We start from the raw sequence: 111,393 nt of genomic DNA, 5'->3' as shown, positions 1-111,393 counted from the left end.
TGACGGCCGGCCCGTCGCCGCGCGGCGGCTTCACGGTCTCCGCCGAACTCCCGGTGGAGTCGGCGGAGTTCGCGGACACGGTGGTGACGGCTGCGGCTACGGCGCCCAGGGCGAGCTGACCGCCCAGCTGACGTCGTCGGTCCAGGACGTGCTGCTGTCCCAGGCGTTGGACCCGCCGTCGCTCGCTACATAGAGGTTGTAGTCGTAGTGGCGCAGGTATTTCGTCGGGTAGTTGTACGACGCGAACGAGGTGCCGGTACCGCTCTTGCCGGTCGTCGGGCAGAAGGTGGCGTCCGCCCGGAACTGGGCGGTGCCGTCCATGGGCTGCCGGTAGATCTTGAAGTTGTAGTGGCGCAGGTAGTCGCCAGGGTAGTTGCGCGACTCGAAGGAGACGCAGGAAGCGTCGGCGAGGCCCTTGCGGACGATCCAGGTGGCGTCGTTCTTGTCCAGGCTGGAGCTGCTGGAGGTGATGGAGGAGAGGACACCGGCGTTGTTCTGGTGCCGGACGTAGTCGCTGGTGCAGCAGGACGTGGTCGCGCGCAGGGAGATCTCCGAGCCGGCGTTCAGCGTGCCGGTGCTGCCGGTCGCGCCGCCGTAGCCGACGGAGACGATGTTCGACTGGACGGAGTCGTCGGCGGCGTCCGTCGGGATGCCGGAGGTCATCACGCCCTCGAAGAAGGACCCGATGGAGCCGTTGCTGTTGTCACCGCCGGTGCCGAGGACGATGGCACCCTCCTGGTGCATCGGAGAGTAGCCGCTCGTGGTCGGCTCACCGCCGGAATAGGTGGTCGTGAGCCCGCCGGATTGGGCATTTCCCCATTTGAGTGCGAAATGATTCTGCCCGTTGTTCTTGAGCAGCGCGGTCACGAACGGCAGCGCGCCCGTGCCGGTGTTGGAGGAGTTCTTGCTGTAGCCGGCGTCGGACTGGAACAGCCCGTTCTCCAGGTCGGCCTGCACCCAGGGGCCGGAGCCGTAGCAGGGCGCGAACCAGCACTCGGTGCCGAAGTTGATGGCGTCCATGTGCCCGTTGCCGGTGTCCTTGTTGTTGGTCTCGGCGTTGCCGTAGTCGAAGCAGCAGGCGCCGTTGACGTGCGTGCCGGAGGTCACCATGTACATCCCCTCGGCGGCGCCGTTGGTGGCGACACCCGAGGTGGAGTCGTTGCGGTAGCCCATCCCGGCGGATATCTCCAGGCCGTAGACCTGGTGCCCGCCGACGGTCACCGGCAGGGCGTCCGCGGGCGCCCCCACATCGGCCGCCCCGGCCCCGCCGGCGCCCTCGACGGTGAGGTCGTTGTGGCGCGAGGACTGGTCGTAGATCTTGGTGATGATGCAGGTCGTGCCGGAGCAGAAGGAGTCCTGGGCGGCCGCGTCGGCGTATCCGCCGGCGGCCAGCAGACCGATGTCCTTGGTGGCGCTGTCCGAGGCCCGCTTCACCTGGTACAGCGAGCCGTTGTACGAGGAGTACAGCGCCCGGACCATGCTGTGCGCGGCGACGCAGGGGGTGCCGGCGGCGGCGTAGACGTCACAGGGCAGCGAACCCGCGGCGGCCGCCTGGGGCGCGCCGGTGCCGAGCAGCAGCGCGACGAGGGTGGCGCAGACGGCGAACACGGACAGCACGGCGCTTCTCAGGCGCCGGGGGCGGGGGGTTCTGGGGGGCAAGGTGCACCTCGGTTCGTCGTAGGGCAGCTCATGTTCGGAATCTCGGACAATGTTCGACCGAAATACCGAACCCATTCGACTGCGGAATTTGGCAGCGATTTCTGGAAAAGCAGAGGCGATTGTTTGGGTGCCACTCGAGGCCGTCAACCCCCGCCGCACGGGACAATGCCGATTCTTTAATCGGCGAACAGCCGCCTCACAGACCGCTCCCGCACCGCCCCGCACGCGTCACGTGGGCGGCCGTACCCTGAGCCCATGAACGAGATGCCCCGGGACGGCAGGCCCGCCACGTGCATCCGGGTCCTGCTCGCCGAGGACCAGGGGATGATGCGAGGGGCCCTCGCGCTGCTCCTCGGCATGGAGGACGACATCGAGGTCGTCGCCCAGGTCTCCCGGGGTGACGCGATCGTCGAAGCGGCGCTGCTGCACCGGCCGGACGTGGCCCTGCTGGACATCGAACTGCCGGGCGCCAGCGGGCTGGACGCGGCGGCCGAGCTGCGCGAGCAGGCGCCCGACTGCCGGGTGCTCATCCTCACCACCTTCGGCCGGCCCGGCTATCTGCGCCGGGCCATGGAGGCCGGGGCGGCCGGGTTCCTCGTCAAGGACGGACCCGTGGAGGAACTGGCCGAGGCCGTCCGGCGCGTGCTCACCGGTGAGACCGTGGTCGACCCCGCGCTCGCCGCCGCCGCGCTCAGCGCCGGGCCGAATCCGCTGACGGCCCGTGAGTGCGACGTGCTGAAGGCGTCGGTGGACGGGGCGACCGTCGCCGACATCGCCGGCCGGCTGCACCTGTCCGAGTCCACGGTCCGGAACTACCTGTCCTCCGCCATCGGCAAGACCGGCACCCGGAACCGGGCGGAGGCCGTACGCGAGGCCCGGCAGCAGGGGTGGCTGTGAGGCGCGGACAGCCGCCGCCCCACACCCCCTCAGCCCCCTCCCCTACAGCCCCCGCAGCAGCGTCACCACCGCCGCCCCGCCCAGCCCGATGTTGTGCGCGAGCCCCACTCGCGCCCCGGGCACCTGCCGCTCCCCCGCCTCGCCGCGCAGCTGCCAGACCAGTTCGGCGGTCTGGGCGAGGCCGGTCGCGCCCAGCGGGTGGCCCTTGGAGATCAGTCCGCCGGACGGGTTCACCACCCAGCGGCCGCCGTACGTCGTCGCGCCCGACTCGACCAGCTTCCCGGACTCCCCCGTCTCGCACATGCCGAGCGCCTCGTACGTCAGCAGCTCGTTGACGGAGAAGCAGTCGTGCAGCTCGATCACGTCGACGTCCTCGATGCCGAGCCCGGACAGCTCGTACGCCCGGCCGGCCGCCTCCCGCGACATCGGCTGTCCGACGACGTCGATACAGGAGCCGGACGCGAAGGACTCCTCGGTGTCCGTGGCCATGGCCTGCCCGGCGATCTCCACCAGCCCGGACAGCCCGCGCTCGTCGGCGAACCGCCGCGACACCACGACAGCGGCCGCCGCGCCGTCCGAGGTCGGCGAGCACTGGAGCTTGGTCAGCGGCCGGTGCACCATCCGCGCGGACAGGATGTCGGCCACCTCGTACACGTCCCGGAACTGCGCGTACGGGTTGTGCGCGGAGTGCCGGTGGTTCTTGGCGGCGACGGCGGCGAGCTGCGCCTCCGTCGTGCCGTACCGCTCCATGTGCTCGCGGGCCGCGTCGCCGAAGATCTGCGCGGTCGGCGGGGCCGGTTCGAAGCCGTGCCGGGCGGCCATGACGGCGTAGTGCCGGGCCACCGGGGATGCCGAGAAGTCACCCCCGTCCGCCCCACCCCCCAGCGCGCCCTTCTTCATCTTCTCGAAGCCCAGCGCCAGCACGCAGTCACAGGCGCCGCCCTCGACGAGCTGCCGGGCAAGCATCAGGGCGGTGGCGCCGGTCGCGCAGTTGTTGTTGACGTTGTACACGGGGATCCCGGTGAGCCCGAGCTCGTACACCGCCCGCTGGCCGGCGGTGGAGGGCTGGAAGCAGTAGCCGACGGGAACCTGTTCCACGTCCGCGTACGAGATCCCGGCGTCCGCGAGGGCCGCCCTGCCCGCCTCCCGCGCCATGTCCCAGTACTGCCATGAACGGGTCTCGGGCTTCTCGAACCTGGTCATCCCGACCCCGGCGACGTAGGCCTTCATGGCGCGTCAGATTAGAACGCGTTACATAAACTCACCAGACCTGACGCCGAGTCAGAAACCCATGAGCGGGTCAAGGATTCGTTAGGGGCTCGAAGCAACGGAATAGTTGCCTGTGCATACGAGGTTTACCGAGCACTTATTCCGACGGGGAGGCCTCGACTCAATGACCCACACGACGACCGACCAGCCGGCCCGGAGGGCGAGCGGGGCCGTAGTGCCCGTGCTCGCCTTCGCGGGCATCGTCGTCGCGGTGATGCAGACGCTGCTCGTGCCGGTCATCAAGGACCTGCCGCAGCTGCTGAGCACCGCCCCCAGCAACGCCACCTGGGTACTGACCTCGACCCTGCTGTCCGGCGCCGTCGCCACCCCGATCATGGGCCGCCTCGGCGACCTGTACGGCAAGCGGCGGATGCTGATCCTCAGCCTCGCCGTCATGGTGGTCGGTGCCCTGGTCAGCGCGCTCACCAGCCAGCTGCTCACCATGATCGTCGGCCGTACGCTGCAGGGCTTCGCCATGGGCGCGATCCCGCTCGGCATCGGCCTCATGCGCGACATGCTGCCCCGCGAGAAGCTCGGCTCGGCCATGGCCCTGATGAGCTCCTCCATCGGCGTCGGCGGCGGTCTCGCGCTGCCCGCCGCCGCACTGGTCGCGCAGCACACGAACTGGCACGCCCTCTTCTACGGCGCCGCCGGCCTCGGCGTCATCGCCATCACCCTCACCCTGATCGTCGTACCCGAGTCGCCGATGCGCGCCGAGGGCTCCTTCGACCTGGTGGGCGCGCTCGGCCTGTCCACCGGCCTGGTGCTGCTCCTGCTGCCGATCACCAAGGGCAGCGACTGGGGCTGGTCCTCCGGCACCACGCTCGGCCTGTTCGGCGCGGCGGTCGTCGTCCTCGTCCTGTGGGGCCTGTTCGAACTGCGGGTCGAGGCACCCCTGGTCGACCTGCGCACCACCGCGCGCCCGGCCGTCCTCTTCACCAACCTCGCGTCGATCATGGTCGGCGTCGCCTTCTACGTCGTCTCGCTCGTCCTGCCCCAGCTGCTCCAGCTGCCGAAGGCCACCGGCTACGGCCTCGGCCAGTCCATGGTCGTCGCGGGCCTGTGCGTGGCCCCGCTGGGCCTGACGATGATGTTCACGGCTCCGGTCTACGCCCGCCTGTCCGCCCGCTACGGCCCGAAGACCACCCTGATCCTCGGCCTGCTGATCATCGCGCTCGGCTACGGCGGCGGCCTCGGCCTGATGGACGCGGCCTGGCAGACCATCGTCACGTCCGTCGTCCTCGGCGCGGGCATCGGTCTCGCCTACTCGTCCCTGCCGGCGCTGATCGTGGGTGCCGTGCCCGCCTCGGAGACCGGCGCGGCCAACGGCCTGAACACGCTGATGCGGTCCATCGGTACGTCGGTGTCGAGCGCCGTCATCGGCATGGTGCTGGCCAACACGGCGAACAACGTGGGCGGCATCGCGATCCCGACCATGCACGGCTTCCGGGTGTCCTTCCTCATCGCCACGGCCGCGGTCGCGGTGGGCCTGCTGCTGGCGCTGTTCCTGCCGAAGGCCGGCCGGCCGGCTCAGCAGCACGTTCAACTGCGGGCCAGCAGTGAGGAGGACGCCGTGCTGGAGCAGGCCGAGGAGGTGCTGCGGGGGTTCCGCGGGCGGGTTCTGGACGCCTCCGGTGTTCCTGTCGCGCGGGCCAAGGTCACGCTGATCGACCGGCGGGGGCGGCAGGCCGGAGCGACTCTCTCCGAGACGGACGGCACGTATGCCCTGGCAGTACCTGGCTCGGGTGCGTATGTGCTGGCCGCGAAGGCGCCGGGGCACGGTCCGCTCGCCTCTTCCGCCACGCATTCCGGTGAGGAGCGGGCTGTCGAGCTGGATCTTTCGTTGCCGGGGGAGGTTGTGAGCGCCTAGCAGGGCGTTGCACGCACCCCCGGTCACACAAGTGGCCGGGGGTGCGGCAGCATGGGTGGCCGGAAACGTCGTACGAACCGGAAGGACCCCATGTCCGCCGCCACCACCCCCAAGCCCGAGATCCTGGCCGCGTTCGAAGCGGCCAAGGGGTTCATGCCCGTGGACGAGGGGCTGGCTCTCTACGCGGTGGCTGTGGAGGCGGGGCGGCTGGGGTTGCCGTTGCTTGAGGTCGGGACGTACTGCGGGCGGTCCACCGTGCTGCTCGCCGATGCGGCTCGGGCGGCCGGGGTCGGTGCGCTGACCGTCGATCACCACCGGGGCAGTGAGGAGCAGCAGCCGGGGTGGGACTACCACGATCCGGCGACCGTGGACCCCGAGGTGGGGCTGATGGACACGCTGCCGACGTTCCGCCGCACGCTGTTCAAGGCGGGGTTGGAGGAGCACGTGATCGCCCTCGTGGGCCGTTCCCCGCAGATCGCGGCGATCTGGAACTCCCCGCTCGGCCTCGTCTTCGTCGACGGCGGCCACACCGACGAGCACGCCGGCGCCGACTACGAGGGCTGGGCGCCGCACGTCGCCGAGGGGGGCTTCCTCGTCATCCACGACGTCTTCCCGGAGCCCGAGGACGAGTTCACCGGACAGGCGCCGTACCGGGTGTATCTGCGGGCTCTCGCGTCCGGGGCGTTCGAGGAGGTCTCCGTCACCGGTTCGCTCCGTGTCCTGCGCCGAACGCGGGCGGGGATCTGAGGCCCCGGTTAGAGTCGCAGACGTGTCGTACACAGGCCCGGAATTCGAACCCCCGCAGACCCGCCGACCCCGGCGCGGCCCCATGACCGTGGCGCTCGCCGCGCTGGTGCCCGGTGCGCTGCTCGGCTGGGTGGTGTATGAGGCGGTCGGGGGCGGGAACGGGGCGTCCGGCCGTACGGCCTCCGCCGCGTCGGCCTCCCCGCACTCCCCTTACTCCGCCTCTCCGCCGGTCCGCTCGGCCTCCCCCGACGGTTCCCCCGGCGACGACGGCAAGGCCGCGGCCGGCGGCGGGGCCGGGCCGCTGGCGGGCAAGGTCGTGGTCATCGACCCCGGGCACAATCCCGGCAACTTCCAGCACGCCACCGAGATCAACCGCCAGGTCGACATCGGGACGAACAAGAAGGAGTGCGACACCACCGGGACGTCCACCAACGACGGTTACACCGAGGCCCGGTTCACCCTCGACGTCGCCCACCGGCTGCGCACGCTGCTGGAGAAGCAGGGCGCCACGGTGAAGCTGACCCATGACGGGGACAGCCCGGCGTGGGGGCCGTGTGTGGACGAGCGGGCCCGGTTCGGGAACGCCGCCCATGCCGACGCGGCGATCTCCATCCACGCCGACGGCTCCGCGGAGGGCGACCGGGGCTTCCACGTCATCCTGCCGGGGTCCGTGCACGCCGGTGCCGCCGACACCCGGAACATCGTCGGCCCCTCCCGCGACCTGGGCACGCGCGTCGCCGGGAACTTCGTGCGCGACACCGGTGAGCCGCCGTCCAACTACGTCGGCAAAGGTACCGGTCTCGTCACACGTACGGACCTGGGTGGTCTCAATCTGTCAACGGTTCCCAAGGTGTTCATCGAGTGCGGCAACATGCGCGATAGCAAGGACGCGGCACTGCTGACCAGCGGCGCCTGGCGGCAGCGGGCGGCGCAAGGAATCTCTGACGGAATCGTGAGTTTCCTGCGCGGGTCGTGACCGGCGGGTGGATACGGCCGGACGGCTGGATCTTGCGGACGGTAGTGTCTACCGACGACGAGAGACGACCTACGAAGGACCTGAAGTGAATATCCGCTCCCTCACTAGAGGCGACGGCGTGGTGATCGGAGCAGCGGTGGTGCTGTTCATCGCGTCGTTCCTCGACAACTACTCGTACAACGTCGATGGCGCCAGCGGCATCGACATGCCCAACCTCTGGGAGAGCGGACCGGTCCTGCTCGGCGTCGTGTTCGCGGGGATCATCGGTGCCGCGCTCGTCGTCCTCGGCCGAGGCCTGCCGCAGCCCCGCAAGGTGGCCGGGCTGGAACTCGTCCAGGCCGGCACCGCGTTCACCGTCGTCGCCGCGCTCGGTGCCCTCGGCAATGTCATCGACCCGGCCGGCGGCGCGAACAACATCGGTTCGTCCAACGACGGTCCGGACGCGGGCATGGGCCTGATCCTCGCCCTGATCGCCACGCTGGTCATGGCCGGAGCGGCCATCGCCACCCCGCTCGTCCCGGTGCTCCAGGCCGGTCTGCTCCCGACGCCGAAGCCGGCCGCCCCGCAGCCCTACGGCGCCCAGCCGCCCGGCGGTTACGGCTACCCGGGCGCCCCGGCCGCGGGGGTGCCGTACGGTGCCCAGCCGCAGCCGGGTCAGCCCTTCGGGCAGCCGCAGCCGGCCGCGCAGGGGGCCCCGCAGCCGGCTGCGCAGGGTGCTCCGGCGGCGGCTCAGCCGGCCGCTGCGGACTTCTCGCCGTTCTGGTTCGCCGTGCCGGTGACCCGTCCGCTGTTCGCGGAGGACGGCTCGCCGACCCCGATCGCCGAACTGGCGCCGGGCACCTGGTACTTGGCCGTCGAGCAGCGCGGTGCCCAGCTGATCGCGCAGACCCAGGACGGCCGCCGCGGTGTCCTCCAGGACACCTCCGGCATCCAGCGCGGCTGACCTCGCGCAGCAACGGCGTACGGCCCCTCGCCCTTCCGGGCGGGGGGCCGTTGTCGTACGCTCGGCTTCCGGTCAGCTATCTGACGTTCCGTCAGGAAGCAGGTGGTGTATGCGGCTCGGGCTCGCACTGGGGTACTGGGGACGCGGGCCGGACGCCCGGCACGTACCGCTCGCCGTCGAGGCGGAGCGGCTCGGCTACGACTCGGTGTGGACGGCGGAGTCCTGGGGCTCGGACGCCTTCACCCCGCTCACCTGGATCGCGGCGCGGACGTCGACGATCAGACTGGGTACGGGCGTTGCCCAGATGGCCGCCCGTACCCCGGCCGCCACCGCGATGCACGCCCTCACCCTGGATCACCTCTCCGGCGGACGCGTGCTGCTCGGCCTCGGCCTGTCCGGGCCGCAGGTGGTGGAGGGCTGGTACGGCCGCCCGTTCCCGAAGTCGCCGCTGACCGCGACCCGGGAGTACGTGGACGTCGTACGGCAGGTGCTGCAGCGGCAGGGGCCGGTGGAAGTGGACGGGCGGTTCCATCCGCTGCCCTACCGGGGGCCGGACGCGACCGGGCTCGGCCGGCCGCTGAAGTCCATCACGCATCCGCTGCGGCCCGATCTGCCCGTGCTGCTCGGCGCCGAGGGGCCGAAGAACGTGGCGCAGACGGTGCGGATCGCCGACGGCTGGCTGCCGCTGTACTGGGCGCCGAGCCGGCCCGAGGTGTACGGGGAGGCCGTGCGGAAGCTGCCCGAGGGGTTCATGGTGGCTCCGCTGGCCCAGGTGCGGGTGTGTGACGACGTGGCCGAGGGGCTGCTGCCCGTCAAGGCCATGCTCGGCTTCTACATCGGCGGGATGGGGCACGCGGCCCGCAACTTCCACGCCGATCTGATGGCCCGTATGGGGTACGAGGGGCAGGCGCGGCGGATCCAGGAGCTGTTCCTCGCCGGGCGGCGGGAGGAGGCCGTGCTGGCCGTGCCGGACGCCTTCGCCGACGAGATCTCGCTGGTCGGGCCGCGTGCGCGGATCGCCGAGCGGCTGGCGGCATGGCGCGCGGGCCCGGTGACCGACCTGCTGGCCGTCTCACCGGACCCGCACACGCTCAGGGTGCTGGCGGAGCTGAACTCCTAGGGGTCTAGCTGCCCTTGGCGAGCTGGGACGCAGAGGGCACCTGGTCCTTGACCGGGGCACCCGCACTGGCGCCCGCGCCCTTGACCTTGTTGATCGTGTCGTTGAAGGAGTTGACCGCGCCGTCGTCACCGTTGCGGAGCTTCGCCGGCAGGTTCTTCAGCGCGTCGATGCCCGAGCCGAGCGGTGCGAGTGCCTTGGCGAGCGCGGGGTCGCCCTGGGCGTTGCGCTGGGCCGCCTTGAGGCGGTTGTAGGTGAAGGCACCGGCCAGACCGGCCTTCACCAGAGCCGACTTGCGGCCCTTGGCGCCCTTCTTGAACGCGCCCGCCTTCCAGGGCTTCACGATCCACTGGTAGGTCGCGCCGGCCGCGAGACCCGCGTTGGCCACGAACCGGGTCTTGGCGAACTTCTGCCGTTGCGCGGACGTCGTCGGGCTGGGGGTGTCGGCGGCGGGGACGGCCTGGAGCGCCGCGGTGTCCCGCGTACTGGCCGTCTCGCCGGTGCCGCAGGCCGTGGCGCCGGCCAGCAGGGCGGTGCAGAGCGTGAGCGCCACGAAGAGGCGCCGTATCGGTGCGGGCACGAGGTCCTCCGGACGGGTCGCGTCTCCCCGAGCGGTTGCTTTCTCCGGCAGCCTCACCCGAGGCGGCCGGCTGCGCCACTCGGGGGACGCCGTTCGGGTCACACGGTCCGGGTCTCACCGTTCGGGTCACACGGTCCGGGGCTCACCGTTCGGGTTTCGTCGTCCGGGTTTCCTCGTTCGGGTTTCGTCGTCCGGGTTTCCTCGTTCGGGCTTCGCCGCTCGGTTTTCATCGTCCGGGTTTCGTTGCCCGTTTTGCGGCAATCCGTAGGTATGACCCCTGTCACCCCTCGCTATCGCTCCTACGGCGCACATCCGGTCCGGAGGATCGTCGCGACCGTCGCCGACGTCATGGCGGCGATCATCGGCCTGTGGATCCTGCTGTTCCTGGTGCATGCGAACCGGTCCAACGGTGTGGTCCGGTTCGTGCACGACGCGGCGACGTGGCTGGCGGGCTGGTCCCAGGGCATCTTCACCTTCGACCAGGAGTGGGCGCGGGTGGTCTGCGACTACGGCCTGGCGGCGGTCGTGTACCTGATCGTGGGCCACGCCGTCGCGGGCCGCCTGTACCGGCGCTGAAGGCCGTGGGCTAGCCGCAGCAGTCCGGGTCCAGCCCCGCCGGCAGCCGCTCCCCGCCGAAGACCGCGCACGTCGCCTCGTGACCCCCGAGAGCGGCCACCGCGAGCAGCAGGGAGCCCGCCGTCCACGTGGTCAGCTCGCGCGGCCAGATCGCGTCGTCCTCGAAGACGTATCCCGTCCAGTACAGGCCGCTGTCCGGGTCGCGCAGGTGCTGGATGGACTGGAGGATCGTCAGGGCGCGGTCGGACTCCCCCACCGCCCACAGGGCGAGGGCGAGTTCGCTGGACTCGCCGCCGGTGACCCAGGGGTTGGGGACCACGCAGCGTACGCCGACGCCGGGCACCACGAAGCGGTCCCAGGACTCGGCGATGCGGGCCATGGCCTCCTCGCCGGTCAGCGCGCCGCCGAGGACCGGGTAGTACCAGTCCATCGAGTAGCGGTCCTTGTCGAGGAAGCGCTCCGGGTGGCGGCGGATCGCGTGGCGCAGTGCGCCGACCGCCAACTCCCAGTCCGGCTGCGGCTCTTCGCGCTGTTCGGCGATCGCGAGGGCGCAGCGCAACGCGTGGTGGATCGAGGAACTGCCGGTGAGCAGCGCGTCCGCGGTGGGCGTGCCGTCGGCGTCGCGCCGCCAGCCGATCTGGCCGCCGGGCTGCTGGAGCCTGAGCACCCATTCCACGGCCGCGTACACGGTGGGCCACATGCGGTCCAGGAACGTGTCGTCGCCGGTGGCGAGGTAGTGGTGCCAGACGCCGACGGCTATGTAGGCGACGAAGTTCGACTCGCGGGCGCGGTCGGTGACGTCGTCGTGGGCGCCGTCGGCGTAGGCGGCGTACCAGGAGCCGTCCTCGTTCTGGTGCCGGGCGAGCCAGTCGTAGGCCCGCTCGGCGGCCGTGTGCTCGCCGGCCGCGTCCAGGGCCATCGCGGCCTCGGTGTGGTCCCAGGGGTCCAGGTGGTGCCCGCGGAACCACGGGATCGCGCCGTCCTCCCGCTGTACGGCGAGGATGCCGCGGACGGTCGCGGCGGCCTGCCCGGCGGTGAGGACCCCGGGCAGGACGAGGTGTTCTGTCCGGGGAGTGGTCACCGGGCGTCCACCCGGGGCAGGTGGGGCTTGGTCGCGTAGAGGACGAAGCTCTTGCCGATGACCGGGTTCAGCGCCTGCTCGGCGACCCGGGTGGCGAGCGGCTTCTTCATGATGTCCCAGACCAGCAGCTTGTGGTACGCCCGCACCGGCAGCGCCTTGTCGTTGTCGACGCCGAACGCGCACTTCAGCCACCAGTACGGCGAGTGCAGCGCGTGCGCGTGATGGCTGCCGTACGGCTTGAGACCGGCCTCACGGACCTTCGCCGTCAGTTCGTCGGCCTTGTAGATGCGGATGTGGCCGCCCTCGACCTCGTGGTAGGCGTCGGACAGCGCCCAGCAGACCTTCTCGGGGCCGTAGCGGGGCACGGTGATGGCGATCCGGCCGCCGGGCCTGAGCACCCGCACCATCTCCGCCAGCACGCCCTTGTCGTCGGGGATGTGCTCCATCACCTCGGAGATGATGACGACGTCGAAGGACTCGTCCGGGAAGGGGAGGGCCAGGGCGTCGCCCTCCATGGCCGTGGCGGTGGCGCCCTCGGGCGCCTCCCCGGCCTCCTTCATCGCGGCGAACCACTTGGCGACCTCGCGGATCTCCTCGCCGTTCTGGTCCAGGGCCACGACCTGGGCGCCGCGCCGGTAACACTCGAAGGCGTGCCGGCCGGCCCCGCAGCCGAGATCCAGGACACGGTCGCCGGGGGCGAGCGGGAACCGGGAGAAGTCGACGGTCAGCACGTGGCCCTGCTTTCGGTGTAGACGCCTGTTGCCGCGGCCGCGGGGCGGCCCTCGGGGTGCGGCATGGGGTACGGCTCGGTGTGCGGCTCAGGGTGCGGCATGGGGTACGGCTCGGGGTGCGGCCGGGTACGGAGGCCGCCGGTGCGGGCGACGGCCTCGCGGTAGCGGGCGACGGTGCCCTCGGCGGCCCGCGCCCAGGTGAAGCGGGCGAGCACCCGCTCCCGGCCGGCCCGGCCGAGCCGCACGCGCAGCTCCGGGTCGCCGAGCAGTCGTACGAGCCCGGCGGCGAGCGCGCCCGCGTCCCCGGGGGTGACGGCCAGGCAGGTCTCGCCGTCGCGGCCGGCGACCTCGGGGATGGCGCCGCCGGTCGTGGCGACCAGCGGGGTGCCGGTGGCCATGGCCTCGGCGGCGGGCAGCGAGAAGCCCTCGTACAGCGAGGGCACGCAGGCGACCTCGGCGGACCGGATCAGGTCGACGAGTTCGGCGTCGGAGATGCCCTTGACGAACTCGACGGCGCCGGCGAGGCCGTACCGCTCGATGGCCTGGGCCACCGGCCCCTCCTCGGGGCGCTTGCCGACGACGACGAGATGGGCGGCCGGGTGCTCGGTGCGCACCTTGGCCAGCGCCTCCACGAGGAAGACCAGGCCCTTCAGCGGCACGTCGGCGCTGGAGGTGGTGACGATCCGGCCCGGCACCTCGGGCACGGCCGGATTCGGCGAGAACAGGTCGGTGTCGGCGCCGATGTGGATCACGTGGATGCGGTCGTCGCGGACGCCGAGGTGGTCCACGATCTCCTGCCGGGAGGTGCCGGAGACGGTGAGGACCGAGGGCAGCCGGCGGGCGACGCGCTTCTGCATCCGCGTGAAGGCGTACCAGCGGCGGACCGAGTAGCGCCGCTGCCGGGTCTCGGCCGCGTCCAGCTCCAGCTGCCGGTCGACGGTGATGGGGTGGTGGATGGTGGTGACCAGGGGGGCGCCGATGTCGCCCAACAGGCCGTACCCGAGCGTCTGGTTGTCGTGGACGACGTCGAACTCACCGCGCCGGGCGCGCAGATGGCGGCGGGCGCGCAGGGAGAAGGTCAGCGGCTCGGGAAACCCGCCGGTCCACATGGTCGCGACTTCGAGACCGTCGATCCAGTCCCGGTACTCGCCCCGCCCCGGGGTGCGGAAGGGGTCGGGCTGGCGGTACAGGTCGAGGCTGGGCAGCTCGGTGAGGGTGAGGCCGGGATACCCCTCGTCGAGGACGGGGTACGGCTGCGAGCCGATCACCTCGACGCGGTGCCCGAGCCGGGCCAGCTCGCGCGAGAGGTGCCGTACGTAGACACCCTGCCCGCCGCAGAACGGGTTCCCTTTATAGGTGAGGAGCGCGATGTCGAGCGGTCGCTCGCCGTCGGCCGCGGGGTCCTTCCGGGCACCCGCGTTCCGGGCCTCAGCGGTCACTCCGTGCCCCCTTCTGCCTGCGCTGTCCCGCGAGACTACGCCGGGACGCTAATCTAGAACAAGTTTCAGACTTGATCGTTCAAGAGGCTCTGAATCTACCGGCAGGTAGGGGTGCTGTGAGCAGTGGATCAGGTGATTCACGCCACGGCGGACCGCCCTGTCATGCTGTTTGATCACGTGCCCTACAGACGCCCTCACCGACTGTCACGGAACGGGACCCATGCCTGCGGAAGCCAGTACGTCGAGGCCGTCCCCCACTCTCGGCTTCGCTCGAGCGGGGGGACCCCCACCGCCGCCCCTCACCGAGCGGCAGGAGGCCCGCCGCCGCCGGATCCTGCACGCGAGCGCCCAGCTGGCCAGCCGGGGCGGTTTCGACGCGGTGCAGATGCGCGAGGTGGCCGAGTCCTCCCAGGTCGCCCTCGGCACCCTCTACCGCTACTTCCCGTCCAAGGTGCATCTGCTGGTCGCCACCATGCAGGACCAGCTGGAGCACATGCACGGCACGCTGCGCAAGAAGCCCCCGGTGGGCGACACGGCGGCCGAGCGGGTGGCGGAGACGCTGATGCGGGCCTTCCGCGCGCTGCAGCGCGAGCCGCACCTGGCCGACGCGATGGTCCGCGCGCTCACGTTCGCCGACCGCAGCGTCTCCCCCGAGGTCGACCAGGTCTCCCGCCAGACGACGGTGATCATCCTGGACGCGATGGGCCTGGAGAACCCCACCCCCGAGCAGCTCTCGGCGGTCCGCGTCATCGAGCACACCTGGCACTCGGCCCTCATCACCTGGCTCTCGGGCCGCGCCTCCATCGCCCAGGTCAAGATCGACATCGAGACGGTGTGCCGGCTGATCGATCTGACGGAGCCGGGCGGACATTCCTGATCACCGCTGCTTCCAGTGCCGCAGGGCACCGAGCAGCTGACCGAGCACCTTGAGCGCCGCGGTCCTGCGGGCGGGCTTGCTCGACCATACGGCGGGCAGGACGACGCCGACGTAGACCGCGAGGAAGACGAGGGCGGCGAGGAGCAGGGGCGGCTGGACGGGCATGGCGTTCCCTCCGGGGGCGTACGGCTGACGGCTTGCACGACGACGATCGCCCCCGGGAACACCGAGCGAGCCGAACCGCGAATCCCGCCGAACTCCCGGCGAAAGGCGCAGGTCACTCCGTACGCTTCGGAGTCGTACACCGAACGGCGCCGAAGGAGTGGGGGAGTTGGCCGCAGCAGTGCCGGGTCCGGTCGGGGAGTTCTGTGCCGCGCTGGGGCGTCTGGTGCGGGCGTGCGGGGTGCCGCAGGTGGACATCGCCGCGGCACTCGACCTCAGTGCCGGTTCGGTCTCGGCGCTGCTCAACGGGAATCGGCGCAAGGCCCCGGAATGGGATGTGGTCCAGCGGATCGTGCTGCTGTGCGCCGAACGCCACCGGTCCCGGGAGCCGCTGCCCGGGGGGCTTCGGCTGGATGTGGCGTGGTGGCGAGGCCGGTATGGGGAGTTGGAGGGGGCCGTCGAGAGCGGGCGGGGGCAACACCGCCGTGCGCCTGCAGAGGGTCCGCCACCAACGACGGCCTCCCTGAAACCCCTTGGCATTTCCGACTGCGTGCGCATGGGGATCGACGACGCGGTACGCCTGCTGGCCGACGGCCGACCGGGTCTGGCCGACGCCGCTGACAGGCTGTTGGGCCCGCTGGACGCCGGGGCAACGGACTCGCACCATACCGTCCTCATCCTGCTGGACGGCTTCCCCGAGCGAGTGCGGGCCGCGCACGGCCTTCGGCGCGGCGCTCTTCTCCAGGCCGCCCGGACCGCGCTGGTGACGGTGGCGCTGGTGCGGTGCGGACCACAGCAGCTGGGCCGGGAAGGGGTGACGCAGCTGGTCGGAGACCTGGTCAACAGGGCGGCCCCGAACCCCGCAGGCGCCGGACCGGACGCACCGACCGACGCGTTCCTGCTGGCGCGCATCCGCAAGACGATGCCTGAGCACATACAGCAGCAGCTCATCGATCACTACCTGAAGCTGGCCACCCGGCTTGCCACGGCCTGCCCCGAGTTCGCGCTGGCGGTCGGCCAGCCCGACAAAGCCGTCAGCGGTACGGAGGACGGCGCCGGGACCGGGCTGGCCGGGCTGGGGGCACTCCTGACCGAGTTCGCGGGCCGGACCAGCCCTGCCGTGGCGGGCCACGCCCGGTTGAACGACCCGATCGCCGAACTCGATCGGCGCGGCCCACAGCTGCCGAGCCTGGCCGAGGGATACGTCAATCCCCGCTTCCGGCTGGCCGGGCCGTACCTCGGATCCGGAGCTGAGGACAGGGTCGCCTCGGACAAGTGGTGGGAGGATCAGCCCACCTACGAGACGATCGAGCGGTTCCTCGCCGCGTACCTCCTCAACGTCTCCGCCCTGCGCTCCCCCCTCGTCGTGCTCGGCCACCCCGGCGCCGGGAAGTCACTGCTCACCAAGCTGCTCGCCGCCCGGCTGCCGACCGCCGAATTCCGCCCGCTGCGGGTGGAGCTGCGGCACACGCCGGCGGAGGCGGACCTGCAGACGCAGCTGGAGCACGCGCTCAAGCAGCAGACGGGTCGGGCGGTCAGCTGGCCCGACTGGTCCGAAGCCGTCACCGGGACGATCCCGGTGCTCCTGCTGGACGGCTTCGACGAACTGCTCCAGGCGGGCGCCCAACTCCTCGACTCCGCCCGGCAGTGGAGCTATCTGCGGGAGGTGGAACAGTTCCAGAAGCGCGAGGCGGAGCAAGGCCGTCCGCTGATCGTGCTGGTGACGAGCCGCACCGTGGTCGCGGACCGCGCGGAGATCCCGCCGCACAGCCAGGTGCTCCGGCTGGAGCCGTTCGGCGCGGAGGAGATCGGGCGCTGGCTGGAGACCTGGAACACCACGAACCGGCGCTACTTCGCCGAGCACGACCTGACCCCGCTGACCTACGCGTCCCTCCTGCCCCACCTGGACCTCGCTGCCCAGCCCCTGCTGCTGCTCATGCTCGCGCTGTACGACGCCGCGGTCGGCAACGGCCTGGGCCTTCCTCTCGACAACGAGCGGCTCAGCCGTACCCAGTTGTACGAGCGGCTGTTCACGGAGTTCGTTCGCCGCCAGGTCGTCAAGGACGGCCCGCTGCCCGCGACCGAGCAGACGGCGGCGGTCGACCGTGAGCTGCACCGCCTGTCGGTGATCGCTCTCGGGATGCTCCACCGTGGGGCCCAGGCCATCACCGGCGAGCAGGCGGACGGTGACCTGCGCGCGCTGGCCCCCGAGTCACCCGGGCGGGAGCCCCTCGGTGCCGAGCCGCTCTTCGGCCGTTTCTTCTTCGTCCATGAGGCGCAGGCCGTGGTGACCGACCAGCGCCTGCGCAGCTACGAGTTCCTGCACGCGACGTTCGGCGAGCACCTGGCGGCCCGGCTGATCGACGGGGCGTTGCGCCGCCTGGCGGAGTCCGGGAGCCAGGACGACGGTGAGCTGTACGCGCTCTTGTCCTTCACCCCGCTCACCGACCGGGACCAACTCCCACGGAACCTGGGCGACATGCTCGCTGCCTGGCCGGACGGCGAGGCCCGGGAAAGGCTGCCCGGCCTGCTGGCCGCCCGGTTCCGGCAGACGGAGTGGGGCAACCCCCACCGCACCGATCCGGGGCACGCGCCGACAACGGTCACCAGGACGTACCGGAACGCGGTGTACGAGGTGAATCTGCTGCTGATCACGGTGCTCGCGGCGGGCGAGGTGTACGCGTCGGCGTTCGTGGGGACCGGCGACCTGGTCGACGGCTGGCGGCGGCAGGTCTTGCTGTGGCAGTCGCAGCTGTCGTCCGAGTCCTGGGATCTGCTGTCCTCCGCACTGCACCCGGAGCGCTGCGAGCGGGACGGCAAGCCGGACCTGCGGATCAGTACCCGCCAGGCGCCGCTCCTCCATCACGAGCTGAACTGGCAACTGGGCGCCTTCGGCGGACAGTTGGGCTCGTCGCTCATGTTGCCGGAAGACGTCGCCCCGTCCGGCCTCTCGGGTACGGAAAGGCGGGTGATGTTCGTCGGCGACAGCGACGCCGAACTCCTGCTGCACGCCGTACACCCGCTCCTGCACCAGATGTCCGGCACGCTCCGGTCACACCTGCTGGACGCGGGCGGCTCCGTCCGCTCGGCGGCGCAGTCCCTCGTGGCCCTGCTCAGCCGGGACCGGTACGACACCCTGGCACTGCCCGACCTGTACCTCAGGTGTCTGCGTCACCTGGAGCATCTGACCGACCACGAACGAATCCGCTACCTGGAAGCCGTGGTCTGCCAGTTGAGGCACGACGCCGACATCTTGTCCGACGACGCGCTCCTCCACCTGGTGCTTCGCCTCGACGAGTCCCTCGGCGACGGGGGATTCGTCACCGCAGCGGCCCAGAGGGCGTTGCTGGACTTCATCCACTCCGTCGTGGGCAGGGGCGGCGGGATGCTGGCCGTGGAACTCGCCTCCCTCCAGGACACCATCTACCGCATCGAGCACGGCGACAAGGACAACGACCCCCTGGACCGCCTGCTCCGGCTGACCAAGGTCGGCCGGAGCAGCGGTACCTGGCTGCTCGTCGTGGGGCGGGGAAAGGCCGCCACGCCCCTCTTCGACGATGTCCTCGCGGGCCTCGACCTCACGATGGCCGCCGCCCGGCATCCGTCCGCCGTCATCGACCTCCTCCGCCTGGCCGCCGACCTCGGCCTGGACGACTGGCTGGCCGGAAACGCGGCCCGCCTCCTCGCCGCCCTGCCCGCCGAGGCCTTCGCCCTGCTCCGCCCCACCGACCTCCCCCACCTCCGGGCGGCGCTCCCGGAGGGCGCGTACGCCGCCGAGTTCGCCAGGCTGGAGCGGATCTGGCGGGGACCGGCCGTCACTCCTCCGGCGGAAACACTCCCTCCCCACTCCCCACCAGCGTGATCAGAATCGCCTCCACCGGACACCCCTCCGCCGCCTCCAGAATCGGCTCGCTCGCGTCCGTGTCCGCCTCCACCGGGTGGGACTGGCGGGCGGAGTCGAGGCGGAAGGCGTCGGGGGCGTGGTGGAGGCACTGGGCGGAGCCGATGCACACCGACCGGTCGACCTCGACGTGCCAGCGGTCGCCCATGTTCACGCCCCCGCCGGCAGGTGGATCATCTTGTGCTCCAGGTACGCGCCGTACCCCTCCGGGCCGAACTCCCGCCCCAGACCGGAGTTCTTGTAGCCGCCGAACGGGCCGAGCATGTCGAGGCTGAAGGTGTTGACCGAGTAGGTGCCGGTGCGGACCCGCCGTGCCACCTCGATGCCGTGCGCCACGTCCGCCGTCCACACGCTGCCGGACAGGCCGTAGTCCGAGTCGTTGGCGATCTTCACCGCCTCCTCCTCGTCGCCGTAGGGGAGCAGGCAGATCACCGGGCCGAAGATCTCCTCGCGGGCGATGCGCATGGCGTTGTGGACGTCGCCGAAGAGCGTCGGCTCGACGTACCAGCCGCGCTCCAGGCCCGCCGGCCGGCCGCCGCCGGTGAGGATCTTGGCGCCTTCCTCCTGGCCGATGCGGATGTAGTCGAGGTTGCGCTGCTGCTGGCGGCGGGCGACCAGCGGGCCGACCTGGGTGGCCGGGTCCAGCGGGTCGCCGACCTTCAGCGCGCTCGCGGCGGCGGCGAAGGCATCGGCGTACTCGTCGTAGCGGGCGCGCGGGACGAGGATGCGGGTCTGGGCGACGCACGCCTGACCGTTGTTCATCCAGGCCGCCGGGACGATCCCGGACACCGCCGCCTGCACATCCGAGTCCGGGAGAACGACCGCCGCCGATTTTCCGCCCAGCTCCAGTGTGACCCGGGTGAGATGGCGGGCGGCGACCTCCATCACGCGCTTGCCTGCCGCCACCGAGCCGGTGAAGGCGACCTTGTCGATGCCGGGGTGCCCGACCAGGTACTCGCTGACCTCACGGTCTGCGGGGAGGATCGACAGCACGCCCTGCGGCAGCCCGGCCTGCTGCGCGATCTCGCCCAGCAGATACGCGTCCAGCGGGGACTCCGGGGACGGCTTCAGTACGACCGTGCAGCCGGCCAGCAGCGCGGGCGCGAGCTTGGCGGCGGCCACGAACTGGGGGACGTTCCACGGCACCACGGCCGCGACGACGCCGACCGGTTCGCGCCGGACGAGGATCGGGCCGAGCACACCGTCCCGGCGCTCCTCGTACGTGTAGTCCCGCGCCACCCTGATCGCCGCGTCCCACACCATCATCGCGCCGAGCGCCTGGGCGAGGACGCTCCAGGAGTACGGGGAGCCGTTCTCCGAGGAGATCACCCGGGCGATCTCCTCGTGCCGGGCGGCGATGCCGTCCTTGATGCGGGTGACGACCTCGATCCGCTCCTCCAGTGTGGCCCGCGGCCAGGGCCCTTCGTCGAAGGCGCGGCGGGCCACGGCCACCGCCCGGTCGACGTCCTCCCGGGAGGCGTGCGGCACCCGGCCGATGACCTCCTCGGTGTGCGGCGAGATCACCTCGATGACGTCCTTGCCCGCGGGGTCGGTCAACTCCCCGCCGATGAACAGCTGTCCGTGTTCCACGAGCTCCGTCATGGCCGGCCGCCTCCCGCCGCGCGTAACTTTCTGACGCTGTGTCAGGAACTGATACCAGTTCTCGTTATAGTGGGCAATGGCCGTGGGGTGGAGGAGAGATGGCGACGACGTTCGAGCACGGCGGGGGCGTACGGTCCGTTCGGGTGCCCATCCCGGACAATCCCCTGGGGCACACTCTGGTCTACGTGGTGGAGACCGACCGGGGTCCCGTGCTCATCGACGCCGGGTGGGACGATCCCGGCTCCTGGGACACCCTCACGGCGGGGCTCGTGGCGTGCGGTACGGCGGTGACCGAGGTGTACGGCGTCGTCGTCACGCATCACCACCCGGACCACCACGGGCTGTCGGCGCGGGTGCGCGAGGCCTCCGGCGCCTGGGTGGCGCTGCACGCGGCCGACGCGGCGATCGTCCGCAGGACGCGTGAGACACGCCCCGAGCGGTGGTTCTCGTACATGGCGGCCAAGCTGACGGCGGCCGGAGCGCCCGACGGCCATGTGGCTCCCCTGCGCGCCCCACGCCCGCGGACCCTGCCCGGCCTGTCCCCGGCCCTCCCCGACCGGGACATCGTGCCCGGCGAACTCCTCGACCTGCCCGGCCGCCGGCTGCGCGCCGTCTGGACCCCGGGGCACACGCCCGGCCATGTGTGTCTCCACCTGGACGAGGAGCATCCCGCTCAACTGCCCGGAGCGGGCCGCCTGTTCAGCGGAGATCACCTGCTCCCCGAGATCACCCCGCACATCGGCCTGTACGAGGACCCCGACGACACGACAGTCACCGACCCCCTCGGTGACTACCTCGACTCGCTGGAGCGGATCGGCCGGCTCACCCCCGCCGAGGTGCTCCCCGCCCACCAGCACGCCTTCACCGACGCGCCGGGCCGGGTGCGGGCGTTGCTGGCCCACCACGAGGAACGGCTCCGCGGTCTGCTGCGCCTCCTCGCCGAGCCGCTCACGCCCTGGCAGCTGGCCGAGCGGATGGAGTGGAACCGGCCGTGGGAGCAGATCCCGTACGGCTCCCGGAACATCGCCGTCTCCGAGGCCGAGGCACATCTGCGGCGGCTGGTGAAGCAGGGGCGGGCGGAGCCGGTGGCGGGGAGCGAGCCGGTGGCGTACGTGGCGGTGTAGACCCTCGCTCGTTCGCTGCTTATTCGCTCGCGCTTCCGTCCGTACGCCTGTTAGACAGCCTCATGGATCCCTTGGAGCGGCTTCTGGCCGAGCGCGCCTGCGAGCGGCTGATCATCGACTTCGTCCACCGGCTCGACCTTGGTGAACCGGCCGCCGTGGCCGGGCTGTTCACCGAGGACGGGGTCTGGGAGTGGCCGCCGCCGGGTGGCGACGGGAGGCGGGCGCAGGGGCGGGAGGCGCTGCGGGAGTACTTCGGCTCCCGGCCCGCCGACCGGCTCTCGCGCCGGTTCATGTCCAACGTCCTCGTCACCGTGACCGGCCCGGACACGGCCACCGCTGTCTCGTACTTCGCGACCTACCGCGTCGACGGGTACGGCGGCGGCATCGTGCCCGCCGGGCCGCCCGTGCAGGTGGGGCAGTACGAGGACTCCTTCCGCCGGGCCGACGACGGCGGGTGGCTGCTGGCCCACCGGGTGCTGCGGCTGCCCTTCGGCGGGCCCACTCCCCAGGCGGGGAAAGCTAGTTGAGACCGGCGGCCCGGCGTTCCTCCTCGCTCAGCGGCGGGCCGGACAGCGGGCCTTTGCGCGGGCCGAGGGCGATGTTCCAGAGCATGTCGGGGGCGAACAGCCGGGCCGCCGGGGTCTTCAGGCTCATCACGTCCAGCAGGCCGCGCAGGGCGCGCGGGTTCTCCGAGCCCGCGGCCACGGCCTGGTCGACGTAGCGGCTGAGCATCCGCTCCACGAGGGTGGGCGGCTCGGGCGTGGCGCCGGGGTAGGAGGCGTCCTGGCCGACGGCGAGGTTCCAGGCGTTGCCCACCGGGCGGGCGACCGCGCGCTGGATACGGCGGGCGGTGCCGGGGGCGGTGGGGCCGTGGCGGTCGAGGACCCGGCCGAGGACGATCGCGCTCTGGGCGGCGACGGTCAGACCGTGGCCGTAGACCGGGTTGTAGCCGGCGACAGCGTCCCCGATGACCGCGAAGCCCTCCGGCCAGGACCGGGCGTTCTCGTAGTAGCGGCGGCGGTTGGCGGTGCTGCGGGTGGTCACCGGGTCGGTCAGCGGCTTCGCCTGCGCGAGGAGCCGGCCGATGACCGGGTCGGTCAGGCCGGTGAGCGCGAAGTGCTCGAACGCGTCGGGGTCGGCGGTCGGCTGCCCGCCCCGGGTGCCGGAGAGCGTGACCAGCCAGCGGTCGCCCTCGATCGGTACGACGACCCCGCCGCGCCCGGGTGCCTCGCGCGGGTCGGCCTGGACGTTGACCACCGGGTAGCGGCGGCCGAGGGTGCCGTCGGGGGCCGCGTAGAGGCGGCTGGCGTAGGCGACGCCCGCGTCGACCACGCGTTCCTGGACCGGGGCGTGACCCAGTGCGCGCAACCACTTGTCGGCCTGCGAGCCGCGCCCGCTCGCGTCGATCACGAGGTCGGCGTCCAGCGGGGTGTCCCTGCCGTCCACGCGCACGCCGGTCACCCGGTCGCGCCCGCCGGCCAGGCCCGCCGCCCGGGTGCCGTCGAGCAGGGTGATACCGGGCCGGGCGAGGACGTTCGCGCGGATCACCGCGTCCAGCAGGTCCCGGCTGCACACGATCAGGTGGTGCCGGGAGTCGGTGAATCGCCGGAACCACTGCCCGGAGGGCGCCTTGCTGACCAGGTCGCTCATCACCCCGACGAGTCCGGCGCCCTGACCGGTCAGCTCCTCGGTGAGGCCCGGCAGCAGCTCCTCCATCGCGGCCACCCCGCCCGACCACAGCAGATGGGCGTGGCGGGCCTGGGGCAGGCCCTTGCGGGGTTCGGGGCCCGCGGGCAGCCGGTCGGCCTCCACGACGGTCACCTCGTGGAAGCGGGTGGCGAGCACGGACGCGGCGAGCATGCCGGCCGTACTGCCGCCGATGACGACCGCTCTGCGGCGGGCGGTGCGTATGTCAGCGGCTGTGTCAGGCATGTGCGGTGAGACCTTCCATGGCGGCCGCCTGCCGGCGGAACCTGTCGATGACCGGCGCGTGGAACCGCAACGCGTGTGCGATGGACTCCAGTTCGCTGTCGGAGAGACCGGACGCGGGCGCGTGGTGCCCCGACTGCCCCTCCCCGGTGGGAGGTTCGGCTTCCGCTGCCGGGAGGTGCAGCAGGTCGGCCGCGATCAGGATGTCCACCGCCCCGGCGATGCCCCGCGCCTCGGCATCCGGGTGGCCCGCCGCCGCGGCCGCCGTACGGACCCGTTCGCGGCGCACCGCGCTGAGGTGGGGGGCCAGTTTGAGGAGGCCGTCGTTGATGGCGGCGCGGCGCAGTTCGAGGCGGAGGGCGGCGCCGCTGACCCGGCCGGTCGCGGGGGCCGCCGGGGCGGTGACCGTCAGCATGGTCTGCCACAGCGGCCGCAGCCGGCGGTGGGTGCGCACGAGACGCCGGCGCTCCTCGGCCACCGGACCGGCCTGCCCGGCGATGAACCCCGTGGCGACCAGGAGCGCCTCGGCCATGGCGAACGGCGGGGCGACGTACGTCGACAGCCAGTCCCAGTCACGCCCGCTCCACCGGGCACCGATCGCGGCGATCTTGGCGACGTCGAAGACGAACCCGAGGGCGTAGGCGACCTGCAGGAAGATCACGGCCCGGCGCAGCCAGGTGTCCTCGACCTCCTTGTACCAGGCCCACAGCATGCCGGCCGCGACCAGCGCGGACACCATGTGCGCGACCAGGTACAGCATCCCGAACTCGCGCATCCAGGGCGTGTTGGCGTAGTAGGTGTCGAGGTCGCGCAGCCGCTCCACGTGATGGTCGCCGAGCAGGAACGTCGTCCACAGGCCCGCGATGATGGCCGTGTACGCCATCCACACCAGCCGGGTGCGCCGGCGGCGGACCGGGGACGGGGGTTCGCGCCAGGTGATGATGAGCCACAGGCAGGCGCCGCAGTACGCGGTGAGCAGCGAATACACCCACACGCCCGCGAAGTTGGGGATGCCGGTGAACTGGTTGAGGCGGTGCAGGTTGGCCGGCGGGAGCGAGGCGAAGACGATCGCGCCGATGCCGAGCAGCAGCGCGGTGGCCCGCAGGATGGGGTCCTGCCAGGCGCGGCGCAGCAGCGGAAGCTTGATCACGAACGCCACGGCGAGCAGGGCACCCGGGACCGCGTACGCGGCGAAGGTGCCGGAGATGTCCCAGCGCATCAGGGTCCGCCGATGTTGCCCAGGGAGGACGACAGGCGGCCGGTGAGGGTGTCCTGGGTGGTCCGGCCGGCGGCCGCGCCGGGCCCGACGACCTTGGAGAACTTCGCGGCGAGCCGCAGCCCGCACTCCTCGGCCTCCCACTCGGCCGCGGCGGCGGCAGCGGTGGCGGCCGGGGACCGGGTGGCCATGGCGACCACCTGGCCCCAGGGGATCTCCTCGCCCCCGGAGCAACCGCTCCCGGAACGGGCACCCCCGGAACAGGCGCCCCCGGAGCAGTCGTTCATGGAGCAGTCGGTCATGGTGGCGTACCGGGAGAGCAGCCGGCGCGCGGCGGCCGGCGGCCCGGCCGGGTGGTGCACGTCGAGGGTGCCGTAGTGGATGTGGCCGATCTCGTGCCCGGCGATGACGAACTTGTGCGGGTCGGGGGCGCGGTTCTCGACCACGACGATGTACTGCTCGTCCATCGCCAGCGTGACCCCGGAGACGTCCAGGCCGGGCGGGAAGGTGACGAACTTCAGCCGGACGGGGCGGTCCAGCTGGGGGCTGAGCGTGGCGCACAGCGCGTGCAGGAAGGCCTCGGCCCCGGTCGGCCCGGTGAGGGTGCGGGCGGTGTCGCGCACCAGCCGGTCGAGGAAGCGCTTGGGCGACCTGGAGGACTTCACCGGGCAGCGTCCCCCGCCCGCTCCGAGGAGATGATCATCTCGGCCAGGTCGGCGAGGGTGGCCAGCTGGCGGGCGTTCATCTGCGGGGCCCGCGCGGCGAGCCGCACCAGCCCGCTCTCGCGCAGCCGCAGCAGCGGGTCCGCCTCGGCCTCCAGTGCCTGGAGCACCGGCTGCAACGCCTCGTGCAGGGCCTCCGGTTCGTCGGCCGTGAAGAAGCCGGCCGGCAGCCCGAAGAACCGGCGCAGCCGGTCGGTGTGCTCCAGGCCCGGCATCCCGCTCTTGCGCCACTCGCTCAGCCACTGCCTGCTGGTGCCGGCGATCCTGGCCAGCTCGTCCAGCGAGTACCGCTTGCCGTCGGGCCGGCGCCGCGTCTCGCGGATGAAGTCCAGTCGCTGGCGCACCCGTCCGGACAGACAGGTCTCGGGCGCCCGCCCGCCGCCGAGCAGTTCCACGACGACGCCGACGGGGATGCCGGTGCGATGGGAGAGGTCGGCCACGTCGAGGGCCTCCGGCAGCCGGCCCGAGCGACCGGTCAACTCCCCCAGTCTGGCCAGGATTTCGGCCAGCGAGGTGTAGGCGTCACTCACCGAGGTCCCCCCATGAGCGTGTGTCGTCCGTTCGGTGACTGGGCGACTGGACGAGAGGCGAGGCTACCCGGTCGTCCGTGCGCCGACCAGAGCTGACAACCCTCCCTGCCCAAGAAGGCAGGAATAGTTGACAGTTGACGGAGCGGTGGGTGAGGATCACGACACAGAGAGCAAGCTTTCGACCCACCCCGGGTGCCGCCTATGGGGGAGCGGCACCCGGGGTGTTCCGCCGTCCCGACCGCCTGACCAGCGAAGGTGATGCGCCGATGCAGCAGCCCGTCCTTGTGCTCGGGGCCGGCCCCGCCGCGTACGAGGTCCCGCTGGAGCGGATCGCCGGGATCCGGCCGGTGATCCTGGTCGACACCGCCGTACCCGACTGGGCGCGCCCCTTCCTGTCCGGCCACCTCACGGCCGACCCGGAGCGGGAGGCGCGGACGGCGGAGACGATCGTGCGGTACGCCGACCGGCAGCCCGTCGCGGGCGTGCTGACCTGGACCAGGAAGCATCTGCGCACCGCCGCGCGGATCACCGGGTATCTCGGCCTGCCGGGCCTGTCGTACGAGACGGCGGCGGCCTGCGCGGACCCCGTGGCGGCACGGGACCGGCTGGCCCGGCACGGGGTGATCCCGGACGAGTCCGGCGATCCCGACGGCCCGCTGGTCTCCGCCGAGACCGTCGTCCTGGACGACGAGGTCCGCATCGCCGCGCTCACCCGTACGACGCCCGGGGCGCCCGGCGGCCTGCCGGTACGGCATTCCGTCCACGCCCACGACGGGTTGCTGCACAACCGCTTCCTGCGCCAGACCGTCGAACGGGCGGTACGGGCCCTGGGCCTCACCCACACCGTCGCGCACGTGGGACTGCGGCTCACCGGGCGGGGGCCCCGGGTCACCGGGGTCGCGCCGTATCTGCCGGGTGATCTGATCCCCTGGCTGGTGGAGCGGGCGACCGGGGTGGACCTGGCGGAGGTGGCACTGGCGATGGCGTGCGGGACGGTGGTCGACGCGGTGCCCTGGCGGGAGCGGGCCGCCGCGATCCGCTTCGCGGAATCGGCCGACGGGCGGTCGTACTGGGTGGCGGAGGGCGAGGACGCGGCGGCCTGCGACCGGGCGCTCGGGGCTGCCTGAGGTATGCCCACAGCCGCCCCTCAGCTCTCGGAAGGCTGCCGGTAAGGTGGCGGGGTCGTCATCACACCCGTACAGGGGGAAGCCGGTGCAATTCCGGCGCTGACCCGCAACCGTGAACCACCTGAAAGGTGGTGAGCCGGACTGCCCCGGACGGGACGTTGACCGGCTCACGTGCGTCGGCGGCCCGCCGCGCACGGCACCGTCGAGGTCTACGGAGCCGAGCCGCCCGGGGGTCCCCGCGCGCTGCCCGGCTCCCCGCAGGAGAGGCAGTCGCCGACCATGAACGTCCGCCGCAGCGCCGCGGCTCTCGCCGCCGTAGGCGTGCTGGCCGCCGCCGCGCCCGCCACGGCCGCCGGGCCGTCCCCGTCGCCCAAGGTCGCGCTCCCGTCCGGGCTCTACGGCACCTCCGACCCGACCTACGACGGTGTGTGGCGCCAGTCGCTGACGCTGATCGCCCAGCGCACGGCCGGCTACGAGCCCGCCGCGAAGGCCGTGGACTGGCTCGCCGGCCAGCAGTGCGCGAACGGCGCCTTCGCCGCGTTCCGTGCCGCCCCGGACCGGGCCTGCGACAGCAAGGTCATGGTGGACACCAACAGCACGGCCGCCGCCGTACAGGCGCTGAAGGCGGTCGGCGGGCACGGGGCCGCGGTCGGCAAGGCCGTGGACTGGCTGAAGTCCGTGCAGAACAAGGACGGCGGCTGGGGCTACTCCCCGGGCGGGGCCAGCGACACCAACTCCACCTCGGTCGTCATCGGCGCGCTGGCCGCCGTCGGCACGGACCCGGCGGACGTCCACCAGGCGGGCAGGTCCCCGTACGACCTGCTGGCCGCCATGTCCGTCCCCTGCGGCCAGGTCGGCGGCGGTGGCCTCGCCTACCAGCCGGACAAGAAGGGCACGCTGTACGCCAACGCGGACGCCGGGGCGGCGGGCGTGCTGGGTGCGCTCGGCAAGGGGTTCGTGACGACGGCCGGCAAGGCGCCCGCCACCAGCGCGTGCGTCACCGCCAAGCACCTCACCCCGGCGCAGATCGCGGACAACGCGGGCGCGAACCTCGCGTCGGTCGTCGCGCGGAGGGGTCACCTGACGTCCACGCTGCCCGGCACCATGGACCAGCCGGACTACGGCAACACGGCGGACACGGTCGTCGCGCTCGCCGCCGACGGGCGCGTCGGGCAGGCGCTGCAGACGTACACCTGGCTGGAGCACAACGCCACTCGCTGGGCCGAGCAGAGCGGCCCGGCCGCCTACGCCCAGCTGATCCTGGCCGCGCACGCGGTCGGCGCGCAGCCGGGTGACTTCGGCGGCACCAGCCTGGTCCGGTCCCTCAACCAGCTGGGCCCGGCCCCGAGCATGCCCTCCGCCGGGCACGAGACCAAGAAGTCCGGGAAGTCCGACGGCGGTTCGGCGTTCGGCGTGTGGTGGTTCGTCGGTGTCTGCCTCGTCGCGGGCATCGGCATCGGCTTCCTGCTGAGCGGTCGGAAGAAGTCGCAGCTGTGACGGCCGTCCGCCGGGCCGCGGGTCTGCTGTCGGCCGCGCTCGCCGTGCTGGTGGGCACGGTGGCCCCGGCACACGCCGCGGGCTACCGCTACTGGTCCTTCTGGGAGCGCACCGACGGCCACTGGACATACGCGACGCAGGGGCCGTCGATCGTCCGCCCCGACGACGGTACGGTCCAGGGCTTCCGTTTCGCGGTCAGCGCGGACTCGGCCGACGCGAGCCGGCCCCGCGGCACGGCGGACTTCGCCACGATCTGCGCGTCCACGCCGGCCAAGGCGGGGACGAAACGGGTGGCGCTCGTCCTCGACTTCGGCACCCCGGCGGACGCCCCCTCCGGCGAGACCCCGCCGGCGGGCCGAACGGCCTGCGCCCGCGTCCCCGCCGACGCGACGACGGCCGACGCCCTGGCCGCCGTCGCCCCGCCCCTGCGCTACGACACCAACGCCCTGCTGTGCGCCATCGCGGAGTATCCAGGAAAGGGGTGCGGAGACCAGGTCTCGGGCACGCTGAAGGCAAGCCCCGCGAAGGAAAAGAACGGTGGCTCGGGCAGCGGGCCTTCGCTGGGGTTGCCGATCGGCGCGGGGGTGGTGGCCTTGCTGGCGGGGGCGGCGGTGTGGCAGGCACGGCGGCGCCGGAATGCCTAGCAGCAGCTGCCGCAGCCTGCGGGCAGTCGTGCCGCTTGGGGCGGCACGGGTGGGCGCAGGCGGCACCCGGCCAGCGCCGGCAAGCGACCCAACCCGCCGTCCAGCGGCAACACCGCGCACCCCGCGAACGCCGGCCGGCGAACCGACCCCCACCCGGTACCGGAACACCCTGCACCCCGGCGCCTGGTGGCTCTGGGCCCTCTCCCTCGGTACCGCCGCCACCCGCACCACCAACCCCCTCCTCCTCAGCCTCCTCATCTCCGCGTCGGCGTACGTCGTAGCGACGCACCGCTCCCCCACCCCCGCCGCCCGCTCCTACCCGGCGTTCGTGAAACTCGCCCTCGGTGTCCTCCTCATCCGCCTCCTCTTCGCGGTGGTGCTGGGCTCCCCCATCCCCGGCACCCACACCCTGCTCACCCTCCCCGAAGTCCCGCTCCCCCACTGGGCGCAGGGCATCCGGCTGGGCGGGAAGGTCACGGCCGAAGCCTTGCTCTTCGCCGCGTACGACGGCCTGAAGCTCGCCACCCTGCTGATCTGCGTCGGCGCGGCGAACGCCCTCGCCAGTCCCCACCGGCTGCTCAAGGCCCTCCCCGGCGCGCTGTACGAGACCGGCGTGGCCGTCGTCGTCGCCCTCACCTTCGCGCCGCATCTCGTCGCCGACGTCCAGCGGCTGCGCGCCGCCCGCCGGCTGCGCGGGCGCCCGGACCGGGGGCTGCGCGGTCTGCTCCAGGTCGGGCTGCCGGTCCTGGAGGGCGCGCTGGAACGCTCGGTCGCGCTCGCCGCCGCGATGGAGGCCCGGGGTTACGGCCGCAGCGCCGAAGTCCCCGCCCGGGTCCGCCGTACGACGGCCGCGCTCACCCTCGGCGGCCTGCTGGGCGTGTGCGCCGGAACGTACGGGCTGCTCACCGCGGAGGGCGGCACGTACGGGGTGCCGGTGCTGCTCGCCGGGGTCGCCGCCGCGCTCGCGGGCCTGAGGCTGGGCGGCCGGCGCTCCCTGCGCACCCGGTACCGTCCCGACCCGTGGGACGCTCGGGCCTGGCTGGTGGCCGGGTCCGGTGCCGCCGTCGCCGCGCTGCTCACGCTCGCCTCGGCCCGCGATCCGCAGTCCCTGCACCCGGGAGTCGTTCCCCTGGTCGCACCGACCCTGCCCCTCTGGCCGGCGGCGGCGATCCTTCTCTCCCTCCTGCCCGCCTTCGTCGTACCCAAGGACCCCAAGGAGCCGTCGTGATCCGCTTCGAGGATGTCAGCGTGACGTACGAGGGCGCGGCCGAACCCAGCGTCCGGGGCGTCGGCTTCGAGGTGCCGGAGGGCGAACTCGCGCTGCTCGTCGGCCCGTCCGGGGTCGGCAAGTCGACGGTGCTGGGCGCGGTGAGCGGACTGGTACCGCACTTCACCGGCGGCACTCTGCGCGGGCGCGTCACGGTCGCCGGCCGTGACACCCGTACCCACAAGCCGCGCGAACTCGCCGACGTGGTCGGCACGGTGGGCCAGGACCCGCTCACCCATTTCGTCACGGACACGGTCGAGGACGAACTCGCCTACGGCATGGAGTCGTTGGGCCTGGCCCCGGCGGTGATGCGGCGCCGGGTCGAGGAGACCCTGGACCTGCTGGGCCTGGCGGGCCTGCGCAACCGTCCCATCGCCACTCTCTCCGGCGGCCAGCGCCAGCGCGTCGCGATCGGCTCGGTCCTCACGCCGCACCCCCAGGTCCTGGTCCTGGACGAACCGACCTCAGCCCTGGACCCGGCCGCGGCCGAGGAGGTCCTGGCGGTCCTCCAGCGCCTGGTCCACGACCTCGGCACGACGATCCTGATGGCCGAACACCGCCTTGAGCGTGTCCTTCACTACGCCGACCGGGTCGTACTCCTCCCGGCCCCGGGCGAACCGCCGGTCGTCGGCACCCCGCCGGAGGTGATGGCCGTCTCCCCCGTCTTCCCCCCGGTGGTGGACCTGGGCCGCCTGGCCGGCTGGTCCCCGCTTCCCCTGACAGTGAGAGACGCCCGCCGCAGGGCAGGTGACCTGCGAGAGCGACTTGCTGCCGCAGCCGCGGACAGCGAACCCACCGCAGCTGCGGGCAACGAACCCGCCGCAGCCGCGGACAGCCATCCCGCCGTAGCTGCGGGCAGTCGTGCCGCTGGGGCGGCACGGGTGGGCGGTGGGGGTCCCCCCGCGCGAGCGCAGTCGAGCGTGGGGGAGGCACCCCGCAAGCGCGGGCAAGCGACCCAACCCCCGGCCGGCACCGGCACAGGGCGCCGTTTCCGTCGCCGGACCGCCCTCACCCCGGAACCCCCGCAGCCGCACATCGCCGACATCCGCTCCCTCTCCCTCCGCCGAGACCACATAACCGCCCTGCGCCACATAGACCTCACCCTCACCCCCGGCGAAACCCTCGCCCTCATGGGCCGCAACGGCGCCGGAAAGTCCACCCTGCTCGGCTCCCTCGTCGGCCTGCTGCCCCCCACCACCGGCAGCGTCACCGTCGGCGGGGTCACACCCCACCGCACCGCGCCCCCCGACCTCGTACGCCGGGTGGGCCTGGTCCCCCAGGAACCGCGGGACCTGCTCTACGCCGACACGGTCGCCGAGGAGTGCGCGGCGGCCGACCGGGACGCCCGCGCCGAGCCCGGTACCTGCCGGACCCTCGTCTCCACGCTCCTGCCGGGCATCACCGACGACACCCATCCGCGCGATCTCTCCGAGGGGCAGTGCCTGGCGCTCGCCCTGGCCGTCGTCCTCACCGCCCGCCCGCCTCTCCTCCTGCTCGACGAACCGACCCGCGGTCTGGACTACGCGGCCAAGGCCCGCCTGGTGAGCGTGCTGCGCGGGCTCGCCGCCGAGGGGCACGCGATCGTGCTGGCCACGCATGACGTGGAGCTGGCGGCCGAGATCGCGGACCGGGTGGTGCTGCTCGCCGAGGGGGAGGTCATCGCCGACGGGCCGACGGCACAGATCGTCGTCTCCTCGCCGTCCTTCGCCCCGCAGGTGACGAAGATCCTCGCCCCCCAGCAGTGGCTCACCGTGGCCGAAGTGCGCGAGGCCCTCGTATGAGGGAGCCCCGGCCGAAAGCCCGTCTGCACGCCATCGCCCTCGGCCCCCGTTCCCTCGCCGCCCTCGCCCTGGTCAGCGCGGTCGGCGTCGTCGCCTTCGGCTGGCCCTTCCTCGCTCCGCCCACCTCGCGGCTGAGCGCCCACGCCCAGGACGCGCCCTGGCTCTTCGCGGGCCTGCTCGTCCTGCTGGTCGCGGTCGTGGCGGCGACGATCTCGGAGTCGGACCTGGGGCCGAAGGCCGTGGCCATGCTGGGCGTGCTGGCCGCGACCGGGGCGGCGCTGCGGCCGATCGGCGCGGGGACGGCCGGGATCGAGCCGATGTTCTTCCTGATGGTGCTCAGCGGGCGGGTTCTCGGGCCGGGCTTCGGCTTCACGCTCGGCTCCGTCACGATGTTCGCGTCCGCCCTGCTCACCGGCGGGGTCGGGCCGTGGCTGCCGTTCCAGATGCTGTCGATGGGCTGGTTCACGATGGGGGCCGGGCTGCTGCCGGGGCCGGTGCGGCTGCGGGGCAGGGGCGAGCTGCTGCTGCTCGCCGGCTACGGCTTTCTCGCCTCCCTCGCCTACGGCACCGTCATGAACCTCGCCGGCTGGCCCTTCCTCTCCGCCGCCGCCTCGGACATCTCCTTCGACGCCCACGCCTCCGTCCCCGCCAACCTGGCCCGTTTCCTCGCGTACTGCCTGGCCACCTCGCTCGGCTGGGACCTGGGCCGGGCCGGCTGCACGGTGGTGCTGACCCTCTTCCTCGGCCCGGCGGTGCTGCGCGCGCTGCGCCGGGCCACCCGGCGGGCCGCCTTCGAGACCGCGGTCACATTCGACGCCCGGGAACCCTCACTCGACGGATACGACACCTCACGGAGCGGCACCGGGGCGGTGAAGCACCCCACATGACGCAGGTCACCTACGAGCCGGGGCCGTAGGGTCATATGTCCGATACATCCATCAGTGCACCCCTTCCGACCTGCGCATTGAGAGCCAGGTCACAGAGCCGAAGTTCCCCGCGGATCCGGCCACAACTAGTAAAAGGGGTCATTGCGGACGGCTTTCAGGCCTGCTTCTCTGGACGACGTCGCCAGGCGCCACGAGCCCACCCGGGCCAGGGCGCCGACGTATGCGGCCATCGCACGAACGGTGTCCAGGCATACGGGCGAGCCCGTGTCCCCAACGCAAGAGGTTCTCTGTGTCCGTCTCTTTCATCCGTCGCATCGCTTCCCCGAAGAAGGCCCTCACCACCGCCGCCGTGGCCGCCGCCACCGCCGGTCTGGCCCTGACCGCGGCGCCCGCCCAGGCCGCCACGCAGGCCTCCGCCTCCTCCGCCCAGGCGATCGCGCACAAGATGATCCCGGACGCCGCGCAGTTCAACGCGTTCAGCAAGATCGTCTCGCATGAGAGTGGCTGGAACCCCTCCGCCACCAACAGCTCCTCCGGCGCCTACGGCCTGGTCCAGGCCCTGCCTGCCTCGAAGATGTCGTCCGCCGGCTCCGACTGGAAGACCAACCCGGCCACCCAGATCAAGTGGGGCCTGGACTACATGAACTCCCGCTACGGCAGCCCGGTCAAGGCCTGGAACTTCTGGCAGGCGAACGGCTGGTACTGAGCCGCACCCTCCGCGCCACGGCGCCCCCATCACGCTTCCGCACCCTCGCCCTTCGCTCGGCGGGGGTGCGCGCGTATGTACGGGACGCCGATCCCGCACCCGTGGTGAAGTGGTCCCCATGACCACGGCATCGCAAGCGGGGACACCGGCACCGGATCCGGAGATGCGCGGGCTGCGGCTGGTGATCGTGCTGCTGGCCCTGACGGTGGTGAGCGGGCTGATCGACGCCGTCAGCTATCTGGGCCTGGGCCGGGTGTTCACCGCGAACATGACCGGCAATGTCGTCGTCCTGGGCTTCGCGGCGGCCGGTGCGCCCGGCTTCTCCGTCCCGCACACCGCCACCTCGCTGGGCTGCTTCCTGCTGGGCGCGGTGACCGGCGGCCGGCTGGCGGCCCGCTACAGCGGAGGCTCGCGCCGCGCCTGGGCCCGTCTCACTCTCGCGGCGGAGGCGGTCCTGGTGGCCGTGTCGGCCGTGGTCGCCTTCGCGTGGCCGCACGCCACCGGCACGGTCTACGCCCTGATCGCCCTGACCGGCTATGCGATGGGCCTGCGCAACGCCACGGTCCGCAAGCTGCGCATCCCCGATCTGACGACCACCGTCCTGACCATGACCCTGACCGGCCTGGCCTCGGAGTCCCGCTTCGGCGACGCCACCAGCCGCCGCGAGCCACGCCGTACGGCCGCGGTGCTCGCCATGCTCGCCGGTGCCTGTCTGGGCGCGTGGCTGGTCCTCCACCACGGCCTCGGCATCCCGCTGGCGCTCGCGGCGGCGGTCTCGGCCGTGCTGGCGCTGGTGGCGTCGGGGAAGGAGTGACCGGCCCACTCAGGAGGTGGTGACCGGCCCACTCAGGAGGTGGTGACCGGTCCACTCAGGAGGTGGTGACCCGGAGTTCCTTCACGCCGTTGATCCACGCCGAGCGCAGCCGCCGGGGTTCGGCGGCCAACCGCAGGCCGGGCATGGCGTCGGCGACGGCGTTGAAGATCAGGTCGATCTCCAGGACGGCGAGGGACTTGCCGAGGCAGAAGTGGGGGCCGCCCCCGCCGAAGCCGAGATGCGGGTTGGGGTCGCGGGTGATGTCGAAGGCGTCGGGATCGGTGAAGACCTCCGGGTCGTGGTTGGCGGAGGCGTAGAAGAGCCCGACCCGGTCGCCCTTCGCTATCCGCACCCCGCCCAGCTCGGTGTCCTGGGTGGCCGTCCGCTGGAAGGCGTTGACCGGGGTCGCCCAGCGCACTATCTCCTCGGCCGTCGTCCCCGGCCGCTCCCGCCGGAACAACTCCCACTGCTCGGGGTGGGTCAGGAACGCGTGCATGCCGTGCGTGATCGCGTTCCGGGTCGTCTCATTGCCCGCGACCGCCAGCATCAGCACGAAGAAGCCGAACTCGTCGGAGTTCAGGTTGCCTTCGTCCTCCGCCGCCACCAGGGTCGTCACGATGTCGCGGGCCGGGCACTGCTTGCGCTCGGCGGCCATGTTCATGGCGTAGGCGATGATCTCGGCGGCCGACTCGGCGCCGACCTCCTCCGTGATGGCGTACTCGGGGTCGTCGTAGGCGATCATCTTGTTGGACCAGTCGAAGATCTTGGACCGGTCCTCCTGCGGGACCCCGATCAGCTCGGCGATGGCCTGAAGGGGCAGTTCGCAGGCGACCTCGGTGACGAAGTCGAAGGGCCCGGAGCGGTCGCGCGCGGCCGCGACGATGGCCGCGGCACGGGCCCGGAGCCGGTCCTCCAGGGCGCGGATGGAACGTGGCGTGAAGCCCCGCTGCACGATCTGCCGGACGCGCGTATGTTCCGGGGGATCCATGTTGAGCAGGATGAGGCGCTGGGCGTCGATCGCGTCGCGCTGGATGTGCTCGTTGAAGCGGATGATCGCGGTGTTGAGGGTGGAGGAGAAGAGTTCGGGGTGCGTGGAGACGTACTTGACGTCCGCGTGCCGGGTCACGGCCCAGTAGCCGGTGTCGGCGAAGCCCGCGATGCCCTGCGGCTGCGGGATCCAGCGGACCGGCTCGGCGCGGCGCAGCTCGGCGAACTCCGGCAGGGGCACGCGGTGGTGGAGCAGGTCGGGGTCGGTGAGGTCGAACCCGTCGGGCAGCGCTGGACAGGGCATCGGTGACTCCCAGCCATCCGGCAGTTAACTGACGGTCCATCAGTAAGTGTCCGTGAACGTAGTAACGGGTTCTACAAGTCGCAAGGGGTACGACGCCCCCAATCGGTGCGGAAGTCGTGCAGATCGAGCCCTTGGCGCCTGCAAGACCCTTGCGGTGATGGACGTCACGTCAGCAGACTGCTGGGCAGAACTGGTACGCGTTCTAGTTCTGGCACGTTCCGGAGGAGAGCCCGTCGGAGAGCCCTCGGAGAGGACCCGCACCCATGGCCGCCGAACCCGTCATCGTCGAAGCCGTCCGCACCCCGATCGGCAAGCGCGGCGGCGCGCTCGCCAACCTGCACCCCGCCTATCTCCTGGGCGAGACCTACCGTGAACTCCTCGGCCGCACCGGCATCCCCGCCGACGCGGTCGAGCAGATCGTCGGCGGCACGGTCACCCACGCCGGCGAACAGTCCATGAACCCCGCGCGCACCGCCTGGCTGACCATGGGCCTGCCCTACGAGACGGCCGCGACGACCGTCGACTGCCAGTGCGGCTCCTCCCAGCAGGCCTCGCACATGGTGGCCAACATGGTCGCGGGCGGGGTCATCGACGTCGGCATCAGCTGCGGCGTCGAGGCCATGTCCCGGGTCCCGCTGGGGTCGGGTTCGAAGCACGGCCCCGGCAAGCCGTTCCCGGACGAGTGGAACGTCGACCTGCCGAACCAGTTCGAGGCGGCGGAGCGGATCGCCCGGCACCGGGGGCTGACGCGGGAGGACGTGGACGCGCTGGGGTTGAGGTCCCAGGAGCGGGCGGCGCTGGCCTGGGCCGAGGAACGCTTCAAGCGGGAGACGTTCGCCGTGCAGGTGCCGACGACGGAGGAGGAGCAGTACGCCGGTCAGGGCATGTGGCGGCTGGTCGACAAGGACGAGGGGCTGCGGGACACGTCCATGGAGGCGCTGGCCGGCCTGAAGCCGGTCATGCCGACGGCGGTCCATACGGCGGGCAACTCGTCGCAGATCTCGGACGGGGCCGCGGCCATCATGTGGGCGTCCAAGCGGATGGCCCGGGCGCTGAAGCTGAAGCCGAGGGCAAGGATCGTCGCCCAGGCCCTGGTGGGCGCCGACCCGCACTTCCATCTGGACGGCCCGATCGACGCGACGCGGGCGGTGCTGGGCAAGGCGGGGATGACGTTGAAGGACATCGACCTCGTGGAGATCAACGAGGCGTTCGCGTCAGTGGTGTTGAGCTGGGCCCAGGTCTTCGAACAGGACCTGGACAAGGTCAACGTGAACGGCGGTGGGATTGCGTTGGGTCACCCGGTCGGGGCGACCGGGGCCAGGTTGATCACCACCGCCCTGCACGAACTGGAGCGCGCGGACAAGGAGTTCGCGCTCATCACGATGTGTGCGGGCGGTGGGCTGGCCACCGGGACGATCATTCAGCGGTTGTAGAGGCCCAGTTCACGAAGGTGGTGAAGACGGCGGGATCGAGGGTGAGGATCGGTCCCGCCGGGGTCTTGGAGTCGCGGATGGCGAGGGTGGCGCAGGGGGTGTCGGCGATCTCTACGCAGTTGCCGGTGTAGTCGCTGCTGTACGACGACTTACGCCAGGCGAGCGGGCCGAGCGGCGCACACTCGACGCATTCGCCGCCCTGGTCGCTGCTGTAGCTGGACTTACGCCACATGCTCTCCATAGCGGTCCTCCATCACCTCTCGGATCAGCCCCGCCGAGTCCTTGATCGAGAGCGCGGCGGCTCGTAGATGATCGTAACGGAGCGAGCAGTCCTTGACGGTGTCCGGGTTGGCGGTCGTATGCGCGCTCCCGTAGCCCTCGGTGTAGACGATGGTCGGATCGCTGGCGGAGCGGAAGAGGGTGAACGAGCCTGTTAGTCCCGCGTGGGCCCCGGCCGAAAACGGCAGCACCTGGACGTTGATCAGCGGGTTGTTCTCGAAGGTCAACAGGTGGGCCAGTTGACCGCGCATGACCTCCGGCCCACCGATCCCCTGCCTCAGCGCGGCCTCGCTGAGGACCATCCAGAAGACCGGCGGCTCCTCCTTGTCGAAGATGCACTGGCGGGCCAGCCGTACGGCGGAGCGGTCGTCGAGGCCGGTGTCGTCCAGCGCGCCGAGCACCGCACGTACATAAGCCGGAGTCTGCAACAGCCCGTGGATCATGCCCATCTGGAACGTACAGATCTCCGCCGCCCGCACCTCCAACTCCGCCACCTGCTGAAACCAAGCCGGGAGTTGGCTTCGCATCACCAGCGGATGCAACCGCGTCAGTAACCCTCCCGTACACAACGCCGCATCCGACCGCTGGCTGAAGTCCAGCGTCGGCAGCTTCCGGGCTGTCTCCACCTGGCCGACCATCGACCCCGTGTAGTTGATGATGTCCCCGAGCTGCCTCTGCGTGAGTCCCGCCGCCTCTCGGTACCGACGCAACTCGAAGCCGTAGTAGTCGAGCGGTGAGGCGCTGGGGTCGAGGGTGTTGATGTTGACCATGCCAAGTCCCCTCTCGGACCCGTTGTGTTCAGTCCGTAGCCCAGCGTAGTGATTCCAGGTCAGCCTCGTCCTGTGAACCTCAACATTCCCCACGCTCCCCAGTACCGCATGCAACTCACCGTCGGCGAGCACTCGGTCCGCCACATCCGCCGTATCGTCCACTCGCTGCTCCACGAATGGCGGCTGACCGAGCTGACGTTCGCCGTGGAACTGGGGGTGAGCGAGCTGGTCACCAACGTCGTACGGCACGTACCGGATCGCCGCTGCACGGTACTGCTCGCCCGGCAGACGGCGGGCGTACGGGCCGAGGTGACCGACGGTTTCCCTCAACTCCCTTGTCCGCCGAGCGAAGTCCACCACGACTCGGAGAGCGGCCGGGGCCTGGCTCTGCTCGATGCCGTGGTCGACAAGTGGGGCGTGTCAGCGGTCGGCGGCGGCGGCGGCGGAAAGACGGTCTGGTTCGAGTGCGGGGCCGAGGTCACCTGAGGCGCGCGGCGGATCCATCGCCCTTGGTCCCTGGAAGGCGTACGACAGGCCGAAGCCCGCCGACACCACCGCCGCGCCGCCGACCGCGTCCAGCACCCAGTGGTTGCCGGTCGCGACGATGGCCGAGACGGTGAAGAGGGGGTGCAGCAGGCCGAGGGCCTTCATCCACCACTTCGGGGCGATGATCGCGATGACCAGACCGCACCACAGGGCCCAGCCGAAGTGGAGCGAGGGCATCGCCGCGTACTGGTTGGTCAGCGCGGTCAGTGTGCCGTAGTCCGGCTTGGAGAAGTCCTGCGCGCCGTGGACGGTGTCGATGATGCCGAGGTGCGGCATCAGGCGCGGCGGGGCCAGCGGGAAGAGCCAGAAGCCGAGCAGGGCGAGGAAGGTGGCGAAGCCCAGGGAGGCGCGGGCCCAGCGGTAGTCGACCGGGCGGCGCCAGTAGAGGACGCCGAGGATCGTCAGCGGGACGACGAAGTGGAAGGACTCGTAGTAGAAGTCGAAGAAGTCCCGCAGCCAGCCGATCTTCACGACCGTGTGGTTGACCCAGTGCTCGATGTCGATGTGCAGGAAGCGCTCGATGCCGAGCACGATGTGCCCGTGGTGCTCGGCGCGTTCCCGGCCGCCGGCGACGGTGCCGCCGGTCGCGGCGAGCCGCACCCGCGAGTAGGCGGCGTAGACGACCCGGATGAGCAGCAGTTCCAGCAGCAGGTTGGGGCGGGTCAGGACCCGGCGGAGGAAGGGGAGGAGCGGGACGCGGCGGAAGCGGGCCGGGACCGGTGGGGCGTACTGCGTCGGGACCGGGGTCTGGTAGGAGGGCGAGGTCCGGGACAGGAACGGGACCGCCGTGGCCGCCGCGAGGGCCGCGAGCAGGGCCAGGTTGTCCCGCAGCGGGTACATCACCGGCATGTTCGGCAGCATCATCTTCGCCGGGAGGGTGGTGACGAGGACGACGGCGACCGGCCAGACGTACCGGTCGGAGGCCCGCCTGCCGACCCGGCCGACCACCGCGAGCAGCACCCACAGCAGCTGGTGCTGCCAGGCGGTGGGCGAGGCGGCGATGGCGGCGCAGCCGGTGATGGCGACGGCGAGGAGCAGCTGTCCGTCGGCCGCGTAGTGGACCGCGCGGCGCATGGCGAGGGCCGCGACGGCGGAGCTGAGCAGCAGGAAGAGGGCGATCTCCGGCCATCCGGACACGCCCAGCCGGAGCAGGGCGCCGTGCAGCGACTGGTTGCCGAGGGCGTCGGCCTTGCCGCCGAGGCCCACCCCGGCCATGTGGTGCACCCAGTACGCGTACGAGTCGTGCGGCAGCGCGGCCCAGGCGAGCACGGTGAGCGCGGTGAAGGTGCCGGCCGTGCTGAGCGCGGCCCGGCGGCGGCCGGTGAACCACACCAGCGGGGCGAACAGCAGCATGGTCGGCTGGAGCGCGGCGGCGAGGCCTATGCACAGTCCGCTGGCCCGCTCCCCGCGTACGGCGAACAGCCCGAGCAGGACCAGCAGCACCGGGATGATGCTGGTCTGGCCGAGCCACAGGGCGTTGCGGACCGGCAGGGACAGCATGAGCAGGCTGATCGCGACCGGCGCGGCCAGCAGCGAGGTGCGGCGGCTGACCGGCTGGGGCAGCGCGCGGGCGGCGATCAGGCCGAGGGCGACGACGAGGAGCAGGGTGCCGAAGGTCCAGCCCCAGCCGAGGGCGGCCTGGGCGGAGCGGGTCAGGGGCTTGAGGACGAGTCCGCCGAAGGGCGTGCCGGTGAAGCGGGTCGAGTCGTAGATCGAGCCGTTCACGTGCAGGACGCCGTGGGGTCCGACCCAGGTCTCCAGGTCGGTCAGCCGCTGACCGCTCGGGGTGCTGAGGACCACGGTCATCTGCCGTACGGCGAGGATCGCCGCCACCGCCCACAGTCCCAGCCGGGCCGCGCGCAGCCGGGTTCCGATGGTGGCCTGCCCGAAGGCATCTGTCGGTCGCCCGCTGTGCTCCACGTTCGCCACGCCCCGTCGGCCTCCCGCCCCGTTTGTTCCGGCGCCGTATACGCCACATTCTTCTGCGCACCCTATGAGGATCCTCTTGAGGCTTGCAGACCCCCCGGACACAGACGCGGGCAACCCCCGCTTCACCTGACGTGTGTCCGTCTTTTGTCCGTCTTTTGTCTGGATGACGACAGTCCGGGGCCTGTGCGGTTGCAGGGGCGGGGCGCGACAAGGATCACAGTGCGGGAGTGGAGTACGGCGCGTGGAGCGGGCAGACGTACCTGGGTACGCGCCGTTTAGCTGCACTATGCAGTGATGCACGTACGGCACGTAAGGGGCCGAAAGCCGCCTATGGTCGTTTTTCGGTCCGTTCTGTAGGGCGGCGTCGCCGTACGGGCCGTGTCCCTGTCCCCGTCGAAAGGTAGGCGAGCCCCGTTTTGGCCGCAGTCGCAGCAGTCTCCCCGTCTCTGAAGATCCCCGAGGCCCGCACGGCCTCCGACGTCACCGTCACCGACCCGGCCCTCGTCAAGCGCGCCGTGAAGGCGGCGGCGCTCGGCAACGCGATGGAGTGGTTCGACTTCGGCGTCTACAGCTACATCGCGGTGACCCTGGGCAAGGTCTTCTTCCCGTCCGGCAACCCGACCGCGCAGTTGCTGTCGACGTTCGGCGCCTTCGCCGCCGCGTTCCTGGTCCGTCCGCTGGGCGGCATGGTCTTCGGCCCGCTGGGCGACCGGGTGGGCCGGCAGAAGGTCCTCGCCGTGACCATGATCATGATGGCGGCGGGCACGTTCGCCATCGGCCTGATCCCGTCGTACGCCTCGATCGGCGTCGGCGCGCCGCTTCTGCTGCTGGCCGCCCGCCTGGTGCAGGGCTTCTCGACGGGCGGTGAGTACGCGGGCGCGTCCACCTTCATCGCCGAGTACGCCCCCGACAAGAAGCGGGGCTTCTTCGGCAGCTGGCTGGAGTTCGGCACGCTGGCGGGGTACATCGGCGGCGCGGGCCTGGTGACGCTGATGACGGCACTGCTGTCGTCGCACGACCTGCTGACCTGGGGCTGGCGCATCCCGTTCCTGATCGCGGGCCCGATGGGCCTCATCGGGCTCTACCTGCGGATGCGCCTTGAGGAGACCCCGGCGTTCGCGGCGGAGGTCGAGAAGGCGGAGGCGCAGCGGCCGAAGGTGCCGCTGCGCGAGATGGTGGCGGGCCAGTGGAAGGCGCTGCTGCTGTGCATGGGCCTGGTGCTGGTCTTCAACGTCACCGACTACATGCTGCTGTCGTACATGCCGAGCTATCTGACGAGCGAGCTGAAGTACGACGAGACGCACGGGCTGCTGGTCGTGCTGGGCGTGATGGCGCTGATGATGATCGTCCAGCCGTTCGCGGGCGCGTTGTCCGACCGGGTGGGCCGGCGTCCGGTCATCGCGGCGGGCTGCGCGGGCTTCCTGTTCCTGTCCGTCCCGGCCCTGCTGCTGATCCGCCAGGGCAGCCTGCTCGCGGTCGCGCTGGGCATGGGGGCGCTGGGTCTGCTGCTGGTCTGCTTCACGGCGGCCATGCCGGCCGCGCTGCCCGCTCTCTTCCCGACGCGGGTGCGGTACGGCTCCCTGTCCATCGGCTTCAACGTGTCGGTGTCCCTGTTCGGCGGGACGACTCCGCTGGTGGTGACCGCGCTGATCGGAGCCACGGGGAACATGATGATGCCCGCGTATTACATGATGGCCGCGGCTGTGGTGGGCGGGTTCGCGGTATGGCGGATGTCGGAGTCGGCGGGACGACCGCTTCCGGGTTCGGCGCCGTCTGTGGAGAGCCGGTAAGCGCCGCCGCTGCGGGCAGTCGTGCCGCTGGGGCGGCACGGGTGGGCGCAGCGGCACCCCGCAAGCGCGGGCAAGCGACCCCACCCCCGCCCAGCCACCGCACCGGAACCGATCACAGGCCGGCGCCGTCTGTAGGCCCGTGAAACGCGCCCGCATACTCGCCCTGCTTCTCTCCCTCCTCGGCATCCAGCTCACCTGGCTCATCGCCCCCGCCTACGCCTGCGGTTGCGGAGCGATGGTGCCGGACGCGGCGACACGGATCTCCGTCGCGGAGGAGCAGTCCGTGCTGCGGTGGGACGGGCGGCAGGAGCAGATCGTGATGCGGCTGACGGTCGGCGGGGACGCGAAGCGGGCCGCCTGGATCATGCCCGTTCCGCACCGGGCCACCGTCCGCCTCGGCGACCCCGCCCTCTTCGACCAGCTGGCCCGGGCGATCGAGCCCGTCCACCGCACCCGGTACCACTTCTGGCCCCAGAACGGCGACTGGCCCTTCGACGGCCACGACACCGTCGGCGCCGCAGCTCCCCCGGCCGCGGCCGGCGTCGGTGTGGTCGGCCGGCAGCGGCTCGGCCCCTTCGACGTGGCCCGGCTGACCGTCACCGACCCGAGCGCCCTCGACCACTGGCTGCGCGACCACGGCTTCGCCTTCCCCGCCCGGCTGCGCACCGCCCTCCAGCCGTACGTCGACCGGCACTGGGAGTACGTCGCCGTCCGCCTCGCCCCCGACACCGGCGGCACCCCGCTGCACGGCGCCCTCGACCCGATCCACCTCACCTTCGCGGCCGACGGCCCGGTGTACCCGATGCGGCTCTCCCGCCTGGCCACCACCCCGCAGTCGCTCGGCCTGTACGTGCTCGCCGCCCACCGCATGGAGACGCGCACGACGATCGGCGGGCCGGCACCCGGCACGGTCTTCGCCGGCCGCCTCACCGCACCGGACGGCGCCCTCGGCGAGCTGGCCGCCGGGACGCCGTACCTGACCGCGCTCGCCCAGTACTTTCCCGAACCCTCCCGGATCTCCGGCGATCACGAACTGCGCCGGGCCGCCGCCGACACTCCGGTCCAGCAGGTGATCCACGACGACGAGCTGCGCCGGATCGCCGGGATCCCCGCGTGGGTCGTCACGGTCGGCGGCGGGCTGCTGGTGCTGGTCGCGCTGGCCTGCGTGCTCGTCGTACGGCGCGCACGGCGGCCGGTGCCGGCGCCGCAGGCCGGACAATTCCCGCCGGTCTCCCCGTCGGGGCCCGTCGGCTGAGACCATTGCAGAGGTAGTGCACGTACTCGGGAAAGGCAGCAGGAGCATGACCGGCTCGCAGGTCTGGGACGACGTCGACGACTACTTCATCAGCCAGCTCACGCCCGACGACGAGGCGCTGCAGGCGGCGTTGCGGGAGAACGACGCCGCCGGGCTCCCGCCGATCGGCGTCACGGCCACGCAGGGCAAGTTCCTCCATCTGCTCGCGCAGGTCCAGGGTGCGCGCCACGTCCTGGAGATCGGCACGCTCGGCGGGTACAGCACGATCTGGCTGGCGCGGGCGCTGCCCGAGGACGGCCGGCTGGTGTCGCTGGAGTACAACCCCAAGCACGCCGAGGTGGCCGTACGGAACATCGCCCGGGCGGGTCTGGACAAGATCGTGGAGGTGCGGGTCGGCCCGGCCCTGGAGTCGCTGCCCAAGCTCGCCGACGACAACCCGCCCCCCTTCGACCTGGTCTTCATCGACGCCGACAAGGCCAACAACGCGCACTACGTGGAGTGGGCGCTGCGCCTCACCAGCGCGGGCAGCCTGATCGTCCTGGACAACGTGGTGCGCGGCGGCCGGGTCGTCGACGCGGACAGCACCGAGCCGGACGTCGTGGGCACCCGGGCCGCGATCGAGCTGATCGCGACCCACCCGAGGCTCGACGGTACGGCGCTGCAGACGGTCGGCAGCAAGGGCTACGACGGGTTCGCGCTGGCCCGGGTGCTGGCCTGAGCCGGGCCCGGAGGGGACCGGCCCGGCTCACGCCTCGTGGTAGAAGCCGACGTTGACGCTGCGCGGCGCGGTGCGGTCCTGGACGACGATCTCACCGGACCCGCCGTGCGGCAGCCGTACCGTCTCGCCGTAGCCGAGCGGCTGGGTGAACTCCCCGGCCATCAGCCGTACTTCGGAGGACGGCTCGGCCTGTGACCCGCGCAGCCACGTCAGCTGCCAGCCGCCGTCCGGGCCGCAGCGGAACTCCAGGTGGACGCGGGAGACGAACAGCCAGTCCTCCGGTGTGACCAGCCGGCACACCGAGGCGTCCCGGCCGACGCGGAGCACGGAACCCGGCTCGCTCGGCCCGTCGGCCATCGTCATCCCTGCCGTGGCCCCCGAGTCGGCCCCGGAGACGGTGGCCATGGTCAGTTCGAGCACGCGCGTTCCCCCTGAATCATCCGGCCGTGCGGCCGGTCTGTCTGCCGCCGCATGATAAAACGCCCGACCGGGTGCCGTCCGGCACAATGGAGTCATGACCGAGCGAAAGCCACCGGGTGTGCCGTTCGAGTCCTGGGTCGACAAGCAGATCCGTGACGCCCAGCGACGCGGCGAGTTCGAGGAACTGCCGGGTGCGGGCGAGCCGCTGCCCACCGAGGTCGACTCCACCTACGACGAACTGTGGTGGATCAAGCGGAAGTTGGCGCGTGAGGGCCTGTCCGTCCTGCCGCCCGCGCTCGCGCTGCGCAAGGAGGCCGAGGACGCACTGGAGGCGGCGTACGCGGCGCCCTCGGAGCGGATCGCGCGGAAGATCATCGAGGACGTCAACGTCAAGATCAAGGACATGATGTTCAAGCCGCCGCCCGGTCCGCCGCTGGGCAAGAAGCCGTACGACGTCGACGAGGTCGTACGGGAGTGGCGGCAGCGCAGGGCTGCCGCCACGAGCGGATCAGCCGGTGGATCAGCCGCTGGATCAGCCGCTGGATCAGCTGTGTAGCAGGCGCTCGGCCAGGTCCCGGTAGTCCCGCAGAGCCAGCCTGAGCTGCTCGGTGTCGGCGTCCGAGCCCGGACCGCGGTCCTCGGTGGCCTCCCAGGACCGCCGCAGCGTACGCCGCCGCCGCTCCACGGCTTCCTCGAACCGCCCGGCGATCTCCTCCAGCGCGTGGTCGGCCTTCTCGACGGCCCCGCGCGGCTCCTCCACGAACCCGGCGGCCAGTTCCCGCATCCGCCGCTCCCAGCGGTCGGTCTCGTCGTGGGACAGGAGAGGTGCGCCCGTGCCGGCCCGGGCGGGGGCCGCCGGCGCGCCCGGTGCCGTCGGCCAGGCGTCCGGGCCCCGGGACTCGGTACCGTGCGCCTCGCGTGCGGTCGGCTCACCGGAGGACGGAGCCCCCAGCCCGTCGTCCGGCATCAGGCTCTCGCCCGGCGCCCCGCTCTCGTCCGCCCTGGGCCGCGTCCCGCCGGAGGCCTCCGGTCCGCCCAGGCCGGACGTGCCGGACGCCAGGTCCTCCGTGCCGGGCCGCAGCCCCTCGGACCCGGACCTCTCCTCATCGGCCGGCCGACGGCTCGCGGAGCGGCCCGTGCCCGCAGGCCGACGGCTCACGAAGCGGCCCATGTCCGCCGGGTCAGGGCGGTGCACAGGTGCGTCCTCGGGGGTGAGGTCGTCGCCCGTCAGCCCCTCACTCCCCGGGCCGACCGAGCCGGCGCGGCGGGTCGGGGCCCCGGGTTCCGGTGCAGGTTCACCGGGGAGCCAATCCTCCGGCAGCGGCTCCCTGCGGGCGTCCTCAGGGGTCCAGTCCTCATCCTGCGGCCGGCGGATGCGGCCGGTGGGGTGCGTGTCGCCGGAGCCACTTGTCCTGTCCGACATGGTGCTCACCTCTCCTTCGATGGGCTCCTGCCGACGACCCGCCGGTGGGGTGGGTGAGGTCGTCGAAGAGGGGGCGGGCCCCGAGGAGCGCCGTACGCATCTGCTCGGTTCCGGAGCCGGTCCCGGTCATGGCGTCCCCGGCCCCGGCGCGGGCCACCCGGTGTACCTGCCGATAGCCGTCGACGTGGTCGGCGTGGTGCACGGACAGCGCGGCGACCTGCTCCTCGTAGTGCCCGCCGTCCGGGTAACCGCGCGCGGCGGCGAGCTCCGCGAGCAGCCCGTCGGCCTCGGCCACCGCCTGCCGCGGCGAGTCGACGAAGTGTTCCTGTACGGCCGTCCAGCGGGCCTCGTAATGCTCCCGCCCGGCCGGGTCCAGTGGCCGTTCCCGCAGATCGCCGTGGCGTCGCACCCGCGCGGCCAGTTCCCTCCGGGCAGCCATGGTGTCACCGCCGTGCCGGACGACGGTCCGCTCGTACTCGGGCCCGAAGCGCCGCTTCAGGCCGGGCCGGCCGTACCATCCGAGGCCGCCCAGAACCAGGGAGACGGCCGCGCCGACGACCACGACCGCCACGATCACGATCAGCACGATCATGGCTGTGGACATGATTGCCTTCCACTCGGACCGGCCCCACCGGCCGGCTCTCCCTCCGGGTGACCCGGAAGGGAGGCCACAAACGCAGGTCAGCCCGCGACCGGCGGCCAGTCCGCGAAGCGGCGCCGGGTGAGCGTACGGGCGGACAGTCCGCGCGAAATCCAGCGGCGGACCGCGCCCCGCCGACCGACAATGACCGGCATGACCTGGACCATCACCGCGGAACCGTACGACTCCCCGGCCGCCGCCGCACTGTGGCGGGCGTACTACACGGAGGTCAGCGACCGCTGGTACCTGCTGCACGAGGGGCACCGCACCGACCCCGACGAGCTGGAGCGGGAGATCGCGGCCCGCACCGGGTCCGAACTCGCCCCGCCCGTCGGGCAGTTGCTCATCGGGCGGTACGACGGCGCACCGGGCGGTTCGGCGGGCGTACGCCTGCTCGACGCGGACACGGCCGAACTGACCCGGGTGTTCGTGTACGAGCACCTGCGCGGCAAGGGCGGCGCCCCGCTGCTGGTCGCCGCGGCCGAGGAGGCCGCCCGCGCCCTGGGCGCCCGGCGCCTGATCCTCGACACCCGCAGTGACCTGGTCGAGGCCCGCGCCCTGTACGCCCGCCTCGGCTACACCGAGACCGGACCGCACAACGACGACACGTACGCCGAGCACTGGTTCAGGAAGGAGCTGGCGGTCAGCTGACCCTGCTCCTCGGCCCGTTGAGCGGCTGCTCGCGCTCCGAGCCGCACAGTTCCCCGGTCAGCTCCTTCACCAGCTGGGTCAGGTCGGTCGAGCGTCCCGGCTGCCACCAGTCGCCGAGGAGTTCGGCCAGGGACTCCTCGCGGGCCGTGGCGAGCCGTTCGGCGACCTCACGGCCGGAGTCGGTCAAGTACACGTCCAGTCCCCGGCGTTCGGTGAGCTGCCGTTCCTCGACCTGGCGGGCGGCGGCCATGACGACCTCCAGCGGGACGGGGCCGCGTTCGGCGAGTACGCCCGGCTCGACCGAGCCGTACCTGCGGATGCGCAGCAGCAGCCAGCTGGCGGCGGGCAGCAGGTCGTAGCCGGCCCGGTCGGTGATCTTCCGGTAGATCTCCCGGCGGCCCTCGCGGGTGCCGAGCACGGACAGGGCCCGGCAGCACTCGTCGTAGGAGGAACGCTCGACCGGGTTGGGCGGGATCGTCTCGGAGACGTCCGGCGCGGTGACCGAGCCGCGCAGCCGGTCCTCCTTCAGGAACCAGGCCAGCAGGAAACCGAGGAGGGCGACCGGGGCTGCGTAGAGGAAGACGTCGGTGATGGCGGACGCGTACGCGTGCAGGGCCGCGGGCCGCAGGGCGGGCGGCAGGGCGGCGATGCCCCGCGGATCGGACTTCAGGGCGTTGACGCTGGTCCCCGGCGGCAGGCTCACGCCCCGGAAGGCGGCGGCGAGTTTGTCACTCAGCCGGCCGGCGAAGACCGTGCCGAAGATGGCGACGCCGAAGGAGGCGCCGATGGAGCGGAAGAAGGTCGCGCCGGAGGTGGCCACGCCCAGGTCCTCGTAGGAGACGGCGTTCTGCACGATGAGCACGAGAACCTGCATGACCAGGCCCAGGCCCAGGCCGAAGACGAAGAAGTAGCTGCTCATCACGGCGGTCGGGCTGGTCTCGGTGAGCCGGTGCAGCAGGAGCAGCCCGATGGTGGTGACGGCGGTGCCGGTGACCGGGAACACCTTCCAGCGTCCGGTACGGCTGACGATCTGCCCGGAGATGGTCGAGGACAGCAGCAGACCGAACACCATCGGCAGCATGTGCACCCCGGACATGGTCGGCGAGACGCCGTGCACGACCTGGAGGAAGGTCGGCAGATAGGTCATCGCGCCGAACATGGCGAAGCCGACGATGAAGCTGATCACGGCGGCGAGGGTGAAGGTGCGGATGCCGAACAGCTTCAGCGGCAGCACCGGTTCGGCGGCCCACCGCTCGACCGCGACGAACGCCACGGCGAGTACGACACCCAGCACGGCGAGCCCGATGATCTGCCCCGAGCCCCAGGCCCAGGTCGTACCGCCGAGGGAGGCGACGAGGACCAGGCAGGTGGCGACGGCGGCGATCAGGAAGGTGCCGAGGTAGTCGATGGCATGACGCTCGGTGCGGCGCGGGATGCGCAGCGCGGTGGCGATCACGGCGAGCGCGACGACGCCGACGGGGAGATTGACGTAGAACACCCAGCGCCAGCTCAGATGCTCGGTGAACAGCCCGCCGAGCAGCGGCCCCAGCACACTGGTCGCACCGAACACGGCGCCGAACAGCCCCTGATAACGGCCGCGTTCACGCGGGGGCACGATGTCACCGACGATCGCCATCGACAGCACCATCAGCCCGCCGCCGCCCAGGCCCTGCAGCGCACGGAACGCGATCAGCTCACCCATGTTCTGGGCCATGCCACACAGCGCGGACCCGATGAGAAAGATCACGATGGCGGTCTGGAACAGCCGTTTCCGGCCGTACTGGTCGCCGAGTTTGCCCCACAGCGGGGTCGCGGCGGTCGAGGCCAGCAGATAGGCGGTGACCACCCAGGACAGATGCTCAAGCCCGCCGAGGTCACTGACGATGGTGGGCAGCGCGGTCGACACGATGGTCTGGTCGAGCGCGGCGAGCAGCAGCCCGAGGAGCAGGGCGCCGATCGGGACGAACACATTGCCGGGGACGTGTTCGCCGTCCTGCATGTCCTTCGCCGTGCCGTGCGTGTCCAGGGCCATGGAGACCTCCCGGAGGCTCGGGTACGCCTCTTCCATCGTCGTCGGTGTGGCTGGTTATGGCCTGTCGAGTCCCGCGTTTCGGGCGGCGGATGCGGAGAAGATGCGCATAGTCTCTGGAGTTCGTGAGGGGAGGCACGAACACGTGACTGATTCCAAGGGTCCCCGGGATCCTGAGGGCCATACCTGCCCCGAGTGCGGGGCACCGAGGGGCCCGGACCTGAGCCCGTCCTGCGACTGCACCCAGCGGGCCGCCGAGGCCCTGCGCGAGACCCGCACGGCCGAGGCGGCAGCGGCGGAGGACTTCGACCCGCTGCGCATACGCCCCTATGTGAAAGCCGAGGCCGTCGAGACCACGCTTCCGTTGCGACCGTTGCCGGGGGCGAGCACGGCCGACCTGCGGACGTTCGAGGCGAACGCCGGGGAGGGGGCGAAGCCGGATTTCCCGAGCGAGCAGCCCCCGGAGGGGCCACGGCGGCGCTCCCGCCGTACCGCCGCCCTGCTGTCCGTCGCGGGCGCGGGCGTGGCGGTCGTGGCGGCGGCCGGTTTCGCGAGCGGGCTGTTCTCGTACGACACCCCGTCGTCCCGGGACCGGGCCGCCCAGGAGGTCAGGGAGAGCGTCCCGGAGGTCACACCGAGCTCGGCGTCACCGTCCCCGACGCCCCCGGACTCCCCCGCCGCATCACGCTCACGGGTACGCCCGCCCACGTCCGCACCGCCACCACCGTCGGCATCCCCCACACCGTCCCCGTCCCCCACGACACGGCCCCCCTCGCCACCGAGCTCCCCGACCCCCTCGCTGACGACCACCCCCGCCGCCCACCCCACCCCCGCCGTCGCACCGGTCCTGCGCCTCGGCGACAAGGGCCCCGAGGTCACCGAACTCCAGCAGCGACTGCGGCAGTTGAACCTCTACGCCGACGAGATCAACGGCATCTTCACCCGCCCCGTGCAGGACGCGGTCCGCAACTACCAACTGGCCCGGGGCATCGTGAGCGACACCTACGGGGAGTACGGGCCGGCGACGAGAAAGAGCTTGGAGGCGGAGACGTCGAACCCGTGAGCCACACGCGGGCGGTCACCCTCCAGCCGACCGAGCCAGACGCCGGAACGGTCACCCTCCAGCCGACCGAGTCGGGTGGTGGGTGCGCATAGGCCGGGGGTCCAGGGGGCGGAGCCCCCTGGCGGGGTTCAAGGGGCGGAGCCCCTTGCCGACCCCTTCCCACAGTCAGCCGACGTACAGCCGGATCATCCCGTCGGCCCCCGCCTCGACCCGCACTCCCGTGAGGTCCGGCACCACCACGTCAGGCCCATGCACCCCGGCCCGCGCACCGACCCCCACCACGGTCATCCCAGCGGAGCGCCCCGCCGCGATCCCCGCCCCCGAGTCCTCGAACACCACACACTCCCCCGGCTCCACCCCGAGCTCGGCGGCCCCCTTCAAGAACCCCTCGGGGTCGGGCTTGCTCGCACCCACCGACTCCGCCGTGATCCGGACCTCCGGCAACGGCAGCCCGGCGGCGTTCATGCGCGCGGTGGACAGCGCGACGTCGGCCGAGGTCACCAGCGCATGCGGAAGCCCGCGCAGCGAGGCGAGAAAGGCGCTCGCGCCGGGGATCTCCACCACGCCCGCCACATCGGCGGTCTCCTCGGCGAGCATGCGGGCGTTGTCGGCGAGGTTCTGCTCGACGGGCCGGTCGGGCAGCAGTACGGCCATGGAGGCATGCCCCTGGCGGCCGTGGACGACCTTCATCACCTCGTCGCCGTCCAGCCCGTGCCGCTCGGCCCAGCGCCGCCAGATGCGCTCGACCACGGCGTCGGAGTTGACGAGGGTGCCGTCCATGTCGAGCAGGAGGGCGCGGGCGGTGAGGACGGTGGGCGCGGCGGTGGCCGTCATCGGCAGCTCCAGAGACGAAACGGGCCCGAGGTTCCAGGGACGAGACGGGCCCCGGGGTTCCAGGGACGGAACAGGCCCCGGGGTTCCAGGGACGGAACGGGCCCCGAGGGCGGGGACAAGGCGGCCCCGCCCGCCGGTCAGGGAAAACGGGCGGGAGCCACTTTGTTCCTCCACGGTACAAAACCGCTCCCGATCCCGCCAGCGCCTCCGGCAAGGGTTCACCCACCGTTCAGCTCGCCGGACGCCTCAGCCCGCCACAGCCTCGTACAGGCTCCACACCCCGAGCCCGAGCATCAGCAGCGCCGCGATCTGCGTGATCAGCCGTAGCGGCACCCTCTTCATCAGGGCCTTTCCGCCGACGATGCCGAGCCCGGCCACGGCCCACAGGCCGAGCACCGCACCGAGACCGACGGAGATCGGGTCGTTGTACCGGGCGGCGAGGTTGGCGGTCATGATCTGGGTGAGGTCGCCGAACTCGGCGACGAGGATGAGCATGAAGCCCGTACCCGCGACCTTCCAGAAGGACTGGTCGGCCGGCTTCTTGATCTCCTCCTCGTCCTCGCCCCGCTTCAGCAGCAGCATCGCCGCACCACCGAGGAAGAGGACACCGGTGACGGCGTGCACGAGTCGCTGCGGCAGCAGGGTCAGCACGCTGCCGGCCGCGACGGCCAGCACGACATGCAGCAGGAAGGCGGCGGCGACGCCCGCGAAGACGTAGCTCGCCCGGTAGCGGGTGCCGAGGACGAGACCGGCGAGCGCGGTCTTGTCCGGCAGTTCGGCGAGGAAGATGACGCCGAAGACGAGCGCCGTCACGGTGATGCTGATCAAGGTTCCTCAATCGGTCGGGCCGCCCGCCGAGAGTGTGGTACGTCACGCGATGACACCTCGGCACGGCAGCACACTCGGCGCCCGTGCCGGTGGACACGGGCGTGCACTGCTTGCCGAAGGTCTCGCTGGCGGCCCCACAGGATCCGCCTCCGGGCGCCGGCTCAGGCTGGCTGAGCAGTATGTCGACGGTCCGGCGAAGAGCTACTCCCCTTCTGCGCCTCCCATCGTACGGGATGTGAAAGTTCAGCTGTAAATCTTGGCATGACATGAGCACGTCATGAGCTTCTTACCGAGCACTCACCTTCCGGCAACACGCCCCCGCGAGCATTCCCTGGCTCGCACCCAACATCCCCATTGCACAAGGGAGTTCGCATGTCGAAGCTCTACGCGCGTCGACGGCTGAGCATACTCGCGGTCCTTACCGGACTCATAGCCTCCGCCGCACTGTTCAACGGCCCGACCGCCTCGGCCGCCCTCCCCACCCCGGTCAGCGCCGCCACCGCCCGCAGCTACCTCTCCCAGCTCACCGTGGCCACCGAGAACCGCACCGGCTACAGCCGCGACCTGTTCCCGCACTGGATCACCATCAGCGGCACCTGCAACACCCGCGAGACGGTCCTCAAGCGCGACGGCTCGAACGTCGTCACCGACTCCTCCTGCGCGGCCACCAGCGGCAGCTGGTACTCCCCGTACGACGGCGCCACCTGGACCGCCGCCTCCGACCTCGACATCGACCACCTCGTCCCGCTGGCCGAGGCCTGGGACTCCGGCGCGAGCAAGTGGACCACCGCGCAGCGGCAGGCCTTCGCCAACGACCTGACCCGGCCTCAGCTCATCGCCGTGACCGACAACGTCAACCAGGCCAAGGGCGACCAGGACCCGGCCACCTGGGTGCCGTCCCGCTCCGCGTACGTGTGCACCTACGTCCGTGCCTGGGTGCAGGTGAAGTACTACTACGACCTCTCGGTCGACACCGCCGAGAAGAACGCCCTGACGAACTACCTGGCGAGCTGCTGACGTTCGCGGCGACGCGATGAGAAGCGGGGCCGGACACGCCAGGCCGGCCCCGCCGGGTCAGGAAGCCGGGCGGCGCCGCATGAAGTACCCCGCCGCGGCGCCCGCGCCGAACAGGGCGGTCAGGGAGACGCCGGTGGCGAGCCAGGTCGCGCCGAGCCACTGGGCGCCGTAGTAGCCGAGAGCGACGCTGTACGCCGCCCAGGACAGGCCGGCCAGGGCGGACCAGGGCACGAAGTCGCGGGCGCGGCGGTGGGCAGCGCCGGCGCAGAACGAGACGACCGAGCGGCCGGCGGGCGCGAAGCGGGCGAGCACGACGAGTGCGCCGCCACCCCGGGCCAGGGCCTCGCCGAGCCGTTCCTGGGCGCTGGTCAGCCGACGCGAGCGGGCTATGGCCCGGTCCAGCCGCTCCCCGCCCCGCCAGGCCAGCCGGTAGGCCACCAGATCGCCGAGGACCGAGGCGGTCGCCGCGCAGAGGATCAGGGCCAGCAGGTCCGGCACGCCGCGCGGGACCTGGCCGGTCGCCGCGCCCGACCCCGCCGCCGCGGCCGTACCCGCCGCGATGACGAGCACCCCGCTCGGCAGTACCGGCACGAACACGTCGAGCAGCACGGACAGGGTCACCACGCCGTAGATCCAGGGCCCGCCGGCCAGTGACCCCACACTCTCGAACACCATGACTCCTGTCGCTCCCCCGTTGACAGCCATACAGCGTACGCCGGGGGTGTGACAGCAGGGTCCAGGGGGGCTGATGGGGCGATTCCGGGCGATTGTTCACCCGAGTGGCGCGTTCCGCGCGGCGCGGCCGTCGCGCGTCCCGTAGCAACGGAGTGAGGCCTGTCCGCGGATCCGGGGCTCCGTCCGCGGATCGGCGGACGTCAGGCGAACGACTCAGAGAAGCAGCGCATCAGCGCGGAAAAAGGTGCACATCATGGTGGCAGCCGTATTTGCGGGCGCCCTCGCCGCAGCCCTGTTCGCGACCGCAAGCCCAAGCGCGCACGGCCTCACGCTGGAGACCGACGGCGTGTTCTCCCCGCCCGCCAAGAACGTCGCCGCGCAGGCCGTGACGTACGACCAGAAGCTCGTCCCGGCGGGGTCCTGGATCAGCGTCCGGCAGCGGGTCCAGCCGAACGGCGCGACGACGGTCGAGCTGAAGGTCACGGGCCTGCAGCCCAACCACCTCTACGGGGTCCACGTCCACCAGAAGACCTGCGGCGCCGACCCCGCCGCCGCCGGCAAGCACTACCAGAACCAGTCCGGCACGGACGCCGCCCACGTCAACAACAAGAACGAGGTCTGGCTGGACTTCAAGACCGACAAGAGCGGCAACGGCTCCGCGAGCGCACAGCACACCTGGGCCTTCCGCAAGGGCGAGGCCGGCTCCGTGGTGATCCACAGCTCGCCGGGCACCAAGGGCGCCAGGGCGGCCTGCTTCAGCGTGCCGTTCGCCGCCAAGCCGTAAGGCAGGCCGGTGCCCTTCCCCGCTCGTGACGGGGAAGGGCGCCCGGCGCGGGGCCGGCGGGACGGGGGGCTCAGGCGGCTATCGGGGTCTGCTCGGCGACGGACCCGGCGTCCTCGGCCGTGCGCCGGCCGAACAGCCGGTCGACGCCGAAGGCGCCGGAGCCGGTGAAGACGAGCAGGAAGAAGGCCCAGCAGAACAGGACGGACAGCTCGCCGCCGTTCTGGATGGGCCACAACGCGGCCTGCTGGTGCACGTCGAAGTAGGCGTACGCCATCGAACCGGAGGCGATCAGCGCGGCACCGCGGGTGCCGAGGCCGAGCAGCACCAGGGCACCGGCGACCAGCTGGATCACGGCCGCGTACCAGCCGGGCCAGGTGCCGGCCGGGATCGTGCCGCCGTTGGTGCCCGCGGCGCCGCCGAGCACGCCGAACAGGGACGTGGCGCCGTGCACGGCGAAGAGCAGGCCGACGACGATCCGGAAGAGCCCGATGACGTACGGCTGAGCGGAGTTGAGGCGTGCGGACATGGGGGAGATCTCCTCTTCGGTGACCGGCCGGGGACAGGCCGGTCGTGGGGGTGTCTGTACCGAACGGAGGCCCCAGGTTAGGCACGCCTAATCAATGCTTGCAAGTTCAACATTGGGCCAGAGGTCCGTTTCCGGCCGGGATTCCGCCTCGGCCGCGGCCGTCCGCAGCACGGCCCGCGCGACCGCGTCGGCGTCCGACAGCGTCACCGAGTCCACGCCCGGCCGGGCCCCGGCCGCCGTCACCCAGTGCACGCCCTCCGTGGGCACGCCGAACGCGAACAGCCTTGTGTGGATGAAACCTTGACGATCTATCAGGCGATACGGACGGCGGGTCACGTCCAGTCCACCGGTTTCGTAACCGTCAACCGTGTGCGTCCGGCAACCGCCGTCCGCGAGCAGCGTCGCGAGCAACTCGTCGGCCGTGTACCGCAGATCGGGTTCCGGAAGCCGCGCCTCTATGAGAGTCGTCACACGGACCGCGGACCCCGGCACGTCCGGCGAGGCCGCCACCCAGCCCGCCGGCCCTTCCCGCACGTCGAGCCGCGGGCCCAGGACCTCCACCACGCCCGCCGCCAGCAAAGCCCTCAACTCCTCGATACGGCGCCGGGGCGGGCCGATGGACAGGAAGGCGTTGAGCGGGGTGTACCAGCGGTCCAGGTCCGCGCGCCGCGAGGCACCGCTCAGCCCGCCGTGGTCGACCACCAGCCGTATCTCGTTGCGCAGGTCGCGCAGCACGTCGAGGGCCGCCTTGAGCGGGCCGCGCACATTGCCCAGGGCGGCCTGCTCGGCATCCTCGCGCAGATACCCCAGCAGCCACGCCCGCCATCGCCCCGGATCCCCGAACTCCCGCTCCCCGTACGGCCGGGCCACCCGCTCCCAGCTCCACCGCTCGCCCTCGGCCACCCCGAACTCGTCCAGCAGCAGCGCCTCTCGGGGATCGCCGTGGGGTACGGCGAGGAAGCGCTCGGCGAGATCCGTACGGCCGGTGAGGGCGCCGTAGTAGACCGTCTCCACCTCCTTCGCCACCAGCGGCCATATCTCGGCGCGGAAGTCGGGCGCCTCGCCGGAGTCGGCACGCTTGCGGAAGCCCTCGATCACCTCCGGGGTGAGCAGCAGCGGGGTGTGCCGGCCGTACGGACCCTTGGCGTTGTCGCCGCGCGCCTGGTACGGCACCCCGCGCCGCGAACCGGCGTACAGGCGGGGTTCGCGCCCGGAGGGCAGATAGCGCAGCCCGCCGCCGGACCCGTCCCGGACGAACCGGCCGCCACGGCCGGCGGTGAACAGGGCGAGGTAGTCGAAGAAGGTGAGCCCGAGGCCGCGCAGCAGGGCCGCCTCGCCGGGCCGGATCGCGTCGAGTCCGACGTCGGCCGGGTTGCCGGGCGGGATGTGGGTGAGGCCGTGCCGGGCGGCGTACGCGGCGGTGCGGCGCTCCTCCTCGGTGCCGGCGGCGGGCAGATGCCCCTGGGCCAGCACCACGGCGGCGAGGCCGGACAGGACCCGCCCGTCATCGAGGGTGAGGACCTGACGGCCGCCGGCGGTGCCGTCGTCGGTGCCGTCTTCGGTGCCGTCTTCGGTGCCGTCTTCGGTGCCGTCTTCGGTGCCGTCTTCGGTGCCGTCTTCGGCGAGGCGTACGGCACGGGCCCGGTGGACGCGGACGTCCACGGATTCGGGCGCCTCGCGGACGGTGCGGGCGAACACCCACTCCAGATAACGGCCGTAGTGCGCACGGGTCGGGTACGCGTCCGGGCCCACCTCGCCGTCCGCCCACTCGTACAGACTCGGGCCCGGACGAACGGGGCCCGCGCACTCCACGCTCTCGTCGGTGAACAGCGTCACCTGGCTCGCCACGGTGTTCATCAGCAGCTCGGCCGGCTGCGCGGTCCGCCAGACCCGGCCGGGGCCGGGCGGCGCCGGGTCGATCACATGGACCGTCAGCCGGACACCGGCCGGAAGAAGCTCCGGCGCGGAGGCGCAGAGCCGCTCCAGCACGCTGGTTCCACGGGGACCGGCTCCGACCAGGGCGACGGAGATCGTAGACAAAGGGGAACTCCCGGGCGTGATGGCGTCCGCCGGTCAAGCGGACGGGGAGCTTCATCTTGCCCGGTGCTCACCAACAGCCTTGACCGCGGCCCGAGTTGCCCCTCTACGGAACACTCCTGGCCGATTGGCCCCGTACCTCCAGACCCCCGAGCAGTTCGGCCGTCGCCTCCGCCACCGCCGCGACGGCCCTGTCGAAGACCTCGCGGTTGTGGGCGGCGGGAGCGCGGAAGCCCGAAACCTTGCGGACGTACTGCAGCGCGGCGGCGTGGATGTCCTCGTCCGTGGCCTCGTCGGGGAGCACGGGCGGACGCAGCGTCTTGATACTCCGGCACATGCGCCCAGTGTCCCGCACCGCGCACGCCCCTGCGATGATCCCTGCGAAGGCGGCCACCGATTCCCGGGGCCGACCGTCGAAGGGAACACCATCATGGCAAGCAAGAGCACCGTGGCCGTCCTCGGACCCGGTGGCACGGGCGGCCTCCTCGCCGCTCTCCTCTCCCGCTCCGGCCACCGCGTCGTCTGCCTGGCCCAGGAGCACACGGCCGGCACCCTGCGCCGTACCGGAATCGCCGTCCGCAGCCCGCAGTTCGGCGAGTTCACCGCGCCCGTCGAGGCGGACACCGAGCTGCGCGAACCGGTGGACGTCTGTCTGATCGCCGTCAAGCACACCACGCTCGACGCGGCCCTCACCCGCGTCCCGCCGGCCGCGCTCGGCGACGCCCTCGTCGTACCGCTGCTGAACGGCGTCGAGCACCCCGCCGCACTCCGTGCCCGGTACCGCGCCGACCGGGTCGCCCCGGCGGTGATCCGCGTGGAGTCCACCCGGACCGCCCCCGGCGTGATCGAGCACGGCAGCCCGTTCACGGAGATCGACCTCGCCGGGGACGGCGTACCGCACGCCCGTCTGGACGCCCTGGCCGCCGTGCTCACGGGCGCCGGTGTGACCGCCCGCGTGGTCGAGGACGAGACGGCGGCCCTGTGGGCGAAGATGGCGTTCCTGGCCCCGTTCGCGCTGCTCACCACCCGCTACGGCCTCCCGCTCGGCGAGGCCCGCACCCGGCACCGCGCGGAGCTGGAGGATCTCGTCGCCGAGACCGCGGCGGTCAGCCGCGCCTGCGGCGCCCCCGCCGACCCGGCCCAGGCCCTGGCCCGGTACGACACCTTCCCGCCCGGCACCAAGTCGTCCATGCAGCGCGACGCCGAGGCGGGCCGCCCGCTGGAGCTGGACGCGATCGGCGGGGCGCTGCTGCGCGCGGCCGACCGGCACGGCGTCCCGGCACCGGTGACGGCCCGCCTGGTGAGCGAGCTGCGGGCCGCCGGCCACTGACGACCGAGGGAGGCAGGTGAGGGGGCGGCGCCGGTGCGCGTCGCCCCCTCACCCGTTTCGCCACCCGATCGGCTGAACCTCCTCTCGGACCCCGTGAACGAGCTCGCACCCCAAAATCGAACAGGCGTAGCATTGCCGTGTGGCGACGACCTACGAATTCCCCAGTGACCTCCTCGCCGGTCAGGAGGAGCTGCATCAGGTCAGGGCCGAGCTGTCGGCCCTGCTCAAGCGGCTGCCCTGGTCGGTCGAGCCGATGGACGCGTTCAGCGACGACACCGGCTGGCGCAAGGTGGAGCGGCCCGCGTCCCCGGGGTGGACCGAGGACGAGCAGGCCGAGGTGGAGAAGCTGCGCCGGCGCGAGCACGAGCTGGCGGTGTTCGTCACCACGCACCGCTTCTGGGCCGAGGTCGCGGCGGCGGACCGGGTGGAGATACGTACGCGGCTCAAGCATGCCCGGGAGCGGGCCCAGGAGCAGACGGAGGAGTGAATAAAAGGGGAAACCCCCGACCGTCCGACGGCCGAGGGCTTCTCGCTGGTGGGCGCGGACGGTTTCGAACCGCCGACATCCTGCTTGTAAGGCAGGCGCTCTACCCCTGAGCTACGCACCCCGAACACCCGGGCACACGCCCAGGTCGAGTCGACAGCCTACCTTGCCCGGGCCGGTGCATCGCAAACCCGTTCCGGCGGGTGATCAGGCGGTCAGGGTCTTCCGGGGGATATCCCCACCCCCGCTCCGGGAGTCTCCCTGATTCCCGGCCATGTCTTGATCGCTTACGGTCGTCACAGACCGACACACTCCGCGCCGCCCACCCGGCGGTCCGGTTCAGGGGGAGATCTCGAATGGCCCGTTCCCACGCCGTCCGCGCCGCTGCCATGGCCGTGGTCACCGCAGCGCTCGTCGCAGGGGTGAGCGCCTGCGGCACCTCCGCGAGCGACGACAAGCACCCGGAGCACAAGTCCTTCGCGCTGCACGGCCGTACGCTCACCGTCGACTCCGACGACGCGGCCCTGGAGATCGTCACCGCGCAGGGCGACAAGGCAGGGTCGATCCAGGTCACCCGGTGGTTCAAGGGCAGAGTCGTCGTCGGCGGCAGCCCCAGGGTGAGCTGGTCCTTCCAGGACGACCGGCTGAAGCTGCGCATGCACTGCGACGGGTTCATCGCCGACTGCTCGGCCAAGTACCGGATCGAGGTGCCGCGCGGGATCGGCCTGACGGTGACCGACACCAACGGCGACGTGCAGGCGCAGGGGTTCACGGGTCCGGTCAGCATCCGCAGCGGCAACGGCGCGGTGCGGGTCACCGACTCCAGCGGACCGCTCCAGCTGCGCTCCGGCAACGGCGCGGTCACCGCCCAGGCCGCCTCCCGGCAGGTCCGGGCCGAGACGAGCAACGGCTCGGTGCACCTCGACCTGAGCAACGTACCCGACAGCGTGACCGCCCACAGCAGCAACGGCGCCATGACGATCACCGTGCCCCGCGCCGACTACCGCGTCCGCGCGGACTCGCAGAACGGCAAGGTCTCGGTGTCCGTGCCGCGGTCCGACAGCAGCCCGCACTCGGTGACGGCCGACACCTCCAACGGCGGGATCACGGTCCGTACAACGAACTGACCGGCCCGTGTGTTCGTCTTCACCGGGTGGGAGAATGACACCACCAGGGGCGGACCACAGCACGGGAGAGGGATGTGACGGCGACACCGGGCACGCCAGCGACGCGGACGTACCCGCCGTCGACCTCGCCGTCGACCGCCCGGAGCGGTGCCACGGCTCTGCGCGACACCCTCACCCTGCTGGGCCTGCCGGTGCTGGCCGCGCTGGCGCTGCCCGCCGCGTTCGCCGGCGGTGGCACCCGTCGCTGGTTCGGCGGCCGGGCGGAGAGCCAGCGGGCCGAGGCGCAGGCCGCGAAGGACGCGGCAGCAGCGGCGTTCTACGAGCTCGACACCGCCCAGCGGGACCTGCGGATCTCCGTCGAGACCATCACGGCGGTGGACGACTCCCCCGCCGCGCGGCGTGCCGCGAGCGACTTCGAGGCGCTGGGCCGGCGGATCGACGAGGTCAGCCAGCGCTACATCCAGGCCGTCGACGCCCACGACCTCGACCGGGACGACCTGGAGGCCTCCGCCGCCTCCCGGGCGCGCTCCGAGCTGACCGCGGCCAAGGACGAGCTGCTGCGCGTCAAGCAGGAGCTGGACCGGTTCGGCGGCTCGCTCGCCCCGCTGCTCGGCTCGGCCGAGACGCAGCTGGCCCGGGTGGCGCCAGCCGTGGAGCGGGCCCGGCAGGCGCTGCTGGCCGCGAGCAACGCCCTGGACGGGGCCCGGGGCAAGGGGCTGCGGGCCGACGACCTCGCGGGGCGGCTCGCGGCCCTCTCGCCCGAGCTGACGAAGCTGAACCAGGGCGCGGGGCAGCACGGTGTGCAGCGGACGGTGGAGCGGGCCGAGCGGGTGCAGCGGGAGGCCGGGGCGATCCGGGCCGAGGCCGAGCGGCTGCCGGAGCTGGCGGCCGAGATCGACCACCGGCTGGTCTCCCTGCGGACGCGCGCGCAGGCGCTGACCACGCGCGCCGGGCAGGTGGACCCGGTGCTCAGCGAGTTGCGGCGGCGGTTCGCGGCGGCCTGCTGGCAGGATCTCCAGCAGGTGCCCGAGCAGGCCGCGGAGAACGTACAGCAGGCCGAGCTGAAGCTGCGTGAGGCGCAGTCGGCGCGGGAGGCCCAGCGCTGGCCGGACGCCACGGCGCTGTTGTCGACCGTACGGGCGCTGCTGAACACCACCGACGAGGCCGTGTCGGCCGCCGGGCAGCGGTTGCAGCGGCTGAACGCCGTGCAGAAGGATCCGCAGGCCGAGGTCGAGCGGACACGGTTCGCGATCCGGGATGCCCAGCGGCTGGCGATGACGGGGCGTACGACTCCTGATCCGCGGCACGCCCGGCCGTTGGACGAGGCGGTGGCGCGGCTGGAGCGGGCTGTCGGCTCGTTGCAGGGGCGGCATCCCGACTATTGGCATTTCCTGACGGAGACGGATGCCGTGCGGCAGACGGCGGCGCAGGTCGTCACCCGCATTCGTGAGGAGCGGGGCGGGCATTGAACGGCCGGCCCCGTCGGTTGCGGGGTGCCCGGCGACAGGCGGATAGTGAACTGGATGCATGGCCTCCGCTACACGCCCTAGGGAGGCGGACATGGCCACACACGCAGTGCACGCACGGCGACGGTCGCGGATCCGGTTCGATCAGCATCTGCCCGTCGACCACCGGCTGAACACGGTCTACCGGATCGGTGCGGGGCTGATCGGCGCGTTCCTGGTCGCCTTCGGCATCCTGGGTCTGCTGCACAACATCGGCTTCTTCAGCACCGGCGGCGCCTCGGTCATCGGGCTGAACACCAACGACACGCTGAGCGTGCTGTCGATCGTCGTCGGGGGGATCCTGCTCGTCGGCATGGTGATCGGCGGAAACGTGGCGTCCACGCTGAACATGGTGTTCGGCGTGCTGTTCCTGCTGAGCGGCTTCCTGAACCTCGGCCTGCTGGACACGCCGCAGAACTTCCTGGCGTTCAAGATCCAGAACGTGTTCTTCAGCTTCGTCGTGGGCCTGCTGCTGATGACCTTCGGCATGTACGGCAGGGTCGGCTCGACCCTGCCGCACGACAACCCGTACTGGCGGGCCCGCCATCCCGCGGAGGGCGAGCCCGAGGGGCGTGAGGACGATCAGGTGCGGTAGGCGTAGTAGTACGCGTTCGGGTAGGACGCGACGAGGCTCGCCACCGACCGGTTGTACGTGTTGTTCGAGTGGTACGTCACATACGGCACGCCGTAGCGGTCGCGGTAGGTGACGATCATCGAGTGGTCCTTGGACCCGTCCCGGTTGAAGTCCATCTGGATCACGTCACCGAGGTCCGCCTGGTAGACGTTGGCGAGGGGGGTGACGCGCTTGGAGGACAGGGCGAACCAGGAGAACTCGTTGACGCCGACGAACGAGTCGGACTGGATGTCGGCGGTGCCGAACCACTTGTGGAAGTCGTTCGTGTAGCCGGGGACGTGCTTCCAGCCGCCGGCCTTCAGGGTCTGGCTGACGAAGTTGGTGCAGTCGCCGCCGTCGGTCTCGCCGTTGAAGTCCGGGTAGTTCGGGTTGTAGTGGTTCCAGTACGTCTGTGCGTACGTCACCATGGCCTTGTAGTCGTAGGCGCCACCCGTGAGGTTCTTCGGGTTGGCCGGTGCGGGCCAGCTGGTCGCGGCGCGGGGCGCGTCCGGCGGGCTGTCGTCGGCCGGGGTGGTCTTCGTCTTGGCGACCGACGGCTTGGCGACCTGGTTGACGGCGAGGTAGCCGTCGTCGGTGTCCTTGATGCCGGTCAGCTGCCAGTCGCCGTGGCGGTCGGCCTTGAAGGTCAGCTCGTGGTGGGCCTGGAAGCCGGTGGTCTTCGGCCCCTTGGCCGCCGGCTTCTCGTAAGTCAGCGTCGTGGTCTCGGTGACGGCGACCTTGGCCCGCCGGCCGTGCACCTCGGTCGCGTCCAGCGTGACCTCGGTGCTGCCGGAGCTGTACTTCTCACCGAGCTTGGCGAGCAGGTTCTTGCGGGCGCTCAGCGTCTTCAGCGCGGAGGACTGGTCGTGGGTCTGCCCGCCGGACATCCGCACGGAGCCGGAGAAGCCGGACGTGTGCCGGGTGCCCTTGCTGCCGGCGCCGTCCACCAGGGCCTGGGTACGGTCGGTGAACACCGCGTCCGCCAGCTTCTGGAAGGTCGCCTTGGTGGCCGCGTTCACCGTAGGGTCGTCGACGACGGCGGCGCCCGCGCTCCAGTTGGGCAGCAGGGCCACGCCGGCGACCAGCGAGGCGGCCGCGGCGCCGACTATGGTGGCGCGGCGCCGGTTACGGCTCAGTTTTCTCGATCTCAATGATGTTCCCCTCTATCCCGGTAGACCTACCGAGCGGTAGGCATCCTCGCATGAAACATGTGGCCGATGTGAAGAGAGGTGCACAAGCGGAATTACCGTTATCCGCTTGTCACTTGACGACCGTCGACCAGTCAGCCGGGGCCTGCGCCGGGTCGAGACCGCGCAGCGCGGCGAGCGTCTGCGGTTTCTGCACGTCGAGCCAGTCGGTCAGCTCCTTGAAGGACACGCACTTGACGCCCTGCCTGGTGCAGATCTTCGGGATGATCTGGTCGATGGCCTTCATGTAGATGCCGCCGTTCCAGCTCTCGAAGTGGTTGCCGATGAACAGGGGGGCTCGGCTGCCGTAGTAGACGCGGTCGAAGCCGTTCATGTACGAGTCGACGGCCTGCTGTTCCCACTGGGCGTACTTGGACGGATCGCCGTGGACCTCGCCGTTCGACTGGTTGTAGAGGAAGTTGAAGTCCATCGACAGGGCCTGCGTCTTCTGCGAGAACGGGAGCAGTTCCAGCGGGTAGTCCCAGATGCCGTTCTTCTTGGCCGGCCAGATCTGGAAGTCGCCCGGGGAGCTGGCGTCGTAGCGCCAGCCGTAGCCGTACTTCTGCAGGGCCTTCAGCAGGTTCGGCTGGCCCTCCAGGCAGGGCGCGCGGCCGCCGGTGACCTCCTGCTTGAAGTCGAAGGGCAGCGCCGGGATGTCGGTGTAGCCGGTGTTGGTCTTCCACTTCTCCACGAAGGAGTAGAACTGGTCGATCTCGCTCTTCCACTGCTCGACGCTCCAGTCGCCGCCGCCCTTGGCGCCGCAGAAGTGTCCGTTGAAGTGGGTGCCGATCTCGTTGCCCTGCTCGTAGGCGAGGCGGAGCTGTTCCAGGGTGGTGCGGATGTGGTCGTCGGTGGCGTAGTCGATCGCGGCGTCACCGGGGTTGTGCATGGGGCCCTGGTACAGGGACTTCTTGCTCTTGGGCAGCAGGTAGATGCCGGTGAGGAAGAAGGTCATGTGGGCGTTGTACTGCTTGGCCATCTCCCGGTAGTGCGAGAAGAGATGGTCGCTGCCCTCCAGGGCGCCGTCCCAGGAGAAGACGACGAACTGGGGCGGCTTCTCACCGGGCTTGAGCGGCACCGGCTTCAACTGCCCCTTCTGCGGGCCGGTGTAGGAGGTGGAGCCGTCTCCGAGGATCTTGGTCTTGCCGTCCCAGGAGGGGCTCGGGCTGGGCTTGGCGGTGGCGTTCGACTTCGGCTGCGGGCCGGCGGAGGCGGTCGGGGTGGTGCGGTCGGCGCGGGTCAGGGCCAGGTATCCGGCCACGAGCGAGGCGATGACGAGAAAGGCGGCCAGCGTCAGCACCTGCGGCCGGCGTATGAGGGCCGGGGCGGGCGCTTGTCGGCGGCGCGGCGACTTCTTGCGGGGCATACGCGGCTCAATCTGCGAAGGGGGGCGGCGGGTGTGGGTGCGGGTGCGGGCCCTGGGGTCAGTCCAGGCCCATGGCGGCCGACCACAGGCGGTACGGCACGCTGTCGGCGGGCGTTCCGGCCAACCCCTGGAGCGGCAGCGGCTCCAGGGACTTCGACAGGTCCATGCGGTAGACGACGACGGCCGTCGAGACGGAGTCGGTCGTACCGGCGTACCAGGCGGCGGTGTCGTCCTGGGTGGTGCCGGCCTTCCCCGCCGCTCCCGGCCGGGTCGCTGCCGCGGCCGGGTGGGCGGCGCGGAAGGAGTCGGTGAGCGCCTCGGTGACCTCCTGGGCCGTCTCGGCGCCGACCGCGCGCTCGGGGCGCGGGGTGTTCAGGGCGACCGGCGCGCCGTTGCGGGTGATCCGGCGCACCGAGTACGGCTCGGTGTGGGTGCCGTCGGCGGCGAACGTGGCGTACCCGCTCGCCATGCGGATCGCGCTCGGCGTGGAGCTGCCCAGCGACAGCGCCGGCACCTGGGGGCCGAGGGTGTCGGGCAGCAGTCCGGCGGACTCGGCGGTCTGCCGGACCGTGTTCAGGCCGGTGTCCATGCCCAGCTGCATGAACGGGGTGTTCACCGACCGGGCGAGGGCCTGGCGCAGGGTGATCTGCCCGTACGACGTGTGGCCGTCGTTGCGCGTGAGGATCCTTTTGCCGCTGCGGTCCCAGTACGGCCCCTCGGGGGTCATGACGGGAATGTTGTCGTTGCCGTCGTAGACGCTGTCCGGGGTGACGGGGGTTGCGGGCCCGCCGCGCGTCTTGTGGACGCCGTGCTCCAGCCCGGCCGCGTAGACGAACGGCAGGAAGGCGGTGCCGGCCGGGACGGTGGCCGCGTTGGACTCGTTGTAGCCCTGCGTACGGTGGTCGGGGCCGCCGTAGACCGCGAGGATCCGGCCGTCGGCGGCGACGGAGGCGGCGCCGTAGTGGGCGTCCTTCGCCTGGGCCGGGTGGTCCCGCTTGGCCTGCTTGCGGGCCTGGGTGACGGCGTCGGTGAGGTCCTTCTCCCGCTTGCGGTCGAAGGTCGTGTAGATCTGGTAGCCGCCCAGGTCGAACTGCTGGTCGGTCAGGCCCCCGGCCTTCTTGGCGTACTGCGAGGCCAGCTCCACCAGGTAGTCGCTCTGCTCGCCGGTGTTGTACAGCGGGTTGCTCTTCAGCGGCTCGGGGAACGTCGTGTACGTGGCCCGCTCCTGCGGTGTCAGCTTGTGGATCTTGACCATGCGGTCGAGGATCCACTTCCAGCGCTCCTCGGCCCGGTGGTGGTTGGCCTTGCTGAGCGTGGGGTCGTACAGGCCGGCGCCCTTGAGCAGGCCCGCGAGCATCGCCGCCTCGGAGACGTTGAGCTTGCCGACGTCCTTGCCGTAGTAGGCCTGGGCGGCGCGCTGGATGCCGTAGGTGCCCCGGCCGAACCAGCTGGTGTTGAGATAGCCCTCCAGGATCTTGTCCTTGCTCATCTTGTTGTCGAGCTTGAGGGCGATCATCGCCTCGGTGAACTTGCGGGTGACCGTCTGGTTCTGGTTGAGATAGACGTTTTTGACGTACTGCTGGGTGATGGTGGAGCCACCGGCGGTGTACCCCTCCCCCACGGTCTGCCACAGGGCGCGGGTGATGCCCCGCATGGATATGCCGGGGTCGGAGTAGAAGGTCTCGTTCTCCGCCGCGAGCACCGCCCAGCGGACGTCCTGGGGGATGTCCTTGAGCGGCATCGCCTGCCGCTGCACCCAGCCCGTGCGGGCCATGGGTGTGCCGTCGGACCAGAAGTAGACGTTGTCCTGCTGGGTGGCGTACGTGTTCAGGTTGCTCGGTATGTCCGTCATCGCGTACGCCGTGACGAGGAAGGCGCCGAGCAGACCGACGGAGCTGAGGAAACCGCCGAGCCACTGGCGCCAGGAGGGCACCCAGCGGCGCCAGCCGGTCCGGCCCGGGCGCGGGTAGACGGGCTTCAGGCGGCGCACGTAGGGAGCGAGGCGGCGCATGTAGGGCGCGAGGCGGCGCGCGTACGGTGCCAGCGGGCCGAACAGCGCCAGCAGCCGGCGGGCCGCTCCCTCGGCACGCATGCGCGCCGAGGGGCGCGCACTGCGCCGGCGCTCGGCCCGGCCACCCCCCTGCGCGGGCGGCTCCGGCGGTGCGGGCACCCGCAACTGCATGGTCTCGTCCGCCCGGACGGCACCGACCCTGATGTGCAGGGTCGCCTCGGCGTCGGACAGCGCCTCGCCATGGTCTCCCCCACGGGAACGATCCTGTCCCCGCGACGCGTCAGTCACGACGGCGTCTCCCCTCCGCACTCGCTCTTGCCCGCGCGGTGAGCTGAGCGTTCTCGCAACGGCGCAAACAAGCTATCAGCGTATTTTCGAAACCCTCACACATGTGTCTGTGAAGAAGCCCGTTCGAGCCGGATCAAGGGGTCGAAACCGGGGCCATGGCGGTTAACCTGAGGCCATGCCTCGCTACGAATACCGCTGCCGGACCTGCGGCGACACATTCGAACTCAGCCGACCGATGGCGGAGTCGGCCGCCCCCGCGACGTGCCCCGCAGGACACGCCGACACGGTGAAGTTGCTGTCCACCGTGGCGGTCGGAGGTACGGCCGCCAAGGCGCCGGCCTCCAGCGGGGGCGGCGGGTGTTGTGGTGGAGGGTGCTGCGGCTAACCCTGCCGGGCAGCCCGGAGAAACTCCCGCAGGATCCGCTCCCCCGCCAGGACCCCCCGCTCGGGCAGCGCGCCGATCTCCGGGGCCGTCCAGCCCGTGTCGGCAAGCTCGCCGTGCCCCGGGCGCCAGCCCCGGTCGGCGGCCAGGAGGAGGTCGGCGTCCAGGAGGGAGTCGCCGGCCGCCAGGGTCAGCTCCGCGCCGGTACGGCGGGCCACCTCCCGCACCGCCGCGCTCTTGGTGAGCGGCTTCGGGACGGCGTAGATCTTGCGGCCCTGGAGGGAGACCGTCCAGCCCCGGGCCTCCGCCCACACCGCCAGCTCCTTCACCCACTCCTCGGGCAGCAGCTCGCGCTCGACGACCAGATAGGTGAACAGCTCCTCGGCGACCCGGTGCTTGCGCACCCACGCCGGGTCCGCCGTCCGTGCCAGATGCTCGCGCACCTCCGCCAGCGGCGCGCACTCGTCGGCCAGCCGGGCCTGCACGCCCGCGTGCCAGTCGGTGTCGGTGACCCCGTCGACCAGCAGATGGCCGCCGTTGGCACAGATCGCGTACGCCGGCGGCGGTCCGGGCAGATTGATCCGCTGGTACTGCTTGCGGGTCCGCGTGGTCGTCGGCACGAAGACGGCCGCGTCCCCGAGGTCGGTCAGCAGCTGGGCGGCCGTCTCGGTCATGTACGACAGCGGCCTGGCCTCGTGCACCTCCACGCACAGCAGCCGGGGCGCCCGCGGGTCCGGCATGGTCAGCGCGAGGGCCGCCGAGGAGTAGATCAGCGTACGGTCGAGGTCGCTCGCCACCAGCACCGGCATCAGACGTTCACCGCCTTGCCGTCGGCGCCCGTGGCGCCCCGCGTGTACTGGGGGTGGATCAACCCGACGCAGGTGTACGGCAGTTCGCCGACCTCCTCGACGGGGACGCCCCTCTGCTCGGCGAGCAGGCGTACGTGGTCGAGGTCGGCGCCCGCCCCTGCGCGGGCCAGGATCTTCCAGGGCACCCGGCGCAGCAGCACCCGGGTGGTCTCGCCGACGCCGGGCTTGACGAGGTTCACGTCGTGGATGCCGTACTCCTCGCTGATCCGCTCCACGGCCCGCCAGCCCGCCCAGGTCGGGGTGCGGTCCTCGGCCATCAGCTCCTTGACGGCGGTGCCGACGGTGTCGGCGACCTCGGGGAAGCGGGCGGCGACGGCGTCGAGGAAGGCCACGGAGACGTCGGAGCCGGCGAGTTCGCGGTAGAACTTCGCGCCGTGGAAGTCGTCCGGGCCGACCAGGTCGGCGCGCAGGACCGTCCGCGAGATCAGGCCGGAGACGGTCGAGTTGAGGCAGGCCGAGGGGATGAGGAAGTCCTCGCGGGTGCCGTAGGTGCGCACGCAGGAGCCCGGGTCGGCGAGTACCGCGATCTCCGGGTCGAAGCCGCCGATCCCCTCCGCCCGCTCGAACTCCTCGATGGCCTGGGCGAGTTCACGGGTGATCGCACCCTTGCCGGTCCAGCCGTCCACGAAGACGACGTCCCGGGGGTCGTGGTGCGCGGCGAGCCAGCGCAGCGCGTTGGCATCGATGCCCCGGCCGCGCACGATGGACACGGCGTAGTGCGGCAGGTCCAGCCCGTGCCGGAACTGCGCCCAGCGGCGCATGAGGACGCCGACCGGGGTCCCGGCCCGCGCCAGCGACACCAGCACCGGACGCGGCGACCGCTCGGCGAGCACCGTCTCCGTCACCACCCCGACGGCGTGCGCGATACGGGCGGCGGAGGCGTCGAGGGCGGCCTGGAACAGCTCCTGGTACTGCTCGCTGGGCTGGTACTCCACCGGCAGTGACTCGGCGTAGTGCGCCCCGCCGCTCTGGATGGCCTCCTCCCGCTCCTCGGTCGGCGCCTCCAGGGTGACGTCGGAGAGGTCCTGGAGCAGCCAGCCGACCTCCTCGGGCGCGTAACTGGAGAATGCGGGGCCACGGAGGGGCTCGGGCAGCATGGCCGGCCTTTCGGAAGCGTGCGGGACGTACGACGGGACGACCGCGAGCAGGACGTGCGGGGTGTGGGCGGCGAGGCGGGCCAGCAGCCCGTCCGGCGCGTGCAGGGCGGGGGTGTCGGCGACCGAGTCCACCACGGTCACGACGGCGTCGAAGCCGGCGCCGGCGACGTTGTACGCGTAGCGCTCGCCGGGGCCGTCGGCCGGGTCGTCATGGGCGGGGAAGACCAGCCGGGTGCGGATCGCATAGCCGGGGTCGTCCAGCGCGAGCACGGGCGACCGGGTGGTGGTCGAGAACCGCACCTCGGCATCCATGACCTGCTCCAGCTCCCGGGCGAGCCGCAGCGGGGCGTACATCAGCTCTTCGAAGCCGAGGACGAGGACGCGGCGGGCGGCGGCGGGCAGGGCTTCCGCTATTCGGGCAGCCATCTCGGGCAGCGCGGCTTCGAGACGGGTGCGATGGGCGGGGGTGAAACCGTGGCGCCCGCCGTCCGGGACGCGGTGAGGCCAGTGGAGGTCCACACGGCTCGGCCGGTGCGCCCCGACAGCGGCGCGAGCCGCCACACCCGACCCGGACCCGGCAGTCTCATGGTGCGCCACGAGTCGCTGCCCCTTCTCCAGCACACCCTCCGGCAGCCGTACGACCCCGGACGCGGCGGCGATCAGATCCACCCGCGCCCCGATCTCACCGGCGAACCGTTCCATCCGCTCGACGTCCTCCGCCGACCGCATGTCGACCAGCGCCACCACCACATACCGCCCGCGCGGATACCGCTCGTGCAGATCACGAATGGTGTTCAGCACGGTGTTACCGGTGGAGAACTCGTCGTCGACCAGGACCAGCGGACCGTGACCGGCCAGCAGCGACGGATCCTCCGGCAGCAGAAGATGCGACGTGGCATGCGAGTGCGACTCCTCGAAGCCGCCCGCCCGGGCGACCCCGGCCACCGGTCGGCGCGTGGAGTGCAGATACGGCGCCGTACCGAGCCCGTCGGCCACCGCATGGCCGAGCCCCGTCGCGGTCTCCGCGTAGCCGAGGACGACAGCGGCACCCGCCTCCGCCTCACCCAGCAGTTCGGCAACCCGACGACCCAGCCGGACCCCATGGCCGTAGACCACGGACGGCGACTGCGGGACATGCTTGCCGAGCACGTTGGAGACGAGCAGATGGGCCCGCTTGGGGTTACGGCGCAGGGCGAGCCCGAGCAGGGCGGGCAGGCCCTCGTCGCCCACGAGTTCGACCCCGAGCCGCTCCGCGACCCAGGTGCCGGACCAGCCCCCGTCGTTCACTGCGTTCTTCATGCGTCCCTTATTCCGGCGGCGAGCAACTCCACGAAACCGACGTCCTCGTGGGCCACGCCGAAGGCCTCGGCGCGCAGCAGGGTCCGCTCGGCCCAGGCGCGGTGCGGCTTCACCTCGTTCATCTTGTTCGTGTAGGCCGAGCGGAGCACTCCCCCGCCGCCCCGCTCGGGGCGCAGGATGTCCTGGGCGTCGCTGTACTCCTCGTGGCTGACCACGGACAGCGCGTGCACGGGCAGCACATGGGAGGGGTGGATGCAGGTCTTGCCGAGCAGACCGTTGGCGTGGTCGAGGGAGATCTCCCGCAGCAGTCCGTCCATGGCGTGCTCCAGCAGCTTCTCGCGCAGCTCGACGGCCTGCACCTCCAGGAAGGGGCTCTGCCGCAGCTGTGGCTTGAACATGCGCTCGGAGAGCCGGAAGTACTCCCACACGGGTCCGGTCACGGTGAATCCGGTGCCGTCGGCCCGGCCCAGCATGTTCACGACGTCGGCGATCACGGAGGCGACCACCTGGACGTCGTAGGCGGTCATGTCGGGGGCGCGGCGCAGGCCGTAGGAGGAGCAGAAGTCGGTGACGCCGAGGCGCAGGGCCAGCACCCGGTCGCGGTACTTGTCGACCGCGCGGGCGATGCCCTCCAGGGTGTCCACGCGGGATTCGCGGTAGAGCAGCTCGGGGGACTCCAGGACCGGCATGGCGAACAGCCGGCGCCCGCTGTCGGCCTCGGCGGCCGCCAGGGCCTCCAGGAACGGGATACCGCGCTCCTCGGTGAACTTCGGCAGCACGAACCCGGACAGCAGGCGTACGGACGCGCCGAGCCGGTGCACGAGGTCGGGGATCTGCTCGGGGGTGCGCACCCGGATGAAGAGCAGCGGCGGCTCGGTGCCGGGCCGGGCGGCGAGGTCGGCGAACTGGCGCACCAGGTTCTCCTCGCCGGCCACGACGTCCGCGTCGTCGATCGAGTCCTCCAGGCACAGCACCATCGAGACCACGCCGTTCCCGGCCTGCTTGACGATGTCGTCGGCGAGCCGCAGCCGGGTTGCCGGGCTGTACAGGGTGGCGCCGAGGGCGCAGGCGAGCAGCCGGGCCGGAGAGTCGGCGGTGAAGTCGCACGGCTCCCGGTGGAAGAGGCGCTGCCGCACCTCGGGGGCGATGTGCCCGAAATGACGCATATAACTCCCTACAGGCGCGGGCCCGGGTCTGTGTTCGGTAAAAGGTGGCCGGTAATAGTACGTAGAGACCCGTGTCCGGGGTTCCCTGCGGGCATGAATTTCCGGTAACTCGCTTGTGTCGGCGGCCTTCGGCGGCCCTACCCCCGCATTGTCGTGACCAGGACCGAGAAGGCAGGATGACCGCATGACGCACGCGATGCTGAAGGGGTCGAACGTCCCGCTGGAAGCCACCACGGTCCGGGCCGTGCTGCGCTGGACCCCCGGGCAGGGAGTCCCGGACGTGGACGCCTCGGCGCTGCTGCTCGGCCCCGACGGCCGTGTGCGCTCGGACGAGGACTTCGTCTTCTACAACCAGCCCCGGCATCCCTCCGGAAAGGTGTGGCGGCTCGGCAAGAAACGCGTCGCCGAGGGACTGACCGACACGATCCAGACAGATCTTCCCGGTGTCGAGCCGGGCGTCGGGCGGATCCTGCTCGTCGCCTCCGCCGACGGCGTCACCTTCGACCAGGTGCCGGCGCTGTGCATCCTGCTGTACGACGCGGTCGCCGACGGGGAGCCGCTGGCCAGCTTCGAGATCAAGCCGGAGACCGGCGCGGAGACGGCGCTGATCTGCGGTGAGCTGTACCGGCGCGGGGAGGGCTGGAAGTTCCGCGCGCTGGGCGAGGGGTACCAGGACGGGCTGAAGGGGCTCGCGACGGACTTCGGCATCTCGGTGGACGAGTCGGAGGCCGAGCCGGAGCCCACGGCGTCCCAGCCGTTGCCTCCCGAGCAGCCGACGACGGCCGTACCGCAGCAGCCGCCGGCGTACGGCTATCCGCAGCCGACATCGGCCGCGCCCGCGTACGGGTACCCGCAGCCGGTGCCGGTGCCGGTCGCCGCCGACCCGAACTTCCGGCTGCCGCCGCAGGGGCCGCAGTTCATCGGGCGGTGAGAGGGGCCGCGTTCACCGGTCCGCCGTCTTGTACCCCCTGCCCCACTGCAGCCCCCACCCGTACAGCCGGTCCAGCTCCCCCTGGAAGCCGTAGACGAACTTCACCTCGCGGCGGACCGTCAGTTCGCCCTTCACGTTCTCGATCATCACCACCGCGCAGGAGCGGGCCTGGGGATGGCGTTCGTCCAGGCCGATCTCTATCCGGGGGCCGTTGCTGGGGTACAGCGTGACGATGGCGTGGGTGCGGTCGAAGGCCGGGGTCTGGTCGTAGATGTAGACGAAGACCAGCAGGCGTTTGATGGCGTCGCGGTGGTCGAGATTGACGTACATCGTCTCGCCGGACGCCGAGCCGAACCGGTCGTCGCCGCTGAGCTTGATGTACGGCGGGGCGTTGACGTCGCCCAGGTAGTTGCCGAGCGGCTGGACGACGCCCTTCGTGCCGTCGGTCAGCTCGTACAGGCAGCCGAGGTCGAGGTCGACGTTGACCATGGACTGACCGTGGCCGAGCACCTCCTGGGGTTTGAGGGCCCGGAAGGGGTGCCGGAAGAGGCTGCCCCGCGCGACGGGGTCGAAGTCGGACGTGCGCATCCGCCAGGTCAGGTTGACCCGCAGGTTGCCCGTGGCCGCGCCCTGCTTGGTGAGCGACACCGTCTGATGCCGCCGGGTGAGCTGGATGGAGCCGGTCGCGGCCTCGCCCGAGTCGAAGTCGGAGAGCCGCGCTCCCATCAGTCCGTCGAAGAACCCCATACCCGCCCCCAGGTAGCTTGTCCACGCCTGTACGCCGTCGGGGCGGCCGACCCCTGTCGGCCGCCCCGCTCAGAGCGTTCCTCACCCACGGGGGTGTCACACCCCGGAGGGCACCTCGGCCTTCTCGTCGCTGCCCTCGCCGGCCGTCGCGAGCGCACGGTTGCGGCGGACGGAGGACCAGAAGGACCAGCCGATCAGGACGACGCCGACGAGACCGGTGATGACCTCGTTGATCTCGTACTGGATGGTGACCATGAGGATCACGGCCAGGGCGCCGATGGCGTAGTGGGCGCCGTGCTCCAGGTAGACGTAGTCGTCGAGGGTGCCCTGGCGGACCAGGTAGACCGTGAGCGACCGGACGTACATCGCGCCGATGCCGAGGCCGAGGGCCATCATCACGATGTCGTTGGTGATGGCGAAGGCGCCGATCACACCGTCGAAGGAGAAGGAGGCGTCCAGGACCTCCAGGTAGAGGAACATGAAGAACGCGGCCTGGCCGGCCAGCAGCACCGCGGACTTCTGCTTGCCGGTGCGGGCGGCTTCTTCCTCCTCCTCGTGCTCGCGCTCCTCCTCTTCCTCCAGCTTGTCCTCGAAGTAGCCGGACAGACCGCCGACGATCATGTACGTGATCAGGCCGGCGATGCCGGAGATCAGGACCGTCTGCGCCTTGTCGACGTGGGCGCCGCCGTGCTGGTGGGCGTGGGTGGCGAAGGTGAAGGAGGTGATCAGCAGGACGATCAGCGCGATGCAGACCGACAGCATGTCGACCTTGCCGAGCTTGGCCAGCGGCCGCTCGATCCAGCGCAGCCACTGGATGTCCCGGTCCTCGAAGATGAAGTCGAGGAAGATCATCAGCAGGAACATTCCGCCGAAGGCGGCGATCGCCGGGTGGGCGTCGGTGACCAGCTGCTGGTACTGGTCCTTGTCCGTGAGGGCCAGGTGGACGGCGTCGTACGGGTTGAGCTTCGCGGTGATGGCGACGATGACGACGGGGAAGACCAGTCGCATGCCGAACACGGCGATCAGGACGCCGACCGTGAGGAAGATCTTCTGCCAGAAGGCGTTCATCTTCTTCAGGATTCCGGCGTTGACCACGGCGTTGTCGAACGACAGAGAGATCTCCAGGACGGCGAGGATCGCCACGACCCCGAAGCCCTCCCACCCTCCGTAGAAGACGGCGGCGACGAGGCCGAGCGCGGTCACCGCGAACGACCAGCCGAAGGTTTTCAGAAGCACTGGCTACCCCATCATGTCCGTACGGGTCTCCCCCGCGCCGTACTCGGCTTTGCGAAACGTTGACCCCGAGTCTAGAGGGGCACCCTACCCGCGATGCCGCCCAGGGCAATCCTCACGCAAAAGCCACAGGTCAGGCCCATGAGGAGACAATCGGCTACGAGACGTTCACCCCGAAGTCGAGGGCGATACCGCGCAGCCCCGACGCGTACCCCTGGCCGACGGCGCGGAACTTCCACTCGCCCTGGTAGCGGTAGAGCTCGCCGAAGATCATGGCGGTCTCGGTGGAGGCGTCCTCGCTCAGGTCGTAGCGCGCGAGCTCCTGGCCGTCGGCCTGGTTGAGCACGCGGATGAAGGCGTTGGAGACCTGGCCGAAGGTCTGGCCGCGCTCGTCGGCCAGGTGGATCGAGACCGGGAAGACGATCTTCTCGCACTGCGGCGGCACCTTGGTGAGGTCCACCAGGATCGTCTCGTCGTCGCCCTCGCCCTCACCGGTGAGGTTGTCACCGGTGTGCTCGACCGAGCCGTCGGGGCTCTTGAGCTGGTTGTAGAAGACGAACCACTCGTCGCCCATCACCCGGTTGCCGGCGCCGCACAGCAGGGCGCTGGCGTCCAGGTCGAAGGGGGCGCCGGTGGTGGACCGCGCGTCCCAGCCGAGGCCGATCATGACGTTCGTGAGGTTCGGTGCGGCCTTGGAGAGGGAGACGTTGCCTCCCTTGGCGAGCGTGACGCCCATGATGCTGGTCCTCCCCTGGTGGTGCTTCTGTCGTTGTCCTGCGCGTCCGGCGCCGCCCGTGAACGGTGCGGCGCCGGACGGCATACACAGACCGGCGTACGTCAGACGTTGACGCCGAAGTCCTGGGCGATGCCGCGCAGACCGGAGGCGTAGCCCTGGCCGATGGCGCGGAACTTCCACTCCGCCCCGTGCCGGTACAGCTCGCCGAAGACCATGGCGGTCTCGGTGGAGGCGTCCTCGCTCAGGTCGTAGCGGGCGATCTCCTGCTGGTTGGCCTGGTTCACGACGCGGATGAAGGCGTTGCGGACCTGGCCGAAGGACTGCTGGCGGTTCTCGGCGTCGTAGATCGACACCGGGAAGACGATCTTCTCGATGTCGGCCGGGACGCCGGCCAGGTTGACCTTGATGGCCTCGTCGTCGCCCTCGCCCTCACCGGTGAGGTTGTCACCGGTGTGCTCGACGGAGCCGTCGGGGCTCTTGAGGTTGTTGAAGAAGACGAAGTGCTGGTCGCTCGCGACCTTGCCTGCGTTGTTCAGCAGCAGCGCGCTGGCGTCGAGGTCGAAGTCGGTGCCGGTCGTGGTGCGCACGTCCCAGCCCAGACCGACGATGACGGCGGTCAGGCCCGGGGCCTCCTTCGTCAGCGATACGTTGCCGCCCTTGCTGAGGCTGACTCCCACGGGTCCTCCATGTGTGTCCAGGGGCGGGGAGCCCCCGTCGTGCTTCGGATACGGGATCAACGTGCCGATCCTAGTGACGGGTTCCCGCCCCCCGCAGATCCCGGGCCGGAAGACTCACGGGGTCGGCCCACGGTCGGCCTACAGGGTGTCGAGCGCCTTCACGTACTCGTTCAGGTCACGGGCGTCCGGCAGGCCGTTGACCACGGTCCAGCGCACGACGCCCTCCTTGTCGATGATGAAGGTGCCCCGCACGGCGCAGCCCTTGTCCTCGTCGAAGACGCCGTATGCGCGCGAGACGTTGCCGTGCGGCCAGAAGTCGCTCAGCAGCGGGTACTCCAGGCCCTCCTGCTCGGCGAAGACGCGCAGGGTGTGGATGGAGTCGTTGGAGACGGCGAGCACCTGGGTGCCGCGGTCGGAGAACTTCGGCAGGTTGTCGCGCAGCTCGCACAGCTCGCCGGTGCACACGCCGGTGAAGGCGAAGGGGTAGAAGAGCAGGACGACGTTCTTCTCGCCGCGGAAGTCCGAGAGCTTCACGGTGGCGCCGTGGTTGTCCTTGAGCTCGAAGTCGGGGGCCTTGTCGCCGACCTGGATCGCCATCGGGATGTTTCCCTTTCGGTGGGCTGTTCGGAGGAGAACAGCCTACGGCGACGGGGGCGGCGGTCGCCCGGAGGGACCGCCGCCCGCGCCTCGCTCACCTGTGGGAGACGATCACCGCTTCGGCGACTTCAGCTTGGTGTCGTTCCAGTCCTTGCCCACGCTGACGCTCTTGGCCTGCGACAGGCCGGCCGTCTGAGCGGCGTCGTTGATGTCGCTGGGCTCGATGTAACCGTCCCGGCCGGTCTTCGGCGTGAGGAGGTGGATCGGGCCGCCCTCTTCGAGGAAGCTGATGGCGTCGACCAGCGTGTCGGTCAGGTCGCCGTCATCGTCGCGGAACCACAGCAACACGACGTCGGCAACGTCGTCGTAGTCCTCGTCCACCAGCTCCTGGCCGATGGTTTCCTCGATGGACTCGCGGAGATCCTGGTCGACGTCGTCGTCGTAGCCGAGCTCCTGGACCACCTGTCCGGGCTGGAACCCCAGCCTGACGGCCAGGCTCGTCTCCGCGTGGTCCGCGGTCGCGCTCACGGTCTGCCTCCTGATCATTTCTTTAGGGAACAACTCAGCCACGCGCGTACGCGTGGTGCTTGGCCGTAGTCCACACGGGCGGGACGGATCGCGCAAGTACCCGGCCGTTCGGACCGCCGAAACGGTGACGATACCGGCCTTGTCACCGCAACTCCCAGCACCACCCCTCGATCCAGCGTGACCCAGATCACACACATTTGCCCCTTTTACTCCAACCGTATTCGTCTGCGGAGATGACGTACGCCGTCCCGAGGTACACGATGGGGAGCGGTGCAGGCAGGTGCGGAAAAGCAGGAAACAGCAGAAAAAACGGCCCTCTGACAGGTAAGGAACAGCGTGGCTTCCGGATCCGATCGCAACCCGATCATCATTGGCGGCCTTCCGAGTCAGGTTCCTGACTTCGATCCCGAAGAGACCCAGGAGTGGCTCGACTCCCTCGACGCCGCCGTGGACGAGCGCGGCCGGGAGCGGGCCCGCTATCTCATGCTCCGCCTGATCGAGCGGGCCCGCGAGAAGCGCGTGGCCGTGCCCGAGATGCGCAGCACGGACTACGTCAACACGATCCCGACCAAGAGCGAGCCGTTCTTCCCGGGCAACGAGGAGATCGAGCGCAAGATCCTCAACGCGACCCGCTGGAACGCGGCCGTGATGGTCTCGCGCGCCCAGCGTCCCGGCATCGGCGTCGGCGGCCACATCGCCACCTTCGCCTCCTCCGCCTCGCTGTACGACGTCGGCTTCAACCACTTCTTCCGCGGCAAGGACCAGGGCGACGGCGGCGACCAGGTCTTCTTCCAGGGCCACGCCTCCCCCGGCATCTACGCGCGCGCGTACCTGCTCGACCGGCTCAGCGAGGCCCAGCTCGACGGCTTCCGCCAGGAGAAGTCGAAGTACCCGAACGGCCTGTCCAGCTACCCCCATCCGCGCTCCATGCCGGACTTCTGGGAGTTCCCCACGGTCTCCATGGGCCTCGGCCCGCTGGCCGCGATCTTCCAGGCGCGGATGAACCGCTACATGGAGGCGCGCGGCATCGCGGACACCTCCAAGTCCCACGTGTGGGCGTTCCTCGGCGACGGCGAGATGGACGAGCCGGAGTCGCTCGGCCAGCTGTCCATCGCCGCCCGTGAGGGCCTGGACAACCTGACCTTCGTGGTCAACTGCAACCTCCAGCGGCTCGACGGCCCGGTGCGCGGCAACGGCAAGATCATCCAGGAGCTGGAGTCGATCTTCCGGGGCGCCGGCTGGAACGTGATCAAGCTGATCTGGGACCGCACCTGGGACCCGCTGCTCGCGCAGGACCGGGACGGCATCCTCGTCAACAAGATGAACACGACCCCGGACGGCCAGTTCCAGACGTACGCCACGGAGTCCGGCGCGTACATCCGGGAGCACTTCTTCGGCGACGACCACCGACTGCGCGCGATGGTCGAGAACATGACGGACGATCAGATCCTGCACCTCGGCCGCGGCGGCCACGACCACCGCAAGATCTACGCGGCGTTCAAGGCGGCCAAGGAGCACAAGGGCCAGCCGACGGTCATCCTCGCCAAGACCGTCAAGGGCTGGACGCTGGGCCCCAACTTCGAGGGCCGCAACGCCACGCACCAGATGAAGAAGCTGACGGTCGACGACCTCAAGCGCTTCCGCGACCGCCTGCATCTGCCGATCACCGACCAGCAGCTGGAGTCCGGCCCGCCGCCGTACTACCACCCGGGCCGGGACACGGACGAGATCCAGTACATGCACGACATGCGCAAGCAGTGCGGCGGATACGTCCCGACGCGCGTCGTGCGCGCCAAGCCGCTCGCGCTGCCGGACGACAAGACGTACGCGACCGTGAAGAAGGGCTCGGGTCAGCAGTCCATCGCCACGACCATGGCGTTCGTCCGGCTCCTCAAGGACCTCATGCGGGACAAGGAGATCGGCAAGCGGTTCGTGCTGATCGCGCCGGACGAGTACCGCACGTTCGGCATGGACTCCTTCTTCCCGAGCGCGAAGATCTACAACCCGCTGGGTCAGCAGTACGAGTCGGTGGACCGTGAGCTGCTGCTCGCCTACAAGGAGTCGCCGACCGGCCAGATGCTGCACGACGGCATCTCCGAGGCGGGCTGCACGGCCTCGCTGATCGCGGCGGGCTCGGCCTACGCGACGCACGGCGAGCCGCTGATCCCGGTCTACGTCTTCTACTCGATGTTCGGTTTCCAGCGCACCGGCGACCAGTTCTGGCAGATGGCCGACCAGCTGGCGCGCGGTTTCGTGCTGGGCGCGACCGCGGGCCGTACGACCCTGACCGGTGAGGGTCTGCAGCACGCGGACGGCCACTCCCAGCTGCTCGCCTCGACGAACCCGGCGTGCGTGGCGTACGACCCGGCGTACTCGTACGAGATCGCGCACATCGTCCAGGACGGCCTGCGCCGGATGTACGGCGCCGACGCCGAGCACCCGCACGGCGAGGACGTCTTCTACTACCTGACCGTCTACAACGAGCCCATCCAGCACCCGGCCGAGCCGGAGAACGTGGACGTCGAGGGCATCCTCAAGGGCGTCCACAAGCTGAGCGAGGGCACGGCGGGGGCCGTCCCGGCGCAGATCATGGCGTCGGGCGTGGCCGTCCCGTGGGCACTGGAGGCGCAGAAGATCCTCGCCGAGGACTGGAACGTGCGCGCCGGCGTCTGGTCGGCCACCTCCTGGAACGAGCTGCGCCGCGAGGCCGTGGCGTGCGAGGAGCACAATCTGCTGCATCCGGAGGAGGAGCAGCGGGTGCCGTATGTGACACGCAAGCTCAGCGGCGCGGAGGGTCCGTTCGTGGCCGTGTCCGACTGGATGCGATCGGTTCCGGACCAGATCGCGCGGTGGGTGCCGGGCACGTACCAGTCCCTGGGCGCGGACGGCTTCGGCTTCGCCGACACCCGGGGTGCGGCGCGGCGCTTCTTCCACATCGACGCCCAGTCGATCGTGGTGGCGGTGCTGACCGAGCTGGCCCGGGAGGGCAAGGTCGACCGCTCGGTGCTCAAGCAGGCCATCGACCGGTACCAGCTGCTGGACGTCTCGGCGGCGGATCCGGGCGCGGCGGGCGGCGACGCGTAGCCTCCCTCACTCTCGGCTGCGCTCGAGCGGGGGCACCCCCATCGCTCGGCTTTGACCGACGGCATCCGGGGCGGGCTTGCAGGTTCGATGCCGAGTGCGGGGCGCGTGGGGGCTGGTCGCGCAGTTCCCCGCGCCCCTTCGGGGCGCCGCCCTCGTTGCTTTTTCTTTACTATTACGGGCATGAACCATCAGTCGGCGCAGGCGCGTTGGGAGCGGCACACCCAACGGCCGTTGCTGGCGCTGGCGGTGGCGTTCGCCGTCGCCTATGCCGTGCCGATCGTGGACAACCCCGCGAGTCCGCTCCTCACAGAGCTCTGCACCGCCACGGAGTGGGTGGTGTGGGCGCTGTTCGCGCTGGACTACGTGATACGGCTGGCGCTCACCAGACGGCGTCGGCGGTTCGTCCGGACGCACTGGATCGACCTGTGCGCGGTGGTGCTGCCGCTGCTCCAGCCACTGCGGCTGCTGCGCCTGGTGTCGACGCTGCTGCTGGTGGGCCGGCGGGCGCGGATGGCCTCACAGATCCGGCTCACGACGTACGTCGGCGGGTCGCTGATCGGGCTGCTCATGTTCGGCTCGCTGGCCGTGCTGTCCGTGGAGCGGGACGCACCGCACGGGAACATCCGGACGCTGGGTGACGCGGTGTGGTGGTCCTTCACGACGATGACGACCGTCGGGTACGGCGACCATGCCCCGACGACCGGCATGGGCCGGCTGATCGCCGTCGGGCTGATGCTGTCCGGGATCACGCTGCTGGGTGTGGTGACCGCGAACATCACCGCGTGGTTCATCGCCCGGTTCGAGAAGGACGAGGTGGAGGAGCGGCGGCAGACGGAGGCGATCACGTCTCTGGCCGAGGAGGTCCGCCTGCTGCGGGCCGAGGTGGCTCGGTTGACCAACGAGCACGAGAAGCAGCGCAGTTGACGGCCGAGCGCGCGCAGCCCCCTCCGCAGCGCGCGCCACAAGCCGACCGTCCTCCCATGTCCTGCGGAAGACGTGACCCACTGTGACCTGCGGCGCGCGCCCGGGGCGAGCGATCTTTAGCGGAGTCACCCTGATAGGGGAAACTCCGCCCGGAGCGGCCTCAGATGTGGCCCACGCCCGCGCCGCTCTCGGCGTTCGCGCCCCGCTTGGTGAGCAGCGCGACGAGGACGGCGACCGCCGCCACGCCCGCCGCGACCAGGGAGGCGAGGCTCATGCCGGAGATGAACGTGTGATGCGCGACCTCGGCGATCTTCGCGGCGACCGGCCCCGGCGTGCCCTTCGGCGCCGGGGAGAGCCCCTGCTGCACCGCCTGCGAGGCCGGCCCCTCCTGCGCCGGCGTCAGGTGCGGCAGCCCCGCGGCCTTCCAGTTGCCCGCCAGCGAGTTGTCCACCTTGGACGCCATCACGGCGCCCAGCACCGCCGTACCGAGACTGCCGCCGATCTGCATCGCGGCCTGCTGGAGACCGCCGGCGACACCGGAGAGCTCCATCGGGGCGTTGCCGACGATGACCTCCGTGGCGCCGACCATGACCGGCGCGAGGCCGAGGCCGAGCAGGGCGAACCAGACCGACATGACACCGCTGCCGGTGCCCTCCTTGAGGGTGGACATGCCGTACATGGCGATCGCGGTAGCCGTCATGCCGCCGGCCAGCGGGATCCGCGGGCCGAGCTTGGTGATCGCCGCGCCCGCCAGCGGGGAGCCGACGATCATCATGCCGGTCAGGGGCAGCAGGTGCAGGCCCGCGTCGACCGGGGCCATGCCGTGCACGTTCTGCAGGTAGAAGGTGACGAAGAACAGGCCGCCCATGAAGGCGATGGCCATCAGCACCATCAGGACCACACCCGCCGACAGCGGGACCGAGCGGAACAGCGCCAGCGGGATCAGCGGTTCCTTCACCTTCGTCTCCCAGAAGGAGAAGAGTGCGAAGCCCAGCACCGAGGCGGCGATGAACGTCCACGTCCTGCCGTCGCCCCAGCCCCACGTCGGGGCCTTGATGAGCGCCCAGACCAGGCAGAACATCGCGCCGGACAGCAGCGCGATGCCGAGGAGGTCGAAGGAGCGCGGGGCGTTCTCGGCGCGGTGGTCGCGCAGGATCAGCAGGCCGAGGACCAGCGCGACGAGGCCGACCGGCACGTTGATGAAGAACACCGACTGCCAGCTGACGTGCTGGACCAGCAGGCCGCCGAGGATCGGGCCGCCCGCGGTGGAGGCGCCGATCACCATGCCCCAGATGCCGATCGCCATGTTGAGCTTCTCGGCCGGGAAGGTGGCCCGCAGCAGGCCGAGCGCGGCCGGCATCAGCAGCGCGCCGAACAGGCCCTGGAAGACGCGGAAGGTGACGACCGCGGCGATGCTGTTCGACAGGCCGATGGCGCCCGAGGCGGTGGCGAAGCCGGTCACGCCTATCAGGAAGGTCTGGCGGTGGCCGAAGCGGTCGCCCAGCTTGCCCGCGGTGATCAGGGAGACCGCGAGGGCGAGGAAGTAGGCGTTGGTGATCCACTGGACGTCGGCGAAGCTCGCGCCCAGGTCCTTGGCGATGGCCGGGTTGGCGATGGCCACGATGGTGCCGTCGAGGGCCACCATCATGACCCCTACGGCGACGGTGATGAGGGTGAGCCAGGGATGGCCGCGCAGTCCTGCGGCAGGTGGCGCCTCCAGCGAGGCTGCCGTAGCCCCGTCCCCCGGCCCCGAGGCGTCGATGGTGGTCTGACTAGTCATGTGTTCGAGGCTAGTGAGAGCCACTGACAGTTGACAATCGATTTCACATGTCAGTAACTGACACCTGTGGAAACACTGCGCGAACGCAAGAAACAACGCACCCGCGACGCGCTCCTTCGAGCCGCTCTCGAACTGTTCACGACCCAGGGGTACGAGCGGACGACCGTCGACGAGATCGCCGAGGCCGTCGGGGTCTCGCAGCGCACCTTCTTCCGCTACTTCGCCGGCAAGGAGGACGCGGCCTTCACGGTCCAGGACATGAGCGAACGGCACTTCCTGGCCTGCGTACGGGCGCGCCCCGCGCACGAGGCACCGATGGAGGCGCTGCGCCAGGCGGTGCTGGAGGGTTGGGACGCGATCCGGGAGACCGTCGAGTCGGCGGTGCCCGTGGAGCTGTACCTGCGGATGTACCGGACGATCGAGTCGACACCGGCGCTGCTCGCCGCCCACCTGCGCCGCTCGGCCACGACGGAGGAGACGATCGCGCGGTTGCTGGCCGACCGCGAGGGCGTCGACGTGGACGCCGACCCGCGACCGCGGCTCGCGGTGGCCGTGTTCGGCGGCGTGATAAGGGTCACGGAGCGGCAGTGGTGCACGGGTGAGGACTTCAGCCTGGAGTCGATCCGTCAACTCACCGCGTCCTACCTCGATGAGGTGGGTCCGGCGCTCACCGGGAACTGGCGTACCGGCAGAGATCGTTGACGGTGCGTTCGATCTTCGGCGAAACGTGATACCTGTCACTCGGTTACCGCGAGACCCGCTCGTTCTCCTAGTGTGTCCTCCCAGTGACTTCCTTCGAAACCTCCCCGCAACTGAACGTCTGGCGCGCACTGCTGGCGCTGGCCGTGGTGTTCGTGATGCTCGCGACCACCGGCTGGACCGCCCTGCGCAGCCACCGGGAGGCGACGGCGCTTCAGGCCTCGCTCACCAAGTGGGAGCACGGCTACCTCCACGGCCACCGGCTGCCGGACCCCGAGTCCGGCCCGGCGCGGCTGACCCCGTTCTTCGCGTCGCTCACCGCCGAGGACCAGGCCCGCCTCGCCCACCGCTACCCGCTCGCGGTGGGCAACATGAACGGCGCCCCCGTGACCTTGCGCTACCAGGCGAACCGCGTCGCCATGGAGCAGGCCCGCGAGGTCGAGCAGAAGCGCATGCACGACACCCGGCTCAGCGCGGCCGGGCACCAGGACGCGGGCCGTCGTATGCACCGCTACGAGTCCCTGCTGACCCCCGGCCGGCAGATCCTCGCCTTCGACCCCGAGGGCTCGGGCCGGATCGCCGAGGTGTTCGGGAACCTGGACCAGGCCCAGCGGATCTCGGTGGTCGTCCCCGGCGTCGACACCGACCTGCTCACCTTCCAGAAGACCAACCGCCAGTACACCGCCCCGGTCGGCATGGCCCAGGCGCTGTACGCGGCGGAGCGCACGGCGAGCCCCGCGACCCGTACGGCCGTGATCGCCTGGGCCGACTACACCTCGCCCGACGGGCTCGGCGTGGACGCGGCCACCGGCCTGCGCGCCGCGGAGGGCGCCCTGCGCCTGAACGCCCTGCTGGACGCCCTGCCCGGCACGGCCCCGGTGGCGATGATCTGCCACAGCTACGGCTCGGTGGTCTGCGGCGTCGCCGCGCACGACATGCCCCGCCGGGTGTCCGACATAGCGGTGGCCGCGAGCCCCGGCATGCGGGTGTCCGCGGCCTCCCACCTGCGCACCGGCGCCCAGGTGTGGGCGATGCGGGACGCCACCGACTGGATCCAGGACGTGCCGTACCTGGAGCTGGGCGGGCTCGGGCACGGCGCCGACCCGGTGTCCTCGGCGTTCGGCGCGCGCGTGCTGTCCGCCCGGGACGCGCACGGCCACGCCGGCTACTTCCAGCCGGGCACGGACAGCCTGCGCAACCTCGCCGACGTCGGGGTCGGCGCCTACGACGCGGTGACGTGCGCACGCGAGAACGACCTGTGCCAGTCCGGCGCGTCCGGCACTACCCCGGCCGGACGCGCGTAGAAACAGCAGGAAGTGCGGTCTGCGCGGGTGGCGACGGAGGAGCACGTGCCGCATACGATGAGCCGCATGGGTGACGTACTGGCGGGTTTTCATGCCGTCTGGGAGTTCGAGTCCGACTCCGTGCTCATCCGTTACGAACGGGGGATTCGGACACCGAAGCTGTTCCAGGCGCTCGGCGAACGGCGCATCCCGCTGTCCGCGGTCGAGGACGTGAGCCTCACCCCGGGCAGACGCGGCACCGTCGTCCTGCGGCTGCGGCCGCGCGCCGGTGCCGATCCGCTGATGGAGGCGGCCGACGGGCAGCTGAAGGAGGGCTCCGATCCGTACCGGCTGGTGCTGCCGGCCGAGCGCGAGACGCTCGCCGAGTACTACGCGCAGGAGCTGAAGGGCCTGCTGACCGAGGCCGGCTCGGGACCGGCCGACCGCCATCTGGTGGCCGCGCCCGAGGCGCCGCTGCACTTCAAGGCCTACGACGGGAAGGCGTCCTTCGACGGGACGTCCGTGCAGTTCCGCTGGTCGTGGACGGGCGCGTCCTCGGCGAAGTGGAAGGCGGGCGACCAGAGCTTTCCGGTGGCCGGCCTCAGCGGGGTGGAGTGGCGCTCGCCGGAGGTCTTCGACGGGCACCTGCGGCTGATCAACCGCTCGGCCGGTACGACGGCCACGGCCGTGCAGCCCGACCAGGACCCGGCGGCCGTGATCTTCGGGCTGGGGTACGGCCCGGTGCACGAGTCGCTGCCGTTCGCCGCCGCGGTCCTGGCCGCCGTACGCACACGAGGGCCGGTACCCGCGGTACCGGCCGCCCCGGCCCGGCGGGATCCGGCGGACATCGCCGAGCGGATCCGGCATCTCGGGGAGCTGCATCAGGCCGGCCTGGTCACCGACGAGGAGTTCTCCTCCAAGAAGGCCGAACTGCTGGCGGAGTTGTGACGGGGATCACTGCTCGCGCGCGTAGAAGCTGATCTTCCTGTCCAGGACGGACAGGGTGTCGTGCAGTTCCGCGATCCGGGCCAGCACGTCCCGGCGCGTCGACTCCAGGAGTTCCTGGCGCTCGGCGTACGTGCTCTCGCCCTCCCGGACCAGTTCCGCGTACCGCACCATGTCCGCCACCGGCATGCCCGTCAGCCGCAGCTTGGTCACGAAGTCCAGCCAGTCCAGGTCGCGGTTGCTGTAGCGGCGCTGGCCGGTGTGGGAGCGGTCGACGTGCGGCATCAGGCCGATCCGCTCGTACCAGCGCAGGGTGTGCGCGGTCAGGCCGGTGAACGCGACGACCTCGCTGATCGTGTAGCGGTCCTGGCCGTCGGGGCGCGGATGGCGTCTGGGCGGGGCGGAGCAGATGTCGGCGGGGGTCATGCTCTCGGTGTCCGCTGGCGTGGTCTGCATCACCGTCATGCACCCACGCTATGGCCTTCGAGTGCACTCCAAGCAAGCGGGGCCCGGTAAAGAATGCGCGGGACGTACGCCGGGGCGAGTGGTTAGCGTGCGACGCATGAGTCTTGTACGCCGGGCCCTGCCCGAGGACGCCGACGAAGTGCTGCGGCTGCGCCAGGTCATGATCGACTCCCTGCGGAGCGGCGGGAGTTCCGCGCCGACGGACTGGCACGCGGAGTCCCTGCCGACGCTGCGGGAGCGGCTCGCCGAGGCCGACGGGGACTTCGCGGCCTTCGTCGTGGACCATCCGGACCGGCCGGGGGCGCTGGCCGCGCTGGTGGCCGGGACGCTGGAGTACCGCATCGGGAAGGCCGGCAATCCGCACGGGCGGGTCGGGTACGTCTTCAGTGTGGCCACCGACCCGGACGCCCGCCGGCGCGGCTATGCGCGCGCGTGCATGGAGGAACTGCTGGCCTGGTTCCGCGCGCGGGGCGCAGGGTACGTGCTCCTCACCGCCTCCACCGACGCCGAACCGCTCTACGCCTCCCTCGGCTTCACGCGTGACCCCGACCCGTCGATGCGGCTGCTGCTGTGAGCCGCATAGGCTCGGCTGCATGTCGTTGAAGAGCCTCGCGTCGATCGAGAACTGGCCCGTCCCCACCGCGGCGGCGGGTGTCGTACGTGCCGACGGGACCGTCCTCGGGACGTACGGCCCCGTCGGGCACCGCTTTCCGCTCGCCTCGGTCACCAAGCCGCTGGCGGCGTACGCGGCGCTCGTGGCGTACGAGGAGGGCGCGATCGAGCTGGACGAGCCGGCCGGGCCGCCCGGTTCGACCGTCCGCCATCTCCTCGCCCACACCTCCGGGCTGGCCTTCGACGAGCACCGGGTGACGGCCCCGGCCGGGGAGCGGCGGCTGTACTCCAACGCCGGCTTCGAGCAGCTCGGCGATCACATCGCCAAGGCGACGGACATCCCCTTCGCCGAGTATCTGCGCCAGGCGGTGCTGGAGCCGCTGGGCATGACGGACACGTCTCTGGAGGGCTCACCGGCGAAGGACGGCGTGTCCACCGTCACGGACCTGCTCCGCTTCGCGGCGGAGGTGCAGGCGCCCCGGCTGCTGGATCCGCGGACGGTGGCGGCGGCGATGACCGTGCAGCACCCCGGGACGAAGGGTGTCCTGCCCGGGTACGGCCACCAGAACCCGAACGACTGGGGTCTGGGCTTCGAGATCCGCGACTCCAAGTCGCCCCACTGGACCGGGAGTTCGTCCTCCCCGCGCACCTTCGGACACTTCGGGCAGTCGGGTACGTTCCTGTGGATCGACCCCGACGCGGGGATGGCGTGCGCCGCGCTGACCGACAGGGCGTTCGGGCCTTGGGCGGTCGAGGCGTGGCCGGTGTTCACGGATGCGGTGCTGGCGGAGGTACGGGGCTGAGGTCGGCTGCAGCGGCAGCCGGCTGCGCCCGGCTAGGCGGTCATCTCCCACATCAGCAGCTCCGCCGACGACAGCCCCACCGCCTCCACGTCCTGCGCCTGTGTGATCCGCGCCGCATCCCCCGCCCCCAGCTCCTCCCCCGCCAGCCGGACCTCGCCCCGCACCACGTGGACGTACACGAACGCCCCGTCCGGGACCGCCGTGCGCTCGCCCGGCGCCAAGCGGCGGACGTGGAGCATCGCGCCGGCCGCCGGGAGGGCGTAGGGCGTGGCGTCGGCGATGCCCGGGACGATCGCGTACGACGGCTCCCCGCCCGGCTCCACCGGCGCCAGCCACATCTGGAGGAAGGTCAGGGGGACGGCGCCGGCGTTGCGTTCCACGTGGCGGACGCCCGCCGCAGCGCTGAGGTGCTGGACGTCGCCCGGACGGACCGTCGTCTCGTGGCCCGTGGAGTCGCGGTGGGTCAGTTCGCCCTCGATCACCCAGGTGACGATCTCGGTGTGGCTGTGCGGGTGTTCGTCGAAGCCGGCGCCGGGGGCGAGATGCTCCTCGTTGCAGGCGATCACCGCGCCGAAGCGCAGGTTCCCGGGGTCGTAGTGCGGACCGAAGGAGAAGGCGTGCCAGGTGTCGATCCCGGCCTCCGGCTCCCCTCCGCGATAGCGCTCAGCGGCGCGCCGTACCTCCATCACGGGCACCACGGTAGCCCTGCCGTGAGCCACGCCGACGCCTCCCCCGTCCCCACCCCCTACCCGGCGGCGCACGGCCACGTCCGGATAAGGCAGTCTTGTCCCGTGCCCGAACCCGAATCCCGCAGCAGCGATCCCCACGCGGATTCCCACGCCGCTCACCACGCTCGCGACGCCCACCCGCACTCCGCGACCCTCAAGCGGCTGGAGAAGTCCTCCGGGTCCCTCGCCGCGCAGGCCATCGCGCGCATGGACGAGACCCTGCCGTGGTACCGGGCGATGCCACCGGAGAACCGTTCCTGGATCGGGCTCGTGGCCCAGGCGGGTATCGCCGCCTTCACCGAGTGGTTCCGGCACCCGGACGCGCCGCAGGCGATCTCCACCGACGTCTTCGGCACGGCGCCGCGCGAGCTGACGCGGGCCATCACGCTGCGGCAGACCGTGGAGATGGTGCGGACCACCATCGAGGTCATGGAGAGCGCCATCGACGAGGTGGCCGCGCCGGGCGACGAGAGCGTGCTGCGTGAGGCGCTGCTCGTGTACGCCCGGGAGATCGCCTTCGCCACCGCCCAGGTGTACGCCCAGGCCGCCGAGGCACGCGGTGCCTGGGACGCGCGGCTGGAGTCCCTCGTCGTCAATGCCGTGCTCAGTGGAGAAGCCGACGAGGGGGCCGTCAGCCGGGCCGCCGCGCTCGGCTGGAACTCTCCCGAGCATGTCTGTGTCGTCCTCGGGACCGCGCCCGACGGGGACAGCGAGCTGACCGTGGAGGCGATCCGGCGGGCCGCGCGGCATGCCAAGCTCCAGGTGCTCACCGGTGTCCTCGGGGACCGGCTGGTGGTGGTCGCGGGCGGGAGCGACAACCCGCTCGCCGTCGCCAAGTCGCTGATCGGGCCCTTCGCCGCCGGGCCGGTCGTCGCCGGGCCCGTCGTACCGGATCTGCTGGCCGCCACGCGGTCCGCGCAGGCCGCCGCCGCGGGACTGAAGGCGTGTTCCGCCTGGCAGGACGCGCCGCGGCCGGTACTGGCGGACGATCTGCTGCCGGAGCGTGCCATCGCGGGCGATCCGAGCGCCCGCGAGCAGCTGGTGGAGGAGATCTACAGACCGCTGGAGGAGGCCGGCTCGGCGCTCCTCGAAACCCTGAGTGTCTACCTGGAGCAGGCGAGCAGCCTGGAAGGCGCCGCCCGGATGCTCTTCGTTCACCCGAACACCGTGCGCTACCGGCTCCGACGTGTGACTGACGTCACCGGTTGGTCGCCTTCGGATGTACGATCCGCCTTCACACTGCGGATCGCGCTCATCCTGGGGCGTCTGGCCGACGGCGAACCTCAAACGTAGGGTTTTGTCGGGGCCATACAAAAGCCCTCCGTGTTCTTCGTCCCTGTCCCCACGGGCGGCCCCGGCCGTCCCCAAGAGAGAGTGTGAGAGTGCTCGTACTCGTCGCTCCCGGCCAGGGCGCCCAGACGCCCTGCTTCCTGACCCCCTGGCTCGAACTGCCCGGTGCCCGTGACCGCGTCGCCGCGTGGTCGGACGCCATCGGGCTGGACCTGGTCCACTACGGCACCGAGGCCGACGCCGACGCCATCCGGGACACCGCGGTGGCCCAGCCGCTGCTGGTGGCCGCCGGGATCCTGTCCGCCGCGGCACTCGGTGACATTCCCGGGTTCGCGCCGGGCGCGGTCGCCGGTCACAGCGTCGGCGAGATCACCGCCGCCGCCTTCGCCGGAGTCCTGGACGACACCGCCGCCCTGCGCCTGGTCCGCGAGCGGGGTCTGGCGATGGCCGACGCCGCCGCGATCACCGAGACCGGCATGTCGGCGCTGCTCGGCGGCGACCCGGACACGTCGATCGCGCACCTGGAGAAGCTGGGCCTGACCCCGGCGAACATCAACGGCGCGGGCCAGATCGTCGCCGCGGGCACGCTGGAGCAGCTGGCCGCGCTGGCCGAGGACAAGCCCGAGGGCGTCCGCAAGGTCGTCCCGCTGAAGGTCGCCGGCGCCTTCCACACCCGCCACATGGCCCCGGCCGTCGACACGCTGGCCAAGGCCGCCGCGAAGCTGACGCCCGCCGACCCGAACGTCACCTACGTCTCCAACAAGGACGGCCGGAAGGTCGGGAGCGGCGCCGAGGTCCTCGATCGGCTCGTCGGCCAGGTCGCCAACCCCGTGCGCTGGGACCTGTGCATGGAGACGTTCAAGGAGCTGGGCGTCACCGCGCTCATCGAGGTCTGCCCGGGCGGCACGCTCACCGGCCTGGCCAAGCGCGCGCTGCCCGGTGTCACGACGCTCGCTCTGAAGACCCCCGACGATCTCGACGCGGCCCGCGAGCTCATCTCCGAGCACGCCGGCGCCGGCGCCTAAGGAGCCGTAGATGGCGAAGATCAAGCCCAGCAAGGGCGCCCCGTATGCGCGCATCCTCGGTGTCGGCGGCTACCGGCCGACCCGGGTGGTGCCCAACGAGGTGATCCTGGAGAAGATCGACTCGTCCGACGAGTGGATCCGCTCGCGCTCCGGCATCGAGACGCGGCACTGGGCCGGCCCCGAGGAGACCGTCGCCGCGATGTCCGTCGAGGCCGCCGGCAAGGCGATCGCGGACGCCGGCATCGACGCCGAGCAGATCGGCGCCGTGGTCGTCTCGACCGTGTCGCACTTCAGCCAGACCCCGGCCGTCGCCACCGAGATCGCCGACAAGCTGGGCACCGACAAGGCCGCCGCCTTCGACATCTCGGCGGGCTGCGCGGGCTTCGGCTACGGCCTGACGCTCGCCAAGGGCATGGTCGTGGAGGGTTCCGCCGAGTACGTGCTCGTCATCGGCGTGGAGCGGCTCAGCGACCTGACCGACCTGGAGGACCGGGCCACGGCCTTCCTGTTCGGCGACGGCGCCGGCGCGGTCGTCGTCGGCCCCTCGCAGGAGCCGGGCATCGGCCCGACCGTGTGGGGCTCCGAGGGCGACAAGTCGGAGACCATCAAGCAGACCATCCCGTGGGACCGTTTCCGGATCGGCGACGTCTCCGAGCTTCCGGTGGACAGCGACGGCAACGTCAAGTTCCCCGCGATCACGCAGGAAGGCCAGGCGGTGTTCCGCTGGGCCGTGTTCGAGATGGCGAAGGTCGCCCAGCAGGCGCTGGACGCGGCCGGGATCAGCCCGGACGACCTGGACGTCTTCATCCCGCACCAGGCCAATGTGCGGATCATCGACTCGATGGTGAAGACTCTCAAACTGCCGGAGCACGTCACGGTCGCCCGTGACATCCGCACCACCGGCAACACCTCGGCCGCCTCGATCCCGCTCGCGATGGAGCGGCTCCTGGCGACCGGGGAGGCGAAGAGCGGCGACACCGCGCTCGTCATCGGATTCGGGGCGGGTCTCGTGTACGCCGCCACGGTCGTTACCCTCCCCTAGGCACTCCGTGCCGGATCATGCGATCCGGCAGGGGGACAACTGCCACAAACCGTCTGGAACATCAAGAAGGAGCGCCAAGATGGCCGCCACTGAGAAGGAGATCGTCGACGGTCTCGCCGAGATCGTGAACGAGATCGCCGGGATCCCCGTCGAGGACGTCCAGCTGGACAAGTCCTTCACCGACGACCTGGACGTCGACTCGCTGTCCATGGTCGAGGTCGTCGTCGCCGCCGAGGAGCGCTTCGACGTGAAGATCCCGGACGAGGACGTCAAGAACCTCAAGACGGTCGGCGACGCGACCGAGTACATCCTCAAGCACCAGGCCTGAGCCACCCCTCAGTCCCGCTGCTAGGCCCCGCCACCCGGCGGTGTTTCGCCGTAGATTCCCGCATCCGTTGGAGAAAGAATTCCCGTGAGCCCGACCAATCGCACCGTGGTCGTCACCGGTATCGGCGCAACCACACCGCTGGGTGGCGACGCAGCGTCGTTCTGGCAGGCCCTCGTCGCCGGCACGTCCGGCGTCAGCCCCCTGGAGCAGGAGTGGGCGGCCGACCTGCCGGTCCGTATCGCCGCGCAGATCGCCGTCGAACCGACCGAGATCATCCCCCGCCCGCAGGCCCGCAAGCTGGACCGGTCCGCGCAGTTCGCGCTGATCGCCGCTCAGGAGGCCTGGAAGGACGCCGGTTTCACCGCCAAGGCCGGTGAGGACCCGTCCGTGAACCCCGACCGGCTGGGTGCGGTCGTCGCCTCCGGCATCGGCGGCGTGACGACCCTCCTGGACCAGTACGACGTCCTCAAGGACAAGGGCGTACGCCGTGTCTCCCCGCACACCGTGCCGATGCTGATGCCCAACTCCCCGGCGGCCAACGTCGGCATCGAGCTGGGCGCCCGCGCGGGCGTGCACACCCCGGTCTCGGCCTGCGCCTCGGGCGCGGAGGCCATCGGGTACGCGATCGAGATGATCCGCACCGGGCGTGCGGACGTGGTCGTGGCCGGTGGTACCGAGGCCGCCATCCACCCGCTGCCCATCGCCGCGTTCGGCAACATGATGGCGATGAGCAAGAACAACGACGACCCACAGGGCGCCTCGCGTCCCTACGACTCCGGCCGCGACGGCTTCGTGCTCGGCGAGGGTGCCGGTGTGATCGTCCTGGAGTCCGAGGAGCACGCGAAGGCCCGCGGCGCCCGGATCTACGTCGAGGCGGTCGGCCAGGGCATCTCCGCCGACGCCCACCACATCACGCAGCCCGAGCCGTCCGGCAACGGCATCGCGCACGCGCTGCAGAACCTGCTGGACAACACCGACCTGAAGCCGGCCGAGGTCGTGCACGTGAACGCGCACGCCACCTCGACGCCGCAGGGTGACGTGGCCGAGATCAAGGCGCTGCGCAAGGTGTTCGGCGACGACGTCGACCACATGGCGATCTCCGCGACCAAGTCGATGACCGGGCATCTGCTCGGTGGCGCCGGCGGTATCGAGACGGTCGCGTCGATCCTGGCGCTCGTGAACCGTACGGCTCCGCCGACGATCAACCTGGAGAACCTCGACCCCGAGGTCAACGCGGACGTCGTCCGCGGCGAGGCCCGTCAGCTGCCCGAGGGCCGCATCGCCGCGCTGAACGACTCGTTCGGCTTCGGCGGGCACAACGTGGTGCTGGCGTTCCGCACCATCTGACACACGGCAGAGGAAGGGCCCCCACCGGCTGGTGGGGGCCCTTCCTCATGTGCTGAATGTGCTGGATGTGCTGATGCTCACACCACTGCTGATGCTCACACCACTGCTGATGCTCACACCACCTGATGCAGCCAGCGCACCGGAGCTCCCTCGCCCGCGTACCGGAACGGCTCCAGTTCGTCGTCCCACGGCTTGCCCAGGAGCTTGGCGAGTTCGGCCTCCAGGTCGGTCTCGCCGCGCTGGCTGCGCTGGAGGGCGGCGCGCAGGCGGTCCTCGGGGATGAGGATGTCGCCGTGGATGCCGGTGACCGCGTGGAAGATGCCGAGGTCGGGGGTGCAGCTGTAGCGCTCGCCCTCGGCGGTCGGGCAGGGCTCGGCCGTGACCTCGAAGCGGAGCAGATGCCAGCCGCGCAGGGCCGAGGCCAGCTTGGACGCCGTACCCGCCTCGCCCTGCCAGGAGAACTCCGAACGCCAGGTGCCGGGGGCCGCGGGCTGCCGGATCCAGTCGAGGTTGACGCGCGTGCCGAGCACCCCCGCGACCGCCCACTCGACGTGCGGGCACAGCGCGCGCGGCGCGGAGTGCACGTACAGAACTCCACGTGTCGTCACCGGAACCTCCGGACAGAGCGGGACATCTTGCGGACTGGCTGGCGGCAGTGGCGCGACGGCCGCGTTCATGGCGAGGCTACCTTGCGGCGGCGCAAGGAGTGTGACGTACCGTCGGTCCCAGTGCCAGGAAACCTCTGCCATTCACCCAGGGGGACGCTTGTACGGGGGTGCGCCGTTCCAGCGCGCCCGGCCGGGAACCCTCGCACGTTGTTATGGGAGGAAGCACAGAGGCAGTACAGAGGCAGCACTGACGAAGGCCCGGGGCACCGGGTCGGACGACGAGGGGACCGGCAGGGGATGCGGAAGCCGAGCAGCCGTACGCGAGCCGCTCTCGCCCTGGTGGCGGCCGCCGCGCTGGGAGTCGCGGGATGCGACGCGAGCGGCGGCAGCGCGCCCGCGCCGGAGAGCACCAAGGCGCGCGCCGTGCGGCCCGCCCCGGTGTGGGACCGCAGCCCGGCCTCGATCGCCGCGGTCGGCGACTCCATCACGCGCGGCTTCGACGCGTGCACGGTGCTGTCGGACTGCCCCGAGGTGTCGTGGGCGACGGGCAGCGACGCCGAGGTGGACAGCCTGGCGGTGCGGCTGCTGGGCGTGTCGGGCGCGGCGGAGCGCAGCTGGAACTACGCGGTGACCGGGGCCCGGATGGCGGACCTGCCGGAGCAGATGGCCCAGGCGGCGGCGCACAGCCCCCAGTTGGTGACGGTCATGGCGGGCGCCAATGACGCCTGCCGCGCCTCGGCGTCGGCGATGACCCCGGTGGCCGCCTTCCGCGCGGACTTCGAGGAGGCGCTGCGCACGCTGCGCAAGGAGTCACCGAAGACGCAGGTGTACGTGGCGAGCGTGCCGAACCTGAAGCGGCTGTGGTCCGAGGGCCGCACCAATCCGCTGGGCAAGCAGGTGTGGAAGCTCGGCATCTGCCCGTCGATGCTGTCCGACGCGGACGACCTGACGAGCGCGGCCACCCGGCGCCGGGACCAGGTGCAGCGGCGGGTGGTCGAGTACAACAAGGTGCTGAAGGAGGTCTGCGCCAAGGACCGCAGCTGCCGCTTCGACGACAACGCTGTCTACGACTACGACTTCGGCACCGACCAGCTCAGCCACTGGGACTGGTTCCACCCCAGCAAGGACGGCCAGGCGCGGCTCGCGGAGATCGCCTACAAGACGATCACGTCCGTGACCTAGGGTTTCCCACATGAATGAACTTTTCGGCACACTTTCCGACGGCACCCCCGTGCACCGCTGGACGCTGGAGCGGGGCGGTGTGCGCGTGCGCGTGTTGTCGTACGGCGGGATCGTGCAGTCGGTCGAGGTCCCGGACCGGGAGGGGCGGACCGCCGACGTGGTGCTGGGCTTCTCCGACCTGGACGGCTATCTGCAGCACCCGGAGCCGTATCTGGGGGCGCTGGTGGGACGGTACGCCAACCGCATCGCGGGCGCCCGCTTCCCGCTCGACGGCTACACCTACGCCCTCGCGCCGAACAACAGCCCGAACTCGCTGCACGGTGGTGAGCGTGGTTTCGACAAGCGGGTGTGGGAGGTGACGCCGATTCGGCACGGCGTCCGCCTGAGCCGGGTCAGCCCCCACGGTGAGGAGGGGTTCCCCGGCCGGCTGGAGGTGACGGCGACGTACACGCTCGACGCGTCGGGCGCGCTGGGCCTCACCTACGAGGCGGTCACGGACGCGCCGACCGTCGTCAACCTCACCCATCACGGGTACTGGAACCTGGCCGGTTCCGGCCACGCGGGCGGGCATGAACTGCGGCTGGCCGCGTCCCGGTTCACTCCGGTGGACGCCGACCTGATCCCGACCGGGGTGCTGGAGGACGTCAACGGCTCGCGTTTCGACTTCCGCACCGCCCGCAAGACCGGCTCGGGCTACGACCACAACTTCGTCCTGGACAAGGGCGTCACCGAGACCCCTCAGCAGGTCGCCGAGCTGCACGACCCGGGCTCCGGCCGCACCCTGACGGTCTCGACCACCGAACCGGGCCTCCAGCTCTACACCGCCGACCACCTCCCGTCCCCCTTCGCCCCCGGTGACGGCATCGCCCTGGAGACCCAGCACTTCCCGGACTCCCCGAACCGGCCGGAGTTTCCGAGCACGGTGCTGAGGCCGGGCGAGGTGTTCCGGTCGGAGACGGTGTACGCGTTCTCGGCTCGTTAGACGCGCTCCCCGCGCATCCTCTTCGCCGCCTTGCCCAGCAAGGTCATCGCCCCCCAGCAGACCAGCACAGCCGCGCCCCCGCCCACGGCGGGTCCCACGGCGTGCCCCTTGATGCCCTCCCCCGTCACCGTCGTGGCCAGCACGAAGAGGATCGAGTACAGGCTCCGGCCGACCTTCGCGCCGGCCGGAATCACCTGGAGCAGCTGCGGGATCGTGGTCGCGGCGGCCAGGGCCATGCCGAAGGGCAACGCCGCGGCGGTCATCAGCGCGCCGAAGCCGAAGGAGTTGCCGTACGCGCCCCAGGCGGCGCCCCGGTAGAGCAGATAGCCGGTCGCGGCGAGGGACAGCAGGACCAGCAGGCCGGTGAGGTAGGCGGCCTGGGTGGCGGCCTTGCGGGCGCCCGGCAGATGGGCGGCCGGGGAACGCCAGGCGTCCGCCGTGATGAGCCGCAGCTGCCGCTTGAGGCCCTGCATCTGCAGCAGCGAGTAGACACCGAAGGTCAGCAGGCCCAGTCCGACGAGCGCGGCGGCGAAGCCGAGGGGCTTCTGTGTGATGCCGTAGTGCACACCGCCGAAGGTGAGCGGAAGGCCGAGCACCATGCCGTAGGCCATGGGCTTGGACTTCTCCTGGATCTTCTGCGCCAGCTCGCGCTGGGCCGGGGTGAGGTTCGGATCCAGCCGCATCCGCCCCTCACCGGCCTCCTGGTCGTGGGACGGCGCGTGCGGCTGGGCGTGCTGCTGGGGCGGATAGGGCTGCTGAGGCTGATACTGCTGCTGCGGATACGGCTGGTGCGGCGGGTACGGCTGCTGATACTGCGGCTGCTGCCCAGGCGGGTACGGCTGCTGATACTGCGGCTGCTGTCCATAGGGCCCGTACGGTCCCGCCGACGGCTGCTGTCCGTACGGTCCCGCCGGCGGTTGCTGGCCGTACGGCCCCGGCTGCTGCCCTGGATACATGCTGTCTCTCCCCCGTGCCCGTGCCCGGTGTGTCCGGTGTTCTCGCGGGCCGGGAGTCTGCCACACCCTCCTGGCCGCCATGAGCCCCGGTCCGGAGGTCAGGTCCCGGACCGGGGCTGCTGAGGGGGGACTTGTCCCGGATCAGACGTTAATCGGCCTGGCGAGCCTGCGGTCGGCGATCGAGCGTCCGGCGGTGATCTCGTACGAACCCTTCACAAGCGACCACGTCTTCGCCTCCTCGTCCCAGACCTCGAAGGCGCGGCGCGGCAGCGTGACCGTCACCTCGGCACTCTCGCCGGGCCCGGCCTCTGCGGAGGCGAAGCCGGCGAGCCAGCGGGCCGGGCGCTCGGGGTCGGGCCCGGCCAGGGAGACGTAGATCTGGACGACCTCACGGCCGGGTCGGTCGCCGGTGTTGCGCAGCCGGACGCGGGCCGTGGTGCCGTCGGCCGCCGGGGAGATGTCGAGGGACTCGTAGGTCCAGTCGGTGTAGCCGAGGCCGTGGCCGAAGGGGTACGCCGGGGTGCGGCCGGCCTTCTCCCAGGCGCGGTAGCCGATGAACACACCCTCGGAGTACCGCAGTTCTCCGTCGGCCGGGACGACCTGGGTGACCGGGGCGTCGGCGAGGGAGCCCCAGGTGGTGGGGAGGCGGCCGCCGGGCTCGTGGGCGCCGGTGAGGACGTCGGCGAGGGCGGCGCCGCCCTCCTGGCCGGGGAACCAGGTCAGCAGGACGGCGGCGACGTCGTCCCGCCAGGGAAGCTCCACCGGGGAGCCGGAGTTGACGACCACGACGGTGTTCGGGTTGGCGGCGGCGACCGCGCGGACCAGGTCGTCCTGGTGGCCGGGCAGGTGGAGGTCGGTGCGGTCGAAGCCCTCGGACTCGACGCGGTCGGTGGTGGCGACCATGACGACGGCCGTGTCGGCGGCACGGGCGGCCTCGACGGCCTCGGCGATCAGCGCATCGGCGGCGCGCTCGGGCTCGGCGTGGGCGAGGGCGAAGGTGACGACCCGCATGGGGATGTCGTCGGGGAGCTGGACGACGTAGGTGAGGGAGACGTCGACGGTTTCGCCGGCGGTGAGTTCGGCCTGGGCGCGGGGTACGGGGGCGCCGAAGAAGGCCTCGAAGGGGTCGTCCTGGTCGGGGCGCTGGACGTCGTCGAAGTAGGTGGTGCCGTCGACGGTGAGCGTGAAGGCGCCCATGCCCTTGATGCCGAAGGTGTGCGGGCCGGACTCGCGGGGGGTGAAGGTGCCGGTCAGCTCGACGGTGTGCAGGGTGTCGTGGGTGACGCCGTCGGGGAGGTCCGAGCCCATCCACTGGATCAGGCCGCCGGGGGTCGGCCGGGTGCCGATGACCTGGCCGTCGGTGTCGCGGCAGACGGCGGTCAGGCTGAATCCCCCGTCGGCGACGGCGAGTTCGGTGGCCGGGTCGGCGCCGACGGCGTAGCTGAGCGTGCCTTCGGGGAGGGCGGCGGTGAGGCCGTCGAGCGGGGAGACGACGTGGGCCGGGAAGACGGTGGCGGAGCCGCCGCCGAGGACGCGGGCGTCGCGGGCGGCGGCGCCGATCAGGGCCACGGTGCCGTTCGGCTTCAGCGGCAGGGCGCCGCGTTCGTTGCGGACGAGGACGAAGGAGCGGCGGGCGATCTCTCGGGCCAGTCCGATGCCGTCGACGGTCTCGGGCAGCTCGGTGACGACGGGTTCGGCGCCGTCGAGGATCCCCACGCGGGCGGCGAGCCGCAGCACGCGCCGTACGGCGGCGTCGACGGTGGCCTCGGCGACCTTGCCGTCCCGGACGGCCCCGGCGAGGGCGGCGCCGTAGACGGTGCGCGGGCCGGGCATCGCCACGTCCAGGCCGCCGTTGATGTCGGCGACGGTGTCGCGGGCGGCCATCCAGTCGGAGACGTTGACGCCGTCGAAGCCCCACTCCCCGCGCAGGACTTCGTTGACGAGGTGGTGGTGCGCGGTCATGGTCGTGCCGTTGACCGTGTTGTAGGCGGTCATGATGCCCCAGGGGCGGGCGCCGGCGACGATCGCCTCGAAGGGGGCCAGATACAGCTCGCGCAGGGCGCGTTCGGAGACCAGGTTGTTCACGGTGAAGCGGTCGGTCTCGGCGTCGTTGGCGACGAAGTGCTTGACGGTGGTGCCGACCCCGCCGGACTGCACCCCGGTGACGTACCCCGCCCCGATCCGGCCCGTCAGGTACGGATCCTCGCTGTAGGCCTCGAAGTGCCGTCCGCCGAGCGGTGAGCGGTGCAGGTTGACCGTGGGGGCGAGCAGGACGTGCACGCCCTTGCGGCGGGCCTCCTGGGCGAGCAGCACGCCTGCACGGCGGGCGAGTCCGGGGTCCCAGGCGGCGGCGAGCGCGGTCGGCGAGGGCAGGGCGACGGAGGGGTCGTCGGCGCTCCAGCGCACGCCCCGGACACCGATCGGCCCGTCGGACATGACCAGCGGCCCCAGGCCGATCTCGGGGAGGGCGGAGAGGGTCCACATGTCCTGTCCGGCCAGCAGCCGGGCCTTGGCATCGAGGTCGAGCCGCCGCAGCGCCGCCTCCACGACCGCCTCGCGCGCCTGATCGGCCGGGGTTCCCACCATCGCTGTGCCTCCTCGCTGAAGTCCACGGGCCCCTCCATCCTGCCTGGGTCGCCCGCGAAGGAGTCGTGACCGCTACCGTCAATTTCGATGCCCCCGCAGTACCAGTGGCTGCTGGCCCCGGAGTCGGTTGACATGCCGCGGGCGTTCCGGGACCTTCTCCGGCTCCTGGGTGAGCGGGCGGGCCGAGGCCGCGTCCTGCGCTGAGCGGACCTGGTGAAGTCCACTGCGGTTCGGCAGCTCCCTCAAGGGGCGCGGGGCCGCGTTTGACAGCGGCTCCGCCGCGATGGGGTACCTCCCTGCTCGAACGAAGTTGAGAGCTTGGGGGAGCGACCAGCCACGACGGCGCCGCAGCCGGACGACGGCCCGTCGCCGCACCTCCAGCGGAGCGCTCAGGCGGGTACGACGGCCGCCACGACCTCGATCTCCACCTGCGCCTCCGGCCGGAACAGCCGCGGCACCTCGAACGTCATGCTCGTCGGCGCGGTCCCCGTGAGGAACTCGCGGCGCACGGAGCCGTATTCGTCGAGCTTGGTGATGTCGGTGAGATAGGTGCGGATGTTGATGACGTCCGCGAGGCTCGCCCCCTGGGACGCCAGCAGGGCGTCGATCGTCTCGAAGACGCCCCGGGTCTGCTCGGCCAGGGTCTCCCCCGCCGCGATCTGGCCCGACAGGAACAACAGGACGCTGCCATCGGCCTGTTCGACGCGGGCGACCTGGGAGTAGTAGGCGTTGGCGGGCTGCGGGGCGCCGGCGGGGTTGGTGAGGGTGACGTTCATCGGGGGCCTTTCCGGATGCGGGTGACGGCTCGGGCGATGTCGGCGCGGGTCAGCGCGGGGTCCTCGGCGGCCTGCCGGAAGTGCGCCGACACGGCTTCGGCGACCGGGAGTCGAGCGGCGCCCGTCGCGATCCCCAGGTCCTTCACGGCGAGCTCGGTGGCGAAGTGCACGTCCTCGGCGAAGGCACGGCCGACCACGCCGCCGAGGGGGCTCGCCGCCAGGGCCGCGCGGGCGGTGTCGCCGTCGAGGCCGAACGTGTCGGCGAGCCGGAGCGCCTCCGCGACGATGCCGACGCCACCGATCACCGCCGTGTTGACGACGAGTTTGAGGGCCGCGCCCGAGCCGAGCGGTCCGGTGCGGGTGACCGTGCCGAGGTGGGCGAGGACCGGCTCGACGGCCGTGACGTCGCCACCCGCGAGGATGCCGAGCGTGCCGTCGGCGGCCCGGTCCGTACTGCCCATGACCGGCGCGTCGACCAGCAGCACGCCATCCTTCAGCCGCCCGCCCACCTCCCTCACGGCGTCCGGCCCCACGGTGGACATCTCGACCCAGGCCGTGCCGGGCCGCAGCTCCGGCACGACGGCGTCGGCCACGGCGGTCAGCGCGTCCGGCCCTGCGAGCATCGTGAGGACGACGTCCGCGTGCCGCACGGCCTGCGCGGGCGACCCGGCGAGCACGGCGCCCTCGGCGACGAGCGGTTCGGCCCTGGCCGGGGTGCGGTTCCAGACGGTGAGCGGGTACCCGGCCGCGAGCAGCCGGCGGGCCATGGGGGCGCCCATGTGCCCCAGCCCCAGAAAGGCGATCTTCTGCATGCCGTCGACGCTAGGAGCCGCCCTGCGATGCGACAAGCGAGTCAATAGCATCGCTGCCATGCCAAATTCGCATACCGCTGTTCCTGCCGCCGAGCCGCCCGACCTGAACACGGTCTGGCTGCGCGTGTTTCTGGAGGTGGCGCGGCACGGTTCGTTCACGGTGGCCGCGCGGACGCTGGGCTGGACCCAGTCGGCGGTGTCCCGGCAGATCTCCGCGCTGGAGTCGGCACTCGGCGGCGGTCCGCTCTTCGACCGGCTGCCGCGGGGCGTACGGCTCACCGAGGCCGGCCGGACCCTGGTCCCGCACGCCGAGGCCGTGACCGAGTCGCTGCGGGGCGCGGCGCGCGAGCTGGCCGAGCTGCGCGCGGCGGCGGGCGGGCGGCTGCGGTTCGGCGCGTTCGCCACCGCCGACGCGGCCCTCGTCCCGCATGCGCTGGCCGCCTTCCGCGCCCGCCGTCCGCACGTCCGCGTCTCCCGCGAGGAGGGCCTCTCCCCCGCCCTGCTGGACCGGCTCACGGCCGGCCATCTCGACCTCGCGGTGGTCTCCACGACGGGCCGCGCCCCGCTGGAGACGTACGCGCTGCACCATCTGCTCGACGAGACCCTGTACGTCGCCGTCCCCGCGGACCATCCGCTCACCGCGGCCGACGGCCCGGTACGGCTGGCCCGGCTCGCCGACGCCGACTGGATCGCCGGCAGCTCCCGCCCCGAGGGCACGCTGCTCGACGCGGCCGTACGGCAGGGCTTCCGGCCGCGCGTCGCGCACGTCGTCGCCGAGTGGACCGCCAAACAGGGGTACGTCGCCGCCGGCCTGGGCGTCACCCTGGTCCCGGCGCTGGCCGCCGCGTCCCTGCGCCCGGACGTCGCCCTGCTCCCCGTACACCCGGAGGACGCCCCACGGCGGGGGGTCTACGCGGCGACGGTGCGGGGCAGTTCCCTGACGCCAGCGGCGCAGGCCTTCATCGGGGCGCTGCGGGAGGCGGCGGCACTGATCCCGGCGTGACGCCCCCGGGACGGAACTCGCCGTCGGCAGTGACCCGGGCGGAGCCCTCCCCGCTCTCTTCCACGTCCTCCCCCAACAACTCCCGCGCCAGCATCGTCGCCCCCGCCACCGCCCCCGGCATCAGGAACACCGCGACGAACGGCACCAGGAAGGCCAGGCCGAGGGGGGTGCCGAAGCCCCAGACCAGGGTCTTGCGGGAGCGGAGCAGGGTGAGGCGGGCGCGCAGGTCGACGCCCCGGCGCTGGAAGGCCACGGCGGTCAGTTCCTCGGTGAGGAAGAAGCCGGTGACGAAGAAGCCGAGCACGGGGACGACGGTCTGGCCGACGAACGGCAGGAGGCCCAGGGCGAAGAGCAGTACGCCCCACAGCGCGGCCCGCACCAGCACCCGCAGGCTGTCCCGCGCCGAGATCCACAGCTCACGCCAGAACGGGAGGTCCGAGCGCGGGGCGGTGCCGTCGGGCGAGACGTCGGCGTCGACCTGTTCCGACAGGCTCTCGTAGAAGGGGTCGCCGATCAGCAGGGTGACGGCCGTGAAGGTCAGCACGGCCAGCAGCAGGCCGAGGGCGAACAGGACGGCGGTCAGGAAGCCGCGGAACAGGCCCTGCCAGGGGCTCGACCAGTCGTCCGCGAACGGTGTCGCCCAGGTGACCGCGTCCGCGCCCCACAGGGCGAGCGCGACCAGCGCCGCGACGTACAGCACGAGGGTGATCAGCCCCGGCAGCAGCCCGAAGCCGTACTGCCTGCCGTGCCGGCTCACCCAGCGCTGGCCCTTCAGCAGATGACCGAACCCCACCCCGAGATCACGCATGGCGAAGACTTTACGCGTCCAGCATCCGCCGCAGCAGATCGCGCAGCGAGCGCCGCTCCTCCTCGGAGAGCCCGGCGAGGGGTTCGCGGGCGAAGCGCAGGCCCTCGCGCAGGTCCTTGGCCATGCGCAGGCCGTCGTCCGTGGCGGCGGCCAGCTTCACCCGGCGGTCGGCGGGGTCGGGGCGCCGCTCGACCAGGCCGCGGGACTCCAGGCGGTCGACGATCCCGGTCACGTTGGACGGCTCGCACTTCAGCTTCTGCGCCAGCTTCCGCATGGGCAGCGGCTCCAGCGAGAGCAGGCTGAGCAGCCGGGCCTGCGGGCCGGTCAGCGTGTGCTCGCCCGCCGCCTTCTCGTAGTCCGCGTAGAAGCGGGCCACGACGTCTCCGATCAGCTCGACGACCTCCAGGGTCAGGGCGTCGGGCCGGCGGGTGTTCGATGGACTGGACGGAGTGGACATGGGCTCCAGGATACCCCGTTACTTGACATCCTGAAATATTCAGGAGCATGGTTGTTTCAGGTACTGAAATATTTGCAGTCGTAGTACACAGAAAGGCCCGTCATGATCAACCGCGAGTGGCACCTGCTCAGCCGTCCCGTCGGCTGGCCGAAGCCCGAGGACTTCGCCCTGGTCGAGACCGAGGTCCCGACCCCCCGCGAGGGCCAGGTGCTGGTGAGGAACAAGTACCTCTCCGTCGACCCGTACATGCGCGGCCGGATGAGTGCCGCGAAGTCGTACACCGCCCCCTTCGAGCTGGGCAAGGTCATGCAGGGCGGCGCGGTCGGCGAGGTGATCGAGTCGAACGCCGAGGGCATCGCGGCCGGCGACCACGTGCTGCACTTCTTCGGCTGGCGCGAGTACGCGGTCATGGACGCGAAGCACGCCGTCAAGGTCGACCCCGAGGCCGCGCCCCTGTCGACGTACCTCGGTGTCCTCGGCATGACGGGCCTGACCGCCTACGCCGGCCTGCTGCGCACCGCCTCCTTCAAGGAGGGCGACGTCGTCTTCGTCTCCGGCGCGGCCGGTGCCGTCGGCAGCCAGGTCGGGCAGATCGCCAAGCTGAAGGGCGCCTCGCGGGTCATCGGCTCCGCCGGGTCGGACGAGAAGGTCAAGCTGCTCGTCGAGGAGTACGGCTTCGACGCCGCGTTCAACTACAAGAACGGCGCGGTGAGCGACCAGCTGCGCGAGGCCGCGCCCGACGGCATCGACGTGTACTTCGACAACGTCGGCGGGGACCACCTGGAGGCCGCCATCGGCTCGCTCCGTGAGGGCGGCCGGATCGCGGTCTGCGGCATGATCTCGGTCTACAACAACACCGAGCCCGCGCCCGGCCCGAAGAACCTGGCCCGGCTGATCCAGACCCGCGGCCGTATCGAGGGCTTCCTGGTCGGCGACCACTACGACCTTCAGCCGCAGTTCGTCCAGGAGGTCGGGCCGTGGGTCGCCTCGGGGCAGCTGAAGTACCGCGAGACGGTCGTCGAGGGCATCGAGAACAACCTGGAGGCGTTCCTCGGGGTCCTGCGCGGCGACAACACCGGCAAGATGATCGTCAAGCTCTGAGCCTCCGGCGGGCCCTCCCCGCCATTTCCTCCGGCATGCGGTAACTTCTTTCCGAAATCCGCCGTCGATCGTGGGCGCGAGTCGCGGCGGACCGAGGAGGAAGACAACCGCATGCCCATCACGCAGTCCGATGTCCTGTACACCGCCGTCGCCACCGCCGAGAACGGCCGGGACGGCCGGGTCGCCACGGACGACGGCCGTCTCGACGTCGTCGTCAACCCGCCGAAGGAGATGGGCGGCAACGGGGCCGGGACCAACCCGGAGCAGCTGTTCGCCGCCGGTTACAGCGCCTGCTTCCAGGGCGCGCTCGGGGTCGTCGCCCGGCAGGAGGGCGCCGACGTCTCCGGCTCGACCGTCACCGCGAAGGTCGGCATCGGCAAGAACGACGACGGCTTCGGGATCATCGTGGAGATCTCGGCGAACATCCCGAACGTCTCCGCCGAGGCGGCCCGGGAGCTGATCGAGAAGGCGCACCAGGTGTGCCCGTACTCGAAGGCGACCCGCGGCAACATCACCGTGACGCTGGTCTGAGACCGTCGTTCTCGACTACAGCAGCCGCACCCTTGGACGTGGGGTGCGGCTGCCGTCGTGTTCAGGCGGCCAGAACGGCCTGGTGCACCGCTCTCACGAACCCCTCGTTCTCCGGCGCCGCCCCGCCCGGGAACGCCATCCTGCGCCGCGTGTAGCCGTACGCCAGGCCGCTGCGCGGGTCGGCGAAGGCCTGGGAGCCGCCGGCGCCGCTGTGGCCGAAGGCACCGGCGCCCAGGACCGGGTACGCCACGACGGCCGTCGCCTGGAAGCCGAGGCCGAACGCCCGGTGGCCGCGGGACACCAGGTCGTAGCCCACGGAGTGGATCTGGCCCACCTCGGCGACCGTGTCCGGCTTCAGCAGCGGGGGGCGGTCGGCCAGTTCGCTGATCGCCGCCGCGTACATCGTCGCGAGCCCGCGCGCGGAGGCGACCCCGCCCGCCGACGCCGGCCCCTTGGCGCGCACCCGGCGGGAGTTGGCGTGGTCCTCCAGCGTCTGCGGCTCCGGCACATGGCCGTTGGAGGCGATCGAGCTCAGCGAGTGCGGACCCGGCTGGTGGGCCGCCGTCAGGGCCTGCTGCTCCGGCGTGAGGAGCATCGGCTGCACGGAGCGGAAGCGGGGCTCCTCGGACTCGGGCAGCCCCAGGTAGAAGTCCATGCCGTACGGCGCCCGGACCCGCTCCTCGAACACCTCCTGGAGCGTGCGTCCCGTGGCCCGGCGGACCACCTCGCCGGTGAGCGCGCCGATCACCAGCGCGTGGTAGCCGAACGCCGTGCCCGGCCGCCAGAACGGCTTCTGGTCCGCGAGCCGTTCGGCGATCGCCCGGTCGTCGGCCATCTCCTCCGCCGAGAACCCGGCGTCGATCCCGATCAGCCCCGCACGGTGGGCCATCAGCTCACGGAGGGTGATCGCCCCCTTGCCCTCGGCCGCGAACTCCGGCCAGTAGTAGGTCACTCTGCGGTCCAGCTCCAGCGTGCCGTCCTGCACCAGGAGCGCGACCACGAGATGCGCGGCACCCTTGGTCGACGAGAACACGCCGTACAGGGAGTCCGCCTCGCCGCCCGCCCACAGGTCGACGACCCGGCGCCCGTGCGCATACGCACACAACTGGCCCTCGTAGTCGTCCCGTTCCCCGGCGACGAACGCGGTGAACTCCTCGCGCACCGCCTCGAAGCCCTCGGCGACCGTGCCATGGACGGTGATCTGCTGACTCATCCGCTCTCCTCAACCTGAGCCGCTCTCGCTGCTCCCCCTCGCACAACGCCCGTTCCCGCTCCGGACGTTCCCCAGACCGGTACGGCGCAAAGTGCCTGTTCGACTCAACCACCAGGGAGGCCGGTGGGTGTCACTTCGATGCCCCGGATGGCCGATGGCGCGGGGTGGTGCGTGGAAGCGGACCCGTGGCTCAGGTGCACCACCACAGGAAGCGGGTGCAGGTCTTGGTCGGTGACGGCGTGGGCGTCGGGCCGGATGTCGTCGGCGCGCCGGTCGGCGTGGCGGAGGGGTGGGCGGTGGCCGTGGGGGCCGGGGCGACGGGGGTGGTACCGGCCGGGGCCGACTGCCCCTCCTTGCCCGTCTCCTTGGCGCTCGGCGACGCGGAGGCCTTGCCCTTGGGGGACTTGGAGACCGACGCGGAGACCGAGGCGTGCGGGGAGGCACCGGCGCCCGGGGCGGCGCCCGAGGTGTCGTTCACCGGCGCGGCCGTGCCGCCCGGCGTCGCGGAAGCCGCGGTGCCGTCCGCCGCCGTGTCCCCGGAGGTGGCCGGACCGCCGCCGGAGAAGGGCGAGAAGGGCGCGTCCGTGCCCAGGGTGGCGATGCTGAGTCCGCCGGCGCCGAGGACCAGGCCCGCGGCGATCAGTACGGTACGGCGGCGCCGGCGGCGGTGGACGGCGGCCTTGCGGTCGCGGCGGCTGCCGTCGGCGGAGGCGGGACTCACGGTCGCCGCGCCACGGCCCTTGCGCCGGGCGGCCCGGCCACCCGGCACGGGGGCGGACCCGGGCCCGGAAGCGGCCTCCGGTTCGACCTCGGGTCCGGATTCCGCATGCGCTTCCGGTTCCGGTTCCGGTTCGTACTCCTCCGGTTCGTACTCCTCCGGCGTGTACTCCACCGACGGGCCCTGCCCTTGGACGGGCACCCGGACGCCGTACTCCTCGCCCGGGACGTGACCGCCGTCGTCACCGCGGTCGTAACCGTGGCCGGCCGGTTCGTATCCGCTCTCGGCGGGGACATGACCGCCGTACCCTGACGTCTGACCCGCACCCGCGCCCGCGTAGGCGTACGCGGCCGTCGCGTCCGCGCTCGCGGAGCCGGCCGGTGTTCCGCACCCGGGGCAGGCCAGGGCGCCGTTGAGGTGCCGTTGGCACGGGTGGCAGTAGTCCATGACGCGGGAAGACTAGATTCCCCGCCGGTACTGTTCCTAGGGGTGGCTGTGAAGGTTTGGTGGATCAGCGAAAGAATTCTCGAAAGCCTTGCCGAAACCGTTACCTGTTCGACCCATTGACACCCCTACCGCCCCGTCCTTACTGTCACGCCAGCATTTCGAACGTGTGACGAAATCTCGAACAGCTGAGGGGCAATTGCCGTGCGCATCACCGGAATCAGCACGCACGTGGTCGGCACGCCGTGGCGCAACCTGACCTACGTCCAGGTGCACACCGACGAGGGAATCACGGGCGTCGGCGAGACCCGGATGCTCGGTCACACCGACGCGCTGATCGGCTATCTGCGGGAGGCCGAGGCCAATCACATTGCCGGCTCGGATCCCTTCGCCGTCGAGGACCTCGTCCGCCGGATGAAGTACGGCGACTACGGCCGCGCGGGCGAGATCGTCATGTCCGGTATCGCCGTGATCGAGATGGCGTGCTGGGACATCAAGGGCAAGGCGCTGGGCGTGCCGGTCTGGCAGCTGCTCGGCGGCAAGGTCACCGACAAGGTCAAGGCGTACGCCAACGGGTGGTACACGACCGAGCGAACGCCCGAGGCGTACCACAAGGCCGCCCAGGGGGTGATGGAGCGCGGGTACAAGGCGCTGAAGATCGACCCCTTCGGCACCGGCCACTTCGAGCTGGACCACGAGCAGACCCTGTACGCCGTCTCGCTCATCGAGGCCGTGCGGGACGCGATCGGCCCGGACGCCGAGCTGATGCTGGAGATGCACGGCCGCTTCTCCCCCGCCACCGCCGTCCGCCTCGCCCGTGAGCTCGCCCCCTTCAAGCCGGCCTGGCTGGAGGAGCCGGTGCCGCCGGAGAACCTCAAGGCGCTGGAGAAGGTGGCCGCCAAGGTGGACATCCCGGTCGCCACCGGTGAGCGGATCCACGACCGGATCGAGTTCCGCGAGCTCTTCGAGAGCCAGGCCGTGGACATCATCCAGCCGGACGTCGGCCACATCGGCGGCATCTGGGAGACCCGGAAGCTCGCCGCCACCGCCGAGACCCACTACATGCTGGTCGCCCCGCACAACGTCGGCGGCTCCGTGCTCACCGCCGCCTCCCTCCAGGTCGGCTTCACCTCCCCGAACTTCAAGATCCTTGAGCACTTCAATGACTTCGCGGACGCGGAGATCAAGAAGGTGGTCAAGGGCGCGCCGCAGGTCGTGGACGGCTACTTCCACCTCTCCGACGCGCCCGGCCTCGGCGTCGAGCTCGACGTCGACGCGGCCGCCGAGTTCCCGCAGCAGCAGGCCCGGTTCGACCTGTGGGCGGACGGCTGGGAGCAGCGCAAGCCCAAGGGGACGAAGTGAGCGCCTCCGCCTCCCAGGTCGTCGTCGAGGCGCCGGGCCGGCACCGGGTCGAGGAGCACACGCCTCGCGAGCCCGGCCCCGGCGAGGCACTGGTCACCGTGCACGCGGTCGGCATCTGCGGCAGCGACCGCGAGGTGTACCAGGGCAACCGGCCCGAGGGGTACGTCCGTTACCCGCTGACACCGGGCCACGAGTGGTCGGGAACGGTGCGCGCGGTGGGCGCCGGAGTGCCGGTGAGTCTGGTCGGCCGCAAGGTCGTCGGCGAGGGTTTCCGCAACTGCCAGGTGTGCGACCGCTGCCACGCGGGCGAGACCACGCTGTGCACCGACGGCTACGAGGAGACCGGCTTCACCCAGCCCGGCGCCATGGCCGCCACGCTCACCCTGCCGGCCCGGCTGCTGCACGCCCTGCCGGACGACGCCGATCTCACGGCGGCCGCCCTGCTGGAGCCGGCCGCCTGTATCGCGGCGGCCGCGCTGAAGGGGAACGCCCAGCCGGGTGAGCGGGTCGCGGTGGTCGGCACCGGGACGCTCGGGATGTTCGCCGTGCAGTTCCTGAAGGCGATCTCGCCGGGCGAGCTGCTGGTGGTCGGCACCCGGCGCGACCGGGAGGCGCTCTCACGGCAGTTCGGGGCCACCGACTTCCGCGTCAAGGACCAGGAGCTCCCCGACGACTTCGACGTCGTGATCGAGACCGCCGGGTCCGCGTCCGCCGCGCGCACCGCCGCCGCCCTGCTCAGGCGCGGCGGACGCCTGGTCCTGACCGGGATCCCGGCGCCGGGCGCGGACGGGCTGGACCCGACCGATCTGGTCGTACGGCAGCTGGAGGTGCACACCGTCTTCGGGGCGCCGCCGGACGCCTGGGCCCACACCGTACGAGTCTTCGGCGCCGGGTTGCTGGACCCGCTGCCGCTGGTCACGCACGAGCTTCCGCTGACCGAGTTCGCCCAGGCCATCGACCTCGTCGGGGCCGGCGATCCCAAGGTGGGCAAGGTGCTGCTCCGCCCCTAGAGACGTACGCCGGTCAGGGCGTTACCTGACGGCGCCCTGACCGGTGTACCCCATACTCGCTCTTTTTTCGCCCCGAGCCGCGAACCTTGTCCGAAATCTCGAACGACTCGAACACGAAGGACAGCTTGTGACCGACGCTTCCGCCCCGGCAGCCCGCAGGCCCGGCGAGCAGATGCTCGCCGCGCTCGGCCTCAGCGCGCCCGCCCTCGACCCCGCTGACGCATCCGCCCACAGCTTCCCGGGCGGCGGCCGCTGGCGCACCGAGATCCCCTCGTGCGAGGGTCCCGAGGCGCTGGCGGTCGTGCTCAAGGAATCCTCGCGCCTCGACGTGCCGATCCACCGGATCAGCCAGGGCAGCGGCGTGTGGATGCTCACCGACGCCGAGATCACCGAGATGGTCGAGGCCACCGCCGAACGCGACATCGAACTCTGCCTGTTCACCGGCCCGCGCGGCACCTGGGACATCGGCGGCTCGGTGCGCTCCGACTCGCGGGGGGCCGGACTGCGCGCTCGCGGCCACGACGCCGTCGCCGGCTGCCTCGAAGACGCCGTCCGGGCCACGGAGTTGGGCGTCAAGTGCCTGCTCGTCGCCGACGAGGGCGTGCTGTGGACCCTGCACCGGGCCCGCGAGGCCGGCATCATCCCGGCCGACACCACGCTGAAGGTCTCGGCGCTCATCGGCCCCGTGAACCCGGCCTCGTACGCCG

The 111,393-nt window shown here is 71.4% G+C and carries 108 protein-coding genes, 1 tRNA gene and 1 riboswitch (2 of these 110 running past the window's edge); of the genes, 57 read left to right on the top strand and 52 right to left on the bottom strand.

The features are described from left to right. Positions 1–119: the 3' end of a sensor histidine kinase gene (locus tag O1G22_RS29510; protein WP_270084091.1), read on the top strand. It extends 1,168 nt beyond the left edge of the window; the window shows 119 of its 1,287 coding nt (coding positions 1,169–1,287); its start codon lies beyond the left edge, outside the window; it ends in the stop codon at positions 117–119. Here O1G22_RS29510 and O1G22_RS29505 read toward each other — a convergent pair. After that, positions 97–1,614: an alpha-L-arabinofuranosidase B gene (locus O1G22_RS29505; RefSeq protein ID WP_428986517.1), complete on the bottom strand. Its 1,518-nt coding sequence runs from the start codon at positions 1,612–1,614 to the stop codon at positions 97–99. The two genes, O1G22_RS29510 and O1G22_RS29505, sit on opposite strands and share 23 nt — an antisense overlap. A gap of 300 nt (positions 1,615–1,914) precedes the next feature. Between O1G22_RS29505 and O1G22_RS29500 the strand changes: the two genes are divergently transcribed. After that, positions 1,915–2,556 (top strand): response regulator, encoded by a 642-nt coding sequence (locus tag O1G22_RS29500; protein WP_487416683.1) that lies wholly within the window; start codon positions 1,915–1,917, stop codon positions 2,554–2,556. 42 nt (positions 2,557–2,598) lie between these two features. Here the strand turns inward: O1G22_RS29500 and O1G22_RS29495 are convergent, their stop codons facing one another. Beyond that, a complete protein-coding gene (locus O1G22_RS29495) occupies positions 2,599–3,786 on the bottom strand; it encodes a lipid-transfer protein (RefSeq protein WP_270084089.1) in 1,188 nt (395 codons plus the stop codon). A gap of 163 nt (positions 3,787–3,949) precedes the next feature. On the opposite strand from O1G22_RS29495, the gene O1G22_RS29490 reads away from it, so the two are divergent. From O1G22_RS29490 to O1G22_RS29470, 5 genes are all read left to right on the top strand, one after another. Then, positions 3,950–5,695 (top strand): MFS transporter, encoded by a 1,746-nt coding sequence (locus O1G22_RS29490; protein WP_225097054.1) that lies wholly within the window; start codon positions 3,950–3,952, stop codon positions 5,693–5,695. A gap of 90 nt (positions 5,696–5,785) precedes the next feature. Beyond that, the gene (locus tag O1G22_RS29485) at positions 5,786–6,442 is read left to right on the top strand and encodes a class I SAM-dependent methyltransferase (protein WP_270084088.1); all 657 of its coding nucleotides are present in this window, start codon (positions 5,786–5,788) and stop codon (positions 6,440–6,442) included. 22 nt (positions 6,443–6,464) lie between these two features. Continuing rightward, positions 6,465–7,418: an N-acetylmuramoyl-L-alanine amidase gene (locus tag O1G22_RS29480; RefSeq protein ID WP_270084087.1), complete on the top strand. Its 954-nt coding sequence runs from the start codon at positions 6,465–6,467 to the stop codon at positions 7,416–7,418. Between the two features lie 85 nt (positions 7,419–7,503). Beyond that, positions 7,504–8,361, top strand: coding sequence for a DUF5336 domain-containing protein (locus tag O1G22_RS29475; protein ID WP_270084086.1), 858 nt, complete (start codon positions 7,504–7,506; stop codon positions 8,359–8,361). 109 nt (positions 8,362–8,470) lie between these two features. Next, positions 8,471–9,481, top strand: a complete 1,011-nt coding sequence (locus tag O1G22_RS29470; protein ID WP_270084085.1) for an LLM class F420-dependent oxidoreductase — start codon at positions 8,471–8,473, stop codon at positions 9,479–9,481. A gap of 4 nt (positions 9,482–9,485) precedes the next feature. On the opposite strand, the gene O1G22_RS29465 is transcribed toward O1G22_RS29470, so the two are convergent. Beyond that, a complete protein-coding gene (locus tag O1G22_RS29465; RefSeq protein ID WP_270084084.1) occupies positions 9,486–10,058 on the bottom strand; it encodes a hypothetical protein in 573 nt (190 codons plus the stop codon). Positions 10,059–10,328: 270 nt separating this feature from the next. On the opposite strand from O1G22_RS29465, the gene O1G22_RS29460 reads away from it, so the two are divergent. Further along, positions 10,329–10,634: a hypothetical protein gene (locus tag O1G22_RS29460; RefSeq protein ID WP_270084083.1), complete on the top strand. Its 306-nt coding sequence runs from the start codon at positions 10,329–10,331 to the stop codon at positions 10,632–10,634. Between the two features lie 10 nt (positions 10,635–10,644). Here O1G22_RS29460 and O1G22_RS29455 read toward each other — a convergent pair whose 3' ends face one another. The 3 genes from O1G22_RS29455 to O1G22_RS29445 are packed head-to-tail and all read right to left on the bottom strand — an operon-like array spanning position 10,645 to position 13,885. After that, positions 10,645–11,715: a prenyltransferase/squalene oxidase repeat-containing protein gene (locus O1G22_RS29455; RefSeq protein WP_225097036.1), complete on the bottom strand. Its 1,071-nt coding sequence runs from the start codon at positions 11,713–11,715 to the stop codon at positions 10,645–10,647. Then, complete coding sequence (locus O1G22_RS29450; protein ID WP_270084082.1) at positions 11,712–12,446, bottom strand: class I SAM-dependent methyltransferase; 735 nt, start codon at positions 12,444–12,446, stop codon at positions 11,712–11,714. The genes O1G22_RS29455 and O1G22_RS29450 overlap by 4 nt, the downstream gene beginning before the upstream one ends. Then, on the bottom strand, positions 12,440–13,885 hold the full coding sequence (locus tag O1G22_RS29445) for a glycosyltransferase (RefSeq protein WP_270084081.1): 1,446 nt from the start codon (positions 13,883–13,885) through the stop codon (positions 12,440–12,442). Before O1G22_RS29445 ends, O1G22_RS29450 begins: the two co-directional genes overlap by 7 nt. Before the next feature lie 220 nt (positions 13,886–14,105). Between O1G22_RS29445 and O1G22_RS29440 the strand changes: the two genes are divergently transcribed. Beyond that, complete coding sequence (locus O1G22_RS29440) at positions 14,106–14,762, top strand: TetR family transcriptional regulator (RefSeq protein ID WP_270084080.1); 657 nt, start codon at positions 14,106–14,108, stop codon at positions 14,760–14,762. On the opposite strand, the gene O1G22_RS29435 is transcribed toward O1G22_RS29440, so the two are convergent. Next, positions 14,763–14,927 (bottom strand): hypothetical protein, encoded by a 165-nt coding sequence (locus tag O1G22_RS29435; protein ID WP_270084079.1) that lies wholly within the window; start codon positions 14,925–14,927, stop codon positions 14,763–14,765. A 166-nt stretch (positions 14,928–15,093) separates the two neighbouring features. Here O1G22_RS29435 and O1G22_RS29430 point away from each other — a divergent pair, with 166 nt between their 5' ends. After that, complete coding sequence (locus O1G22_RS29430; protein WP_270084078.1) at positions 15,094–18,786, top strand: NACHT domain-containing protein; 3,693 nt, start codon at positions 15,094–15,096, stop codon at positions 18,784–18,786. Here O1G22_RS29430 and O1G22_RS29425 read toward each other — a convergent pair. Together O1G22_RS29425 and O1G22_RS29420 are read right to left on the bottom strand one after the other, a co-directional pair. Further along, positions 18,740–18,973, bottom strand: coding sequence for a ferredoxin (locus tag O1G22_RS29425; RefSeq protein ID WP_270084077.1), 234 nt, complete (start codon positions 18,971–18,973; stop codon positions 18,740–18,742). The two genes, O1G22_RS29430 and O1G22_RS29425, sit on opposite strands and share 47 nt — an antisense overlap. A 2-nt stretch (positions 18,974–18,975) precedes the next feature. Further along, a complete protein-coding gene (locus tag O1G22_RS29420) occupies positions 18,976–20,427 on the bottom strand; it encodes an aldehyde dehydrogenase (RefSeq protein WP_270084076.1) in 1,452 nt (483 codons plus the stop codon). 98 nt (positions 20,428–20,525) lie between these two features. Between O1G22_RS29420 and O1G22_RS29415 the strand changes: the two genes are divergently transcribed. Then, positions 20,526–21,551 carry a Strvi_7410 family MBL fold metallo-hydrolase gene (locus O1G22_RS29415; protein WP_270084075.1) on the top strand — a complete coding sequence of 342 codons (1,026 nt, stop codon included), beginning with the start codon at positions 20,526–20,528 and terminating at the stop codon, positions 21,549–21,551. Between the two features lie 62 nt (positions 21,552–21,613). Beyond that, the gene (locus O1G22_RS29410) at positions 21,614–22,078 is read left to right on the top strand and encodes a nuclear transport factor 2 family protein (protein ID WP_270084074.1); all 465 of its coding nucleotides are present in this window, start codon (positions 21,614–21,616) and stop codon (positions 22,076–22,078) included. Here the strand turns inward: O1G22_RS29410 and O1G22_RS29405 are convergent. The 4 genes from O1G22_RS29405 to O1G22_RS29390 are packed head-to-tail and all read right to left on the bottom strand — an operon-like array spanning position 22,071 to position 25,948. After that, positions 22,071–23,483, bottom strand: coding sequence for an FAD-dependent oxidoreductase (locus O1G22_RS29405; protein WP_270084073.1), 1,413 nt, complete (start codon positions 23,481–23,483; stop codon positions 22,071–22,073). The genes O1G22_RS29410 and O1G22_RS29405 overlap by 8 nt on opposite strands. Beyond that, positions 23,476–24,699 carry an MAB_1171c family putative transporter gene (locus O1G22_RS29400; protein ID WP_270084072.1) on the bottom strand — a complete coding sequence of 408 codons (1,224 nt, stop codon included), beginning with the start codon at positions 24,697–24,699 and terminating at the stop codon, positions 23,476–23,478. The genes O1G22_RS29405 and O1G22_RS29400 overlap by 8 nt, the downstream gene beginning before the upstream one ends. Further along, on the bottom strand, positions 24,699–25,361 hold the full coding sequence (locus O1G22_RS29395) for a hypothetical protein (protein WP_270084071.1): 663 nt from the start codon (positions 25,359–25,361) through the stop codon (positions 24,699–24,701). Before O1G22_RS29395 ends, O1G22_RS29400 begins: the two co-directional genes overlap by 1 nt. Then, positions 25,358–25,948 (bottom strand): helix-turn-helix domain-containing protein, encoded by a 591-nt coding sequence (locus tag O1G22_RS29390; RefSeq protein ID WP_270084070.1) that lies wholly within the window; start codon positions 25,946–25,948, stop codon positions 25,358–25,360. Before O1G22_RS29390 ends, O1G22_RS29395 begins: the two co-directional genes overlap by 4 nt. A gap of 266 nt (positions 25,949–26,214) precedes the next feature. Between O1G22_RS29390 and O1G22_RS29385 the strand changes: the two genes are divergently transcribed. The 8 genes from O1G22_RS29385 to O1G22_RS29350 all read left to right on the top strand — a co-directional run bounded on the left by O1G22_RS29385 (position 26,215) and on the right by O1G22_RS29350 (position 34,671). Next, positions 26,215–27,075 (top strand): ATP-grasp domain-containing protein, encoded by an 861-nt coding sequence (locus O1G22_RS29385; RefSeq protein ID WP_270084069.1) that lies wholly within the window; start codon positions 26,215–26,217, stop codon positions 27,073–27,075. Between the two features lie 27 nt (positions 27,076–27,102). After that, positions 27,103–27,214, top strand: a riboswitch (cobalamin riboswitch). Between the two features lie 140 nt (positions 27,215–27,354). Beyond that, positions 27,355–28,572 (top strand): SCO2321 family membrane protein, encoded by a 1,218-nt coding sequence (locus O1G22_RS29380; protein WP_270086586.1) that lies wholly within the window; start codon positions 27,355–27,357, stop codon positions 28,570–28,572. Continuing rightward, positions 28,569–29,216: an SCO2322 family protein gene (locus O1G22_RS29375; protein ID WP_270084068.1), complete on the top strand. Its 648-nt coding sequence runs from the start codon at positions 28,569–28,571 to the stop codon at positions 29,214–29,216. Before O1G22_RS29380 ends, O1G22_RS29375 begins: the two co-directional genes overlap by 4 nt. After that, complete coding sequence (locus O1G22_RS29370) at positions 29,209–30,444, top strand: energy-coupling factor transporter transmembrane component T (protein ID WP_428986418.1); 1,236 nt, start codon at positions 29,209–29,211, stop codon at positions 30,442–30,444. The genes O1G22_RS29375 and O1G22_RS29370 overlap by 8 nt, the downstream gene beginning before the upstream one ends. Further along, positions 30,441–32,264, top strand: a complete 1,824-nt coding sequence (locus O1G22_RS29365) for an ABC transporter ATP-binding protein (RefSeq protein WP_270084067.1) — start codon at positions 30,441–30,443, stop codon at positions 32,262–32,264. The genes O1G22_RS29370 and O1G22_RS29365 overlap by 4 nt, the downstream gene beginning before the upstream one ends. Further along, complete coding sequence (locus tag O1G22_RS29360) at positions 32,261–33,151, top strand: ECF transporter S component (protein ID WP_270084066.1); 891 nt, start codon at positions 32,261–32,263, stop codon at positions 33,149–33,151. The genes O1G22_RS29365 and O1G22_RS29360 overlap by 4 nt, the downstream gene beginning before the upstream one ends. Before the next feature lie 289 nt (positions 33,152–33,440). Continuing rightward, entirely contained in the window at positions 33,441–33,857 is a 417-nt protein-coding gene (locus tag O1G22_RS29355; protein WP_270084065.1) for an aggregation-promoting factor C-terminal-like domain-containing protein, read from the top strand. 118 nt (positions 33,858–33,975) lie between these two features. Then, positions 33,976–34,671: a YoaK family protein gene (locus O1G22_RS29350; RefSeq protein WP_270084064.1), complete on the top strand. Its 696-nt coding sequence runs from the start codon at positions 33,976–33,978 to the stop codon at positions 34,669–34,671. 55 nt (positions 34,672–34,726) lie between these two features. Here the strand turns inward: O1G22_RS29350 and O1G22_RS29345 are convergent, their stop codons facing one another. Beyond that, positions 34,727–35,962, bottom strand: a complete 1,236-nt coding sequence (locus O1G22_RS29345; RefSeq protein WP_270084063.1) for a cytochrome P450 — start codon at positions 35,960–35,962, stop codon at positions 34,727–34,729. A gap of 263 nt (positions 35,963–36,225) precedes the next feature. Here O1G22_RS29345 and O1G22_RS29340 point away from each other — a divergent pair, with 263 nt between their 5' ends. Continuing rightward, positions 36,226–37,395, top strand: a complete 1,170-nt coding sequence (locus tag O1G22_RS29340; RefSeq protein ID WP_270084062.1) for a steroid 3-ketoacyl-CoA thiolase — start codon at positions 36,226–36,228, stop codon at positions 37,393–37,395. On the opposite strand, the gene O1G22_RS29335 is transcribed toward O1G22_RS29340, so the two are convergent. Together O1G22_RS29335 and O1G22_RS29330 are read right to left on the bottom strand one after the other, a co-directional pair. Continuing rightward, positions 37,379–37,636 (bottom strand): DUF397 domain-containing protein, encoded by a 258-nt coding sequence (locus O1G22_RS29335; protein ID WP_270084061.1) that lies wholly within the window; start codon positions 37,634–37,636, stop codon positions 37,379–37,381. The genes O1G22_RS29340 and O1G22_RS29335 overlap by 17 nt on opposite strands. Beyond that, positions 37,617–38,444: a helix-turn-helix domain-containing protein gene (locus tag O1G22_RS29330; protein ID WP_270084060.1), complete on the bottom strand. Its 828-nt coding sequence runs from the start codon at positions 38,442–38,444 to the stop codon at positions 37,617–37,619. Before O1G22_RS29330 ends, O1G22_RS29335 begins: the two co-directional genes overlap by 20 nt. Positions 38,445–38,552: 108 nt before the next feature. Here O1G22_RS29330 and O1G22_RS29325 point away from each other — a divergent pair, with 108 nt between their 5' ends. Next, a complete protein-coding gene (locus tag O1G22_RS29325; protein WP_270086584.1) occupies positions 38,553–38,930 on the top strand; it encodes an ATP-binding protein in 378 nt (125 codons plus the stop codon). On the opposite strand, the gene O1G22_RS29320 is transcribed toward O1G22_RS29325, so the two are convergent. Further along, positions 38,865–40,919, bottom strand: a complete 2,055-nt coding sequence (locus tag O1G22_RS29320) for a bifunctional glycosyltransferase 87/phosphatase PAP2 family protein (protein WP_270084059.1) — start codon at positions 40,917–40,919, stop codon at positions 38,865–38,867. The two genes, O1G22_RS29325 and O1G22_RS29320, sit on opposite strands and share 66 nt — an antisense overlap. A gap of 416 nt (positions 40,920–41,335) precedes the next feature. On the opposite strand from O1G22_RS29320, the gene proP reads away from it, so the two are divergent. The 3 genes from proP (at position 41,336) to O1G22_RS29305 (ending at position 44,682) form a co-directional block, all read left to right on the top strand. Next, positions 41,336–42,709 (top strand): glycine betaine/L-proline transporter ProP, encoded by a 1,374-nt coding sequence (gene proP / locus O1G22_RS29315; RefSeq protein ID WP_428986417.1) that lies wholly within the window; start codon positions 41,336–41,338, stop codon positions 42,707–42,709. 139 nt (positions 42,710–42,848) lie between these two features. Continuing rightward, complete coding sequence (locus O1G22_RS29310) at positions 42,849–43,964, top strand: DUF2330 domain-containing protein (protein ID WP_270084058.1); 1,116 nt, start codon at positions 42,849–42,851, stop codon at positions 43,962–43,964. Positions 43,965–44,010: 46 nt separating this feature from the next. Further along, positions 44,011–44,682: an O-methyltransferase gene (locus O1G22_RS29305; RefSeq protein WP_270084057.1), complete on the top strand. Its 672-nt coding sequence runs from the start codon at positions 44,011–44,013 to the stop codon at positions 44,680–44,682. 27 nt (positions 44,683–44,709) lie between these two features. Here O1G22_RS29305 and O1G22_RS29300 read toward each other — a convergent pair whose 3' ends face one another. Beyond that, on the bottom strand, positions 44,710–45,102 hold the full coding sequence (locus tag O1G22_RS29300) for an FHA domain-containing protein (RefSeq protein WP_225097008.1): 393 nt from the start codon (positions 45,100–45,102) through the stop codon (positions 44,710–44,712). Positions 45,103–45,196: 94 nt separating this feature from the next. Here O1G22_RS29300 and O1G22_RS29295 point away from each other — a divergent pair, with 94 nt between their 5' ends. Next, positions 45,197–45,658, top strand: coding sequence for a DnaJ family domain-containing protein (locus tag O1G22_RS29295; RefSeq protein ID WP_270084056.1), 462 nt, complete (start codon positions 45,197–45,199; stop codon positions 45,656–45,658). Here O1G22_RS29295 and O1G22_RS29290 read toward each other — a convergent pair. Continuing rightward, on the bottom strand, positions 45,647–46,525 hold the full coding sequence (locus O1G22_RS29290) for a hypothetical protein (RefSeq protein ID WP_270084055.1): 879 nt from the start codon (positions 46,523–46,525) through the stop codon (positions 45,647–45,649). The two genes, O1G22_RS29295 and O1G22_RS29290, sit on opposite strands and share 12 nt — an antisense overlap. Beyond that, positions 46,458–47,129 (bottom strand): hypothetical protein, encoded by a 672-nt coding sequence (locus O1G22_RS29285; protein ID WP_270084054.1) that lies wholly within the window; start codon positions 47,127–47,129, stop codon positions 46,458–46,460. The genes O1G22_RS29290 and O1G22_RS29285 overlap by 68 nt, the downstream gene beginning before the upstream one ends. Before the next feature lie 180 nt (positions 47,130–47,309). On the opposite strand from O1G22_RS29285, the gene O1G22_RS29280 reads away from it, so the two are divergent. Continuing rightward, positions 47,310–47,816 (top strand): GNAT family N-acetyltransferase, encoded by a 507-nt coding sequence (locus tag O1G22_RS29280; protein WP_270084053.1) that lies wholly within the window; start codon positions 47,310–47,312, stop codon positions 47,814–47,816. Here O1G22_RS29280 and O1G22_RS29275 read toward each other — a convergent pair. Further along, entirely contained in the window at positions 47,809–49,848 is a 2,040-nt protein-coding gene (locus O1G22_RS29275; RefSeq protein WP_270086582.1) for an MDR family MFS transporter, read from the bottom strand. The two genes, O1G22_RS29280 and O1G22_RS29275, sit on opposite strands and share 8 nt — an antisense overlap. A 142-nt stretch (positions 49,849–49,990) precedes the next feature. Between O1G22_RS29275 and O1G22_RS29270 the strand changes: the two genes are divergently transcribed. After that, complete coding sequence (locus tag O1G22_RS29270; RefSeq protein WP_270084052.1) at positions 49,991–50,908, top strand: peptidoglycan-binding domain-containing protein; 918 nt, start codon at positions 49,991–49,993, stop codon at positions 50,906–50,908. 165 nt (positions 50,909–51,073) lie between these two features. Here the strand turns inward: O1G22_RS29270 and O1G22_RS29265 are convergent, their stop codons facing one another. Both O1G22_RS29265 and O1G22_RS29260 read right to left on the bottom strand, forming a co-directional pair. After that, positions 51,074–51,742: an HAD family hydrolase gene (locus tag O1G22_RS29265; RefSeq protein ID WP_270084051.1), complete on the bottom strand. Its 669-nt coding sequence runs from the start codon at positions 51,740–51,742 to the stop codon at positions 51,074–51,076. 246 nt (positions 51,743–51,988) lie between these two features. Then, positions 51,989–52,570, bottom strand: a complete 582-nt coding sequence (locus O1G22_RS29260; RefSeq protein ID WP_270084050.1) for a TMEM165/GDT1 family protein — start codon at positions 52,568–52,570, stop codon at positions 51,989–51,991. Between the two features lie 372 nt (positions 52,571–52,942). Between O1G22_RS29260 and O1G22_RS29255 the strand changes: the two genes are divergently transcribed. Next, entirely contained in the window at positions 52,943–53,587 is a 645-nt protein-coding gene (locus O1G22_RS29255) for an HNH endonuclease family protein (protein WP_270084049.1), read from the top strand. 57 nt (positions 53,588–53,644) lie between these two features. Here O1G22_RS29255 and O1G22_RS29250 read toward each other — a convergent pair whose 3' ends face one another. Further along, the gene (locus O1G22_RS29250) at positions 53,645–54,262 is read right to left on the bottom strand and encodes a DedA family protein (protein WP_225096999.1); all 618 of its coding nucleotides are present in this window, start codon (positions 54,260–54,262) and stop codon (positions 53,645–53,647) included. A gap of 253 nt (positions 54,263–54,515) precedes the next feature. Between O1G22_RS29250 and O1G22_RS29245 the strand changes: the two genes are divergently transcribed. Next, entirely contained in the window at positions 54,516–55,046 is a 531-nt protein-coding gene (locus tag O1G22_RS29245) for a superoxide dismutase family protein (RefSeq protein WP_270084048.1), read from the top strand. A gap of 70 nt (positions 55,047–55,116) precedes the next feature. On the opposite strand, the gene O1G22_RS29240 is transcribed toward O1G22_RS29245, so the two are convergent. The 3 genes from O1G22_RS29240 to O1G22_RS29230 all read right to left on the bottom strand — a co-directional run bounded on the left by O1G22_RS29240 (position 55,117) and on the right by O1G22_RS29230 (position 57,946). Next, positions 55,117–55,572 carry a DoxX family protein gene (locus tag O1G22_RS29240; RefSeq protein ID WP_270084047.1) on the bottom strand — a complete coding sequence of 152 codons (456 nt, stop codon included), beginning with the start codon at positions 55,570–55,572 and terminating at the stop codon, positions 55,117–55,119. Between the two features lie 87 nt (positions 55,573–55,659). Beyond that, the gene (locus O1G22_RS29235) at positions 55,660–57,603 is read right to left on the bottom strand and encodes an FAD/NAD(P)-binding protein (protein ID WP_270086581.1); all 1,944 of its coding nucleotides are present in this window, start codon (positions 57,601–57,603) and stop codon (positions 55,660–55,662) included. A gap of 112 nt (positions 57,604–57,715) precedes the next feature. Continuing rightward, on the bottom strand, positions 57,716–57,946 hold the full coding sequence (locus O1G22_RS29230) for a DUF2277 domain-containing protein (RefSeq protein WP_225096996.1): 231 nt from the start codon (positions 57,944–57,946) through the stop codon (positions 57,716–57,718). A 93-nt stretch (positions 57,947–58,039) separates the two neighbouring features. Between O1G22_RS29230 and O1G22_RS29225 the strand changes: the two genes are divergently transcribed. Next, entirely contained in the window at positions 58,040–58,939 is a 900-nt protein-coding gene (locus tag O1G22_RS29225) for a ketopantoate reductase family protein (protein WP_270084046.1), read from the top strand. 139 nt (positions 58,940–59,078) lie between these two features. After that, entirely contained in the window at positions 59,079–59,426 is a 348-nt protein-coding gene (locus O1G22_RS29220; protein WP_270084045.1) for a hypothetical protein, read from the top strand. A gap of 46 nt (positions 59,427–59,472) precedes the next feature. On the opposite strand, the gene O1G22_RS29215 is transcribed toward O1G22_RS29220, so the two are convergent. Next, positions 59,473–59,547 (bottom strand) — tRNA-Val (locus tag O1G22_RS29215). Between the two features lie 232 nt (positions 59,548–59,779). Between O1G22_RS29215 and O1G22_RS29210 the strand changes: the two genes are divergently transcribed. The 3 genes from O1G22_RS29210 (at position 59,780) to O1G22_RS29200 (ending at position 62,650) form a co-directional block, all read left to right on the top strand. Beyond that, complete coding sequence (locus tag O1G22_RS29210) at positions 59,780–60,550, top strand: DUF4097 family beta strand repeat-containing protein (RefSeq protein WP_270084044.1); 771 nt, start codon at positions 59,780–59,782, stop codon at positions 60,548–60,550. 74 nt (positions 60,551–60,624) lie between these two features. Then, complete coding sequence (locus O1G22_RS29205; RefSeq protein WP_270084043.1) at positions 60,625–62,019, top strand: hypothetical protein; 1,395 nt, start codon at positions 60,625–60,627, stop codon at positions 62,017–62,019. Between the two features lie 91 nt (positions 62,020–62,110). Next, a complete protein-coding gene (locus O1G22_RS29200) occupies positions 62,111–62,650 on the top strand; it encodes a DUF4383 domain-containing protein (RefSeq protein WP_270084042.1) in 540 nt (179 codons plus the stop codon). Here O1G22_RS29200 and O1G22_RS29195 read toward each other — a convergent pair. From O1G22_RS29195 to O1G22_RS29185, 3 genes are all read right to left on the bottom strand, one after another. Further along, the gene (locus O1G22_RS29195; protein WP_270086580.1) at positions 62,638–63,753 is read right to left on the bottom strand and encodes an amidase domain-containing protein; all 1,116 of its coding nucleotides are present in this window, start codon (positions 63,751–63,753) and stop codon (positions 62,638–62,640) included. The genes O1G22_RS29200 and O1G22_RS29195 overlap by 13 nt on opposite strands. Before the next feature lie 175 nt (positions 63,754–63,928). Further along, positions 63,929–65,221 carry a polysaccharide deacetylase family protein gene (locus tag O1G22_RS29190; RefSeq protein ID WP_270084041.1) on the bottom strand — a complete coding sequence of 431 codons (1,293 nt, stop codon included), beginning with the start codon at positions 65,219–65,221 and terminating at the stop codon, positions 63,929–63,931. Positions 65,222–65,279: 58 nt separating this feature from the next. Beyond that, positions 65,280–67,313 carry a transglycosylase domain-containing protein gene (locus O1G22_RS29185; protein WP_270086579.1) on the bottom strand — a complete coding sequence of 678 codons (2,034 nt, stop codon included), beginning with the start codon at positions 67,311–67,313 and terminating at the stop codon, positions 65,280–65,282. Positions 67,314–67,695: 382 nt separating this feature from the next. Between O1G22_RS29185 and O1G22_RS29180 the strand changes: the two genes are divergently transcribed. Further along, on the top strand, positions 67,696–67,905 hold the full coding sequence (locus O1G22_RS29180; RefSeq protein WP_225096990.1) for an FmdB family zinc ribbon protein: 210 nt from the start codon (positions 67,696–67,698) through the stop codon (positions 67,903–67,905). Here O1G22_RS29180 and O1G22_RS29175 read toward each other — a convergent pair. Genes O1G22_RS29175 through O1G22_RS29165 form a run of 3 tightly spaced genes read right to left on the bottom strand, consistent with a single transcriptional unit; the run spans position 67,902 to position 72,333 of the window. Continuing rightward, complete coding sequence (locus O1G22_RS29175; RefSeq protein WP_270084040.1) at positions 67,902–68,711, bottom strand: HAD family hydrolase; 810 nt, start codon at positions 68,709–68,711, stop codon at positions 67,902–67,904. The two genes, O1G22_RS29180 and O1G22_RS29175, sit on opposite strands and share 4 nt — an antisense overlap. Further along, positions 68,711–71,167: a phosphoribosyltransferase gene (locus O1G22_RS29170; protein WP_270084039.1), complete on the bottom strand. Its 2,457-nt coding sequence runs from the start codon at positions 71,165–71,167 to the stop codon at positions 68,711–68,713. Before O1G22_RS29170 ends, O1G22_RS29175 begins: the two co-directional genes overlap by 1 nt. Next, positions 71,164–72,333, bottom strand: a complete 1,170-nt coding sequence (locus O1G22_RS29165) for an HpcH/HpaI aldolase/citrate lyase family protein (RefSeq protein ID WP_270084038.1) — start codon at positions 72,331–72,333, stop codon at positions 71,164–71,166. The genes O1G22_RS29170 and O1G22_RS29165 overlap by 4 nt, the downstream gene beginning before the upstream one ends. Before the next feature lie 184 nt (positions 72,334–72,517). Here O1G22_RS29165 and O1G22_RS29160 point away from each other — a divergent pair, with 184 nt between their 5' ends. Next, entirely contained in the window at positions 72,518–73,264 is a 747-nt protein-coding gene (locus tag O1G22_RS29160; RefSeq protein WP_270084037.1) for a TerD family protein, read from the top strand. A gap of 12 nt (positions 73,265–73,276) precedes the next feature. On the opposite strand, the gene O1G22_RS29155 is transcribed toward O1G22_RS29160, so the two are convergent. From O1G22_RS29155 to O1G22_RS29130, 6 genes are all read right to left on the bottom strand, one after another. Next, positions 73,277–74,011, bottom strand: a complete 735-nt coding sequence (locus O1G22_RS29155) for a TerD family protein (RefSeq protein WP_270084036.1) — start codon at positions 74,009–74,011, stop codon at positions 73,277–73,279. 96 nt (positions 74,012–74,107) lie between these two features. Beyond that, positions 74,108–75,247 (bottom strand): DUF475 domain-containing protein, encoded by a 1,140-nt coding sequence (locus O1G22_RS29150; RefSeq protein WP_270084035.1) that lies wholly within the window; start codon positions 75,245–75,247, stop codon positions 74,108–74,110. A gap of 154 nt (positions 75,248–75,401) precedes the next feature. Beyond that, complete coding sequence (locus O1G22_RS29145) at positions 75,402–75,980, bottom strand: TerD family protein (protein WP_270084034.1); 579 nt, start codon at positions 75,978–75,980, stop codon at positions 75,402–75,404. 101 nt (positions 75,981–76,081) lie between these two features. Continuing rightward, positions 76,082–76,657 carry a TerD family protein gene (locus O1G22_RS29140; RefSeq protein ID WP_270084033.1) on the bottom strand — a complete coding sequence of 192 codons (576 nt, stop codon included), beginning with the start codon at positions 76,655–76,657 and terminating at the stop codon, positions 76,082–76,084. A gap of 138 nt (positions 76,658–76,795) precedes the next feature. Next, positions 76,796–77,254: a peroxiredoxin gene (locus O1G22_RS29135; RefSeq protein WP_067039186.1), complete on the bottom strand. Its 459-nt coding sequence runs from the start codon at positions 77,252–77,254 to the stop codon at positions 76,796–76,798. A gap of 111 nt (positions 77,255–77,365) precedes the next feature. Continuing rightward, the gene (locus O1G22_RS29130; RefSeq protein WP_225096981.1) at positions 77,366–77,782 is read right to left on the bottom strand and encodes a DUF3052 domain-containing protein; all 417 of its coding nucleotides are present in this window, start codon (positions 77,780–77,782) and stop codon (positions 77,366–77,368) included. 336 nt (positions 77,783–78,118) lie between these two features. Between O1G22_RS29130 and aceE the strand changes: the two genes are divergently transcribed. After that, positions 78,119–80,866: a pyruvate dehydrogenase (acetyl-transferring), homodimeric type gene (gene aceE / locus O1G22_RS29125; protein ID WP_270084032.1), complete on the top strand. Its 2,748-nt coding sequence runs from the start codon at positions 78,119–78,121 to the stop codon at positions 80,864–80,866. 180 nt (positions 80,867–81,046) lie between these two features. After that, on the top strand, positions 81,047–81,790 hold the full coding sequence (locus O1G22_RS29120; RefSeq protein WP_270084031.1) for a potassium channel family protein: 744 nt from the start codon (positions 81,047–81,049) through the stop codon (positions 81,788–81,790). 160 nt (positions 81,791–81,950) lie between these two features. Here the strand turns inward: O1G22_RS29120 and O1G22_RS29115 are convergent, their stop codons facing one another. Continuing rightward, complete coding sequence (locus O1G22_RS29115; RefSeq protein ID WP_428986516.1) at positions 81,951–83,438, bottom strand: MFS transporter; 1,488 nt, start codon at positions 83,436–83,438, stop codon at positions 81,951–81,953. A 198-nt stretch (positions 83,439–83,636) separates the two neighbouring features. Between O1G22_RS29115 and O1G22_RS29110 the strand changes: the two genes are divergently transcribed. The 3 genes from O1G22_RS29110 (at position 83,637) to O1G22_RS29100 (ending at position 86,500) form a co-directional block, all read left to right on the top strand. Continuing rightward, positions 83,637–84,272, top strand: coding sequence for a TetR family transcriptional regulator (locus O1G22_RS29110; protein WP_270084029.1), 636 nt, complete (start codon positions 83,637–83,639; stop codon positions 84,270–84,272). Between the two features lie 83 nt (positions 84,273–84,355). Next, on the top strand, positions 84,356–85,573 hold the full coding sequence (locus tag O1G22_RS29105; RefSeq protein ID WP_270084028.1) for an alpha/beta hydrolase: 1,218 nt from the start codon (positions 84,356–84,358) through the stop codon (positions 85,571–85,573). A gap of 66 nt (positions 85,574–85,639) precedes the next feature. After that, positions 85,640–86,500 (top strand): DUF4429 domain-containing protein, encoded by an 861-nt coding sequence (locus tag O1G22_RS29100; protein ID WP_270084027.1) that lies wholly within the window; start codon positions 85,640–85,642, stop codon positions 86,498–86,500. Positions 86,501–86,506: 6 nt separating this feature from the next. Here O1G22_RS29100 and O1G22_RS29095 read toward each other — a convergent pair whose 3' ends face one another. Then, on the bottom strand, positions 86,507–86,962 hold the full coding sequence (locus O1G22_RS29095) for a MerR family transcriptional regulator (RefSeq protein ID WP_270084026.1): 456 nt from the start codon (positions 86,960–86,962) through the stop codon (positions 86,507–86,509). Between the two features lie 97 nt (positions 86,963–87,059). Here O1G22_RS29095 and O1G22_RS29090 point away from each other — a divergent pair, with 97 nt between their 5' ends. Together O1G22_RS29090 and O1G22_RS29085 are read left to right on the top strand one after the other, a co-directional pair. Further along, positions 87,060–87,536: a GNAT family N-acetyltransferase gene (locus tag O1G22_RS29090; RefSeq protein WP_270084025.1), complete on the top strand. Its 477-nt coding sequence runs from the start codon at positions 87,060–87,062 to the stop codon at positions 87,534–87,536. 19 nt (positions 87,537–87,555) lie between these two features. Next, positions 87,556–88,377: a serine hydrolase domain-containing protein gene (locus O1G22_RS29085; protein ID WP_270084024.1), complete on the top strand. Its 822-nt coding sequence runs from the start codon at positions 87,556–87,558 to the stop codon at positions 88,375–88,377. 32 nt (positions 88,378–88,409) lie between these two features. Here O1G22_RS29085 and O1G22_RS29080 read toward each other — a convergent pair whose 3' ends face one another. Continuing rightward, the gene (locus O1G22_RS29080; protein WP_270086578.1) at positions 88,410–89,063 is read right to left on the bottom strand and encodes a pirin family protein; all 654 of its coding nucleotides are present in this window, start codon (positions 89,061–89,063) and stop codon (positions 88,410–88,412) included. A 105-nt stretch (positions 89,064–89,168) separates the two neighbouring features. On the opposite strand from O1G22_RS29080, the gene O1G22_RS29075 reads away from it, so the two are divergent. The 5 genes from O1G22_RS29075 (at position 89,169) to fabF (ending at position 94,137) form a co-directional block, all read left to right on the top strand. Beyond that, complete coding sequence (locus tag O1G22_RS29075; RefSeq protein ID WP_270084023.1) at positions 89,169–90,398, top strand: PucR family transcriptional regulator; 1,230 nt, start codon at positions 89,169–89,171, stop codon at positions 90,396–90,398. 89 nt (positions 90,399–90,487) lie between these two features. Next, entirely contained in the window at positions 90,488–91,420 is a 933-nt protein-coding gene (locus O1G22_RS29070; RefSeq protein ID WP_270084022.1) for an ACP S-malonyltransferase, read from the top strand. 10 nt (positions 91,421–91,430) lie between these two features. Further along, the gene (locus tag O1G22_RS29065) at positions 91,431–92,462 is read left to right on the top strand and encodes a ketoacyl-ACP synthase III (RefSeq protein ID WP_225096969.1); all 1,032 of its coding nucleotides are present in this window, start codon (positions 91,431–91,433) and stop codon (positions 92,460–92,462) included. A 79-nt stretch (positions 92,463–92,541) separates the two neighbouring features. Then, on the top strand, positions 92,542–92,790 hold the full coding sequence (locus O1G22_RS29060; protein WP_225096968.1) for an acyl carrier protein: 249 nt from the start codon (positions 92,542–92,544) through the stop codon (positions 92,788–92,790). 84 nt (positions 92,791–92,874) lie between these two features. Next, on the top strand, positions 92,875–94,137 hold the full coding sequence (fabF, locus tag O1G22_RS29055; RefSeq protein WP_270084021.1) for a beta-ketoacyl-ACP synthase II: 1,263 nt from the start codon (positions 92,875–92,877) through the stop codon (positions 94,135–94,137). Between the two features lie 113 nt (positions 94,138–94,250). Here the strand turns inward: fabF and O1G22_RS29050 are convergent, their stop codons facing one another. After that, positions 94,251–94,745, bottom strand: a complete 495-nt coding sequence (locus tag O1G22_RS29050; RefSeq protein ID WP_225096966.1) for a DUF3145 domain-containing protein — start codon at positions 94,743–94,745, stop codon at positions 94,251–94,253. A gap of 297 nt (positions 94,746–95,042) precedes the next feature. Here O1G22_RS29050 and O1G22_RS29045 point away from each other — a divergent pair, with 297 nt between their 5' ends. Together O1G22_RS29045 and O1G22_RS29040 are read left to right on the top strand one after the other, a co-directional pair. Beyond that, positions 95,043–95,927 carry an SGNH/GDSL hydrolase family protein gene (locus O1G22_RS29045; RefSeq protein ID WP_270084020.1) on the top strand — a complete coding sequence of 295 codons (885 nt, stop codon included), beginning with the start codon at positions 95,043–95,045 and terminating at the stop codon, positions 95,925–95,927. Positions 95,928–95,937: 10 nt separating this feature from the next. Continuing rightward, on the top strand, positions 95,938–96,909 hold the full coding sequence (locus tag O1G22_RS29040) for an aldose epimerase family protein (protein WP_270084019.1): 972 nt from the start codon (positions 95,938–95,940) through the stop codon (positions 96,907–96,909). Here the strand turns inward: O1G22_RS29040 and O1G22_RS29035 are convergent. From O1G22_RS29035 to O1G22_RS29020, 4 genes are all read right to left on the bottom strand, one after another. Beyond that, the gene (locus O1G22_RS29035; RefSeq protein WP_270084018.1) at positions 96,906–97,865 is read right to left on the bottom strand and encodes a hypothetical protein; all 960 of its coding nucleotides are present in this window, start codon (positions 97,863–97,865) and stop codon (positions 96,906–96,908) included. The genes O1G22_RS29040 and O1G22_RS29035 overlap by 4 nt on opposite strands. Before the next feature lie 141 nt (positions 97,866–98,006). Then, entirely contained in the window at positions 98,007–100,451 is a 2,445-nt protein-coding gene (locus tag O1G22_RS29030) for a beta-glucosidase H (protein WP_270084017.1), read from the bottom strand. 389 nt (positions 100,452–100,840) lie between these two features. Continuing rightward, positions 100,841–101,227, bottom strand: coding sequence for a RidA family protein (locus O1G22_RS29025; RefSeq protein ID WP_270084016.1), 387 nt, complete (start codon positions 101,225–101,227; stop codon positions 100,841–100,843). Then, positions 101,224–102,039 (bottom strand): NAD(P)-dependent oxidoreductase, encoded by an 816-nt coding sequence (locus tag O1G22_RS29020; protein WP_270084015.1) that lies wholly within the window; start codon positions 102,037–102,039, stop codon positions 101,224–101,226. The genes O1G22_RS29025 and O1G22_RS29020 overlap by 4 nt, the downstream gene beginning before the upstream one ends. A 58-nt stretch (positions 102,040–102,097) precedes the next feature. Between O1G22_RS29020 and O1G22_RS29015 the strand changes: the two genes are divergently transcribed. After that, positions 102,098–103,042 (top strand): LysR family transcriptional regulator, encoded by a 945-nt coding sequence (locus tag O1G22_RS29015; protein ID WP_270084014.1) that lies wholly within the window; start codon positions 102,098–102,100, stop codon positions 103,040–103,042. Here O1G22_RS29015 and O1G22_RS29010 read toward each other — a convergent pair. Both O1G22_RS29010 and O1G22_RS29005 read right to left on the bottom strand, forming a co-directional pair. Then, positions 102,999–103,850, bottom strand: coding sequence for an EI24 domain-containing protein (locus O1G22_RS29010; protein WP_270084013.1), 852 nt, complete (start codon positions 103,848–103,850; stop codon positions 102,999–103,001). The genes O1G22_RS29015 and O1G22_RS29010 overlap by 44 nt on opposite strands. A gap of 10 nt (positions 103,851–103,860) precedes the next feature. After that, a complete protein-coding gene (locus O1G22_RS29005) occupies positions 103,861–104,307 on the bottom strand; it encodes a MarR family winged helix-turn-helix transcriptional regulator (protein ID WP_270084012.1) in 447 nt (148 codons plus the stop codon). Positions 104,308–104,409: 102 nt separating this feature from the next. On the opposite strand from O1G22_RS29005, the gene O1G22_RS29000 reads away from it, so the two are divergent. Both O1G22_RS29000 and O1G22_RS28995 read left to right on the top strand, forming a co-directional pair. Next, a complete protein-coding gene (locus O1G22_RS29000; protein ID WP_270084011.1) occupies positions 104,410–105,408 on the top strand; it encodes an NADP-dependent oxidoreductase in 999 nt (332 codons plus the stop codon). A 111-nt stretch (positions 105,409–105,519) separates the two neighbouring features. Then, positions 105,520–105,939, top strand: coding sequence for an organic hydroperoxide resistance protein (locus O1G22_RS28995; protein WP_270084010.1), 420 nt, complete (start codon positions 105,520–105,522; stop codon positions 105,937–105,939). A gap of 61 nt (positions 105,940–106,000) precedes the next feature. On the opposite strand, the gene O1G22_RS28990 is transcribed toward O1G22_RS28995, so the two are convergent. Together O1G22_RS28990 and O1G22_RS28985 are read right to left on the bottom strand one after the other, a co-directional pair. Continuing rightward, on the bottom strand, positions 106,001–107,152 hold the full coding sequence (locus O1G22_RS28990; RefSeq protein WP_270084009.1) for a serine hydrolase domain-containing protein: 1,152 nt from the start codon (positions 107,150–107,152) through the stop codon (positions 106,001–106,003). A gap of 190 nt (positions 107,153–107,342) precedes the next feature. Beyond that, on the bottom strand, positions 107,343–108,317 hold the full coding sequence (locus tag O1G22_RS28985; RefSeq protein WP_270084008.1) for an SCO2400 family protein: 975 nt from the start codon (positions 108,315–108,317) through the stop codon (positions 107,343–107,345). 201 nt (positions 108,318–108,518) lie between these two features. Here O1G22_RS28985 and O1G22_RS28980 point away from each other — a divergent pair, with 201 nt between their 5' ends. The 3 genes from O1G22_RS28980 to O1G22_RS28970 form a co-directional block, all read left to right on the top strand. Then, positions 108,519–109,676 (top strand): mandelate racemase/muconate lactonizing enzyme family protein, encoded by a 1,158-nt coding sequence (locus O1G22_RS28980; RefSeq protein ID WP_270084007.1) that lies wholly within the window; start codon positions 108,519–108,521, stop codon positions 109,674–109,676. Further along, positions 109,673–110,686: a zinc-dependent alcohol dehydrogenase gene (locus O1G22_RS28975; RefSeq protein ID WP_270084006.1), complete on the top strand. Its 1,014-nt coding sequence runs from the start codon at positions 109,673–109,675 to the stop codon at positions 110,684–110,686. The genes O1G22_RS28980 and O1G22_RS28975 overlap by 4 nt, the downstream gene beginning before the upstream one ends. A 127-nt stretch (positions 110,687–110,813) precedes the next feature. Then, positions 110,814–111,393, top strand: the 5' portion of a protein-coding gene (locus tag O1G22_RS28970) for a hypothetical protein (protein ID WP_270084005.1). Its footprint extends 389 nt past the window's final position; 580 of the gene's 969 nt are visible here — the first part of the coding sequence; its start codon is at positions 110,814–110,816; its stop codon lies beyond the right edge, outside the window.

Source organism: Streptomyces camelliae (assembly GCF_027625935.1).
GTDB classification, from domain to species: Bacteria; Actinomycetota; Actinomycetes; order Streptomycetales; family Streptomycetaceae; genus Streptomyces; species Streptomyces camelliae.
This window is presented reverse-complemented; position numbering and strand designations above follow the sequence as displayed.

Excerpts from the sequence above, each read along its gene's own strand:
- O1G22_RS29500 (WP_487416683.1), top strand. The coding sequence starts at position 1,915 with ATGAACGAGATGCCCCGGGACGGCAGGCCCGCCACGTGCATCCGGGTC.
- O1G22_RS29495 (WP_270084089.1), bottom strand. The coding sequence starts at position 3,786 with ATGAAGGCCTACGTCGCCGGGGTCGGGATGACCAGGTTCGAGAAGCCC.
- O1G22_RS29490 (WP_225097054.1), top strand. The coding sequence starts at position 3,950 with ATGACCCACACGACGACCGACCAGCCGGCCCGGAGGGCGAGCGGGGCC.
- O1G22_RS29485 (WP_270084088.1), top strand. The coding sequence starts at position 5,786 with ATGTCCGCCGCCACCACCCCCAAGCCCGAGATCCTGGCCGCGTTCGAA.
- O1G22_RS29470 (WP_270084085.1), top strand. The coding sequence starts at position 8,471 with ATGCGGCTCGGGCTCGCACTGGGGTACTGGGGACGCGGGCCGGACGCC.
- O1G22_RS29460 (WP_270084083.1), top strand. The coding sequence starts at position 10,329 with ATGACCCCTGTCACCCCTCGCTATCGCTCCTACGGCGCACATCCGGTC.
- O1G22_RS29440 (WP_270084080.1), top strand. The coding sequence starts at position 14,106 with ATGCCTGCGGAAGCCAGTACGTCGAGGCCGTCCCCCACTCTCGGCTTC.
- O1G22_RS29435 (WP_270084079.1), bottom strand. The coding sequence starts at position 14,927 with ATGCCCGTCCAGCCGCCCCTGCTCCTCGCCGCCCTCGTCTTCCTCGCG.
- O1G22_RS29425 (WP_270084077.1), bottom strand. The coding sequence starts at position 18,973 with ATGGGCGACCGCTGGCACGTCGAGGTCGACCGGTCGGTGTGCATCGGC.
- O1G22_RS29420 (WP_270084076.1), bottom strand. The coding sequence starts at position 20,427 with ATGACGGAGCTCGTGGAACACGGACAGCTGTTCATCGGCGGGGAGTTG.
- O1G22_RS29415 (WP_270084075.1), top strand. The coding sequence starts at position 20,526 with ATGGCGACGACGTTCGAGCACGGCGGGGGCGTACGGTCCGTTCGGGTG.
- O1G22_RS29410 (WP_270084074.1), top strand. The coding sequence starts at position 21,614 with ATGGATCCCTTGGAGCGGCTTCTGGCCGAGCGCGCCTGCGAGCGGCTG.
- O1G22_RS29405 (WP_270084073.1), bottom strand. The coding sequence starts at position 23,483 with ATGCCTGACACAGCCGCTGACATACGCACCGCCCGCCGCAGAGCGGTC.
- O1G22_RS29400 (WP_270084072.1), bottom strand. The coding sequence starts at position 24,699 with ATGCGCTGGGACATCTCCGGCACCTTCGCCGCGTACGCGGTCCCGGGT.
- O1G22_RS29385 (WP_270084069.1), top strand. The coding sequence starts at position 26,215 with ATGCAGCAGCCCGTCCTTGTGCTCGGGGCCGGCCCCGCCGCGTACGAG.
- O1G22_RS29380 (WP_270086586.1), top strand. The coding sequence starts at position 27,355 with ATGAACGTCCGCCGCAGCGCCGCGGCTCTCGCCGCCGTAGGCGTGCTG.
- O1G22_RS29370 (WP_428986418.1), top strand. The coding sequence starts at position 29,209 with ATGCCTAGCAGCAGCTGCCGCAGCCTGCGGGCAGTCGTGCCGCTTGGG.
- O1G22_RS29360 (WP_270084066.1), top strand. The coding sequence starts at position 32,261 with ATGAGGGAGCCCCGGCCGAAAGCCCGTCTGCACGCCATCGCCCTCGGC.
- O1G22_RS29350 (WP_270084064.1), top strand. The coding sequence starts at position 33,976 with ATGACCACGGCATCGCAAGCGGGGACACCGGCACCGGATCCGGAGATG.
- O1G22_RS29345 (WP_270084063.1), bottom strand. The coding sequence starts at position 35,962 with ATGCCCTGTCCAGCGCTGCCCGACGGGTTCGACCTCACCGACCCCGAC.
- O1G22_RS29340 (WP_270084062.1), top strand. The coding sequence starts at position 36,226 with ATGGCCGCCGAACCCGTCATCGTCGAAGCCGTCCGCACCCCGATCGGC.
- O1G22_RS29335 (WP_270084061.1), bottom strand. The coding sequence starts at position 37,636 with ATGGAGAGCATGTGGCGTAAGTCCAGCTACAGCAGCGACCAGGGCGGC.
- O1G22_RS29330 (WP_270084060.1), bottom strand. The coding sequence starts at position 38,444 with ATGGTCAACATCAACACCCTCGACCCCAGCGCCTCACCGCTCGACTAC.
- O1G22_RS29325 (WP_270086584.1), top strand. The coding sequence starts at position 38,553 with ATGCAACTCACCGTCGGCGAGCACTCGGTCCGCCACATCCGCCGTATC.
- O1G22_RS29305 (WP_270084057.1), top strand. The coding sequence starts at position 44,011 with ATGACCGGCTCGCAGGTCTGGGACGACGTCGACGACTACTTCATCAGC.
- O1G22_RS29295 (WP_270084056.1), top strand. The coding sequence starts at position 45,197 with ATGACCGAGCGAAAGCCACCGGGTGTGCCGTTCGAGTCCTGGGTCGAC.
- O1G22_RS29290 (WP_270084055.1), bottom strand. The coding sequence starts at position 46,525 with ATGTCGGACAGGACAAGTGGCTCCGGCGACACGCACCCCACCGGCCGC.
- O1G22_RS29285 (WP_270084054.1), bottom strand. The coding sequence starts at position 47,129 with ATGTCCACAGCCATGATCGTGCTGATCGTGATCGTGGCGGTCGTGGTC.
- O1G22_RS29280 (WP_270084053.1), top strand. The coding sequence starts at position 47,310 with ATGACCGGCATGACCTGGACCATCACCGCGGAACCGTACGACTCCCCG.
- O1G22_RS29275 (WP_270086582.1), bottom strand. The coding sequence starts at position 49,848 with ATGGCCCTGGACACGCACGGCACGGCGAAGGACATGCAGGACGGCGAA.
- O1G22_RS29265 (WP_270084051.1), bottom strand. The coding sequence starts at position 51,742 with ATGACGGCCACCGCCGCGCCCACCGTCCTCACCGCCCGCGCCCTCCTG.
- O1G22_RS29255 (WP_270084049.1), top strand. The coding sequence starts at position 52,943 with ATGTCGAAGCTCTACGCGCGTCGACGGCTGAGCATACTCGCGGTCCTT.
- O1G22_RS29250 (WP_225096999.1), bottom strand. The coding sequence starts at position 54,262 with ATGGTGTTCGAGAGTGTGGGGTCACTGGCCGGCGGGCCCTGGATCTAC.
- O1G22_RS29245 (WP_270084048.1), top strand. The coding sequence starts at position 54,516 with ATGGTGGCAGCCGTATTTGCGGGCGCCCTCGCCGCAGCCCTGTTCGCG.
- O1G22_RS29240 (WP_270084047.1), bottom strand. The coding sequence starts at position 55,572 with ATGTCCGCACGCCTCAACTCCGCTCAGCCGTACGTCATCGGGCTCTTC.
- O1G22_RS29230 (WP_225096996.1), bottom strand. The coding sequence starts at position 57,946 with ATGTGCCGGAGTATCAAGACGCTGCGTCCGCCCGTGCTCCCCGACGAG.
- O1G22_RS29225 (WP_270084046.1), top strand. The coding sequence starts at position 58,040 with ATGGCAAGCAAGAGCACCGTGGCCGTCCTCGGACCCGGTGGCACGGGC.
- O1G22_RS29210 (WP_270084044.1), top strand. The coding sequence starts at position 59,780 with ATGGCCCGTTCCCACGCCGTCCGCGCCGCTGCCATGGCCGTGGTCACC.
- O1G22_RS29200 (WP_270084042.1), top strand. The coding sequence starts at position 62,111 with ATGGCCACACACGCAGTGCACGCACGGCGACGGTCGCGGATCCGGTTC.
- O1G22_RS29190 (WP_270084041.1), bottom strand. The coding sequence starts at position 65,221 with ATGCCCCGCAAGAAGTCGCCGCGCCGCCGACAAGCGCCCGCCCCGGCC.
- O1G22_RS29185 (WP_270086579.1), bottom strand. The coding sequence starts at position 67,313 with ATGCGTGCCGAGGGAGCGGCCCGCCGGCTGCTGGCGCTGTTCGGCCCG.
- O1G22_RS29180 (WP_225096990.1), top strand. The coding sequence starts at position 67,696 with ATGCCTCGCTACGAATACCGCTGCCGGACCTGCGGCGACACATTCGAA.
- O1G22_RS29175 (WP_270084040.1), bottom strand. The coding sequence starts at position 68,711 with ATGCCGGTGCTGGTGGCGAGCGACCTCGACCGTACGCTGATCTACTCC.
- O1G22_RS29170 (WP_270084039.1), bottom strand. The coding sequence starts at position 71,167 with ATGAAGAACGCAGTGAACGACGGGGGCTGGTCCGGCACCTGGGTCGCG.
- O1G22_RS29165 (WP_270084038.1), bottom strand. The coding sequence starts at position 72,333 with ATGCGTCATTTCGGGCACATCGCCCCCGAGGTGCGGCAGCGCCTCTTC.
- O1G22_RS29160 (WP_270084037.1), top strand. The coding sequence starts at position 72,518 with ATGACGCACGCGATGCTGAAGGGGTCGAACGTCCCGCTGGAAGCCACC.
- O1G22_RS29155 (WP_270084036.1), bottom strand. The coding sequence starts at position 74,011 with ATGGGGTTCTTCGACGGACTGATGGGAGCGCGGCTCTCCGACTTCGAC.
- O1G22_RS29145 (WP_270084034.1), bottom strand. The coding sequence starts at position 75,980 with ATGGGCGTCACGCTCGCCAAGGGAGGCAACGTCTCCCTCTCCAAGGCC.
- O1G22_RS29135 (WP_067039186.1), bottom strand. The coding sequence starts at position 77,254 with ATGGCGATCCAGGTCGGCGACAAGGCCCCCGACTTCGAGCTCAAGGAC.
- O1G22_RS29120 (WP_270084031.1), top strand. The coding sequence starts at position 81,047 with ATGAACCATCAGTCGGCGCAGGCGCGTTGGGAGCGGCACACCCAACGG.
- O1G22_RS29115 (WP_428986516.1), bottom strand. The coding sequence starts at position 83,438 with ATGATGGTGGCCCTCGACGGCACCATCGTGGCCATCGCCAACCCGGCC.
- O1G22_RS29100 (WP_270084027.1), top strand. The coding sequence starts at position 85,640 with ATGGGTGACGTACTGGCGGGTTTTCATGCCGTCTGGGAGTTCGAGTCC.
- O1G22_RS29095 (WP_270084026.1), bottom strand. The coding sequence starts at position 86,962 with ATGACGGTGATGCAGACCACGCCAGCGGACACCGAGAGCATGACCCCC.
- O1G22_RS29090 (WP_270084025.1), top strand. The coding sequence starts at position 87,060 with ATGAGTCTTGTACGCCGGGCCCTGCCCGAGGACGCCGACGAAGTGCTG.
- O1G22_RS29085 (WP_270084024.1), top strand. The coding sequence starts at position 87,556 with ATGTCGTTGAAGAGCCTCGCGTCGATCGAGAACTGGCCCGTCCCCACC.
- O1G22_RS29080 (WP_270086578.1), bottom strand. The coding sequence starts at position 89,063 with ATGGAGGTACGGCGCGCCGCTGAGCGCTATCGCGGAGGGGAGCCGGAG.
- O1G22_RS29065 (WP_225096969.1), top strand. The coding sequence starts at position 91,431 with ATGGCGAAGATCAAGCCCAGCAAGGGCGCCCCGTATGCGCGCATCCTC.
- O1G22_RS29060 (WP_225096968.1), top strand. The coding sequence starts at position 92,542 with ATGGCCGCCACTGAGAAGGAGATCGTCGACGGTCTCGCCGAGATCGTG.
- O1G22_RS29045 (WP_270084020.1), top strand. The coding sequence starts at position 95,043 with ATGCGGAAGCCGAGCAGCCGTACGCGAGCCGCTCTCGCCCTGGTGGCG.
- O1G22_RS29040 (WP_270084019.1), top strand. The coding sequence starts at position 95,938 with ATGAATGAACTTTTCGGCACACTTTCCGACGGCACCCCCGTGCACCGC.
- O1G22_RS29035 (WP_270084018.1), bottom strand. The coding sequence starts at position 97,865 with ATGTATCCAGGGCAGCAGCCGGGGCCGTACGGCCAGCAACCGCCGGCG.
- O1G22_RS29030 (WP_270084017.1), bottom strand. The coding sequence starts at position 100,451 with ATGGTGGGAACCCCGGCCGATCAGGCGCGCGAGGCGGTCGTGGAGGCG.
- O1G22_RS29025 (WP_270084016.1), bottom strand. The coding sequence starts at position 101,227 with ATGAACGTCACCCTCACCAACCCCGCCGGCGCCCCGCAGCCCGCCAAC.
- O1G22_RS29020 (WP_270084015.1), bottom strand. The coding sequence starts at position 102,039 with ATGCAGAAGATCGCCTTTCTGGGGCTGGGGCACATGGGCGCCCCCATG.
- O1G22_RS29015 (WP_270084014.1), top strand. The coding sequence starts at position 102,098 with ATGCCAAATTCGCATACCGCTGTTCCTGCCGCCGAGCCGCCCGACCTG.
- O1G22_RS29010 (WP_270084013.1), bottom strand. The coding sequence starts at position 103,850 with ATGCGTGATCTCGGGGTGGGGTTCGGTCATCTGCTGAAGGGCCAGCGC.
- O1G22_RS29005 (WP_270084012.1), bottom strand. The coding sequence starts at position 104,307 with ATGTCCACTCCGTCCAGTCCATCGAACACCCGCCGGCCCGACGCCCTG.
- O1G22_RS29000 (WP_270084011.1), top strand. The coding sequence starts at position 104,410 with ATGATCAACCGCGAGTGGCACCTGCTCAGCCGTCCCGTCGGCTGGCCG.
- O1G22_RS28995 (WP_270084010.1), top strand. The coding sequence starts at position 105,520 with ATGCCCATCACGCAGTCCGATGTCCTGTACACCGCCGTCGCCACCGCC.
- O1G22_RS28990 (WP_270084009.1), bottom strand. The coding sequence starts at position 107,152 with ATGAGTCAGCAGATCACCGTCCATGGCACGGTCGCCGAGGGCTTCGAG.
- O1G22_RS28985 (WP_270084008.1), bottom strand. The coding sequence starts at position 108,317 with ATGGACTACTGCCACCCGTGCCAACGGCACCTCAACGGCGCCCTGGCC.